The following is a 111,346-nucleotide window of genomic DNA, read 5'->3' on the forward strand; positions in this document are numbered from 1 at the left end:
GTTCCCGGCTCGGGTTCCGGGTTCGGCTCCGTCCCCCTGTTCTGGTTCCGGTTTCGGGTTACGGCTTCCGGTTCGAGTTCGGGGGGCGGGGTCGGGTTCCGGCGTGGGTTCGGGGGTCAGCCGTTGCCTGAGGCCAGTTCGCGGCTGCGGTCCCGGGCCGCTTCCAGGGCGGCGATGAGAGCGGCTCGTACACCGTGGTTCTCGAGCTCGCGGATCGCGTTGATGGTCGTGCCGGCGGGTGAGGTGACCGCCTCGCGGAGCTTGACCGGGTGTTCGCCGCTGTCGCGGAGCATCACGGCAGCGCCGATGGCTGCCTGGACGATCAGGTCGTGGGCCTGGGCTCGGGGCAGGCCGAGGAGGATGCCGGCGTCGGTCATCGCCTCGACGAGGTAGTAGAAGTACGCCGGGCCCGAACCGGAGAGGGCGGTGGCCGCGTCCTGCTGGGATTCCGGGACGCGGAGTGTCTTGCCCACCCCGCCGAAGATCTCCTCGGTGTGGAGGAGGTGCTCGGAGGTGGCGTGGGTGCCGGCCGAGATGACGGACATCGCCTCGTCCACAAGGGCGGGCGTGTTCGTCATGACGCGGACGACTGGGGTATTGGGAGCGAGGCGCTCTTCGAAGTACGCCGTGGGGATACCGGCGGCGCCGCTGATGACCAGGCGGTCGGCCGGGACGTGGGGGGCGAGCTCGTCGAGGAGCTTGCCCATGTCCTGGGGCTTGACCGTGAGGATGAGGGTGTCGGCGCGCTTGGCGGCTTCGGCGTTGGTGACCGGCTCGACGCCGTAGCGGGTGCGGAGTTCTTCGGCGCGCTCCGGGCGGCGGGCTGTGACCAGGAGGTCGGCGGGGCGCCAGCCGGCGCGGATCATTCCGCTGAGCAGGGCCTCGCCGATTTTTCCGGTGCCGAGGACTGCGACTGTCTGGGTCATGCGGTTCACCTCGCCGGTGGGCTGCGTGGGGTTCGTGGGGTGCGTGTGGGTGGGTTTGGCCTTCCCGGGGAACATCTTCGCACCGGGGGTGTGGGGTGGGGTGCGGTGTCCGGTGGGCGGAATGCTGCGGGGGCGGTGGGGTGCTGCGCGGGCTTGGGTCCTGGGGTGGGTCAAGGGGTGCGGCGGCGGAGGGTGGCTGCTCCTAGGGTCAGGACCAGGAGGGCGCAGGTGGCGACGATTGCTGCGTCGCGGATGAAGGTGGCCGTGACATCCGTGTGGCGCAGGACCTCGTTCATGCCGTCCACGGCGTACGACATGGGGAGCACGTTCGAGATCGCCTCCAGTACCGGCTGCATCTTGTCGCGTGGGGTGAACAGGCCGCACAAGAGCAGCTGCGGGAAGATCACCGCCGGCATGAATTGGACCGCCTGGAATTCCGAGGCTGCGAAAGCGGAAACGAACAGGCCCAGTGCTGTGCCCAGCAGCGCGTCCAGGAGTGCGATCAGGAGCAGCAGCCAGGGGGAGCCGACTACGTCCAGGTCCAGCAGCCAGAGGGAGATTCCTGTGGCCAGGGCTGACTGGACCACGGCCAGGACGCCGAAGGCCAGGGCGTAGCCCGCGATCAGGTCGGCCTTGGCCAGGGGCATGGCGAGAAGGCGTTCGAGGGTGCCCGAGGTGCGTTCTCGCAGGGTGGCGATCGACGTCACCAGGAACATCGTGATGAGGGGAAAGATCCCGAGCAGTGATGCGCCGATGGAGTCGAAGGTCCGCGGCGAGGCGTCGAAGACGAAGCGCAGCAGCGTGATCATCACTGCCGGGATGAGGAGAAGGAGCGCGATCGTGCGCGGGTCGTGGCGCAGTTGGGCGAGGACGCGGGCTGCGGTGGCGAGGGTGCGGGAAGCGTTCATCGCGGGTTCTCCTGGCGGGAGTCGGCCTCGTCGACCAGGTGGAGGAAGGCCTCTTCGACCGTGGCGGTGTGCGTACGCGAGCGGAGGGCGTCGGGGGTGTCCTCGGCCAGGATCTCGCCCTCGCGCATGAGGAGGAGGCGGTGGCAGCGCTCGGCCTCGTCCATCACGTGCGAGGAGACGAGGAGGGTGGTGCCGCGGTCCGCGAGGGTGTGGAAGAGGTTCCACAGGTCGCGGCGCAGGACCGGGTCCAGGCCTACGGTCGGCTCGTCAAGGACCAGGAGTTCGGGTGTGAAGAGGAGCGCCACGGCGAGGGAGACGCGGCTGCTCTGGCCGCCGGAGAGGTTTCCGGCCAGGGCTGATTCGTGCGAGGTGAGGTCGACGTCGGCGATGGCGCGGGTGACGGCGTCGTGGCGGGCTTCGCGGCGGGCGCGGCCGGGCTGGAGGACGGCCGCGAAGTAGTCCAGGTTCTGGCGGACGGTCAGGTCCAAGTAGATGGACGGCGCCTGGGTGACGTAGCCGATGCGGGGGCGCAGGGCGGCGGCGCCCGCCGGATGGCCCAGGACTTCGAGCGTGCCGGTGACTTTGGCCTGGGTGCCGACGATGGCGCGCATGAGGGTCGTTTTGCCGCAGCCCGAGGGGCCCAGGAGGCCGGTGATCCTGCCTCGGGGGACGGCGAAGTCGAGGCTGCGCAGGACGGTGCGGGGGCCGCGTACGACGGTGACGGCGTGGGCGGCGACGGCCGGCCCCTCTGTCGGGACGGCGGTCCCGGGGCGGCCAGGGGGCCTCGAGTAGTAATTCATCATGTGGTGAATAATCCTCCTGGGGGTGTTCCGCGTCAAGCACCGCGCGGTCCTGCGGCCGTTCGGGGGCGCGGGTAGGGGGCAGAGGCGGCGTGCGGGGGTGCCGGGGCGGCGCAGGCGGGTGGCGGCGCGATCGGAAGCGGAGCGTCCGCCTCCTTCGCGCTTCGGTGAGCACCGATGCGTAACGGAAAGTCCTGGGTTGTCCAACTCCTGTACAGGACAATGAGTTTCGTCGCATTTCGTCGTTCAGGCGGAGGTTTCCCTGTTGCGTGGTCTCTCATTGCGCCGAGCCGACTTCACCGCTTCTCTCGTCGTTTTCCTCGTCGCCCTGCCTCTGTGCGTGGGCGTCGCCGTTGCCTCCGGCGTACCGGCGGAGCTCGGTCTGATCACCGGCATCGTCGGCGGGCTGGTCACCGGAGCCCTCCCGGGCAGCAGCCTGCACGTCAGCGGTCCGGCGGCCGGGCTCACGGTGCTTGTGTACGAAGCCGTACAGCGTTACGGCGTCGCAGCTCTCGGGGTGCTCGTGCTGGCCGCCGGGCTGGTGCAGGTGGCCATGGGGGTGCTGAGGCTGGGGCGGTGGTTCCGGGCCATCTCGGTCGCCGTCGTACAGGGGATGCTCGCGGGGATCGGGCTGGTGCTGGTGACCGGGCAGGTCTACGCGATGGCCGACGTCGAGGCGCCTGCGGGCGGGGTGGCGAAGGTGCTCGGGTTGCCGGGGCTGGTTGGTGGGATCAGTGGGATTGGCGGGGTTAATGGGTTTGGTGGGGTGGTTGAGGTCGGTGGGGCTGGGCTCGCGGCCGTCGGGGTGGGGGTGGGGACCGTCTCGGTGCTCGTCTGGTGGCCCCGGTGGCGGGCGGCGGCGCGCGTGGCACCGGCGCCGCTTGTCGCGGTGGCGCTGGCGGCGGTGGTGACGGCGGTGCTGGATCTGCCGGTGCGGCGCGTGGAGGTGCACGGGTTGCTGGACGCCGTACAGCCGCCGGGGGCCGATTCGTTCGCGCGGCTCGCGGAGGTCGGGGTCGTCGGGACGGTGCTGGCGTTCGCGCTGATCGCCTCCGCCGAGTCGCTGTTCAGTGCGACCGCCGTTGACCGGCTGCATGACGGGCCGCGGACGGACTACGACAAGGAGCTGATCGCCCAGGGGGCGGGGAACGCGGTGTGCGGGGCGCTCGGGGCGCTCCCGATGACCGCCGTCATCGTGCGCAGCGCGGCCAATGTGCGGGCGGGCGCGCGCACGAAGGCGTCACGGGTGCTGCACGGGGTGTGGCTGCTGGTCTTCGCGGCCGCCGTGCCCGTGGCGCTCGGGGTGATTCCGGTGGCGGCGCTTGCCGGGGTGCTGGTGCACGCCGGATGGAAGCTCATTCCCGTACGGGAGTTGCTGCCGCTGTGGCGTGAGCATCGTGGGGAGGCGGTCGTGCTGGTGGTGACTACGGGGGCGATTGTGGTGACGAACCTCTTTGAGGGGGTGCTGGTGGGGTTGCTGCTGGCTGTGGCCAAGACCGCGTGGGACACCAGTCAGGTGCAGGTCGAGACGGAGGATCTGGGGGCGGGGGGTGGGCTGCGGGTGCGCGTGCGGGGGAACGCGACGTTTCTTCGGCTGCCGAAGTTGCTGGACGCGCTGGAGGCGCTGCCGCGCGACCGGCCCGTACAGCTGGACCTGGGCGGGCTGCGCCACGTCGACCATGCGTGCGCGGCGGCGCTGGAGGGGTGGGCGGTGCGGAGTGGGGTGGCGGCGGGGGGTGCGGTCGCTGGTGGGGCGGTGGGTGGTGGTGCGGCGGCCGTCGGGTCGAAGGCGGGGGGCGAGGAGGAGGACGGGGTGGCTTCGGCGCTGGTGGTCTGACCCGGGCCGGGGCGGGGGCCGGGCAGTCTTTCCCCTACCCGCCCCTTCCCGAAACCGGGGCTCCGCCCCGGACCCCGGTCCTCAAACGCCGGACGGGCTGAAATTTGCCGCCGCCCGGCCGCCTGGTTGCCGGACGCCGGGCGAGCACGCTGTTGCGGCGCGCGAGAGGGGCTCGGCTGCCGTTGCAGAGGGCGGTTGCCAGATGGTGGGCGAGCTTGGGGCTGCGGGGCGCGAGAGGGAGTTCGGATGCGGTTGGTGGGGGTGTCAGCGGCGCTTCGGGGTTTTCTTGCGGGTCGCGGGGTTGCCCGTGCGGGTGGCTCGGCGGCGGTCGTACTGGGTGCGGGCCGTCTCGTACTCGCTGCGGCGCAGCTTCTCGCCGGGGGCCTCGGTGAGCGAGCGGAAGAAGTACGCGAGGAGTGAGCCGACGAAGCCGATGGCCTTCAGGCTGCGCAGCTGGGCCTCGGTGGCGGGGTCGGGGCGACGTGCGTACCCCTCCCAGGTGCGGCGGAAGGCGATCGCGCTGCAGATCGCGAACATGGCGACGACCAGGATGTTGACGAAGCCGCCGACATCCGCGATCGCCAGGCCCTGGTAGGCGAAGCGGAGGATGAAGCATCCGGCCGCCGCCGCTGTCAGCGAGCCGACGGCGACCCCGGCTCGGCGCAGGCCGTAGCCGTTGTCGTGGCTCAGCCAGGTCGTGCCGAAGAACCGGATGGGTTCGGGCTGCGGGCCGCCGCCGGCCGTGTTGGCGGGGGCGGCGGGGGGCGGGGTGCCGTCGGTGTTCTCGCTCACAGGGGCGATTATCCCTGGTGTGGTGGCGGGAGTGGCGGTCAGGCGCAGCGCGAGGCTACGTAGCCGTCGCTGCCGGTGTTGATGTACGCGTCCGAGACGAACTGACCGTTCGCGATGTTGGACCAGAGGTTCGTCGTGCCGTACGGACCGGTCACGGTCGTCCCGGGGCACTGGCAGTTGATCGGTACGCGCGCGCCGTACGGCAGGACCTTGACGATCCGGTGGTTGGTGCCGGGGCCGCTGCGTACGTTCACCCGGTAGCCCGGAGCGACCGGATATCGCACCGCTCCCGCCAGCGTCTCCGCCGTGGTCGTGGCGGTGGCAGTCGTGGTCGCAGTCGTGGTCGCGGCTGCCTCGTCTGTGGCGCTTTCGGCTTCTCCCATGGCCATGAGGCCCTCCCCCGTTGGTGTTCGTTTTCCGTACGCCGCGCAGGCTAGCAACCCGCACCGACATCGCACGCATCATCGACTAGGCTCCGTGCGTCTCGCTTGCGGACGATTCACACGGGGGTGGACGATGCCGCCGCTGCGCAGCACCGGGACGGGACCGGAAGCGGAGCATCCGGATTACGCCGGGCAGTACCGGCTCGAAGCCGTGCTCGGCTCAGGAGGCATGGGTGTGGTCCATCTGGCCACCTCCGGCTCAGGGTTGCGTCTCGCCATCAAGGTGGTGCACGCCGACTTTGCCGCAGATCCCGAGTTCAGGGCTCGCTTCCGGCAGGAGGTGTCCGCCGCCCGCCGGGTGAGCGGAGCCTTCACCGCGCCCGTGGTGGACGCCGACACGGAGGCGGAACGCCCCTGGATGGCCACTCTGTTCATCGAGGGGCCGACCCTCGCCGAACGCGTCAAGCGGAACGGCCCGCTGCACACCGAGGAGTTGCTGCGGCTCGGAGCGGGACTGGCCGAGTCGCTGCGCGACATCCACCGTGCCGGCGTGGTGCACCGCGATCTCAAGCCGAGCAACGTGATGCTGGCGGCCGACGGGCCCAAAGTCATCGACTTCGGAATCTCCCGGCCGACGGACAGCGATCTGCGTACGGAGACCGGCAAGCTGATCGGTACGCCGCCGTTCATGGCGCCCGAGCAGTTCCAGCGCCCGCGCGAAGTCGGGCCCGCCGCTGACGTGTTCGCGATGGGTTCCGTGCTGGTTCACGCGGCGACCGGGCGCGGTCCCTTCGACTCCGACAGCCCGTACATCGTCGCGTATCAGGTGGTGCACGACGAGCCGGACCTGGCGGGCGTACCGGAGGCACTGGTCCCGCTGTTCGCACGGTGCCTCGCGAAGGATCCCGCCGACCGGCCCACGCCGGACGCGTTGATGGCCGCGCTGCGGTCAGCGGCGTACCGGACCGGCGACGACACCCAGGCGTTCATCCCGGCGCAGCGGATCCCGGGCGCGGGGGCGCCGTTCGAAAACGCTCCCGCTTCCCCGCGCAAGGGCGGTCCTCGGCGGGCCGTGCTTGCCGTGGCTCTGGCCTCGTCGCTGGTCGTGGGCGGTGTTCTCGGCGTACGCGCGCTGGTGGGCGACGGCCGTCCCGGTCCCGCTCCTGCCGCGCAACGGGCGGGGGCCGCGGCCCCGGCGGGCGAGACCGCCCGTCCCTGGAGCGTCTTGCTGCGGGCCGGCGCGCAGAGCCACGCGCCTGCCTGTTCGTACGCGGGCGGCGCCCTCTATTGCAGCGCCACCGGCGTCAAGGCCTCACGAATCAGCGCGGCGGACGGAAAGGTCGCCTGGTCGGCGAAGACGGCCGGCCGTTTCCCCTCGGACGGCAGCGCTCCCGTCCTCGCCGGAGGGCTCCTGCATGTCGTGGCGCCCGGTGGAGACCGGCTGGAGGCCCTCGATCCGCGAACCGGCACCCGCCGTTGGAGCACTGGCATCTCCGGCGGAACCGTCGTCCTCCACGCGGCGAAATCGGTGCTTCTGGTGAGCGCCGACGGCACCGTCGAGGCCGTCGACGACGCCACGGGCAAGACCCGCTGGTCCGGGCGGCGCGGCGGTCTCGGTGCCGTGTGGGTGGCATCGGCAGGCGACCGCCAAGGGCCGGTCTACGCGGTCACGCCTTCTGGCGACGGTACGTCGACAAGGGTCGCCGCAGTCGACCCGGACAGCGGCGAAGCGCTGTGGGACCAGCGGCTGAACGGGATGCTCAGCCCGGTCAACACCTCGGACGGCGCTCTGTTCCTGCTGGAGGACGACATCGACGGGGTGACGCGGGCGGTCGTACGCCTCGACACCACGGCCCGTGACGTCCGCCGCGTTCCCCTTGTCGTGCCGCTCGACCAGGCGCAGGCCACGGTGCGCGGGAACACGGCGTACCTCTTCGGCCTCAACGGCTCTCTGCTCGCCGTCGACATGGGCCGTGCGGGGAGTGCGGGGAGCGCAGGAAATGCGGGAAGTGCGGAGAGCGCCGAGCGTGCGCAGCGCTGGCGGCTTGAGACGTCGGTCAGCCGGGCCTCACGACCGGTCGCCACTGCTGACCGCGTCTACGTGTCCGCAGCGGACGGGCGGCTGCTGGCGGTCGACGCCGCTGACGGCAGGCTGCTGGGCCAGACCACGCCCCGTATGGGCAAGGGCCAGTACACCTTCGCGGCAACCCTTCCCGCCCCCGTCGTCGCCCCCGGCAAGGTCTTCGCGACCGCGCCCGACGGGTCGGTCTTCGCCGTGGACGACGGGGATCCGGCGCGCTGGTGAAACGCGGGCGGGCGGGACCGGGCGTGTGCCCCGTCCCGCCCGGTCGCTTGAGCGAGCTTGTGCCGGTCAGCCCAGCATCGAGACGTCCCGCACCGCGCCCTTGTCGGCGCTGGTCGCCATCGCGGCGTACGCGCGCAGGGCCTGCGAGACCTTGCGCTCGCGGTTCTTCGGGGCGTACACGCCGCCCAGCGCCTCGCGGCGGGCCGCCAGGTCCTCGTCCGGGACGAGGAGTTCGATCGTACGGTTGGGGATGTCGATGCGGATACGGTCGCCGTCCTCGACGAGCGCGATGGTGCCGCCCGACGCCGCCTCCGGGGAGGCGTGGCCGATGGACAGGCCCGACGTACCGCCCGAGAATCGGCCGTCCGTGACGAGCGCGCAGGTCTTGCCGAGGCCGCGGCCCTTCAGGAAGGACGTCGGGTAGAGCATCTCCTGCATGCCGGGGCCGCCGCGCGGGCCCTCGTAGCGGATGACGACGACGTCGCCCTCCTTGATCTCCTTGCGGAGGATCTTGTCGACGGCCTCGTCCTGCGACTCGCAGACGACCGCCGGGCCCTCGAAGGTCCAGATCGACTCGTCCACGCCGGCGGTCTTCACGACACAGCCGTCGACGGCGAGGTTGCCCTTGAGGACCGCCAGGCCGCCGTCCTTGGAGTACGCGTGCTCGACCGAGCGGATGCAGCCGCCCTCGGCGTCGGTGTCCAGGGTGTCCCAGCGCTCGGACTGCGAGAAGGCGGTCGCGGAGCGGACGCAGCCGGGGGCCGCGTGCCACAGCTCGACGGCCTCGTCGGACGGCGAGCCGCCGCGCACGTCCCACGTCTTCAGCCACTCGGCGATGGTCGCGGAGTGGACGGAGTGGACGTCCTCGTTGAGCATGCCGCCGCGGTAGAGCTCACCGAGGATGGCGGGGATTCCGCCCGCGCGGTGCACGTCTTCCATGTAGTACGTGCCGCCCGGCGCCACGTTCGGCGCGACCTTGGCCAGGCACGGGACGCGGCGCGAGACCTCGTCCATGTGGTCGAGGTTGAAGTCCAGCTCCGCCTCCTGGGCGGCGGCCAGCAGGTGCAGGATCGTGTTGGTGGAGCCGCCCATCGCGATGTCGAGGGCCATGGCGTTCTCGAAGGCGGCGCGGGTGGCGATGTTGCGGGGCAGGACGGTGTGGTCGTCCTGCTCGTAGTGGCGCTTGGTGATCTCGACGATCGTGCGGCCGGCGTTCTCGTACAGCGCCTTGCGGGCGGTGTGCGTGGCGAGGACCGAGCCGTTGCCGGGCAGGGCCAGGCCGATGGCCTCGGCCAGGCAGTTCATCGAGTTGGCGGTGAACATGCCGGAACAGGAGCCGCAGGTCGGACAGGCGTTCTCCTCGATACGGAGGATGTCCTCGTCCGAGATTTTGTCGTTGACCGCGTCGGAGATCGCGTCGACCAGGTCGAGCTTGCGGACGGTGCCGTCGACCAGCGTGGCCTTGCCGGCCTCCATCGGACCGCCGGAGACGAAGATCGTGGGGATGTTGAGGCGCAGCGCGGCCATCAGCATGCCCGGCGTGATCTTGTCGCAGTTCGAGATGCAGATCAGCGCGTCCGCGCAGTGCGCCTCGACCATGTACTCGACGGAGTCGGCGATCAGGTCGCGGGAGGGCAGGGAGTACAGCATTCCGCCGTGGCCCATCGCGATGCCGTCGTCGACGGCGATCGTGTTGAACTCACGGGGGACGGCGCCCGCCGCCAGGATGGCGTCGGAGACGATCCGGCCGACCGGCGCGAGGTGCGTGTGCCCCGGGACGAACTCGGTGAAGGAGTTCGCGACCGCGATGATCGGCTTGCCGATGTCCGCGCTCGCTACGCCCGACGCCCGCATAAGGGCGCGCGCGCCCGCCATGTTGCGGCCGTGGGTGACTGTGCGGGACCTCAGCTCGGGCATCGTCGCTCGCTCCTTAGGCAGATGGGACGTACGAGGCTCACTTACGAGAGTAACTTCGAGCGTACGCCTCGGATCCACGATCTGGACAGGTCGTCCGATATGCGGGACGGGGTGCTCAGCCTTCGGTCATGCCGGGAGTCGGGGACCCCGTGATGCCCGGAGCGATGCGCCCGGGGTGCCGCCTCGGAGAACGCCGGAGTGGTGTCTCGGGTCACGCCTGTGTCAAGTACCGCTGAAGCGTCGGGGCCACCAGCTCGATGATCCGCTCGGGATCCGCCGAGGCCAGCGGCTCCGCCTTGATCACGTACCGCAGGATCGCGATCCCGACCATGTGCGAGGCCGCGAGCTCAGCCCGGAACGTCGGATCCGGTACGTCGAGCTCCGCCGCCACCCGCCCCAGCAGCCGGCGCAGTACGAACGTACGCAGTACCGTCGCCGCCGTCTCGTTCGTCAGCGCCGACCGTACGATCGCAAGCAGCGGGGCCCTGGTCGCCGGGTTCTCCCATACGCCGATGAAATAGCGGGCCAGCCGCTCACCGATGGCGTCCGTGCCGCCCTGGCCGAGGACCGCGGGCACCGCCAGAGCCGGTTCGAAGGACATCTCGATGGCGGCCGCGAAGACGTCGTCCTTCGTACCGAAGTAGTGGTGGACGAGCGCCGCGTCGACGCCCGCCGCCTTCGCGATGCCGCGCATCGACGTCTTGTCGTAGCCGCGCTCCGCGAATTCGTCGCGGGCGGATTGGAGGATCCGCTCGCGCGCGCCGGGGCCGGCGTCCTGCGGTGAGCGGCGCGGGCGGCCGCGACGGCGGGTCTCCGGGGGCGACTCGGGCGTACCGCTCTCGCTCACTGCTGCGACACCCGGGACGCCAGGTGCAGCCGGGTGAAGGCGAGCGCCTCCGCGAGATCGGCCTCGCGTTCGGCGGAGGACATGGCCCGTCGCGTATTGACCTCGATGACGACATGACCGTCGTAGCCGTTCAGCGCGAGGCGCTCCAGAAGCTCGGCACAGGGCTGGTTGCCGCGCCCGGGGACCAGGTGCTCGTCCTTCGCCGACCCCTTGCCGTCCGCGAGGTGGACGTGCCCGAGCCGGTCGCCCATCCGGTCGACCATGGCCATCGTGTCGGTGCGGGCGGTCGCGGTGTGGGACAGGTCGACGGTGAAGTGGCGGTAGTCGTCCTTGGTCACGTCCCACTCGGGGGCGTACGCCAGCATCTCGCGGTCCTTGTAGCGCCACGGATACATGTTCTCGACGGCGAACCTGACGTCGGTCTCCTCCGCCATCCGCCAGATCCCGCTGACGAAGTCGCGGGCGTACTGCCGCTGCCAGCGAAAGGGCGGGTGTACGACCACGGCCGACGCACCGAGCTTCTCGGCGGCCGCCTGCGCGCGCTGGAGCTTGGTCCACGGGTCGGTGGTCCACACGCGCTGGGTGATCAGCAGGCAGGGCGCGTGGACGGCCAGTACGGGCACCCCGTGGTAGTCCGAGAGTCTGCGCAGCGCTTCGATGTCCTGGCTGACGGGGTCCGTCCACACCATGACCTCGACACCGTCGTAGCCGAGGCGTGCGGCGATCTCGAAGGCCGTCGCCGTCGACTCCGGATACACGGACGCCGTGGACAGCGCGACCTTCGCATCAGGGATGCGCACCACTGGTTCTGCCACGAGGGACAGCGTACGGGCCGTTGCCGGATGGGCGTCAGGTGGGCGGGACGCGGGCGGGAGGTGGGCGGGAGGTGGGCCGTCAGGCGGTGGGGAGGTGATCCAGGCGGCGCAGGATGATGCCTTCGCGCAGCGCCCAGGGGCAGACCTCCAGCGTGTCGACGCCGAAAAGGTCCATCACACCCTCCGCCACCAGGGCTCCTGCCAGCAGTTGCGCGGCTCGGCCGTCCGAGACTCCGGGGAGGCCGGCGCGCTGGGCTATGGGCATCGCGGCGAGCTTGGGCACCCACTCCTCCAGCGATGTGCGACTGAGCTCACGCTGTACGTACAGCCCGTCGGCGGAGCGTGCCGCGCCCGCGATCCGGGCCAGCTGCCGGAAGGTCTTGGAGGTGGCGACGACGTGGTCGGGGCTCCCGAAGCGGGCGAATTCGCCGACCGTACGGGCGATCTGGGCCCGTACATGACGGCGCAGCGCCTTCACGTCCTGCGGGTCCGGCGGGTCGCCGGGCAGCCAGGCGGCGGTGAGGCGGCCCGCGCCGAGCGGCAGGGACACGGCGGCGTCGGGCTCCTCGTCCATGCCGTACGCGATCTCCAGGGAACCGCCGCCGATGTCCAGGACGAGCAGCTTGCCCGCCGACCAGCCGAACCAGCGGCGGGCGGCGAGGAAGGTCAGCCGCGCCTCGTCCGCGCCGCTCAGCACCTGAAGATCGATTCCGGTTTCGGTCCTGACCCGGGCCAGCACCTCGTCGGCGTTGGTGGCCTCGCGCACGGCGGAGGTCGCGAACGGCAGAACGTCCTCGCAGCCCTTGTCCTCGGCGGCCTGCAACGCGTCGGCGATCGTCGCCACGAGGCGGTCGACACCGTCGGCGCCGATGGCCCCGTCCGCGTCGAGGAGCTCGGCGAGGCGGAGCTCGGCCTTGTGCGAGTGGGCGGGCAGGGGGCGGGCGCCGTGGTGCGCGTCGACCACCAGCAGATGAACCGTGTTCGAACCCACGTCGAGGACTCCGAGTCTCATGGGCGGAACGCTACTGCGACGGCGCGCTTACCCTTGGCCCCGTGTCGAAGACGAAAAAGGCGAAGCCGGGCAAAGCCACGAAGCAGCCGAAGACGACCCTTCCTGTCCAGGACGAGAAGGGCGGGCTCGATTTCGCCCGCGCCTGGGTGGAGTTCCCCGACCCCGCCGACGACGAGCAGATGTTCCGCTGCGACCTGACGTGGCTCACATCACGCTGGAGCTGCATCTTCGGCAGCGGATGCCAGGGCATCCAGGCGGGGCGCGCCGACGACGGCTGCTGCACGCTGGGTGCGCACTTTTCGGATGAGGACGACGAAAAGCGCGTCGCGGGGCATGTGGCTCGTCTCACCCCCGACGTGTGGCAGTTCCACGACGTCGGTACGGAGTCGGGCTGGACCCAGACGGACGACGACGGCGAACGCCAGACGCGCCGCTGGGACGGCTCCTGCATCTTCCAGAACCGTCCCGGGTTCGCGGGGGGCGCGGGCTGCTCGCTGCACATCCTGGCCCTGAAGGAGGGCAAGGAGCCGCTGGAGACGAAGCCGGACGTGTGCTGGCAGCTGCCGGTTCGGCGTACGTACGACTGGATCGAGCGGCCCGACGACACGCGCGTCCTGCAGATCTCCATCGGCGAGTACGACCGGCGGGGCTGGGGGCCCGGGGGGCATGACCTGCACTGGTGGTGTACGTCGGCGACGTCGGCGCACGGGGCGGGGGACGCGGTGTACGTGACGTACCGGCCGGAGCTGACGGAGCTGATGGGGGAGGCGGCGTACGGCCGGCTGGTGCAGCTGTGCGAGGAGCGACTGTCGTCGCTGCTGCCGATGGCTCCGCATCCGGCGGATCCGGGGGCGTCTGCCTGACGGGGCGCGCGCCTGACGGGTGCGGTGCGCGGGCGTGACGGGTGCGGTGCGCGGGCGTGATGCGGGGGGCGAGTGCGGTGCGGGTGCGGCGGGTGCGGGGTGCCTGCGGCGCTGTTCCCCTACCCGCCCCTTCCCGAACTGGGGCTCCGCCCCAGACCCCGGTCCTCAAACGCCGGACGGGCTGAAGTCGCCCAGGGGTGATGGGTGGGGCTCCGTCCCGGGCACCGGTCCTCAAACGCCGGAGGGGCTGGGTGCGGCGGCGGATCCGGGCCTGCCTCCGGGGCAGGGCGCCCGTGAAGGCAGTCCCGCCTACGGTGCCGGTGAGGTCGCGTCCGTCGGGGGCGGGTCCGAGGGGGGCGGCGGCGTCGACTCCGTCGGGGTCGGGTCCGGGGACGGGGGTGGTGTCGACTCCGTGGGGGTGGGGTCGGGGGACGACGTGGGGGGTGGCGTCGGGTCCGGGGACGTGGGCGGCGGTGGCGACGACGGGCGCGGGTCCGGGTTCGTCGGCGGCGGTGTCGTCCGGCCATGGCCGCTCACCGCGATGACCGCGCCCGCCGGGTCGACCCCGATACGCGCGCGCCACGGCCCTGCCGGCTCCCGCTCATGGTCCACGGACACGTACAGAGTGATCGACCGGCCGGGCTCGAGCATGCCCGACGTCTGGCTCAGATAGAGCCAGGGCGCGTTCGTCCACGCCGACCAGGACACCGGGGAGTCGCCCGTCGCCGTCAGCGTGACGACCGTCGTGCTGCCCGCGGGCCTCGCCTCCACCGCCAGCCGACCCTCCCCGGCCTCCCCCGGCCGGCCCGGCATCGACGTACCGCCGCTGACGACCTCCACCGACACGTCCGGCGACCGGCCGCCCGCCGTGAAGTCGGGGTCGGGGGTCGTGCGGGCGTTGCCCGTGTTCTCGTACGCGGGACCGCCCGGGCCGTCGTACGCGTCGCCGCCGAGGTTTTCCGGGTCGTCCGCCTCGCTCGCGGTGACCGACGCCCCGCCGTGGCTCTCGCCGGTGAGCGGCGCGCCCCGGTACGCCGCCCAGAGGGCGAACACGGGGGCGGCCACGACGGTCGCGACGACCGTCGTCGTGACCGCCCTGGTCCGCAGCCGGTCGCGCCGCGCCGCGTGATCCTTGGGATCGAGCGGGAAGCCGTCGCGGTCGAAGCGCGGCGCGGCGCCCCGCGCCCGCGGGACGTCTCTCATCGCCGCGTACGCCGCCGCTCGCGGCGCCTCGACCACCGGCAGTGCGGCAGGCGCCGCCGTGACCGTGCCCGGCCAGGGCCCGCCGGCCCCGGCCCGCTCGGCGGAGCGCCGGCAGCGCGGGCAGTCGTCGACGTGACGTACGAGCTCGTGGCGCAGGGCAGCGCCGAGCAGCACGTGGTTGTCGCCGGTCAGCCGGGCGACGATCGGGCAGCTGCCGCTCTCCACGACGGCGAGCGCGGCCCGGGTGCGCTCCACCTCGCAGGCCGCGGCGGCCAGCAGTTCGCGGGCGGCCGGGTAGTCCATGCCCAGGACGGCGGCGACCTCGCGCGGGCCGAGCCCGTGGCGTACCGCGAGCTCCAGCGCCTCGCGCTGCTCGGGGGTGGTGCCGGCCGCCTCGGGCCACGCCAGGAGTGCCAGTTCGCGCTGCCGGTGTACGGCGGTCTCGTCCGGTACGGCCGCGACGCTCACCGGAACGGAGGCCGGCGCGCGGTGACCGCCGTGCGCCCCCTGCCTGCGCCGCTTCTGCTCGGCGACCCGGCGCAGGCAGGCCCACCGCGCCAGCGCGTACAGCCAGGCCTTGCGCTCGGGCTCGCGGGACGGGCAACGTCCGTGCTGGCGCTCGGAGATGGCCAGTACGTCGCCGAGGACCGCGGTCGCCGCGTCGTGGTCGCAGAGCACCGACAGGCAGTACGTGAACAGGCCGTCCAGATACGGCTCGTACCGTGCCGGCGGGGCCTGCGCGAGCGTGGGCCGGGGCGCACGGCTCTGCGCCCGGTGTGCGCCGGTGGTGTGCGTCGGGGGCTCCAGCCTGCTGCTTGTCACCCGGCGACCGTAGGCAAAGGAGCCACGCCTCTTCGTACCCCTTGAGCAGTTTTAACCCGTACGGGTGAACACATCCCTCATAAGGGGACAGGAATTAGGGATTCCGGCCGTAGCGAACGGGTGGCGAACGAGAGACACGAGTGTCAGAGCATGCCTGTACGGTCACCACCATGGCTGCCCGCACATCTCGTTCATCCGCCAAGGACCGGCCGTCCTACCGCTGCACCGAATGCGGGTGGACGACCGCCAAGTGGCTCGGCCGCTGCCCCGAATGCCAGGCCTGGGGGACGATCGAGGAATCCGGCGCGCCCGCCGTACGGACGACCGCCGCCGGCCGGGTGAGCACCGCCGCGCTCCCCATCGGCCAGGTCGACGGCCGCACGGCCACCGCCCGCTCCACCGGCGTCGACGAGCTGGACCGTGTCCTCGGCGGCGGTCTGGTCCCCGGCGCCGTCGTGCTGCTCGCGGGCGAGCCGGGCGTCGGCAAGTCGACGCTGCTGCTGGACGTGGCCGCGAAGGCGGCGAGCGACGACCACCGCACGCTGTACGTCACCGCCGAGGAGTCCGCCAGTCAGGTGCGTCTGCGCGCCGACCGGATCGGCGCGCTCAGCGATCATCTCTACCTCACCGCGGAGACCGACCTGTCGGCCGTGCTCGGGCACCTGGACGCGGTCAAGCCGTCCCTTCTCGTGCTCGACTCCGTCCAGACCGTCGCGTCGCCCGAGATCGACGGTGCGCCCGGCGGCATGGCGCAGGTCCGTGAGGTCGCGGGCGCGCTCATCCGGGCCTCCAAGGAGCGCGCCATGTCGACGCTCCTGGTCGGCCATGTCACGAAGGACGGCGCCATCGCCGGCCCGCGCCTGCTGGAGCACCTCGTCGACGTCGTGCTGTCCTTCGAGGGCGACCGGCACGCGCGCCTGCGGCTCGTACGGGGCGTCAAGAACCGTTACGGCGCGACCGACGAGGTCGGCTGCTTCGAGCTGCACGACGAAGGCATCACCGGTCTCGCCGATCCGTCCGGGCTCTTCCTCACCCGGCGCGCCGAGGCCGTCCCGGGGACGTGTCTGACCGTCACGCTCGAAGGGCGCAGGCCGCTCGTCGCGGAAGTGCAGGCGCTGACCGTCGATTCGCAGATCCCGTCCCCGCGGCGCACCACCTCGGGCCTGGAGACCTCGCGCGTGTCGATGATGCTCGCCGTACTGGAGCAGCGCGGCCGCATCACCGCCCTCGGCAAGCGCGACATCTACAGCGCGACGGTGGGCGGCGTGAAGCTCACCGAGCCCGCCGCCGACCTCGCCATCGCGCTGGCGCTCGCCAGCGCGGCCAGCGACACCCCGCTCCCGAAGAACCTCGTCGCGATCGGGGAAGTGGGCCTCGCGGGTGAGGTCAGAAGGGTCACCGGTGTCCAGCGGAGGCTGGCCGAGGCGCACCGTCTCGGCTTCACGCACGCCCTGGTTCCGAGTGACCCGGGGAAGGTCCCGGCCGGCATGAAGGTCACCGAGGTCGCCGACATGGGCGACGCCCTCAGAGTCCTTCCGCGCCGCTCTCGTGCACAGGCCCCACAAGGTGAGGAACAGCGCCGGTAGACTTTGCCCTGGTCTCGCCCACCCGTACGAGTACGCGAGGCGAAGTTCAGTGCCCCAAGGGCACCGCAACCGTGTGACCGGAGGAGTGCAGTGGCAGCCATCGACCGGGCAGCAGCATCCGGAAAGTCCGGCTCAGGCTCGGGCACCGAAGCGCTGATGCGCGCCTCGCTGAGCGCTGTCGCGCCCGGCAAGGGGCTGCGCGACGGCCTGGAGCGCATCCTCCGCGGCAACACCGGCGGTCTGATCGTCCTCGGTATGGACAAAACCGTCGAATCCATGTGTACCGGCGGATTCGTGCTGGATGTGGAGTTCACCGCGACCAGACTCCGCGAGCTGTGCAAGCTCGACGGCGCGCTGATCCTCGACAAGGACATCACCAAGATCCTGCGAGCCGGCGTCCAGCTCGTACCGGACGCGTCCATTCCGACCGAGGAGACCGGCACGCGGCACCGCACGGCGGACCGCGTGTCGAAGCAGTGCAACTTCCCGGTGGTGTCGGTGTCCCAGTCGATGCGCCTGATCGCGTTGTACGTCGACGGGGAGCGCCGCGTCCTGGAGGAGTCGGCGACGATCCTGTCCCGCGCGAACCAGGCGCTGGCCACCCTGGAGCGCTACAAGCTCCGCCTCGACGAGGTCGCCGGCACGCTGTCCGCGCTGGAGATCGAGGACCTGGTGACGGTGCGGGATGTGACCGCGGTGGCGCAGCGCCTGGAGATGGTGCGGCGTATCGCGACCGAGATCGCGGAGTACGTGGTGGAGCTGGGCACCGACGGGCGCCTTCTCTCCCTCCAGCTCGACGAGTTGATCGCGGGTGTCGAGCCGGAGCGCGAGCTGGTCGTACGGGACTACGTGCCGGAACCGACCGCCAAGCGTTCCCGCACGGTCGACGAAGCGCTGACCGAGCTGGACGCGCTGCCCCACTCCGAGCTGCTCGAACTGCCCGTCGTGGCGCGGGCGCTGGGGTACAGCGGGTCGCCCGAGACGCTGGACGCGGCGGTCTCGCCGCGCGGCTACCGGCTGCTGGCCAAGGTGCCGAGGCTGCCCGGCGCGATCATCGAGCGGCTCGTCGAGCACTTCGGCGGGCTGCAGAAGCTGCTCGCCGCGAGCGTCGACGACCTGCAGACGGTCGACGGGGTCGGGGAGGCGCGGGCGCGGTCGGTGCGGGAGGGTCTGTCGCGGCTGGCGGAGTCGTCGATCCTGGAACGCTACGTCTGAGCGGGCCGGGCGACACTACGTCTGAGCGGGCCGATACGGCGCTGCGGTACGCCCCGGGCGGGGCGCACCGCAGCTGTCAGTCACGTACCGCCGCTGTCAGTCCTTCTTCAGCGTGAATGTCGCCGGGGACTTCGCGCCCGGCAACTCCAGCAGGTAGGTCCCGTCGTCGACCTTCTCGGCGGGCGGTGTCGCGCACTGCGGGGCGCTCTTCCTGAGGTCCCAGTCGACGGTGTGCTTGACGGTGCTGTGCGCGGGGACGCGGAGCAGCAGGCTGCCGGGGCCGTCGGGGCAGTCCTTGGAGGTCCACACGGTCTTGTTGTCGTCGTCGGTGATCGTGAGAACGGCGGCCTTCGGACCGAAGTCCATCTTGCAGGCGCCGCCCGAGGTGTTCTCGGCGATCAGCTCGAACTTGGGCTTCTCGCCCGGCTCGTACTCGTTCTTGATGCTGCGCAGGGACAACTCCACCGTGGACGCGTTGCAGTTGGGGAGGCTGGAGCCGGCCGGTACGCGCTGACCGCCACCACCACCGCCGCCCGCACCACTTCCGGCGCCACCGTCTTCGCCGGAGCCGGAGCCGGAACCCGAGCCGGAACCGCCGCCGTCACCCGCGCCGTCACCGCCGCTGCCGCCGCCGTTGTCGGTACCCGTACCGGCGTCTTCGCCACCGCCGCCGTCGCCGCCGCCGTCTTCGCCGCCGTCACTGCCGCCGCTGCCGCCGTTGTCACCACCCGTGCCGCCCGAGTCGTCGCGGCCGCCGGGGTCCTCGCTGATGGCGGGGCCCGACGAATCCGGCCCCGGGGTGATCGTGGAGGGCGCGGGAGTGGCGCCGCTGCGGGCGCCGTCGTTCTTGTCGCCCTTGCCGCCCGTGAACATGACGATCCATAGGATCACCAGTGCGAGCAGCATCAGCAGGGACAGCGCGACTGCCCTCCGGCGCCAGTAAATGGAGGAGGGAAGCGGCCCGACTGGATTGCGCATAGATCCCACGGCGCAAACTGTACGAGAGATCGCGGCCAACTCCTGCCCCACCCGCCGCCTGCGCCCCCAACTTTTCACGATCATCATTCCGGGCCGCCGCCGGGCCTGACCCCGAAGAGCTCGTACGTACCGGCGTACCGCCACACCGACGTACCGCCGCACCGAGCCTCGTCCGGCCGTGCGCCGAAACGTGTCAGGATCGGTGGTGCCATGACTGCGACAAGTGAAATCAACTCGACCGCCACCGCCGCCCTCCACTCCCCCGTCATCGCCTGGTTCGACGCGAACGCCCGCGACCTCCCCTGGCGCCGCCCCGAAGCAGGCGCCTGGGCCGTGATGGTCAGCGAGTTCATGCTCCAGCAGACGCCGGTCAGCCGGGTGCTCCCGGTGTACGAGCAGTGGATGCGACGCTGGCCCCGCCCCGCCGACCTGGCCGCCGACGCCCCCGGGGAAGCGGTCCGGGCGTGGGGCAGGCTCGGCTACCCGCGCCGCGCGCTGCGGCTGCACGGCGCGGCCGTCGCGATAAGGGACCGGCACAACGGCGACGTACCGAGCGACCACGGCCAGCTGCTGTCCCTGCCCGGGATCGGCGAGTACACGGCCGCGGCCGTCGCCTCCTTCGCGTACGGGCAACGGCACCCGGTCCTCGACACGAACGTCCGCCGCGTCTTCGCCCGTACGGTCACCGGCATCCAGTACCCGCCGAACGCCACCACCGCCGCCGAGCGCAAGCTCGCCCGCTCCCTCCTCCCCGCCGAGGAGGGGAGGGCGGCGCGCTGGGCCGCCGCCTCGATGGAGCTCGGCGCGCTCGTGTGCACGGCCAAGTCCCCGGACTGCGGGTCCTGCCCGGTCTCGGAGCAGTGCGCGTGGCGGCTGGCGGGCAAGCCGGCGTACGTCGGGCCGCCGCGGCGCGGTCAGACGTACGCCGGTACGGACCGCCAGGTGCGCGGCAAACTCCTCGCCGTACTCAGGGAAGCGGTCGAACCCGTTCCGCAGGCCGCGCTCGACGCGGTGTGGCACGAGCCGGTGCAGCGGGCACGGGCGCTGGACGGGCTGGTCGCCGACGGGCTCGTGGAGCCCCTGGAGAACGGCGTCTACCGACTCCCCGTCACCTGAGCACATCTCCGTTACACAACCGATGGACAGCCGTGCGTCTGCCGAGGGCTGACCCGCACAGTGCCGTGACAACGCCTCCGTAGCGTCATCGCCGTAAAGCAAGCAGGTCACGGGGTCTGTTTGTCAGTGGGACGGAGGCGGTTCAGACATGGCGCACGGCGAGGTGCTCGAATTCGAAGAGTACGTACGCACTCGGCAGGACGCTCTGCTGCGGAGCGCCAGGCGTCTGGTCCCCGACCCGGTGGACGCCCAGGACCTTCTCCAGACCGCGCTGGTGCGGACGTACGGACGCTGGGACGGCATAGCGGACAAGTCGCTGGCCGACGCCTATCTGCGCCGTGTCATGATCAACACGCGGACCGAGTGGTGGCGCGCCCGCAAGCTCGAAGAGGTCCCGACCGAGCAGCTGCCGGACGCGAGCGTCGAGGACGGCACGGAGCAGCGTGCGGACCGCGCGCTGCTGATGGACATACTCGGCGTACTGGCACCCAAGCAGCGCAGCGTAGTCGTGCTGCGACACTGGGAGCAGATGAGCACCGAGGAGACGGCGGCGGCGCTCGGCATGTCGGCGGGTACGGTCAAGAGCACGCTGCACCGGGCGCTGGCCCGTCTCCGGCAGGAGCTGGAGAGCCGCGAACTGGACGCGTACGCCCTGGAGCGTGCGGAACAGGGTGACGAACGGGGGATGGAGCGTTGCGCGGCCTAGGCAGGGGCGGCAGGTTCACCATGGCGGCGGGTGGCACGGCGGTGGCCGGCGTCGCCGCCGTCGGCCTGTTCGTGGTGGCGTGCAACGCCGGGGGGACGGGCGCGCGCGACGCGGGACCGGCGCGTACGGACCCCGTCGCCAGGGCGACTCCTTCGGCGGGCGGCGCGCCTTCGCCGCCCGCGGCGAAGAGGGTGGACCCGGTGGCGCTGATCCAGGACGACCCGCAGGTCAGCGAAACGGTGAAGCGGGACCTGAAGCCGTGCGTGAAGGACGAGTACCCGGTCGACACGTCGTACGGGAAGCTGACCGGCGGGCCCGCCAATGACGTCGTGGTGAACGTGATGACGTGCGGGGACGCCGTGGGCATCGGGACGTATGTGTACCGCGAGGACGGGAAGGCGTACGAGAATGTCTTCGCGGCCGAGTCCCCCGCGGTCTACGCGGAGATCGACCGCGGCGACCTGGTGCTGACGAAGCCGGTGTACGGGAAAGACGACCCGATGGCGTATCCCTCCGGCGAAGAAGTGATCACGTACCGCTGGTCCGGAAGCAAGTTCACCGTGCACGACCAGGTGCACAACGACTTCAGCCGCGCGGTCGGCGGGGACGGCGACGTGGACGGGGCGGAGCCCGCCGCGACCGCTCCGTCGGACAACTGAGAGAACAGAGAGCAGCGGATGGCCGAGACCCATGTCCTGTTCGTGGAGGACGACGACGTCATCCGCGAGGCGACCCAGCTCGCGCTGGAGCGCGACGGCTTCGTGGTCACCGCCATGCCGGACGGGCTCTCGGGCCTCGAGGCCTTCCGCAGCGACCAGCCGGACATCGCGCTGCTCGATGTGATGGTGCCCGGACTGGACGGCGTGAGCCTGTGCCGGCGGATCAGGGACGAGTCGACGGTGCCGGTGATCATGCTGTCGGCGCGTGCCGACTCGATCGACGTCGTACTGGGCCTGGAAGCCGGGGCCGACGACTACGTGACGAAACCTTTCGACGGCGCGGTGCTCGTGGCCCGCATCCGGGCGGTGCTGCGCCGCTTCGGCCATGCGGGCGGGCCGGCGGGCGGGACGTACGACAACGGCGGTTCGCCGGACGGCGGGCTGCTCGTCTTCGGTGACCTGGAGGTCGACACCGAGGGCATGGAGGTCCGCAGGGGCGGCGTACCGGTCGGGCTGACGCCGACGGAGATGCGGCTGCTGTTGGAGTTCTCGTCCGCGCCGGGCACGGTGCTGTCGCGGGACAAGCTGCTGGAGCGGGTCTGGGACTACGGGTGGGGCGGGGACACGCGGGTCGTGGACGTCCATGTGCAGCGCCTGCGCACCAAGATCGGCCAAGACCGGATCGAGACGGTCCGGGGCTTCGGATACAAGTTGAAGGCATGACGTTCACGCCCGTACGGCGGGAGGGGGCGCGGGGCGGCGCCCGCGTCCACGTCCGCGTTCCGACCCGCGCAGGTGCCTGCGCCTCTGACCGTGCCCTCACCAGCGCCCGCGCCTGCGCCCATGCCTGCCCACAGATCGGGGCCCCCGCATCATGCGCCTAGCCCTGCGTACCGGCGTCCGCTGGAAGATCAGCATCGCCATCGCCGCCGTCGGCGCACTCATCGCCGTCGCCCTCAGCCTCGTCGTGCACAACGCCGCCCGCGTCTCGATGCTCGACAACGCCCGCGACGTACAGATCGAGCGCCTGCAGTTCGCGCAGCGCTGGTACGAGTCCTCCCGCGAGCCCAGGTTCGGCACCAAGATCAACGATCCGGCCCTGCCCGAGGAGCTCAAGGCGAGCATGGCGAACGGCCGCCGGGCCACCTACGTCTCGGAGCGCCACAACGGTGTGCCCGACGTATGGGCCGCCGCCCCGCTCGGCAACGGCGACGTGCTTTCGCTGCACACCCGGTTCACCGACCGCAGCGCCGCCATCATGGACGAGGTCGACCGCGCCCTGGTCATCGGCTCGGTCTCGGTCGTCTTCGGCGGCTGCGCGCTCGGCGTGCTGATCGGCGGCCAGCTCTCGCGCCGCCTGCGCAAGGCGGCCGCCGCGGCGGGCAAGGTCGCGCAGGGCAATACGGAAGTGCGCGTAAGGGACGCCGTCGGCGGCGTCGTACGTGACGAGACGGACGAGCTCGCGCGCGCCGTCGACGCGATGACGGACGCCCTGCAGGAGCGGCTCGAAGCGGAGCGGCGTGTGACGGCGGACATCGCCCACGAGCTGCGCACGCCGGTCACCGGCCTGCTCACGGCGGCCGAGCTGCTGCCGCCCGGCCGCCCCACCGAGCTCGTACGCGACCGGGCCCAGGCGATGCGGACACTCGTCGAGGACGTACTGGAGGTGGCGCGGCTCGACAGCGCGGCGGAACGGGCCGAGCTGCAGGAGATCGCGCTCGGCGAGTTCGTCAGCCGCCGGGTCACGCTCCTCGACCCGGACGCGGTGGTCCGCGTGGTGCACGAGTCGTGGGTGAACACCGACCCTCGCCGCCTGGAGCGCATCCTCGGCAACCTCCTGGGCAACGCCGCCAAGCACGGCAAGGCGCCCTTCGAGGTCACGGTCGAAGGCCGGGTCGTACGCGTCCGTGACCACGGGCCCGGGTTCCCCGAGGCGCTGCTCAAGGAGGGGCCGAGCCGGTTCCGTACGGGGAGCAGCGACCGGGCGGGGCGCGGCCACGGCCTGGGCCTGACGATCGCGGCCGGCCAGGCCCGCGTCCTCGGCGCGCGCCTCACCTTCCGCAACGCGCATCAGGAGGGCGGTGCGATCGCGGTGCTGTGGCTGCCGGAACACGCCCCGACGACCACCGGCAGCTTCCCGGTCATCCAGCTCCCGGACGTCGGGTCACGGGCCTAGCGGACATCAGCAGCAGGCCAGGCCCTGGCAGGCCCAGTCCTTCTCCATGTCGAGGCCGCGCGCCTTGCGCCTTGAGCGGCAGACGCCGAAGGCGACCCCGAGGAGAAGCGCAAGGCAGTTCTCGGGGTCGCCATCGAGGGGATCAGGCACTGACGCCGATCAGATGCTGAGGCCCTCCGCACGGAGGAAGGACACCGGGTTGATCGCGGTGCCGTAGTTCGGCGTCGTACGGATCTCGAAGTGCAGGTGCGGGCCACTGGAGTTTCCGGTGTTGCCGGAGAGGCCTATGCGCTCGCCCGTCTTCACCTTCTGGCCGGGGGACACGTTGACCTTCGACAGGTGCGCGTACTGCGAGTACGTGTTGTTGTCGTGCTTGACCACGATCGCGTTGCCGTACGCCGGACCGTCGCCGGCACCGTTCGGGCCCGACTTCACGACGGTGCCGCCGTGCACGGCGTCGACCGGGGTGCCGACGGGCACCGCGAAGTCCTGACCGGAGTGCTTGCTGGCCCACATGCCGCCGCCCTTGCCGTACGTCGCGCTGAGCGAGTAGCGCTCGACGGGCTTGTTCCAGGACGAGGCCTTCTTGGCCTTCGCCTTCTTCGCCTCGGCCGCCTTGGCCTTGGCGGCGGCCTTCTTCACGTCGGCGGCCTTCTTGGCGTCGGCAGCGGCCTTCTTCGCGCTGTCGGCGGCCTTGGCCTGAACCTGGGCCTGCTTCTCGACGGCCGAGGCCGCCGTCCCCTCGGCGGCGAACGCCACGCCCGCCGTGCCCAGCATCATCGACGCGCCGAGCCCGGCGGCCACGACAGCGTTGCGACGGGTACGGACGGACGAGGTGCGGGCGCGGGAGAACATGTCGAACTTCGTCATACGGGGGGACCTCCGGGAGTGAATGAACCCGGCAGTCCGCCGGGCTGGCTTCACATTGGTAACCCGCGCTCCCGCCGCACCCAAAACGGCTTATCTACTACCAAGGCCCGTATTAACGTCACCAACTATTCGACTCTTGACGCTATCCACATGACCCTTCCGAAGAAGAGCAATAAACCCACTTAGCCCGGTTTAAGCCCATGTCAGACCGCGCCATACCGGCCACCCACGCAGGGATCGCATCCCTCCGCGCCCCTGGGCCGAAGGTCCCCCCGCGCACGGCCCGAAAGTCCTTCGCCCGGCGGACCACAGGCCCACTACTCGGCGTCGTAGAGGCCAAAACGCCTGTGCGCCTTGTCACCGCCGCACCCCCCGATACGCTGATCAACTGGACGGCACAGGCCCAGGACCAGGCCCCCGGGGGGACGGCACATGGATCCCGCAATGATCGGTACGCGCCTCGCATCGAGCGTGGCCGGACCGCTGGTGAAGAAGCTCTTCGTGGCGCAGGCCCCGGGCGCCGGCCTGGTGGACAGGCCGATCCGCCTGGCCGGTTACGTCTCCTTCAGAGGCGAGAAGCGCACCCTGACCCACTCCGACCTGCGCAGACTGTCCGCCAAGCTGGTCAAGCAGGCTCTCCGTACGGGCGAGCGGCCGCTGCCCGCCGACGAGGAGCAGGCCGTCATCGACGCCCTGACGACCACGCTGTACGCCCTCGGAGACCTCACCCTCAGCGATGTGGAGGCCGTGGAACTCGGCCACACCGCCCTGGCCCGCCGACTGCGCGGCGCGAGCGGCGGGACCGGGCGTGGCGGGAGTCCAGGGAGTCCCAGGAGTCCCGAGCACCCCGGGCGCCCGGAGCGCCCCGAGCGCCACCTTTCGGCCGACGCGACGTACTTCTACGAGCGCCTGCTCGACGCCACCTGCCTGCACATCCTCCACTTCTTCACCCAGCGCTCGACCTTCGTCGCGGCGACCCTGGTCGCGCAGAGCCGCCGCCAGGGCGAGCTGATCGCGAAGGTGGACGCGCTCATCTCCCGCAACCCGCTGCCGGGAGCGGAGGACGTGGCGTTCGAGCGGCGCTATCTGGCACATGTGGCGAAGAAGCACAGCAAGCTGACGATCTTCGGCATCGATCTGAGCGATTCCCCGGGAAAGTGGCCGCTGGACGCGGCGTATCTGAGCCTGGAGGCCCGGCCGCCGGCGCCCCGCGCCTCCGCAGACTCCACCGAATCCACCGACCCCGCAGTCTCCGCAGCCTCCGCGCCTCCTGGGAGCGGGCCGCTCTCCGAAGACGAGCTGCTCCAACTGGTCAGGGACTCCGCAGACAGATACCAGGACCACTCGCAGTTCGTCGCTGCCAGGCTCGACCGTGACCGCATCTACAACAAGAACGCCTCGCAGGGCTACACGGACCTCCTCTCCCCAGCCGCCTTCGAACCCCGTCCCGCCGATCAGGCCCTCGCCGGCCACGAGCGCGTGCTGCTGCGCGGTGAAGCGGGCTCCGGAAAGACGACACTCGTCCAGTGGCTGGCCGTCTCGGCCGCCCGTCAGAGCCAGGGACTGAACCAGGACCTGGACCAGGACCAGGACCTGGACCTGGACCTGGACCTGGACCTGGACGACCGTATGGCCTACCTCCACGACCGCATCCCCTTTGTCCTCCCGCTGCGCTCCCTCACCCGCCACGGCGAGCGCCTCCCGGCCCCAAAGGACTTCCTGACGGCGGTCGGCTTCCCGCTGGCCGGGGAACAGGCGGCCGGCTGGGAGGTCCGCGTACTGGCGGCCGGCCGCGGCCTGGTGCTCGTCGACGGCATCGACGAGATCCCGGACAACGAGCGCGCCCGCACCCGCGCCTGGCTGAGCGACCTGATCGACGCCTTTCCGGGCAACCGCTGGCTGGTCACCTCCCGCCCCTCAGCCGTACGGGAGAACTGGCTGGCCGACGAGCACTTCACCGAGCTGACGCTCTCCTCGATGAGCCCGGCCGACGTGGCGGCGTTCATCAGGCGCTGGCACGCGGCGGCCCGTACCGGCCCGGAGGACGAGGACACGGCTCTGGCCGCGTACGAACGCCAACTGCTGGCAGCGGTACGCGCGAAAGCCGACCTGGGCCGACTGGCCACCAACCCCCTGATGTGCGGCCTGATCTGCGCCCTGCACCGCGACCGCCGCGGCTTCCTCCCCCTCGGCCGCAAGGACCTCTACGCCGCGGCTCTCTCCATGCTGCTGGTACGCCGCGACCGCGAGCGCCGCATGGACGGCGTACCCGAACTGCGCGAGGAACCGCAGGTCCAGCTGCTCCAGCGGCTGGCGTACTGGCTGATCCGTAACGGCCGTACGGTGATGGACCGTTCGCGCGCGGAGAGCATCATCGCGGACAGTCTCCCCGCCGTCCCGGAGATGTCCGCGCTCGGCGACGCAAAGGCGGTCTTCGACCACTTCCTGCACCGCAGCGGCCTGCTCCGGCAACCCGCTCCGGGAACGGTCGACTTCATCCACCGCACCTTCCAGGACTTCCTCGGCGCACGTGCCGCCGTCGACGAGGGCGACTTCGGCGTCCTGGTCGGGCACGCGGCGGACGATCAGTGGGAGGACGTCATCCGCATGTCGGTCGCCCACGCGCGCCCGCGCGAGCGAGCGGAGTTCTTCGCGGACCTCCTCTCGTACGGCGACCAGCACGCCGACCCCGCCGTCCGGACCCGCGTCCACCTCCTGGCGGCGGCCTGCCTCGAACATGCCGCCGAACTCTCCCCCGCCGTACGCGAGGAGGTCGAGAAGCGCACAGCGGCCCTCATCCCGCCGCGCAGCGCCGAGGCGGCCCGCAAACTCGCGGCGGTGGGCCCCATGATCCTCGACCTGCTGCCGGGCCCGGAGGGCCTGGACGCCGAGACCGCCGAGCGAGTGGTCGTCGCGGCTTCCCATGTGGCGTCGGACCGGGCGATCCCGTACCTCGCGCGGTTCTGCGAGCACGAAGGCCGACAGGTCAGGGCGCAGCTCGTCTGGTCGTGGGGCAGGTTCGAGACCGGACCGTACGCCGATGAGGTCATAGCCCGCATCGACCCGTCCGGCCTGTACTTCACGGCCACCACGGACGACGAACTGGCGGCCCTGCGCGCGCTGGGCACGCGGCCGAGGCTGGACGCGAGGGGAGACCTGTCGGTGGAGGCGCTACGGGCGTACGCCGCCGAGGCCGCGACGCTCACGCACCTGAGCATCCGCGGGAACTCGTCGCTGCGGAACATGTCGTTCCTGCGCGACAGCGGCCAGGAGGGGCTTGTCGACCTGTCCGTCGAAGGCTGCCCCGAGCTGGTCGATCTGACGGGGGTGGAGGAGCTGCCACTGCGCGGAGTCCGGCTGGACCTGACCCTGAACCGTGGGACCGACATAGGCGCTCTGGCGGGTCTGCGAGACCTGAGGATCCTGGACCTGAGTGGAGCCGAGACGATCTGGTCCATGACCGACCTCCCCGCGCAGTCGCCGCTGACCTACCTCGACGTAATCGGGACGACCATGCCGACAGACGGCCTTCACCAGCTGCGCAGATACAGCAAGTTGGCGGTGCTCTACCTGGGGGAGGAAAGCGCTCCCCGGGACGCGGACGACTGGACGGGCATCGGCCACCTGGGGTCGCTGGTCGACTTGGAAACCACTGGAGACTCCCTCTTCGAGGCCCCCCGCTCGCTGACTTTTCCGTCCGTCGAACGCCTGACGCTCGACGGCGAAATCTCCACGGCCACGGTAGAGCGAGGTGCGGAGCTGTTCCCGAACCTCAAGAGACTGGTCCTCGGTCTGCCCCGGCAAGAACTCGACGTCACGAGGCTGGCAGCGCTGCCGCTGCTCCAGAACGTCATGTTCTCCAGCGGAGGCCACATGGTGCACGGCCTGAAACACCTCCCCGAGACCGTCCAGGTACACCACGGGTACGCCGCTCCATCCTGACCACCCGGACCACTTGGCAGGGGTGTTTGAACGACTGAACCACTGGTTGCGTCTGGGGGTTTCGGGCCGTCCCGAGCGCTCGAGTGTCGGTGGGCCGGCCCAAGAAAAAACGCCCTGCACGACAACTGGGATACGGGCGCGGGTCGGCTCGGTGGCTTGCGGGCTGGTGGGTGGGGCGCGGTCGGTCAAGGGGCGGCTCGGCCCCAGTCTCAGCGGGTGCGGGAACGGCCGTTGGTACATCATCCCCATTCCGACGCACACGAACACCCAGGTGGGGTGGGCGGTCGGCCGTCCGGGCCGACCTGCGGACTGATGTCTGCTCGGGTAGGGTGCGACAGTTGAATGGGGTGACTCGGGCCGGTTCGGCGTCCACCCCGGGCGGTGGTCGGCTGGGCTACAAGCAGGGGGCTGGGCTTGGTGGGTGGAAGGGCGCCCAGGAGCGAGTAGTCCTGTCGACGATTGGACCGGGGTGGGATCTCCCGGCCGGTGGGCATCCCAACCGATGGGGTGTCCGGCCTGCCCAGAGAATTGCGTCGACTCCGACCTCATCTGGAATTAACCTCGGGCTCCATGACCACTCTGGAGACGATCCATGACGTGCCCGTCCTGATGTGCTCATTTGAAGGCGAGGCCATCAGCTGCGAACGCGACGCCCTGGATCTCATAGGCGATGCCGGCTACCAGGGTGCCCAGTGGGTGGTGATCCCCGCCGGCCGGTTCGACGAGGCGTTCTTCAAGCTCAGCACTCGCGTCGCCGGCGATGTCATCCAGAAGTTCGTCAACTACCGCGTCGGGCTAGTCGTTGTCGGTGACATCTCCCGCCACACGACGGCTAGTTTGGCACTGCGGGACTTCATCCGTGAATGCAACCGCGGGAAACAGACGTGGTTCCTCGCCGATGTCGAGGAACTTCGGGAGCGACTGAACGGCTAGACATGCGCGCAACACGATGATGCACCGTTCCACGGTGTTGTGCGGAGCCGCTGCCCCCGGACGATGTTGTGGGACGGACCGAACCCGACCGGCGACGAGAGAACGCCTGCTGTTTCGCGACGAACTCAACACTTGACGACTTTCAACGCCTCTCCGACCCCACTCGTCACAGCCGTATCGCTTCCAGCCGTCATGGGAGCGTTTCGACCCACGCGCAGGCGCGGTGGAGTCGAACCGGGCTGCTGTTGGGGCGGTCAGCTCGGCGAGTGTGACTGGTGAGCTTGGTGTGACGGCGTGTCGGCCGAACGTTCTTTCCGCCCCAGTCGCGGCCGAGGCAGCGGCCCGGCTGTCGCCTTCCGTAGGATCCGGTCGCTCCAACAGCCCCCTCGGGGCTGTTGGATGCAACGAAACCAACACATGACGAGCCCCACCGCCCCTCGAATCACACGCGACCCAGCCGGATCGCTTCCAGCCGTCACGGGAGCGTTTCGACCCACAACGGCCCCACGGACCGGGCGAACCGATCGGATGGTGCGGCTGTCATGAGCGGCGTGACTGGCGTGGGTGGGACGGCGGGCCGGAAGGCCGCCCGGGCTTGCCGGGGTTGGTTGTCGCTGACGGGGCGGCCTGTTGGTCGCAGACGCGCCGCAGCCATCGGCAGAACCACACCCCTGGACGCCCCTCCACCCACCAAGCCCAGCAACCTGCTTGTGGCCCTGCCGACCAACGGCCGGGGCGGACGCCACACCCGCCCGAGTCGCCCCATTCAACTGTCGCGTCCCACCCGCACATCCATGAACCCGCTGGTCGGCTCGGACGGGCGACCCTCCACCGGCCTGGGTGCGCGTGTACGTCGAGTTTGGGGATGGTGCACCAACGGCCGTTCCCGCACCCGCTGAGCCAGGGGCCGAGCCACCCCCTAAAGCTCGTGCGCCCCATCCACACGCCCGCCGCCCGGCGACGACAGCCCAGCCACTCCCCGAGCCTTCCCCGTGGGCTCCCCCCGGGGGCCGCCCCCCTTAAGCATTGCGGCGGAGGTTCGGCGGTCAAGGGTGGAGCGGAGCGCAATCGCCGTAGGCGACGCGACGCAGGAGCGCCCTTGAGGGGCGGGCCTCCGACGCCACCCTCACCAAAGGCGGCCCCCACACCAGACGCAACCAACGCCACGGGCCCGCCGAAGCCCCGCCCCACCGCGCCGCCGCGCGTCCTTCCCCCCGCCGCCGGCGTCCGGGATGCTCCTGTGCCATGAGTAGACCCGTGACCCGCGCCTTGCGCCGCACGCTCCCTACACACCGCACCCCCAGCACCCGCAACACCCACCCCCACAGCCACCACAGCCACCACCCCCACGCCCACCCCCGCCCCTGGACCTGGACCTGGCCCCTGGCGATCGCCCTCGTCTGCGCCCTCGCCCTCACCTGGAGTTCTCCCTCAGCCACCGTCGCCGGCCCCTCCGACACCGGCCTCAAGGGCGCTATCGACACGATCCTCACCGACGCCCGCCTCGACGGCGGCGCCGCGAGCGTCGTCGTGGCCGACGCCACCACTGGCGAAACGCTCTACCAGCGCGACAGCACCGACCGTCTCATGCCCGCTTCCAACACCAAGCTGCCCACCTCCGTCGCAGCCATGGGCCTCCTCGGCCCCGACTACCGCTACCGAACGGACGCCCTCTCCACCGGCAGCCGCCAAGGCTCCGTACTGCGCGGCGACCTCTACCTGCGCGGCACCGGCGACCCCACCACCCTCGCCAAGGACTACGACGAACTCGCCGCCCAGGTCGCCGAATCCGGCATCAAGCGCGTCACCGGCCGCCTGATCGCCGACGACACCCGCTTCGACACCCAGCGCCTCGGCCGCTCCTGGGCCGCCGACGACGAGTCGTCGTACTACTCCGCTCAGATCTCGGCGCTCACCGTCGCCCCGGACACCGACTACGACTCCGGCACGGTCATCGTCACCATCGCCCCCGGCGCCGAAGCGGGCGACACTCCCGCGCTCACCCTCACCCCGTCAACCGACTACGTCGACCTCGACATCCGCGCCACGACCGTCCCCGCCGGCCGGCCCAACACCCTTACCGTCGAACGCCGGCACGGCTCGAACACGATCACCGTCACCGGCGACATCGCCGTCGGCGCGAACGCCACCAAGGAGTGGGTCACCGTCTGGGAGCCGACCGGCTACGCCGCCGCCGTCTTCGCCGACGCGCTGACCGCCCACGGCGTACGCGTCGCAGGCCCCACCCGCCTGAGCCGCCCCACCCCCAAGGACGCCAAGCCCCTCGCCACCCACACCTCCATGCCCCTCAAGGAGCTGATGCACCCCTTCATGAAGCTGTCCAACAACATGCACGCCGAGGCCCTCACCAAGACCATCGGCTACGAGACGACAGGCAACGGCACCTGGAGCGCCGGCCTCGCCGGCATCTCCGCGTATCTCAAGAAGGAGGGCGTGAACACGGCCACCCTCCGCCAGGTCGACGGCTCCGGCCTCTCCCGCATGAACAACATCCCTGCCGCCCAGTTCGCCAAGCTCCTCCTGGCCGTACGCACCGCGCCCTGGTACGCCGACTGGCAGCAGTCCCTCCCCGTCGCCTGCGCCCCGGACCGCACGGTCGGCGGCACCCTCCGCACCCGCATGTGCAAGACCCCCGCCGCCCTGAACGCCCGTGCCAAGACCGGCACCCTGACGGGCGCCTCCGGCCTTTCCGGGTACGTCACGGACGCGGGAGGGCGCGAGCTGGTCTTCAGCATCGTCCTCAACAACCACCTGGCAGCGTCGGTGAAGAGCATCGAGGACGCGATCGTGACGACCCTCGCGTCCTCGTCCGAGAGCGACACCGTCCTCGTACGGCCGACGAGCCGGCGCGCCGCCACTCCGGCCGCCGACAACACCCTTGAGTGCTCCTGGCGCAAGCCGGCCCTCTGCTGAGGCGGCCATGCGTAAAGGGGTGGCCCCGGAAACCTCATGGTTCCGGGGCCACCCCTTCAGGCGCTTCAGGCGCTCAGAGCGCTGTTACGCGTCCTTCGACATGTTCGGGCCGGTGCTGCCGCCCGTTGCCTGCTCGATCGGGGGGACGTCGGGCAGGGCCGACTTCTCCTCGCCGCGGAAGGTGAACTTCTTCGTGTCACCCTCCTCCTCGACGTCGACGACCACGATGTGGCCGGGACGCAGCTCGCCGAAGAGGATCTTCTCGGACAGGATGTCCTCGATCTCCCGCTGGATCGTCCGGCGCAGCGGCCGGGCGCCCATGACCGGGTCGTAGCCCTTCTTCGCGAGCAGCGACTTGGCTTCCGAGCTCAGCTCGATGCCCATGTCGCGGTCCTTCAGGCGCTCGTCGACCTTGGCCAGCATGAGGTCGACGATCTGGATGATGTCTTCCTCGGTGAGCTGGTGGAAGACGACCGTGTCGTCGACACGGTTGAGGAACTCGGGGCGGAAGTGCTGCTTCAGCTCTTCGTTGACCTTGTTCTTCATCCGCTCGTAACCGGTCTTGACGTCGCCCTGGGCGGCGAAGCCCAGGTTGAAGCCCTTGGAGATGTCCCGGGTCCCGAGGTTGGTCGTCATGATGATGACCGTGTTCTTGAAGTCCACGACCCGGCCCTGGGAGTCGGTCAGGCGACCGTCTTCCAGAATCTGGAGCAGGGAATTGAAGATATCGGGGTGGGCCTTCTCGACCTCGTCGAAGAGAACGACGGAGAACGGCTTACGGCGCACCTTCTCGGTGAGCTGTCCGCCCTCTTCGTATCCCACGTAACCGGGGGGAGAACCGAAGAGACGGGAAACCGTGTGCTTCTCACTGAACTCCGACATGTCGAGGGAGATCAGTGCGTCCTCGTCGCCGAAGAGGAATTCGGCGAGCGTCTTGGAAAGCTCGGTCTTACCGACACCGGACGGGCCGGCGAAGATGAACGAGCCACCGGGGCGCTTCGGGTCCTTCAGACCGGCTCGCGTACGGCGGATCGCCTGCGAGAGGGCCTTGATGGCGTCCTTCTGGCCGATGACGCGCTTGTGGAGCTCGTCCTCCATGCGCAGCAGGCGGGAAGACTCTTCCTCGGTGAGCTTGAAGACCGGGATGCCCGTGGCCGTGGCCAGGACCTCCGCGATCAGTTCCTCGTCCACCTCGGCGACGACGTCCATGTCGCCGGCCTTCCACTCCTTCTCGCGCTTGGTCTTGGCCGCGAGGAGCTGCTTCTCCTTGTCGCGGAGAGAGGCCGCCTTCTCGAAGTCCTGGGAGTCGATGGCCGACTCCTTGTCGCGACGGACGCCCGCGATCTTCTCGTCGAACTCACGGAGGTCCGGCGGTGCGGTCATCCGGCGGATGCGCATCCGGGAGCCGGCCTCGTCGATCAGGTCGATCGCCTTGTCCGGCAGGAAGCGGTCCGAGATGTAGCGGTCGGCCAGGGTGGCCGCCGCGACCAGCGCCGAGTCCGTGATGGACACGCGGTGGTGCGCCTCGTAACGGTCGCGCAGGCCCTTGAGGATCTCGATCGTGTGGGGGAGGGAAGGCTCCGCCACCTGGATCGGCTGGAAGCGGCGCTCGAGGGCCGCGTCCTTCTCGAGGTGCTTGCGGTACTCGTCGAGCGTCGTCGCACCGATGGTCTGGAGCTCGCCACGGGCCAGCATCGGCTTCAGGATCGAAGCCGCATCGATCGCGCCTTCGGCGGCGCCCGCACCCACCAGGGTGTGGAGCTCGTCGATGAACAGGATGATGTCGCCGCGGGTGCGGATCTCCTTCAGGACCTTCTTCAGGCGCTCCTCGAAGTCACCGCGGTAGCGGGAACCGGCGACGAGCGCGCCGAGGTCGAGGGTGTAGAGGTGCTTGTCCTTGAGGGTCTCGGGCACCTCGCCCTTGACGATGGCCTGCGCCAGGCCCTCGACGACCGCCGTCTTGCCGACGCCGGGCTCGCCGATGAGGACCGGGTTGTTCTTGGTGCGACGGGACAGCACCTGCATGACCCGCTCGATCTCCTTCTCGCGCCCGATGACCGGGTCGAGCTTGGATTCGCGGGCAGCCTGCGTCAGGTTGCGGCCGAACTGGTCCAGCACGAGGGAGGTCGAGGGCGTGCCCTCGGCCGGGCCGCCGGCAGCGGCGGTCTCCTTGCCCTGGTAACCGGAGAGCAGCTGGATGACCTGCTGCCGCACCCGGTTCAGATCGGCGCCCAGCTTCACGAGGACCTGGGCGGCGACACCCTCGCCCTCGCGGATCAGGCCGAGCAGGATGTGCTCTGTACCGATGTAGTTGTGGCCGAGCTGGAGGGCCTCGCGGAGCGAAAGCTCCAGGACCTTCTTGGCACGGGGGGTGAAGGGAATGTGACCGGACGGGGCCTGCTGGCCCTGACCGATGATCTCCTCCACCTGCTGGCGGACCGCCTCGAGCGAAATCCCGAGGCTCTCCAGGGCCTTAGCGGCGACACCCTCACCCTCGTGGATAAGGCCCAGGAGGATGTGCTCGGTGCCGATGTAGTTGTGGTTGAGCATCCGGGCTTCTTCCTGAGCCAGGACGACAACCCGCCGCGCGCGGTCGGTGAACCTCTCGAACATCGTTAATCGCTCCTCAGAGCGGTCAGGCAGTTAGGGGTCGGTCCCCTCCCTGTCCTTCCGCATGCTAGTCCCGCTGGGCAGGACAGCTCATTCCAACTGCCGACACCCGTCCTTGGCCTCCTGCCCCGAACAGCCGACACCTGCTCCAACCTGATGGTGGGAGACGATGTTCCCGCAGGCCAAGCAGATACCCGTTCATCCACTACGCCGATGGCGAACGTGAGACAGTCCGGCAGGCGTGTCGGCCCTTTCCCACTAGGAATGTCTTACCCGTAGGCACTGACACTCCATGCGGCGCGCACCGGTTCCCTCAGCTACGGGCGAACATCCTTGCGCCGCCGAATGCCTCCGCACGCCCCCACTGCATCAACAGAGCGCAGTCGCGAGCGGACGCAGCGTAACCCCGGGGCGTTTCCGGAGTTGGTCCGGACATGACGCCCACCCGTCCCACGGTTCCGCTCCCGCGCATGCCGCTGTCCCAGTCGCCCGCGGACCGTATCGCGCAGTGGTACGAGCACGAACTCGGCTGGGCCACCGCGTCGAGCGCCGAAGGCCGGCCGGTGCGGCTACTGACCGGACTTCGCTTCGACGTGCTGGAGCTTCCTGCGGACGCGGGTTTCGCTGTACTGCGGCGTCACGCGGGTCTCACGTGTCCCGTCGCCCTCACGGGGCGGCGGATGCGGCTGCTGGTGGCCGCGGGGAGCGCCGAGGAACTGCCCGGGCTGCTCGACTGGCTGGAGTGGGGCGGCGTGGCCCTCGACCTGCGCGCGGTGGGCGCGGGCGGGAGGATGACCGCGCCTTCACCGCCCGGATGGGCCGGCGCGCAGGGGGCCGCCATCTGGCTGCGGCCCCCCGAGCCGCGGCACGAGGTGGAACCGACTCTTCCGGCCTTCGCCGGACTCGGGTGCCGTGGGGAAACACCCGATCTCGTACGACTCGTGAGCACGGCGGCGACGGAATGCCACCGGGCCCACTTGTTGCGTGCGAATTCCACTCACGCGAATGCTCAGCCGTTGGCCTTCTCGTAGGCCTCACGGATGTCGGCCGGGACGCGGCCGCGGTCATTCACGTTGTAACCGTTCGCCTTGGCCCACTTACGGATCTCGGCGGTGTTCTGGTTGCCGCCCGCAGCCGCGCGCGCCTTGCCGCGGCCGGAAGCCGCACGGCCACCGGTGCGCCGACCGCTCTTGGCGTACGGGTCGAGCAGACCGCGGAGCTTGTCCGCGTTCGCGGTGGTGAGGTCGATCTCGTAGGTCTTGCCATCCAGAGCGAACGTCACGGTCTCGTCCGCCTCGCCACCGTCGAGGTCATCGACAAGAAGGACCTGAACCTTCTGTGCCACCGGATTTCCTTTCATCGAAAATGCAGTACGCGGAAAGGAAACCGCTTTTCCCTGGAAAACACAAACCCCCGGTGGAGGTTCAGTACCTCAAGAAGACGGGAAACGTGCGCGTTTCGGACATAGGGCTCTGGTGGCTTCCGACGATCACAGGTGCAGAAGCATCCGGCTGTTGCCCAAGGTGTTCGGCTTCACTCGTTCGAGACCCAGGAACTCCGCTACGCCCTCGTCATAGGAACGCAGCAGCTCGCTGTAGACGTCTCCGTCGACCGGCGCCTCTCCGATCTCCACGAAACCGTGCTTCATGAAGAACTCGACTTCGAAGGTGAGGCAGAAAACCTTGCGCACACCGAGCCAGCGTGCGGTCTGGAGCAGCTTGTCCAGTACTTGATGTCCCACTCCGGAGCCCTTGAAGGACGGGTCCACGGCGAGAGTTCGCACTTCGGCGAGGTCTTCCCACATCACGTGCAGCGCGCCGCAGCCGACCACGGTGGCATCCTCGTCGCGTTCGGCGACCCAGAACTCCTGGATGTCCTCGTAAAGCGTCACGTTCGCTTTGTCGAGCAGGATCCGCTTCTGCGCGTACGTGTCGACGAGACTGCGTACCGATGGCACATCACTGGTCCTCGCCCGCCGGACGGTGATGGCTTTTTGCTCTGACGGCATACCTCGACGCTATCGCCCCGGGCCCTCGGGACCCTCGGCGCCCTCTGCGGGACCGGCGGCAGGTTCTGCTGCGGGTTCTGTTGCGGGTACTGCCGTTGGATCGGCGCGCTGAACCACGCGCATCGCGTTCTCGAGGGCCTCGCGCTGCTCCGCCGACATCATGCCGAAGAACGCGACAAGAGCCGCCGCGGGGTTGTCGCTCGTCGACCAGGCTTCGTTCATCAGTGCGGCCGAGTAGGCGGCGCGGGTGGAGACAGCCGTATATCGATAGGCGCGGCCCTCGACTTCCCTGCGGACCCAGCCCTTCTGATGGAGATTGTCCATTACGGTCATGACCGTGGTGTAGGCGATGGACCGTTCCTTCTGAAGGTCTTCCAGGACTTCCCTGACGGTGACCGGTCGGTTCCACTGCCACACGCGCGTCATGACGGCGTCTTCCAGCTCTCCCAATTGGCGAGGCACAGCGCCACCATAGTGGGAGATATCGGTAATGGCTGGTTATTTGCGCAGCGAAAAGGGCGTACGGCTCGGGATGAGCCGTACGCCCTCGTGAAGCGCCCCGTGAAGCACTTGGGGAAGTACGGGGTCAGGCATCGCCGGTCTTCGGCGCACCCGCCTGGCGGGCGGACTCGGCGCGGGCGAGCGTGGCGTCCACGGCCGCGTCTTCCTTGGCCTTGTTGGAACCACCCTGCGACTTGACGATCGTCGTGACCAGGGCGATGAAGAACGCGGCCATCACCACGGGGGGCAGGAGCGCGGAAACGTAGTCCATGCCGTCCAGAGTAGCTACCCCGCCGCCCTCTGCTCCCGCGGGGGCACCGGGCGCCTGCGGGGCGGGAAGACCTCGGAAGGCTTCGGCATGGGGCGCATAGGGCGCTCCAAGGGATCGCGCGAGGGTGCCGGCTTCTTGGGCTTCGGCGGTTCGTCGGCGGCAGGGGCGCGGCCGCCCGCGATGGCCAGCAGGCGGGTGCGCGGAAGGGGGGCGGCGCAGCGGCCGGCCAGGCGGGCGCGTACGGACTGTTCCGCGATGGCCCGGCAGCGGTCGAGGAGCGCCGCGCCGACCGGTGTGCCGCGCAGGCCGCGCAGCGCCACGAGGTCGTCCGGGACCGGCTGGTAGCCGGTGGCCAGGGCGTCCTGGAGCAGCCCCAGGTAGCCGCCGGCGGCCGCGGGGAGCGCGTCGCGGTAGCGGGCGAGGTCGGCGAGGAGGAACGCGCGCAGCCGGTCCGCCTCGCGGACCGCCTCGTCCAGGGAGCCGGCGAGGCGCAGGCAGTCCTGGACGTCTTCGTCGGAAAGTGACGCGGGATGGAGGGCGTTGGCGAGGGCGCGTCGGAGCACACGCAGCTCGTCCGCGCCGAACGCCATGCCGCCACGGGATCCGTATGGCGTGGGCATGCAGTGACAATACGCACCAAACGGACAAAATCGGTTTAATTGATCTACGACGGCGCGGCGGACGGCGCCCGGCGCTCACACCCGGGCGGGGCCGTCACATCCGGGCGACGTTGCGCTCGTACACCAGCCGCAGGCCGATCAGCGTCAGCCACGGCTCGTGCTCGTCGATCTCCGAGGACTCGCCGAGCACCATCGGGGCGAGGCCGCCGGTGGCGATGACGGTCACGTCGTCCGGGTCGCCGTCGGGGCCCACGAGCTCCCGCGCCATGCGCTGCGTGACGCCGTCGACCTGGCCCGCGAAGCCGTAGACGATGCCGGACTGCATGGCCTCGACGGTGTTCTTGCCGATCACGCTGCGCGGGCGCGCCAGCTCGATCTTGCGGAGCTGGGCGCCCTTCACGCCGAGCGCCTCGACCGAGATCTCGATGCCCGGGGCGATGACGCCGCCCGCGTACTCACCGCGCGCCGACACCGCGTCGAAGGTGGTCGCCGTACCGAAGTCGACGACGATCGCCGGGCCGCCGTAGAGCTCGACGGCGGCGACCGCGTTGATGATGCGGTCCGCGCCGACCTCCTTCGGGTTGTCCATCAGGATCGGTACGCCCGTCTTGATGCCCGGCTCGACGAGCACGGCGGGGACGTCGCCGTAGTAGCGGCGGGTCACCTCGCGCAGCTCGTGCAGCACGGACGGCACGGTCGAGCAGATCGCGATGCCCTCGATGCCGTCGCCCAGCTCGTCACCCAGGAGCGGATGCATGCCCATGAGGCCCTGGAGGAGTACGGCGAGTTCGTCGGCCGTGCGGCGGGCGTCGGTGGAGATGCGCCAGTGCTCGACGATCTCCTCTGCGTCGAACAGGCCGAGGACGGTGTGGGTGTTGCCGACGTCGATGGTGAGCAGCATGGGTTACTTCGCCTCGCGCAGGTCGAGGCCGATGTCGAGGATCGGGGAGGAGTGCGTGAGCGCCCCGACGGCGAGGTAGTCGACGCCCGTGTCCGCGTACGCGCGGGCGTTCTCCAGGGTGAGGCGGCCGGAGGACTCGAGGATCGCGCGGCCGTTCACGAGAGCGACCGCCTCGGCGGTCTGTTCCGGGGTGAAGTTGTCCAGGAGGATCAGGTCGGCGCCGGCCTCCAGGACCTCGGTCACCTGGGCGAGCGTGTCGACCTCGACCTCGATCGGGACCTCGGGGAACGCCTTGCGTACGAGCGTGAACGCCTCTGCCACGCCGCCCGCCGCGACCACGTGGTTGTCCTTGACGAGCGCCGCGTCCGAGAGGGACATGCGGTGGTTGACGCCGCCGCCGCAGCGGACCGCGAACTTCTCCAGGGCCCGGAGCCCCGGCGTCGTCTTGCGGGTGTCGCGCACCTTGGCGCCCGTACCTTCGAGAACGTCGGCCCACGCGCGCGTGGCGGTCGCGATGCCCGACAGACGGCACAGCACGTTGAGCGCGCTGCGCTCGCCGGTGAGCAGGTCCCGGGTGCGGCTGGTGACGCTGATCAGCTTCTGTCCGGCCTCGACGCGATCGCCGTCCTCGACGTGCCGCTCCACCTCGAACTCGTCCGTACAGATGACGGAGAGGACCGCCTCGGCGACGCGCAGGCCCGCGACGGTGCCGGCCTCACGGGCCGTGAAGTCCCCGGTCGCGACGGCGTCCTCGGGGACGGTCGCCACCGTCGTGACGTCCACGCCGTGGGCGAGGTCCTCGGCGAGGGCGACGTTCGCGATGTCCTCGACCTCGAGGGGGTCGAGGCCCGCCGCGGCGAGGAGCTGCGCGAGGTCGGGGTCGAGGCCGCACTCGGCGGTGTCGAGTTCGTACGTCTCCTCACCGCCGCAGCCGCAGGAGTCGCCGCAACCGCCGGACGCGGTCGGCAGGAGCGGGGGGTTGTCGGGCGTACTCACGGTTACTGCTCCCTCTGAGCTGGTTCGGGGCCGGGGCTTACGGGTGGGAACGATGCGGATTCGGTGCGGTGCACGGCGAGGGTGCGGCCGGGCGTGAGCCGTACGACGAGGTGGCGGCGCCAGGTGTCGTCGTCGCGGTCGGGGCGGTCCTCGCGCCAGTGGCAGCCGCGGGTCTCCTCGCGGGCGCGGGCGGCGGCGACCAGGACGCGCGAGACGAGGAGGAGGTTGGTGGCCTCCCAGGCGTCCACGCCGGGCTCGGCTTCCTTGGCGTCGGGCTCGGCGTGGGTGGCGTGCTTGGCTTCGGACTCGGTGTGCGTGGCGCGGGGCTCGGCATGGTCGGCGTCGGGCTCGGCGTGCTTGGCGTCGTTCCCCCGGTCCTGGTCCGCTTCGGCGGCCGCGCGGCGGTACAGGACCTCCAGGGCGTCCGCGGCGTGGTCCAGGCTGGTGGCGGAACGCAGCACTCCGGCGCCCGCCGTCATGATCCGCTGGATCTCGATGCGGGTGGCCGGGTCGAGGAGCGGGCCGGGGGCCTCCTCGCTCTGCACGGCGGGGCCGGGGGTGGCGGGGTGTGCCGCGATGTCCTCGGCGATGCGTTCCGCGAAGACGAGGCCTTCGAGGAGCGAGTTGGAGGCGAGCCGGTTCGCTCCGTGCACACCCGTGCAGGCCACCTCACCGCACGCGTACAGCCCCGGGACCGTCGTACGGCCGTGGAGGTCCGTCCGTACGCCGCCGGACGCGTAGTGGGCCGCAGGGGCGACCGGGACGGGCTCGGTCACCGGGTCGATGCCGTGCGAGCGGCAGGCCGCCAGGATGGTCGGGAAGCGCGACTCCCACATCGCGGCGCCGAAGTGGCGGGCGTCGAGGTACATGTGCTCGGTGCCCTGCTCGCGCATGCGCCGCATGATGCCCTTGGCGACGATGTCGCGCGGGGCCAGCTCCGCCAGCTCGTGCTGCCCGAGCATGAAGCGCACGCCGTCCGCGTCGACGAGATGGGCGCCCTCGCCCCGTACCGCCTCGGAGACCAGCGGCTGCTGGCCCTCGGCGTCCGCGCCGAGGAAGAGCACCGTCGGGTGGAACTGGACGAATTCGAGGTCCGAGACCTCCGCGCCCGCGCGCAGGGCGAGCGCGACGCCGTCACCGGTCGAGACGGACGGGTTGGTCGTGGCCGAGAAGACCTGGCCCATGCCGCCGGTGGCGAGGACGACGGCCGGGGCGCGGACAGCACCGACGCCGTCGTGCTGGCCCTCGCCCATGACGTGCAGGGTGACGCCCGCCGTGCGCCCGTCGGGGTCCGTGAGCAGGTCGAGGACCAGGGCGTTCTCGATCGTACGAAGAGAGGCGAGCCGTACGGCTTCGACGAGCGCCCGGGAGATCTCCGCGCCTGTCGCGTCACCGCCCGCGTGGGCGATGCGGCGGCGGTGGTGGCCGCCCTCGCGGGTGAGCTGGATGACGCCCGACTCGGGGTCGGTGTCGAAGAGGGCGCCGGTGTCGATCAGGCGGCGTACGGCGTCGGGGCCCTCGGTGACCAGGGCCCGTACGGCCTCCTCGTCGCACAGGCCCGCGCCCGCGACGAGCGTGTCGTCCAGGTGCTGTTCGGGGGTGTCCCCGTCGCCGAGGGCGGCGGCTATGCCGCCCTGCGCCCAGCGCGTGGAACCGTCGTCCAGGCGGGCCTTGGTGACGACGACCGTACGCAGACCGGCGGCGGTGCAGCGCAGGGCGGCGGTCAGGCCGGCGACGCCGGAGCCGACGACCACGACATCGGCGTCGATGGACCAGCCGGGGGCGGGGGCCTTCAGCCGTATACCGGTTCGGGTCATGCCGAAGCTCCCTGCTCGCGGACTTCGTGGTCTCCGCTGTCTTCGCTGTCTTCGCCGATTTCGTGGACGAAGGTCAGCGGGATGTTGTCGATCAGGCGCGTGGCGCCGACCCTGGCGGCCACGGCGAGGACGGCGTCACCGCTGTAGGTGTCGGGGATCTCGGTGAAGTCGGCCGGGTCGACCAGGGCGACGTAGTCGAGGGCGAGCGGGGGGGCGAAGCGCGAGGCTTCGTCCAGGACGGCGGCCGCTGCCGCGCGGACGGCCGCCGGACCGCTCAGGTCCGCGTGGCCCGCCTGTTCGACGGCGTGCGCGTCGGCGGCCGCACGCGCCTCGCCGAGCCCCGCGAGGGCGGCCACGCGCGCGGGGGGCGTCGGTGCGCCCTGGGCCACCGCACGCGCGTGCAGGGCCTCCAGGGCGATGAGCCGGTCGCGCGCGGCGAACAGCGCGCGGGAGAGGGCGAGGGCGGTGCGGCGCTCGGCGGGCGAAAGGTAGCGATTGCGGCTGGACAGGGCCAGGCCGTCGTCCTCACGGACCGTCGGTACGCCGACGATCTCGACGGGGAAGTTCAGGTCCCGTGCCATGCGGCGGATCAGGGCGAGCTGCTGGGCGTCCTTCTGGCCGAAGAACGCGGCGTCGGGCCCTGTCAGGTGCAGCAGCTTCGCGACGACGGTCAGCATGCCGTCGAAGTGGCCGGGACGGGACGCTCCTTCGAGGCGCTCGCCCATCGGGCCCGCGGTGATACGGACCTGCGGTTCGCCGCCCGGGTAGACCTCGTCGACGGACGGGGCGAACACGGCGTTCGCACCGGCCTGTTCGGCGAGGGCGAGGTCGGCGTCGAGGGTGCGCGGGTAGCGGTCGAGGTCCTCGCCGGCGCCGAACTGGAGCGGGTTGACGAAGACGGTGACGACGACGAAGCCCTTGGGGCCGACGTGCCTGCGCGCGGCGCGGATCAACGTCGCGTGGCCCTCGTGCAGGGCGCCCATGGTCATGACGACGGCGGTGCGGCCGGCGGCCCCGAAGCGTTCGAGGACGTACTGGAGGTCCTCGCGTGCGGGGACGAGCTCGAAGGTGCCGCTCATAGGTCCTCTCCCGTGTCCCCGTCGGTCGTGGCACCGTCGGTCCTGGCGCCGTCGGCCAGTACGCCCAGAAGGTCCTCGGCGAGCTCCGGCTTGAGCAGCCCGTGCGCGAGGGCGCGGTCGGCGGTCGTACGGGCCATGGCGAGGTATCCGGCGACGGCCTGCGGCGCGTGCTTGCGCAGCTCCGCGACGTGAACGGCGACCGTTCCCGCGTCCCCGCGCGCGACGGGTCCCGTGAGGGCGGCGTCGCCGGAGCGCAGGGCGTTGTCGAGGGCGGCGCCGAGGAGCGGTCCGAGCATCCGTTCGGGGGCCTCCACGCCTGCCGTGCGGAGCAGCTCCATGGACTGGGCGACCAGGGTGACCAGGTGGTTCGCGCCGAGGGCGAGGGCCGCGTGGTAGAGCGGGCGCGCCTCTTCGGCGACCCACTCGGGCTCGCCGCCCATCTCGATGACAAGGGCCTCGGCTGCGAGGCGCAGTTCCTGGGGCGCGGTTACGCCGAAGGAACAGCCGGCCAGCCGCTGCACGTCGACGGACGTTCCCGTGAACGTCATGGCGGGGTGGAGCGCGAGGGGCAGTGCGCCGGCGCGAAGGGCGGGGGTGAGGACGTTGGTTCCGTACCGTCCGGAGGTGTGCACGATGAGCTGTCCCGGGCGTACGGCGCCGGTCTCGGCGAGCCCCTCGACCAGACTCGGCAGGGCGTCGTCGGGAACGGTCAGCAGGACCAGCTCGGCGCGGGCCAGGACCTCGGCGGGGGTGACGATCGGGACGTCGGGCAGGAGCGCCGCGGCCCTGCGTACGGACGCGTCCGAGACGCCTGAGACGGCGACCGGGCGATGGCCCGCGAGCCGCAGCGCGGCGGCGAGTGCGGGGCCGACCCTGCCGGCTCCGACCACGCCGACGGTGAGGCGGGCGGGGCGGTCCCTGGCATCCAGGGGCTCATGTGCTGCGTTTGGTGCGTTCACGTTCACGCGGGGACGGCCTTCCGTTCCAGTCCGCGGGGGGTACCGGACGATTTCTCGTCATGCTACGCCAGCGTTTCGCGCGGTCGCCTCGCTGTCCACAGGCTGTGGGCAGAGGCCGCACGGTACGCGATGATCGGCTGAGGGCAGACATCGGTGAACAGGCGCGCCCTGGTGTTTTGCGGAGCTGGGTCCGGGGCGGAGCCCCGGTTGTGGGAAGGGGCGGGTAGGGGAGAGCCCCACAGGGCACCCCGCCGCCGGCTATCGCTGGCTGCACGGACGAGGGTCGCTCGTGCCCCTCGGGTGCGGGCGGCGCGCGGTGCGGGTACCGGAGCCGTCGGCCGCCGCGGCCCGGGACGTGAACAGGTTCCTCAGGGCGGTCCGGAACCGGCGGCGCTCCATCACCGGCCGCCCCTCCACCACCGCACGGAAGCGCTGGTGGTCGCGGACCTCCCGGACCACCTGCCAGTCGTTCAGGCCGGGCGCCGACGGGGCAGGGGCGCCGAGTTGGGCGGCGCGATGGACATCGAGCATGTGCTGCTGAGTGGCGTTCATGTCCCCCACCCTGCGTACCCCGCGCCCCGCAACGCGCTTCGTTTGACGAGCCCCGCCAATCGGCGGTCCCGCTGTCAGTGGGGCCAGGCACGATGTATCCATGAGCGTGTCCATCGACATCACCGGCCTGCCGCCCGAGCGCATCGTCTTCGAGACCTCCCCGCTGGCGGAGCTCGGCATGGCCCTGCACGCCCTGTCCGAACCCGGCCACCACCCGGGGCTGCACGGCTGGGCGACCGCGACCGCCGCCTCGTTGAAGCCGGATCTCGCCGACCGGATGAGCGAGGCGGACTTCCTCTGGCGCAGCACGTTCTCGGACGTCTTCCTGCCGTTCGCCGGCGTGCGGGGCGGCGACGGCAGGACGGGCGCGACGCTCAGCGAGGACCTGGACGCGCTGGACCGGCTGGACGACGAGCGGTTCGTCTCCGCCGCCCTGGAGTTCTGCACCAGTACGTACGGCAGCGTCAGCCCCTCCCCGCTCGTCGACGCGCCGATGCGCGACCGCGCGCTGGACCTGGCGGCCGCGCGGGGGCCGAAGCAGACGGACTTCGCGCGCCGGCTCCTGGACGACCCCGCGTCCGTACGGGCCTGGCTGCGGCGCCTCTTCGAGGACTGCGACCAGGCGTTCTTCGCGGACACCTGGCGTCGCATACGGGTGCAGCTGGCTGCCGACGCGCGGCACAACGGCGAGGTGCTGCGCCACAAGGGCCTGGCGGAGGCGCTGCACGCGGTCTCCCCCGCGCTGACGGTGAAGGAGAGCGGTGGCGCGGGCGGGGTCAGCACCCGTATCCACGCCGACAAGCTGGCCGATGGCCGCACCAGCGCAGTGGAGCCGGACGTCGGCGCGGGACTCACCTTCGTGCCGTCGAGTTTCGGCTGGCCGCACCTGTCAATCCTGCACGCCCCCGGCTGGCGGCCGGTGATCCACTATCCGGTCGGCTCCCCCGAACTGCCGTGCCCCGCTTCGGTGGAGCTGCTCAAGCTGCGGATGGAAGCGCTGGCCCACCCGATGCGCATGCGCCTGTGCCGCAATCTGGCCCGCTCCCCGTACACGACGGGTGAGCTCGCCGAATCGCACGGCATCACCGCACCCGAGGTCTCGCGTCACCTGACGACGCTGCGGAAGGCCGGCCTGCTGACCACCCAGCGCCGTGGCCGCTATGTCCTTCACGGCCTGGACCTCCAGGTGGTGTCCCGGCTGGGCAGCGACTTCCTGGAGGGCGTGCTGCGCTGAGACGAGTAACGCTCCGGGCCAACTGGCCCCGTACCGCCGGGGGCCGCACGCTGGAGGTATGACATTTCCGGGCGAGTCGGCGGAGTACCGTGCCGCGCGCGATCGGCTGCTTCTGCAGGAAGTCGCGTTGCGCCGCGCGACTGAGGCGGTGGCCGACGCGAGGCGGAAGCTGCCGCCGGGCGGGGAGGTTCCGGAGGACTACGTCTTCCAGGGCGCCGGGGCCGACGGTTCGCCGGCCGATGTTCGGCTCTCGGAGCTGTTTGCTCCGGGCAAGGACTCGCTGGTGATCTACGGCTTCATGTTTCCGCGCCACCCCGGGGACGACCGGCCGGGGCCGAAGGTGGGACGTACCGCGCAACTGAAGCTCGAAGAGGGGCCGTGTCCGTCGTGCACGGCTCTCCTCGACCAGCTGGACGGCGCCGCGGAGCACGTCACCCAGCGCGTCAACTTCGCCGTCGTGGCGAAAGCGCCGCTGCCCCGGCTTCTCGACTTCGCCGAGGAGCGCGGGTGGCGGCGGCTGCGGCTGCTGTCCGCGGGCGGCAATACGTACCGGCGGGACTATCTCGCCGAGGCGCCGGACGGGGCGTCGATGCCGATGCTGAACGTCTTTCGGCGCGACGGCGGGGAGATCCGCCACTTCTGGGGCTCGGAGCTGCTCTACGCGCCCACAGATGATCCGGGGGATGGCCCGCGCCATCTCGGCACCATCGAGCCGCTCTGGAACCTGTTCGATCTCACCCCGGGCGGGCGCGGACCGGATTGGGACGAGCAGCTGAGCTACTGACTCGAACGGGTCACTTGTCGATGTCGCCGACTACGAAGAAGAGCGACCCGAGGATCGCCACCATGTCGGCTACGAGCGTTCCCGGGAGCAGTTCCACCAGGGCCTGGATGTTGTTGAACGACGCCGAGCGCAGCTTCAGGCGGTACGGCGTCTTCTCGCCCTTCGAGACGAGGTAGTAGCCGTTGATCCCGAGCGGGTTCTCGGTCCAGGCGTAGGTGTGGCCCTCCGGGGCCTTCAGCACCTTCGGCAGCCGCTGGTTGATCGGGCCGGGCGCCAGGTCGGCCATCCGGTCCAGACAGGCGTCCGCCAGGTCCAGCGCGTTGTTTGTCTGGTCGAGGAGGATCTCGAAGCGGGCGAGGCAGTCGCCCTCGGTCCTGGTGGCGACCTTGAGGGTGTCCTGGAGTTCGCCGTACGCGAGGTACGGCTCGTCGCGCCGGAGGTCGAAATCGACGCCGGAGGCGCGGGCGATGGGGCCGCTCACTCCGTACGCGTGCACGGCCTCGCGCGACAGTACGCCGACGTCGCGGGTGCGGCCGCGGAAGATCTCGTTGCCGATGACGAGGTCGTCGTACACGTCCATCCGGGACCGGACGTCCGCGACGGCCGCGCGGGCCCGGCCGAGCCAGCCGGCGGGGAGGTCCTCCTTGAGGCCGCCGACGCGGTTGAACATGTAGTGCATTCGGCCGCCGGAGACTTCCTCCATGACGGCCTGGAGTTCCTCGCGCTCGCGGAACGCGTAGAAGACCGGGGTGATTCCGCCCAGTTCGAGGGGGTACGAGCCGAGGAACATCAGGTGGTTGAGGACCCGGTTCAGCTCGGCGAGGAGCGTGCGGGTCCAGACGGCGCGCTCCGGGACCTCCATGCCGAGCATGCGCTCGACGGCCATGACGACGCCGAGCTCGTTGGAGAACGCGGACAGCCAGTCGTGGCGGTTCGCGAGCATCACGATCTGGCGGTAGTCGCGGGCCTCGAAGAGCTTCTCCGCGCCGCGGTGCATGTAGCCGATGACCGGCTCCGCGTGCTGGATGCGCTCGCCGTCGAGCACGAGCCTGAGGCGGAGGACGCCGTGCGTGGAGGGATGCTGGGGGCCGATGTTCAGCACCATGTCGGTGCTCTCCGCCGCGCCGCCGATGCCGACCGTGGTCTCCGTCATGCGGCCAGTATCCCCCCGCCGGGGTCGCCGCCGGCGCGCGGGTACGGGGGGTGCGGGGGGGGCGGGTGCGGGGGTGTGCCGGGCGCGGGGGTCGGTGACGCGCCGGGGCGTCTCCTCGGGTGCCGAACGTTCCGGTACTCGCCGTCGTTCGGCGTGGTTGCGTTCGACACCCTGCGGGGAGCGCCCCCGCACGCCCCCTCCCGCCACCGCCAGACGGTCCAGGGAGCGATGGCCCAGCCCTTGGGCCTCTCACACCGTTCGCGGGAGCGGCTGCGTCAGCCAGGTGAAGTCGCCCAGACCGCCGCGGGCCGTCAGTTCCGCCGCCTCTCCCGCTCCCGAAAGCGCGCGTACGTACGCCGCCGGGTCCGTGGTCGCCAGGGTCAGCGGCGGGCGGGCGGCCGTCACGCCCAGGCGGTGCAGCGCCTCCCGCTGCGACAGCAGCTCCGCGCCCGGCAGCGCGCACGCGTCCAGGGCGACGTGGGACGTGATGTCGCACGAGCCGTCCGGGACCGGGCGTACCTCCCGGCCGGCCCGGAAGCCCGTCAGCGTGCCGAACGGCGGGCGCGACTCACGGTCGTGCGCGTAGTCCACCGCCACTGCGAGGCCCGCTTCGAGCGTCTCCACCGCTGCGGTCCACGCCTCGTCGCGCGGGCGGCCGATCTCCGCGCGCAGTCCGGGCTCGGCGCCCGGCGGAAGCGGCCACCAGCGGGCGAGCCAGTCCGCGTCCGCGCCGGTCACCGGGTCGCCCAGGCGTTCCTCGCCGTCCTCCGGGCGTACGTGGACGTAGCGGGCGACGCCCGCCGCGTCCGTCTCGGCCACGTCCACCGGGACGTTGTCCAGCCACTCGTTCGCGAACAGCAGGCCCCTGACGCCCGGCGGCGGCTCCGTGAGCCACTCGATCCGGTGGTCCACGCCGGCCGGCCGGGGCGCGCGCTCCACGGCGTACGCCCTCACACGCGCCGAAAGCTCCTGCGGCAGCGCCGCCAGTACCGCCGACAGCAGCTCGCCCCGGCCCGCCCCCATGTCGACCAGCGCCAGCTCTTGCGGCTGTCCGAGCGACTCGTCGACCACTGCGGTCAGGCGCGCGACCGCTCCGGCGAAGAGGGCGGAGGCGTGCACCGACGTACGGAAATGGCCGGACGGGCCAGGGCCGTCGGGGCGCACGTAGAAACCTTCGGGCCCGTACAGCGCCTGCTCCGCCGCCTCCCGCCACCCCTGCCACTCATCCGTCACGGCACCAAGTCTCCACCTTGGGGAGTAGTCTCCGGCCCACCGGATCGCCCCTCCGGTTGACCCCTGCACCTATTCGTTTTCCCTACGCTGGGTTACGTGCAACGCCTCTACGATTTCATCCGCAGGCACCCGACGAGCGTCGACAGCTTCTGGGCTGTGATGCTCTTCGGGTTCTCCCTGCTGTGGGCCGTCCAGGCGTCCATGGACACGAGGCCACGCATCGCGGCCTTCCCGATCATCACGCTGCTCTGCCTCGTGGTGGCCCTGCGCCGCCGCGCGCCGGAGAAGATGCTGCTGCTGGCGATCCTGATGGGCGTCGCCCAGCTCGCGTTCGACGTGGAGGTCAATCCGGCCGACTGGGCCATGCTCGTCGTCATCTACACCGTCGCCGCGAGCGACGGGCACCGCTGGATATCGCGCGTCGCTCTCGTGGGCGGCCTCGCCGCGGCGCCGCTCGCGCAGCTGCGCTGGCCCTCCGAACAGGGCAACAGCACGGTGCTGGCGTCCGTCTTCGTCACCGTCGTCATGGCCCTGCCGTTCGCGCTGGCGTGGGTCCTCGGCGACTCGATGCGGACCCGGCGTGCGTACTTCGCCGAGCTGGAGGAGCGCGCCGCGCGCCTGGAGAAGGAGCGGGAGGCGCAGTCGAAGGTGGCCGTCGCCGCCGAGCGGGCTCGTATCGCCCGGGAACTGCACGACGTCGTGGCGCACAACGTCTCGGTGATGGTGGTCCAGGCGGACGGCGCGGCGTACGTCATGGACGCCTCGCCCGCGCAGGCCAGGCAGGCGCTGGAGACGATCTCGACGACCGGCCGTCAGGCGCTCGCCGAGATGCGACGGCTGCTGGGCGTACTGCGGACCGGTGAGCACCAGGAGAGCGGCGAGTACGTACCGCAGCCCGACGTCGAGCAGATCGAGGATCTGGTCGAGCAGGTGCGCATCGCCGGGCTCACCGTCGATTTCAAGGTCGAGGGAACGCCGCGGCCGCTGCCGAGCGGGGTGGAGCTCACGGCGTACCGCATCGTGCAGGAAGCCCTGACCAACACGCGCAAGCACGGCGGGCCCGACGTGGGTGCGAGCGTCCGGCTCGTGTACTTCGACGACGGGCTCGGTCTGCTCGTCGAGGACGACGGGCGGGGCGCGGCGCACGAGCTGTACGAGGACGGCGGCGCGGACGGTCAGGGCCACGGCCTGATCGGCATGCGCGAGCGCGTCGGTATGGTCGGCGGCACGCTCGACGCGGGGCCGCGGCCGGGCGGCGGCTTCCGGATCAGCGCGCTGCTGCCGCTCAAACCGGCCCACTGAACTCCTCCTCCCCGGTTACGCCGACGAAAGGCACCCCACCCCATGTCCATCCGCGTGATGCTCGTAGACGACCAGATGCTGCTGCGCACCGGCTTCCGGATGGTCCTGGCCGCCCAGCCGGACATGGAGGTCGTCGCGGAGGCCGGCGACGGCGCGGAGGCGATCGAGGTCCTGCGCTCCACGGCGGTGGACGTCGTCCTGATGGATGTACGGATGCCGAAGCTGGACGGGGTCGAGGCGACGCGGCGCATCTGTGCGGAGCCCGACGCGCCGAAGGTGCTCATCCTGACCACCTTCGACCTGGACGAGTACGCCTTCTCCGGGCTGAAGGCGGGGGCCAGCGGCTTCATGCTGAAGGATGTGCCGCCGGGTGAACTGCTGGCCGCCATCCGGTCGGTGCACAGCGGCGACGCGGTGGTCGCGCCGTCCACGACGCGGCGCCTGCTGGACCGTTTCTCGCCGATGCTGCCGAGTACCGGCAAGGAGACGAGGGCCGTCGACACCGCGCTGGCGCGGCTGACCGAGCGCGAGCGCGAGGTGATGCTGCTGGTGGCGCAGGGGCTGTCGAACGGTGAGATCGCGGCGCGGCTGGTGCTGTCGGAGGCCACGGTCAAGACGCACGTGGGCCGCATCCTGACCAAGCTCAACCTGCGCGACCGGGTGCAGGTGGTGGTGCTGGCGTACGAGTCGGGTCTGGTGCGGGCGGGCGGTGGTGGTGGCAGTGCTGGTGGCGGTGGCCTGGCTGCGGGTTAGGCGTGCTGCTGCGCCGGGCCTGTTCGCCGCCGCAGGCGCTGGGTCTGCCCCGCCCAGTGGGGCGCGCGGTCCGGGCGCATGCCCACTCAGCGGCACCATCCAGCCCCTCCGGCGTTTGAGGAGCGGGGTCTGGGGCGGCGCCCCGGTTCGGGAAGGGGCGGGTAGGGGAAAGCCCCGCGCAGCGGCCCGCACCCCAGCCCCCGGGTTACGAGATCGCGCTGCGCAGGACCGCCACGTCCAGCTGTTCCGTTTCGTCGTGGGCCGTCAGGTCGATGACCTGGCCCACCGCCCGGCCACCCGACGCCCTCTGCGCATCGGCGAGAGCCTCCTCGCCGACCACGTCCGCAAGATCCTCGTTCTGGACGGCTTCGATCGCCGCGGCGGCCGACTTCTGGGTGCCGAAGAAGTCGAAGCCGCCCTGGGTGCGCGACGCGCGGCGCCGATGCGCGGCGTACGGCACGACCGCTGAGGCGGCCGCTACAGGGCGCGGGACGACGGCGGACGACGGGCGAGCGTGTTCCGGGGAGGACCCGGCCTCGCTACCGGCGGCCGCCTCGCGCTTCCCCTCCGGCTCCTCCACCTCACGGCCCCGCGCCGCGCGCGACTTCCGTGATTCCTGCTCCGCCGCGTTGCGCGACAGCTTGTCCAGCGCCATGGACGCCCGCAGATACGCCGACGGCGTCGGTGAACTGCCGGCAGTCGGTAGAGCCTTCGTGGGGGCCGCCGCCTCGATCGCCAGCAGGCGCCGGCCTTCGAGCGCGCTGGCCCGCTCGGTTTCCGCCGTCGCGTACCGCCGCAGCAGCGCGGCGTGCTCGCCGCGCAGGGCGGCCAGTTCGACCCGCTTGGAGCGCAGTTTCGCGTCGAGCTTGGCGCGCAGCTCGCGCGACTCCTCGATGTCCGACTCGAGGTCGGCTATTCGCTCCTCGGTCTTCCACTCGTCGCTCGCGCGCGCCCGCGTCAGCTCCGCCACGCGCCGGCCCGCGGCCCGGTCCCAGCCGCGCATGAGCACCGCGCCAGTGACCGCCGCGGCCGCGGCGGCCGCGACCAGTCCGCGCAGCACCACCGGTTCCGCGAACAGCCAGGCACCGGCGGCGCAGAGTATTGACGCGCCGGCGACCGCCGAAGGCGGAAGGATCCTGTGCAGGGGTGGGGAATGGCGGTGGCGTCCACGTGGCATGGCCTGAAATTTACCGTGCGTAGACGGCGGATGGGGACCCGCCCGGCATTCTGTTCCCGGGCGGTTACCCAATTCCTTACTCCGCCTACTTCTTGACCAGACCCTTGGACTCCAGATACTCCTTCGCCGCATCCGCGGGCTTCACCCGGTCGGCGTCGATCTTGCGGTTCAGCTCCACCAGATCATCGGTCGTCAACACCTTGGTGAGCCCGGCCAGCGCGTCCGCTATCTCCGGCGCTCCGGCATCCTTCGCATTGACCACCGGCAGTACGTTGTCGGCGTTCTGGAGCTTCTTGTCGTCCTCCAGGAGTACGAGTCCGAAGCCCTCCAGCGTCGCGTCGGTCGTCGTGGTCAGCACGAGCTGATCGGCCCCGTCCTTGACGGCCTGCTTGGCCTGCGGAGTGCCTACGCCCTTGGGGTCGACGCCGACGACGTCGATGCCGTACTCCTTCTCCAGACCCGGTGCGCAGAAGGGCCGGACCTCGCACTCGTCACCCGCCGCGATCTTCACCTTGAGCTTGGACTTACCAAGATCGGAAAGCGTCTTGAGGTTGTTCTTCTCGGCATATTCCTTGCTCACCGCGAAGGCGTTCTGATCGACGGCCTCACCGGCCGGCAGCGCCTTCAGCCCGCGCGGCTCCGCGAGCTTCTCCAGTGCTTTGAAGGTGGCCGCGACATCGCTGGACGCGACCGGATTCTTCTCCGGAGCCTTGGGGCCGTTGGCCTTCGCGTTGAGGAATTCGGCAAGCGTAGCGGCGTATTCCGGTACGACGTCGATCTCGCCCTTCTCCAGGGCGGGTTCGTACAGTTCGCGGTTCTCCACGGTCTTGATGGAGGTGCCGTACCCGGCCTCGGCGAGGACCTGCGCGTACAGCTCGGCCAGCACCTTGGACTCGGTGAATCCCGCCGAACCGACCACCAGCGACGCCTTCTGCCCGCCTCCACCGGCCTTGGCCGCGTCGCCGTCCTTGCCCTTCTCCAGGCTTTCGCCGCCGCATGCCGCCAGGCCGCCGGCCAGCGCGATCACGGCCACTACCGCACCTGCGGTGCGGGAAGTCCTGCTCATGAGGTTCACCATCCAAAAGGAAGAAAAAGAAGGGAAAGGAGAGACATCGTCAGGCCGTCCGCCGCACCGCGGCGCGCCGCCGCATCGGGTCCAGCAGCCGGTCCGCCGCCACCAGCACGCCCTCCACCAGCAGCGCGAGGACGGCGACCAGCAGCGCGCCGGCCACCACCTGCGGCGTGTTGTACGTGTTGAAACCGGCGGTGATGATCCGGCCGAGGCCGCCCTCGCCCGCCATGGCGGCGAGCGTGGCCGTGGCGACCACTTGGACGGCCGCCGACCTGAGCCCGGTCATGACCAGCGGATACGCGAGGGGCAGCTCGACCCGTACGAACAACTGCCGTCCCGACATGCCCATCCCGCGCGCGGCCTCGACCACCGCCCGGTCCACCTCGCGCATGCCGATGTACGCGTTGGTCAGCAGCGGCGGTACGGCGAACAGCACCAGCGCGATGATCGTCGGCAGGTCGCCCTGCCGGCCCAGGGGTGTGAGCGTCAGCAGAATCAGCACCGCGAGGGTGGGGATCGCCCGCCCCACGTTGGAGACGTTGATGGCGAGCGCGCCGCCCCGGCCCAGGTGCCCGAGCCAGAGCGCCAGGGGCAGGGCGATCAGGCAGGACAGCAGCAGACACACGCCGCTGAAGTACAGATGCTCGGCGAGCCGGTTCCAGACGCCGCTCTCGCCCTGCCAGTTGGCGCCCGTCGCCAGCCACGTGAAGGCGTCCCCGATCGCTCCCATGGATCAGCCGGCCTTCGCGATACGGGACGGGCGGGGGGTACGGACCGACGCCCGGCGGGTCCGTATTCGAGGCGTACGCACCCTCGGCGGCCTCGTCCACGGAGTGAGCGCCCGCTGCAGCCCGAGCAGCAGCAGGTCGGCCACCACCGCCAGCAGTACACAGATCACCGAAGCCGTCAGCACCTGCGCCTTGAAGAGGGAGTCGAGGCCGTCCACGATCAGTGTCCCCAGGCCGCCGTATCCCACGATCGCGCCGACCGTCGTCAGGGCGACCGTCGACACCGTCGCGATCCGCACCCCGGCCAGCAGGGCGGGCAGCGCCAGTGGCAGTTCGACCTCCCACAGCAGCCGTCCGCGTCCGTACCCCATCCCCAGCGCGGCTTCCCGTGCCTCGGCGGGTACCGCTTCCAGTCCGGCCAGGATGTTGCGCACGAGGACGGTCAGCGAATAGAGCACGAGGCCCGTGACGACCACGGCCGCCGAGAGTCCGAACACCGGCAGCAGCAGCGAGAACATCGCCAGGGACGGGACGGTGTAGAGCACGGTCGTGAGGCCGAGGACCGGGCCGGCGAACCTGGACCGGCGTCCGTCACGGCCATGTGCGAGAAGGGCGAGCGGGAAGGCGATCAGCAAGCCGATCACCATCGAAACCAGCGTAATCCACACATGTTGGACAGCCGCGTCGGCCAACTCCTGGCTGCGGGAACGGACATACTCCCCGCAAATCCAGTCGTTCGCCGTCAGACAGCTCCGGCCGCTCATGCCGCCCCACCTCCCCCGAGACCCCGAACTTATGTCTGACGACCATATCCCCGGCCACTGACAATCGCCGGAACCTGCCACATTCCCGCAACATGGCCTTGACACCGGACCGGCCACAATGGGGAATCATGATCCGTTTCGAGCACGTCACCAAGCGGTACGCCGACGGCACCACCGCCGTCGACGACCTCTCCTTCGAAGTCGCCGAGGGCGAACTGGTCACGCTCGTCGGGCCGTCCGGCTGCGGCAAGACCACCACCATGAAGATGGTGAACCGGCTGATCGAGCCGACCGACGGCCGGATATTCCTTGACGGGCACGACATTTCGACCATCGACCCCGTCCAGCTCCGCCGCCGTATCGGCTACGTCATCCAGCAGGTCGGCCTCTTCCCCCACAAGACGGTCCTGGACAACACCGCGACCGTCCCCCACCTCCTCGGAGTCAAACGCGCCAAGGCCCGCGAGCGCGCCGCCGAACTCCTGGACCTGGTGGGCCTCGACCCGTCCGTCCACGGCGACCGCTACCCCGACCAGCTCTCCGGCGGCCAGCGCCAACGCGTCGGCGTGGCCAGAGCCCTGGCGGCCGACCCGCCCGTACTCCTGATGGACGAGCCCTTCGGCGCGGTCGACCCGGTCGTCCGCGAGCACCTCCAGAACGAGTTCCTGCGGCTCCAGTCCCAGGTGCGCAAGACCGTCCTCTTCGTCACCCACGACATCGAGGAGGCCGTCCGCCTCGGTGACCGCATCGCCGTCTACGGGCAGGGCAGGATCGAGCAGTTCGACGCCCCCGCCGCCGTCCTCGGCGCGCCCGCCACCCCGTACGTCGCGGACTTCGTCGGCGCCGACCGCGGCCTCAAGCGCCTTTCCGTCACGCCCATCGAGCCCGGCGACCTGGAGCAGCCGCCCGTCGTCCACCTGGACGACCCGGTCCAGAAGGCGGCCGCCAAGCTGACGGCGGAAGGCGCCCGTTGGGCCGTGGTGCTGGACAGTGCCGACGATCTGCACGGCTGGATATCCGCCGAGCAGGTACGTACGGCCTCCGGGACCGTGACGGCCACCGGGACCGTACGCGAGCACGCGCGCCGCATGGAGGCCTGGCTGCCCGTGGGCGCCTCCCTCAAGCAGGCCTTCTCCACGATGCTCCAGCACGACGCCGGCTGGATCGCGGTCATCGACAAGGAGAGCGCCGGACGCTTCCTCGGTGTGCTCACACCGGCCCGGCTCCACGAGGCGCTGCGCCGTTCCATCGACGCCGACGCGCAGGCCCTTCCCCGTACCGCCGTGGAGGTCGAGTCCGTCAGCTCGCCCTGAGCCTGCCGCTGATCCACTCCATCGCGGCCGGTATCTCGCGCCGCCAGGTGCCGAAGTTGTGGCCGCCGTTGTCCAGGGTGATCGAGGAGACCCGGGCGGGCGGCCGCACCTTCTCGACGAACTTCTGCGTGTCCTTGAGGTTTCCCTCCCCCACCTTGGAACTGGTCACCAGGAACGACGTTTTCGACGGTTTCACGTGATCCAGGCTCCGCAGCAGGTCGGCCCGCCTGCGCTCGCTGTCCTCGCCGTGGAAGAGATCGCCGGTCGTCGGGTCCTCGGCGGCCTTGTAGTACGCGGACAGGCCGGCGCCCGCACCGAATGTCTCCGGGTGGTGGAGGGCGAATTTCAGCGCGCAGTATCCGCCGGTCGAGTTCCCGATGACGCCCCAGTTCCGCGACTTCGTGCCCACCCGGTAGGACTCCGACACCGCCTTGGGAATGTCCTTGGCGAGGAACGTCTCGGTCTGCGGGCCGCCGGGCACGTCCACGCATTCGGTGTCCCGCGGCGGCGCCACGGTCGGCCGCAGCATCACCAGGATCATCGGCTGCATCCTGCCCGTCTGCGCCAGGGTGTGCACGGTTCGCGGGTAACGCAGCCCCTTGAGCAGGTTCTCGGCCGTACCCGGGTATCCCGTGAGCACCAGGGACGCCGGGAAGGTCTTCTCGGCGTACTGCGGCCGGAAGTACTCGGGCGGCAGATAGACATAGGCCTGGCTGGCTATCTTCGAGTTCTCGCCCGCTATGACGACCTTCTGTATCTGGCCTCCCACCGCGGGCTTCGATCCGCCCGGCACGTCCATGCCCTGCGTGTCGACGACCTTGAGGTCCCTCGCGGCGGCCGAGTGGTCGACGACCACACCCAGTTCTGTCTCCTGACCGAAAAGGTCGGTCCAGGAGCCGTAGAAGAGGAAGGACTTGTTGGCGGCCAGCCCCAGCGTGACGAAAAGCATCAGCTGGGTCACGAGAAGCAGACCGACACGCCCCAGTACGGAGCGCCAGTTGCGGCCCGCGAGCCGAGGCCAGAGCAAGACTGTGGCGACGAACAGCACCACTGCCAGAAGGGCGGCAAGCGCCAGAACCTTGTTACTGGTGAGGCCCATGAGAAGAGAGAGCTTTCTGCCTGAGAATTTCCTGAGAGCGAGTGAACCCGCTCCCCGGTTGCGCCGTCCTAGAGGGCGCAAATTGTCCGGCTGCTTCGGCCCAAGGACAGAAATTCTCTCGCGGAGCCACGGGAAGCGATGTCTATCAGGCTAGATGGGGATAAATCACAAGCGGTTCCGGATCGAGTACGGCGGATCCTGCGCGGCCCGAGGCCAGAGCGTGTGCCCTCCCTGGTCGGCACGGCCTGCACGATCGTAGGTCTGCTCGACATCGCCGCCGGTGTCTTCCCGCGCTTCCGGCACAGCCGGATGCACGCGGCGGCCGAGGTGCTCCCCGGGGCGCTCGGCCCGTTCGCGGCCGCTCTCGCGATCAGCGCGGGCGTCCTGCTGCTGCTTCTGGCGCACGGCCTCAAGCGCCACAAGCGCCGCGCCTGGCGGGCCGCCGTGGTCCTGCTGCCCGCCGGAGCGGCGGCGCAGTTCATGTACCGGCACTCGGTCATCGGCGTACTGCTCTCGCTCGCGCTGCTCGCGCTCCTGCTGCGCCACCGGGGCGAGTTCGCGGCCCTGCCCGACCCGCGCAGCCGCTGGAAGGCGCTCGCGAACTTCGTCCTCCTCGGAGCCGGTTCGCTCGGGCTCGGCCTCGTCATCGTCAGCTCGCACCCGGCGAAGGTCGTCGGCAACCCGAGCGTGGCGGAGCGTCTGGAACACGTTCTGTACGGGCTCTTCGGTTTCGAGGGCCCCGTCGACTACGCGGGCCGGGTCTCCTGGACCGTCGGCTACTCGCTCGGCGCCCTCGGCCTGCTCACCGCCGTCACCACCATCTATCTGGCCCTGCGGCCCGAGCACCCGGCGGCCCGTCTCACCGCCGAGGACGAGCAGCGGCTGCGCGACCTGCTGGCCAGGCACGGCGGCCGCGACTCCCTCGGCCACTTCGCGCTGCGCCACGACAAGGCCGTCGTCTTCTCCCCCAGCGGCAAGGCCGCCGTCACCTACCGCGTCGTATCGGGAGTGATGCTCGCCAGCGGCGACCCGATCGGCGACGTGGAGGCCTGGCCGGGCGCCATCGAACGCTTCATGGACGAGGCCAAGGCCCACTCCTGGACCCCCGCCGTGATGGGGTGCAGCGAGACCGGCGGCGAGGTCTGGACCCGCGAGACCGGGCTCGACGCGCTGGAGCTCGGGGACGAAGCGGTGGTGCACGTGCCGGATTTCTCCCTCGCCGGGCGCGCCATGCGCAACGTACGCCAGATGGTCAAACGCATTGAGCGAAACGGCTACCAGACGCGTGTACGCCGCGTCCGCGACCTCGGCGACGCCGAGCTGGAACGCATCCGGCGCGCCGCCGCCGACTGGCGCGGCACCGACACCGAGCGCGGCTTCTCGATGGCGCTCGGCCGCATCGGGGAGCCCGGCGACGGGGACTGCGTGATCGCGACCGCCCACAAGGCGGACCCGGCGGCGGGCTCGCACGGCGCGGATTCGGCGTACGGCGACCTGAAGGCCGTACTCCACTTCGTCCCGTGGGGTACGGACGGCATGTCCCTGGACCTGATGCGCCGCGACCGCTCCGCCGACCCCGGCATGAACGAACTGCTGATCGTCGCCGCGCTGCAGGCCGCCCCCCGGCTGGGCGTCGAGCGCGTCTCGCTCAACTTCGCGATGTTCCGCTCGGCGCTCGCGCGCGGCGAGAAGATCGGGGCGGGGCCGGTGCTGCGCGTGTGGCGCGGCCTGCTGGTCTTTCTCTCCCGCTGGTTCCAGATCGAGTCGCTGTACAAGTTCAACGCCAAGTTCCGGCCACGCTGGGAGCCGCGTTTCGTGGTCTTCCGCACCACCCGCGACCTGCCGCGCATCGGCTTCGCCGCGATGCAGGCGGAAGGTTTCGTCACGCTGACGCTGCCCCGCCTGTTCGCCCGCCGCGCCACGGCCGGCCGGCGGCCGTGCGCGCATGTCGAACGAGTGCGGGTGCGTCGCGAGGCCGAGCAGCCGGCCGCCTGATCCGCGGGCGCTCAGGCGACGCTGACGGCGATCTTGCCGCGCGTGTGGCCCTCCATGCTGAGCCGCTGCGCATCGGCTGCCTTCTCCAGCGGGAAGACGGCGGCCACCTCGACGGTGAGCGCGCCCCGCTCGGCCAGCTCGGTGAGCGCCGTCAGATCGGCGGCGTCGGGGCGTACGAAGACGTACGTTCCGCCGAGGCCCGCGACCGCGCCGTCCGCGACGGAGGCCAGTCGGCCACCAGAGGCAAGCAGCTCGGGGGAGACCTTGAGCGCGTCGCCGCCGACGAGGTCGAGCACCGCGTCGACACCTTGGGGGGCAAGAGCGCGCACGCGGTCGGCCAGCCCGTCGCCGTACATCACCGGGATGGCCCCCAGGGACCGCAGGAAGTCGTGGTTGCGCTCGCTCGCGGTGCCGATGACCCGGACACCGAAGGCGCGCGCGATCTGCACCGCGAGCGCGCCGACGCCGCCCGCCGCCGCGTGCACCAGCACCGTGTCCCCCTCGCCGACATCCAGGTGACGGGTGAGTGCCTGGTACGCGGTGAGACCGGCCAGGGGCAGCCCCGCCGCCGCCTCGAAAGTGAGGTTCGCGGGCTTGCGGGCGAGCGTGCGAACGGGGGCGGCGACGTACTCGGCGAAGGTGCCGCGGGAGACGAAGTCCTCGCGTACGTACCCGATGACCTCGTCGCCCGGCGCGAACTCGGTCACTCCGACTCCCGCCTGCTCGACGACACCGGCGACGTCCCACCCGGGCACGACGGGGAACACGGCGTCGAGCGCGGAGTCGAGGTAGCCGGCCTGGATCTTCCAGTCGACGGGGTTGACCGAAGCGGCTTTGACGCGGATCAGCACGGAGTCCGGGCCGAGCTTGGGCTCCGCGACCTCGGTGTACTCGAGAACGTCCGGGCCGCCGTACGTGCGGTAGATGATCGCCTTCATGGTGGGGCTCCTGTGGTGTGCCGTGATGCCTGCTACGAGATTGCTTGAGCATCTCAAGCAACAAAAAGACCGTAGACCTACATCTTTGAGATAGTCAAGTTTCGCGGGGTATCCTGGTGGCATGCCAGAGACGATTCCCGCGCTTCCCACGAAGGCCCAGCTCATGGAGCGGCTCGCCGAGTCCTTCAGCAGCTACTACGGCGACTTCTCCCTCGCCGCGGCCGACGCGGGCCTCAGCGCCAGCCAGGCCAAGACCCTCGGCGTGCTGCGCACCGCCCCCGCCTCCATGCGCGCCCTCGCCACCACCCTGGCCTGCGACGCCTCCAACATCACCGGGATCGTCGACCGGCTGGAGAAGCGCGATCTCGTGCGCCGGGAGGTCAGCCCCACCGACCGACGCGTGAAGAACGTCGTCCTCACCGCCGCGGGCGAGGAGACCGTCGACGCCATCCGCGTCCGTATGCGCACCACCCATGCCGCCCTCGACGCGCTGGACGACTCCGGCCGCGCCATCCTCTTCGACCTCCTCGGCCGCGTCTTCTGCGGTTCGCGCGGACCGGGCACCACCACCTGACGCCTACGCTGGACGCATGAGTACGTTGCGCACGCGTGGCCGGGTCGAGGGTCTGCCGGAGTGGGACCGCTGTGCGGTGATGGGGGTCGTGAATGTGACACCCGACTCCTTCTCCGACGGCGGACGCTGGTTCGACACGACCGCCGCGGTCAAGCGCGGCCTGGACCTCGTCACCGAGGGCGCCGACCTGATCGACGTCGGCGGCGAGTCGACTCGCCCCGGCGCCTCCCGCGTCGACGCCGACGAAGAGCTGAAGCGCGTGATTCCGGTGGTGCGCGGCCTCGCGTCCGAGGGTGTCACCGTCTCCGTGGACACCATGCGCGCCGCCGTCGCCGAACAGGCGGTCGCGGCGGGCGCCGTCCTGGTCAACGACGTCAGCGGCGGTCTCGCCGATCCCGCCATGATCCCCGCGGTCGCGGCGGCCGGAGCGCCCTTCGTCGTCATGCACTGGCGCGGCTTCAGCGAGCAGATGAACAGCCTCGCGGTGTACGCCGATGTGGTCGGCGAGGTCGTTTCCGAGCTCCACGCGCGCGTGGAGGCCGTCATCGCCGGCGGCATCGCCCCCGAGCGCATCGTCGTGGACCCGGGCCTCGGCTTCGCCAAGCAGGCCGGTCACGACTTGGCCCTGGTCGCCCACCTCGCCGAACTGCGCGCCCTCGGCCACCCCCTCCTGGTCGCCGCCTCCCGCAAGCGGTTCCTCGGCCACGTGCTCGCGGCCGACGCCGGCGAGGGGGCCGGCCCGCCGCCCGCCCGCGAGCGCGACGCCGCCACCGCAGCCGTCTCGGCCATCGCCGCCCACGAGGGCGCCTGGGCGGTCCGCGTCCACGAAGTACGGGCGACCGCCGACGCCGTACGGGTCGCCAGGGCCGTGGAAGGAGCCCTGTGAGCCGCGCGCGCACGGACGCCGAGCAGGTCGAGCTGACCAACACGGCGTTCTACGAGGCCGTGGAGCGCGGCGACTTCGAAGAGCTTTCGGTGCTCTGGCTGGACGACGAGATCTCCTGCGTCCACCCGGGCTGGCCGGTGCTGTCGGGGCGCGGCGAGGTGCTGCGCTCGTACGCCCTGATCATGGCGAACACGGAGTACATCCAGTTCTTCCTCACAGACGTGAAGGTCACGGTCCTGGGCGACACCGCTCTCGTGGTCTGCACCGAGAACACCCTCAGCGGTGGCCCGGCAGAGGAGGCCGGCGAGCTCGGCCCGCTGGTCGGCCAGCTGATCGTGGCCACCAACGTGTTCCGCCGCACAGAGGACGGCTGGAAACTCTGGTCGCACCACGGGTCCCCCGTTCTGACCGAAAACGGCGAAGAAGAGGACGACGAGACACCCGCTTGAGTGGGTAGGGGCCTGTGGAAGGTTGGCGTCCGGAGCCGTTGGGTAGGGGCGGCTACCAGTCGCAAGAGCTTCTGTCCATAGCCCCCGTGGGCGCCCGGTGTCAGTGCTCGCAGGTAGATTCGGGTGAGGGTGACATGCCGACCGCACTCGGCAGCCGCCCTCGTTCTCTACGACAGCAGGAGTGATTCGCGTGGATCGTGTCGCGCTGCGCGGCCTCAAGGCCCGTGGGCACCACGGCGTGTTCCCCCGGGAGCGTGAGGAAGGCCAGACCTTCATCGTGGACCTGGTTCTCGGCCTCGACACCCGCCCCGCGGCGGCCGACGACGACCTGGCGAAGACCGTGCACTACGGCGTCGTGGCGGAGGAAGTCGTGGACGTCGTCCAGGGCGAACCGGTCGACCTGATCGAGACACTCGCCGAGCGGATCGCCGAGCGGTGCCTCAAGCACGACGCGGTGAAGGAGGTCGAGGTCTGCGTCCACAAGCCGGACGCCCCGATCACGGTGCCCTTCGACGACGTGACCATCACCATCACCCGGAGCCGAGTATGAACCGCACACAGAGCGACCCGACCGTGCAGCCGGTGCCCGCCTCCGTGGTGGAACAGGTGGACGCGGCGGACATCACGCTGTCCAACCCCAAATGGGCCGTGATCTCCCTCGGCTCCAATCTGGGCAACCGCCTGGAGACCATCCAGGGCGCCATCGACGCCCTGGAGGACACTCCCGGCCTGCGGGTCAAGGCCGTCTCCCCGGTGTACGAAACGGAGCCGTGGGGCGTCGACCCCGGCTCCCAGCCGTCGTACTTCAACGCGGTCGTCGTCATCAAGACCACCCTGCCGCCGGCCTCCCTGCTGGAGCGCGGCCAGGCCATCGAGGAAGCCTTCGACCGGGTCCGGCAAGAGCGCTGGGGCCCGCGCACGATCGACGTGGACATCGTGGCGTACGCCGATGTGGTGTCCGAGGACCCGCTCCTCACCCTCCCGCACCCCCGCGCCCACGAGCGCGCCTTCGTGCTCGCCCCGTGGCACGACGTGGACCCCGAGGCGCAGTTGCCGGGCCGCGGCCCGGTCGCGGACCTGCTGGACGGCGTCGGCGCCACGGGCGTACTCCCCCGCCCCGACCTGGAACTCCGACTGCCCGAGTAGTCGTTAGGCTGACGGACGGCAACGACCGGACGAATGATCGTGACCGGCTGTGACATGAACCGATGTGAGGGGCACTCTCGGTGAAGCAACTTCGGCTCGGGGTACTGGCCGGCCTCTTCGCCGTGGCAGGCGTGCTCTCCTGGGGCGGCGCCCGGCTCTGGGACACGGTCGGCACGCTGCCGAGCGTGCCGCTGGCGGCGCCCGTCGTACTGGCCGTGATCGCCGTCGTACTCCTGGCGACCGCGCTCTCGATCCGCTCCCGGCTGCGCGCCCAGCGCGAGCGCCGGCCGGGCGCGAAGGGCGTGGAACCGCTGATGGCGGCCCGCGCGGTGGTATTCGGCCAGGCGAGTGCGCTCGTCGCGTCGCTGGTCTGCGGAATGTACGGCGGCGTGGGCGTCCATCTGCTGATGAACAGCCTCGACGTCCCGGCCCGCCGGGACCAGGCCATCTACGCGGGCCTGGCCGTCCTGGCGGGCGCGGGCGTCGTCGCGGCGGCGTTCTTCCTGGAGCGGGTCTGCAAGCTCCCGGACGACGAGGAAACCGGCACGGCCCCCGCCGCCTGACCTATAGCAGCGTGGCGCCCTCGACGCGGGCCTGCGCGAGGATCGCGTCCAGCCGCTCCCGTACGTAACGGGAAGATCAGCGAGCCATGATCAGGCTCATCGCCTCGTTGCGCGTCGCCGGGTCCCTCAGCTGCCCGCGGACCGCGGAGGTGATGGTCTTCGCGCCGGGCTTGCGGATGCCGCGCATCGACATGCACATGTGCTCGCACTCGATGACCACGATCACACCGCGCGGTTCCAGGATCTCCATCAGCGAGTCGGCGACCTGCGTGGTGAGCCGCTCCTGGACCTGCGGGCGACGCGCGAAGACGTCGACCAGCCGGGCCAGCTTGGACAGACCGGTGATCTTGCCGCTGGTCGCAGGGATGTACCCGACGTGGGCGACCCCGCGGAAGGGGACAAGATGATGTTCACATGTACTGAAGACTTCGATGTCCTTGACCAGGATCATCTCGTCGTGGCCCAGGTCGAACGTCGTGGTCAGCACATCCTCGGGCTGCTGCCACAGGCCCGCGAATATCTCCTTGTACGCCCGCGCGACCCGCCCCGGCGTTGCCCGCAGCCCCTCGCGGTCCGGGTCCTCGCCGATCGAGATGAGGAGCTCGCGTACAGCGTTCTCGGCCCGCTTCTCGTCGAACTCGCCGATGGAGCCCTCGCCGTCCAACGTCACCGGGTCGGTCATCTGTGCCTCGTTCCTGTGCTTTCACATGCCGCAAACGGGCGGAGTCATGAAAACGCCGCGTCCCCCAGGCTAAAACCTGGGGGACGCGGCGTTCATTCCGGGCCCCGCGCGGGGGCCGGGACGATCAGCTCTCGGGGCGCTCCTCGGGGACCGCCTCGGTGGCCGGGGTGTCCACAGGGCCGGCCGTCACCGCGGGAGTCACACCGTTGGCAGTGGCGCCATTGGTGAGGGAGAGCTCCTTCGGGGAAAGCACCGGCGGCCGCGTGGACGGCATACGGCGGGAAGAACCGGTCCACGCGGGGCGGGCCGGGCGCTTCACGATCGGGCTGAAGATCTCGGCGATCTCCTCCTTGTTCAGCGTCTCCTTCTCGAGGAGGGCCAGAACCAGGTTGTCGAGAACGTCGCGGTTCTCGACGAGGATCTCCCACGCTTCGTTGTGCGCGGTCTCGATGAGCTTCTTGACCTCTTCGTCGACCAGCGCGGCGACCTCTTCCGAGTAGTCGCGCTGGTGACCCATGTCACGGCCCAGGAACGGCTCGGAGCCGTCCTGGCCGAACTTGATCGCGCCGAGGCGCTCGGTCATGCCGTACTGCGTGACCATCGCGCGGGCCGTGGTGGTGGCCTTCTCGATGTCGTTCGAAGCGCCCGTGGTCGGGTCGTGGAACACGAGTTCCTCGGCCGCACGGCCGCCCATCATGTAGGCGAGCTGGTCCAGCATCTCGTTGCGCGTGGTCGAGTACTTGTCCTCGTCCGGGAGCACCATCGTGTAACCGAGGGCACGCCCGCGGGACAGGATGGTGACCTTGTGCACCGGGTCGCTGTTCGGGGAAGCCGCCGCGACCAGGGCGTGTCCGCCCTCGTGGTACGCGGTGATCTTCTTTTCCTTCTCGCTCATGATCCGGGTCCGCTTCTGCGGTCCGGCCACGACGCGGTCGATCGCCTCGTCCAAGGAGTGGTTGTCGACCAGCTTCTTGTTCGTACGGGCGGTCAGCAGCGCGGCTTCGTTCAGCACGTTCGCCAGGTCGGCGCCGGTGAAGCCGGGGGTGCGACGGGCGACGGCCCGAAGGTCGACCTCCGGCGTGACCGGCTTGCCCTTCGCGTGCACCTTGAGGATCTCCAGGCGCCCCAGCAGGTCCGGACGGTCGACCGCGATCTGCCGGTCGAAACGGCCCGGGCGCAGCAGCGCCGGGTCGAGGATGTCCGGCCGGTTGGTGGCGGCGATCAGGATCACGCCGCCCTTCACGTCGAAGCCGTCCATCTCGACGAGCAGCTGGTTGAGCGTCTGCTCGCGCTCGTCGTGACCGCCGCCCATACCGGCGCCGCGGTGACGGCCGACGGCGTCGATCTCGTCGACGAAGACGATCGCCGGAGCGTTCGCCTTGGCCTGCTCGAAGAGGTCACGCACACGGGAGGCACCGACACCGACGAACATCTCGACGAAGTCGGAACCGGAGATCGAGTAGAACGGGACGCCGGCCTCGCCCGCGACAGCACGCGCGAGCAGCGTCTTGCCCGTACCGGGCGGGCCGTAGAGCAGCACACCCTTGGGGATCTTGGCGCCGACGGCCTGGAACTTCGCCGGCTCCTGGAGGAACTCCTTGATCTCGTGGAGCTCCTCGACCGCCTCGTCGGCGCCCGCCACATCGGAGAACGTCGTCTTCGGGGTGTCCTTGGTGATGAGCTTGGCCTTGGACTTCCCGAACTGCATGACCCGGGAGCCGCCGCCCTGCATCTGATTCATCAGGAACAGGAAGACGACCACGATGAGGACGAAGGGGAGCAGGGAGAGCAGGATCCCGACGAACGGGTTCTGCTTGGAGGGGGAGACCGTGTAGCCCTTGTCGATGTCCCCACTGTCGAACTTCGACTGCAGCTTGTTGGCGAGCGCGACGCCCTGGTCGCCGATGTAGCTCGCCTGGATCTTGCTGCTGTCCTTGACCTTCTGGCCGTCGTTCAGCTCGACCTTGATGACTTGTTCGTCACCGGTGGTCAGCTTGGCCTGCTTGACCTGGTTCTTGTCGATCGCCTGGACGACCTCGGCAGTGTCCACCGTCTTGTAGCCGCCGGACGAGCCGACAACCTGCATCAACACGACCACGGCGAGGACGGCCAGCACGATCCACATGACCGGCCCACGGAAGTATCGCTTCACGTCCATCCATACGGGGCGGTAGTCGCCCCGTCCCTCCTGCCCGTAGGTAAATGCTGCTGTTTAAAAAGACTGTTCTTCGGACGGTACCCCAGCATTGTCACCCGCGACTGCCGGGGACGGCTGACGAACCTGCCTTCCCATGCTCCAACGGCGGGGCAAGGGTGGAGGTTCCCGGCAAGTGACGCCCGGCTCCGCGCGTGGGCTCAGCCGCCGTAGACGTGCGGGGCGAGAGTGCCGACGAAAGGAAGGTTCCGGTACTTCTCGGCGTAGTCAAGGCCGTAACCGACGACAAACTCGTTCGGAATGTCGAAGCCGGCCCACTTCACGTCGAGCTGGACCTTCGCCGCCTCGGGCTTGCGCAGCAGCGTGCAGACGTTCAGGGACGCGGGCTCGCGCGATCCGAGGTTCGACAGCAGCCAGGAGAGCGTCAGGCCCGAGTCGATGATGTCCTCGACGATCAGGACGTGCTTGCCCTTGATGTCGGTGTCGAGATCCTTGAGGATGCGGACCACGCCGGAGGACTGGGTGCCGGCGCCGTACGACGAGACCGCCATCCAGTCCATCGTGACGGGGGTGGAGAGCGCGCGCGCCAGGTCCGCCATCACCATGACGGCGCCCTTGAGGACACCCACGATGAGCAGGTCCTTGCCCGCGTACTCCGCATCGATCTTCGCGGCCAGCTCGGCCAGCTTCGCGTCGATTTCTTCCTTGGTGATGAGCACCGACTTGAGGTCGGTGCCCATGTCCTTCTCGTCCACCGGGGTCACTTTCGTAGTGCTTCAGCGCATCAGCCCTGCCGGATGACCAGTCTGCCACCCTGCCGCTGCGCCTCCACCCGGCCGGGGAGGTTGATGACCCCCTGCCCGCGCCAGCCGGTGATCAGCCGGTCGACCTCTTCGACGTGCCGTGCGAAGAGGGACCCGGCCGGTGAGCCCGCGGAGATGGCCGCCCGGCGCAGGACCCGGCGGCGTACGGCCGGGGGCAGGGCGTAGAGCTTGACGCACAGCAACTGGCCGGAGCCGTCCCGTACGGACGCGTCCGCCTCGGCGGCCCAGTCGTCCAGGGCGTCGGCGTCGTCCCGGGAGAGCTGCGCGGTGCGGGCGAGAGCCTCGACGACTCCTTTGCCGAGCGCCTTCTCCAGGGCCGGCAGGCCTTCGTGCCGCAGCCGTGAGCGGGTGTAGGCGGGGTCGGTGTTGTGCGGGTCGTCCCAGACGGGCAGCGACTGCACCATGCAGGCCTTGCGGGCGGTCTGCCGGTCGATCTGGAGGAACGGCCTGCGGTAGCGCCCCGCGCCGGTCACGGCGGCCATGCCGGACAGCGAGCGGATGCCGGAGCCGCGGGCGAGGCCGAGCAGGACCGTCTCCGCCTGGTCGTCGCGCGTATGGCCGAGCAGGACGGCGGCGGCGCCGTGGTGCTCGGCGGCGGCGTCCAGGGCGGCGTAGCGGGCGTCGCGGGCGGCCGCTTCGGGGCCGCCGCCGCGGCCGACGGTCACCGCGACGGCCTCGACTGGGTCGAGGCGCAGTGCGGCGAGGCGGTTGACGACCTCGGCGGCCCGCGTGTCGGAGCCTTCCTGGAGGCCGTGGTCGACCGTGACGCCGCCGGCCCGGATACCGAGCTTGGGCGCCTCGAAGGCGAGAGCGGAGGCGAGCGCCATGGAGTCGGCGCCGCCGGAGCACGCCACCAGCACGAGCGGCGCAGGAGGCGGCTCGTGCTGGGCCGCGCCGGGCGCGGCGCCCGCCGTGGTGCGCGGGGTGGTGTCGGCGATGTCGGTGAGGATGTCGTGGAGTACGCGGCGGACCGCCAGGCGTATCGCTGCGACCGCAGGATGGGGACCCATGTCCGGTGCCCTTCGGTGAAGTTGGGGGTGCCTCGGGAGGAGAAGCCAGTCACTCAGAGTGCGTTGATGGTGACAGAGCCGGGCCATTCCCCGAGCATTGCACGCCTACCCAGCGCCTACGGTCCCTCGGATGGGTGATTGGAAGGGCGTTCCCCTGCCGTCGGCCGCACCCGTATTACGACTCTGCCTTACGGTGCACCCGCGCGACCCAGTCCGCCGGTTTGGCGATCTCCGCCTTGGTGGGGAGGGTGTTCGGCGAGGTCCAGACCCGGTTGAAGCCGTCCATTCCGACCTCCTCCACCACAGCCCGTACAAACCGCTCACCGTCACGGTACTGCCGGAGCTTGGCGTCCAGGCCGAGCAGCTTGCGCAGGGCCATGTCCAGGCGGCTGGCGCCGCGCGCCCTGCGCTGCTGGAACTTCTCGCGGATCTCGGCGACGGACGGCACCACGTCGGGCCCCACACCGTCCATCACGAAGTCGGCGTGGCCCTCGAGCAGCGACATGACGGCGGTCAGGCGGCCCAGGATCTCGCGCTGGGCGGGGGTCTGGACGATCTCGACGAGGCTGCGGCCGCCGTCCTCGCCCGCCTCGCCCTCGGGGCGGCCGCCGGCCAGCGACTGGGCCGCTTCCCGCAGGCGCTCCAGAACGGTCATCGGGTCGACCTCGGTCTCGCCGAGGAACGACTGGATTTCGCCCTCCAGGTGGTCGCGCAGCCAGGGCACCGCCGTGAACTGGGTGCGGTGGGTCTCCTCGTGCAGGCAGACCCAGAGCCGGAAGTCGTGCGGGTCCACTTCGAGCTCCCGCTCGACGTGGACGATGTTCGGGGCGACGAGCAGCAGGCGGCCGCCACCGGTCCCGGCGGGGAGCTCGCGGGAGGGCGGGGCGAAGGTCTCGTACTGCCCGAGGACGCGCGAGGCGAGGAAGGACAGCAGCATGCCGACCTCGACGCCGGTCACCTTGCCGCCGACCGCGCCGAGCACGGCGCCGCCGGGTCCGTTGCCCCGGCGTTCCTGCATCTTGTCCAGGAGCGGGCGCAGGACTTCCCTGAACCCGGCGACGTTCGCCCGGATCCAGCCGGCCCGGTCGACGACGAGGACCGGGGTGTCCTGTGGCTCGTGCCCTTCGGGGATCATCCGCGTGAAGGCGCGGACATGCTCCTCCGACGCCTTGGCGTGCCGGCGGAGCTCGGCGACGACGGCTCGCGCCTCGTCCCGGCTCACGTCGGGACCTGGCCTCACCAGTCGGGTCGCGGTCGCCACCGCGAGGTTCCAGTCGACCATCTCCGCACCACCGATGCTCGTCATGCGTCAACCGTACGTTGTCGACCCGCTCGGCGGTCAGGTGTTGTGCTCCACCCGTAGCCCTGAACTTCGTCGGGGTTCAGGTACGTCCCGGTCGGCCGGCGGACGGCTCGCAGCCGCAGTTGGCGATCGTGGAGGCGAGCCGGTCCAGGGCCGACTGGGCGGCTTGGGGGCCTGTGGTGCCCGAGGTGAGGAAGGCGAAGGAGAGGAGCCGGCCGTCCGCGTCGACGACGGTTCCGGCCAGCGTGTTCACGCCGCGGAGGGTGCCGGTCTTGGCGCGGACCATGCCCGTACCGGGTGAGTCCTTGGCGTACCGGCTCTTCAGGGTGCCGCTGAAACCGGCCACCGGCAGGCCCGTCAGTACGGGCCGCAGTTCGGGGCGCGCCGGGTCGGCCGCGCGGGAGAGGAGGCCGGAAAGCAGTGCCGCGGACATGCGGTCGTCGCGGTCCAGGCCGCTGCCGTCGGCGAAACGGGCGCCGGACAGCGGCAGTTCGAGCTTCTTGAGCCGGGCCTCGACGGCCTTGCCGGCGCCTTCGAAACTGGCCGGTTCGTCCGATGCGAGCGCGGTCTGGCGGGCCAGGGCCTCGGCGATGTCGTTGTCGCTGTTGGTGAGCGCGCGCTCGACGAGGGCGGACAGCGGCGCGGACAGGGCCCTGGCGACCGGTTCTGCGTTGTCAGGGTTGACGGGGCCCTTCCCGGGTGCCGGGCCGCCCTTCGCCTCGACGCCGCGCTCGCGCAGCATTTCCGCGAACGCGCGGGCGGCGTCACCCGCGGGGTCGGCGCTGCGTGGGGCGGGGCCGCTGTGGGAGCCGTCGAGCCGGCCCTCCTCGATCATCAGGGGGCTGACGGGGCTGATGTTCTCGTTGGGGCCGATGGGGTGAAGGTCGGGGCCCGAGTACAGCGTGGCGTCGTAGGCGAGCTCCGTCTCGTCGGCGCCGCGGTCCCGCAGCGCTCGTACGGTGTCGTCGGCCAGGGAGGCCAGGGAGTCCCGGTCCAGCGTGGGGTCGCCGCCACCGACGAGAACGGTCTTCTTGCCGTCGGGGGACGCGGTGACGGTGGTGGCGATGCGGTGGTCGGGGCCGAGCGCGGACAGCGCGGCGACCGCCGTCGCGATCTTGATCGTGGAGGCCGGAACCATCCCGTCCGTCTCGCCCTTCCCGTACACCTGTGTGCCGGTCGCGGTGTCGATCACCGACGCGGTACGGCGCGTGCCGAGCGCGGGATCGCGCAGCAGCGGGTCCAGGGCGTCCGCGAGGCCGCTCTCGGCGGGCGGCGGTACGGGCATGCCGAGCGCGGTGAGCACGCCGGGCGCGCTGGGGGCGGGCGCCGGGACGCCGCGCGCCGGTGACTCGTGATGTGCGCCACCCGTACCGTCCTGGGAGGCGGCCCACGCCCGCTCGGCCTTACGCTGACCGGAGTCCCAGGGGCCCGCCGCGGCCACCGCCCCGGCGGAGAGGGCGAGACCGGTCACAGCCGCGATCGTCGCGAGCTGCCACGTTTTGCGCTCCGGCACCTCGGACCAGCCCCTTTCGCGATCACACACCTGCGTGAGGGACACTTAACCACTGCGTGTTGCCGGGAGCATGACGCCCCGGCTCGTCCGGCCTACCGATCCGGCCGACGGTCCGGGCTCGCCCCCGGAAGGACGCGGCACCACTCGGAGTATGTGCTGATCATGGAGGAACCACCCGTGGAGTTCGACGTCACCATCGAGATTCCGAAGGGTTCGCGGAACAAGTACGAGGTGGACCACGAGACCGGCCGGATCCGCCTGGACCGTCGACTCTTCACTTCCACGAGCTACCCGGCGGACTACGGCTTCGTCGAGAACACCCTCGGCGAGGACGGCGACCCGCTGGACGCGCTCGTACTGCTCGACGAGCCCACGTTCCCCGGCTGTGTCATCAAGTGCCGCGCGATCGGCATGTTCCGGATGACCGACGAGGCCGGCGGCGACGACAAGCTGCTGTGCGTCCCGGCGTCGGACCCGCGGGTTGAGCACCTGCGCGACATCCACCACGTGTCGGAGTTCGACCGCCTGGAGATCCAGCACTTCTTCGAGGTCTACAAGGACCTGGAGCCCGGCAAGTCCGTAGAGGGCGCCGACTGGGTCGGCCGCACCGAGGCCGAGGCCGAGGTCGAGGCCTCCTACAAGCGCCTGCAGGCGCAGGGCGGCAGCCACTGACGAGGCCCTGGGCTCGACTGACATCACGGCGGGCGGTGCATCCCAATGGGGGTGCACCGCCCGCCGCGTGTTGAGCGGCGCGCAAGAGGAGGGAGTCCGTCCGCATACTGGGCATGTCTGGCCATGGCTTGGGCATACGAACGTACTGGATCAAGGAATCGAAGCGAGGCAAGTAGTGGCGGAGCCGAAGCGCGGCGGCAGCGGAGCCGAGAGTGAGGGCCCCGAGGACCGCAAGCCGCAGTCGGACGAGGCGCGCAGCGCTTTCACTCCGCCGGCCGGGGTGGAGCAGCCGGAACTGTCCGAGGAGGACAGCCCGACCTCCGAGTTCGCCCTGCCCGAGGGGCTGACCACGGGCGAGTATCCCGTCCCGCCGGAGGCGTCGGCCTTCGACACCCCCTCCACCTACAACGCCCGCAACGCGCCGCCCGCGTTCACCCCGGCCTACGGGGTGCCCGTGGTCCGGCTGACCAAGGAGGCGCCCTGGCAGGACCGGATGCGTACGCTGCTGCGCATGCCGGTCGGCGACCGCCCGGTGCCGGAGCCGGTGCAGCGGCACGACGACGCCGGGCCCGCCGTACCGCGCGTGCTGGACCTGACGCTGCGTATCGGGGAGCTGCTGCTCGCGGGCGGCGAGGGCGCCGAGGACGTCGAGGCGGCGATGTTCGGTGTGAGCCGGGCGTACGGTCTCGACCGCTGCGAGCCGAACGTCACCTTCACCCTGCTGTCGATCTCGTACCAGCCGTCACTGGTGGAGGACCCGGTCACGGCGAGCAGGACCGTACGCCGCCGGGGCACCGACTACACCCGGCTGGCGGCGGTCTACCACCTCATCGACGACATCACGTCGCCGGACACCGACGTCACGCTGGAGGAGGCGTACCGCACTCTCGCGGAGATACGCCGTAACCGTCACCCGTACCCGGGCTGGGCGCTGACGGCGGCCAGCGGGCTGCTGGCCGGTGCGGCCTCCGTGCTGGTCGGCGGTGGGCCCGTGGTGTTCCTGGCGGCCGCGATCGGAGCGATGCTCGGTGACCGGCTGGCGTGGCTGTGCGCTGGGCGCGGACTGCCGGAGTTCTACCAGTTCGTGGTGGCGGCGATGCCGCCCGCCGCCATAGGGGTGGCGCTCACGCTCGCTCCGACGACGACGATGTGGGACGTGCGGCCGTCCGCGGTGATCACCGGTGGGCTGTTCGCGCTGCTGCCGGGGCGGGCCCTGGTCGCGGGCGTGCAGGACGGCCTGACCGGCTACTACATCACCGCGTCGGCACGACTGCTCGAAGTCATGTACTTCTTCATCGCGATCGTCATCGGCGTGCTGCTCGTGCTCTATCTGGGAGTGCAGCTGGATGCCAATCTGCACGCGGCGACGGCGCTGGAGACGGTCGAGCGTCCGGTGACGCAGATCCTGGCGTCGATGCTGCTCTGCTTCGCCTTCGCGATCCTGCTCCAGCAGGAACGTAACACCGTGCTGATCGTGACCCTGAACGGCGGAGTCGCCTGGCTGGTGTACGGCGCGATGCATGATGTCGGCGAGATCTCGCAGGTGGCGTCGACGGCTGTCGCGGCCGGCCTGGTGGGTCTCTTCGGGCAGCTGTTCTCGCGCTACCAGTACGCCTCGGCGCTGCCGTACGTCACGGCGGCGATCGGTCCGCTGCTGCCGGGTTCGGCGACGTACTTCGGACTGCTGGGCATCGCCCAGAACGACCTGAACAAGGGCCTCGCGTCCCTGTCGAGCGCGGCGGCCCTGTCGTTGGCCATCGCGATCGGGGTGAATCTCGGTGGCGAGATCTCCCGGCTGTTCCTGAAGATGCCGGGGGCGGGCCGTGGGGCCAGCCGCCGCGCGGCCAAGCGGACGCGCGGCTTCTGAGGTCCTCTGCCGGAGGTCAGCGCCGCTGCACGGGGTCAGCGCTTGGCGTGGCGGCCGCGCGCGGCCGGGGGCGTGCCGTCGGCAGGACCGCCGCCCTCGGCGGCCGCGGCCTTCTTGTTCTTGCTGCGGGCGCGCAGGTACTCGATGGCGATCGGGAGGACCGAGACCAGCACGATCAGGATCAGGATCGCTTCGATGTTCTTGTGGACGAACTCGACCTTGCCGAGCGCGGCGCCGAGCAGCGTGACGCCCGCGCCCCACAGCACACCGCCGATGATGTTGTACGTGACGAACGAGCGGTAGTTCATCCTGCTCACGCCGGCGATGATCGGCGTGAAGGTGCGGACGATCGGCACGAAGCGGGCCAGGACCAGCGACTTCGGGCCGTACTTCTCGAAGAATTCGTGCGCCTTCTCGACGTTCTCCTGCTTGAAGAGCCGGGAGTCCGGGCGGGTGAAAAGCGCAGGGCCGACCTTGCGGCCGAAGAGATAGCCGACCTGGTCACCGATGATCGCCGCGAGGACGACCAGCGTGCAGACCAGCCACAGCGGGGTGTCGAGGGCGCCCGTGGTCACCAGCAGGCCGGTGGTGAACAGCAGCGAGTCGCCCGGCAGGAAGAAGCCGATGAGCAGGCCGGACTCGGCGAACACGATGACCAGGAGGCCGATCAGGCCGAACTGCTCCAGCAGATAGTTCGGCTCCAGCCAGCTCGGTCCGAGCGCAAGCGTATTCACGGGTACCGGGCTCCAGGGTGGGATCGTCTGCGGGTGTGCTGCCCAAAGCTATCAACGCCACCGGGGTGCTCCTGGTTCCAGTAGGCCCCAGGGGATGCGCGGGGACCGAAGTACGGCAAAGCTGGGCGCCAGGAGGTGGATGCGGATGGGCATCGAGGATTACGGCGGCGGGCCGGAAGCGCAGTCCGACGTACTGGTGGTCACCACGAACGACGCACCCGGCTACCGGGTGGACCGGGTGATCGGAGAGGTCTTCGGCCTGACGGTGCGCTCACGGCACCTGGGCAGCCAGATCGGCGCCGGGCTGAAGTCGATGATCGGCGGCGAGCTCAAGGGACTCACCAAGACACTGGTCGAGACGCGCAACCAGGCGATGGAACGGCTCGTGGAGCAGGCCAGGGCGCGGGGCGCGAACGGTGTGCTGATGATGCGTTTCGACGTGGCCGACGCGGCCGACGTGGGAACCGAGGTGTGCGCGTACGGCACCGCGGTCGTCCTCACCAAGGAGTGACGGCGGGTTCGTGTACGGCTCCGGGGCGCCTCCGGGGCCGTACGCGCACCTTTAGCGCCGCCGTGCGTCAAACGTGGCGGGCGGCGTTGGCGAGGATCGCCGCGCGCAGATAGGCGGCCAGGCCGGACTTCGCCGCGTCGATGGACGTGGTGAAGCGCTCGTCGGCGACGTACATCTCGGCGAGGCAGACGTGCATGTCGTAGCCGCAGTCGTAGTGATTGCGGCTGATCCAGGAGCGATGCTCCTCCGCGAGGTCCATGGCCCGGACCGAGTCGGGCGGGGCGCCGGCCTCCATGGCGGCGACCAGGCGGGCGGTGGTCTCCTCACCCTCCGCCTTGATCCGCAGCCAGTCCTCCTTGGTGTACGCCGCGGTCCTGCGCCGCGACTCCTTGTACTCCTCGCTGGTGCCCCAGCGCTGCTCGGTCTCCTCGGCGTACTGCTCCGGGTCGTGGTCGCCGAAGACCTCGAACTTCTCTTCCGGGGTGAGGTTGATGCCCATCTTCCGTGCCTCCATGGCGGTTTCGACGGCGGCGGCCATCTTCTGCAGTTTCGCGATCCGGCCGGACAGCAGCTCGTGCTGGCGCCGCAGGTGCTCCCGCGGGTCCGCGGCCGGGTCGTCGAGGAGGGCCGCCACCTCGTCGAGCGGGAAGCCGAGCTCCCGGTAGAACAGGATCTGCTGCAGCCGGTCGAGGTCGGCGTCGTCATAGCGCCGGTGGCCCGCGTGGCTGCGGCCGCTCGGGGAGAGCAGTCCGATCTCGTCGTAGTGGTGCAGCGTGCGCACCGTCACTCCGGCGAATCCGGCGACCTGTCCCACGGAGTAGCTCATCGCTTCCGCTCCTTACTTGTTCCTCTTCGCGGTACGCGTCTCAGCCTGAGCCCTCACGTCACGTGAGGTGCAAGCCCTGTTCTTTTGGAGTGTTACGTCCACTTATTCACCCTTATGGTGAGCGCATGGCACTTCACCGAGGCGGTACCGGCGGGGACGGCACGGGCCGGGACAGCCAGCAGCACCGCAGGCTTGCCTTGAACCCCTTCTACGGCGCGGCCGACCCCGTGGGCGACATGGCGGCCGCTCCGCCGAAGCACCGGCTGCCCGACGGACCCATGGCTCCGGCCACGGCGTATCAGCTCGTGCACGACGAGCTGATGCTCGACGGCAACTCCCGGCTCAATCTCGCCACCTTCGTCACCACCTGGATGGAGCCCCAGGCGGGCGAGCTGATGGGCGAGTGCCGCGACAAGAACATGATCGACAAGGACGAGTACCCGCGCACCGCCGAGTTGGAGCGGCGGTGTGTCGCCATGCTCGCCGGCCTCTGGAACGCACCGGACCCGACGGCGGCCGTGGGCTGCTCGACGACCGGGTCCAGCGAGGCGTGCATGCTCGCCGGAATGGCCCTCAAGCGCCGCTGGGCGACGAGAAACGCCGGCCGGTATCCGGGCGAGGCCCGGCCCAACCTGGTGATGGGCGTCAACGTGCAGGTCTGCTGGGAGAAGTTCTGCAACTTCTGGGAGGTCGAGGCGCGCCAAGTACCCATGGAGGGCGAGAGGTTCCACCTCGACCCGCAGGCCGCCGCCGCGCTCTGCGACGAGAACACCATCGGTGTGGTGGCGGTGCTGGGCTCCACCTTCGACGGCTCGTACGAACCCGTCGCCGAGATCTGCGCGGCCCTGGACGACCTCCAGGAGCGCACGGGGCTCGACGTACCCGTGCATGTGGACGGGGCATCCGGGGCGATGGTCGCTCCCTTCCTCGACGAGGACCTGGTCTGGGACTTCCGGCTGCCGAGGGTCGCTTCCATCAACACCTCGGGGCACAAGTACGGCCTGGTCTATCCCGGGGTCGGCTGGGCGCTGTGGCGCTCGCCCGCCGAACTCCCGGAGGAACTGGTCTTCCGGGTCAACTACCTGGGCGGCGACATGCCGACCTTCGCGCTCAACTTCTCCCGGCCCGGGGCGCAGGTGGTCGCGCAGTACTACACCTTTCTGCGGCTCGGCCGGGACGGATACCGGGCTGTGCAGCAGGCGTCCAGGGACGTGGCGCGCGGGCTCGCGGAGCGGATCGAGGCGATGGGCGACTTCCGGCTCCTCTCGCGGGGCGACGAGTTGCCGGTGTTCGCGTTCACGACCGCCGCCGATGTGAGGGGCTTCGACGTCTTCGACGTGTCGCGGCGGCTGCGGGAGCGGGGGTGGCTGGTGCCGGCGTACACGTTTCCCGAGAACCGGGAGGATCTCGCCGTCCTGCGGGTCGTGTGCCGCAACGGCTTCTCCGCGGATCTCGCCGGGCTGCTCGTGGAGAGCCTCGAGCAGGTGCTGCCCGAACTGCGGGCGCAGACGCACCCGGCGACCCGTGACGCGGCGGCCGCGACGTCCTTCCACCACTGAGCCCCCCGGTGCGGCCTCCGGCGGAACGCCGGACAGCTGGATCTGCCGGTCAGTTCTCGCAGGTGCCCAGCGTGCTCGCGGTCCGCGGTGGACCGGTTCTCCTGCTGATACACCGCAGACCGCGCCCGGGTTCCACTTCTCAAGCCATCAGTGGCTCAGCCGCCCGAACCTCCGTACCGCCAGCGGAAAGAACACCGCCACCAGCACCACCGGCCACACCACGGCCAGCAGCCCCGCATGTTCCGCGGGCCAGGAGTTGCCGACCGCCGCCGGGTTGCCGAAGAGTTCCCGTACCGCCGTGGCCGTCGCCGACAGCGGGTTCCATTCGACCACCGCACCGAGCCAGCCCGGCATCGACTCCGGCGTCGCGAAGGCGTTGGAGAGGAAACCCACCGGCCAGACCAGGATCTGCACCGCCTGCACCATCTCCGGCCTGCCCGCGACCATCGCCAGCTGGATGCCGATCCACAGCATCGCGAAGCGCAGCAGCAACAACAGCCCGATCGCGCCCAGGAATCCGAGCAGTCCGCCGTGCCAGCGCCAGCCGATCGCGTAGCCGACGGCGACCATGACCACCAGGCCGGCCGCCGACTGCAGCATGTCCGCGACCGCGCGCCCCACCAGCACCGCGCCCGAAGTCATCGGCATCGAGCGGAACCGGTCGATCACCCCCTTGTTGAGGTCCTGGGTGACCGCGAGCATCGTCGCCTCCAGGCCGAAAGCCATGGTCAGCGCCAGCATCCCGGGCACCAGGAAGTCGACGTAATCCCCCGAGACCCCCTTCCCGCCGCCGATCAGGAACCCGAACATCAGCAGCAGCATCACCGGGAACACCAGGCCGACGGCGACCTGGACCGGCTGCCGCCCCCAGTGCGCGAGTTCGCGCCGCGTCATGGTCCAGGAATCGGCGACCGCCCACCCGACCGTGTCCGCACTGCCCGCACTGCCCGCACTCATGCCGCGACCTTCTTCGTCTCGCCGGTTTCCTTCGTGAGGTGCAGGAACACCTCGTCGAGCGTCGGCCGGCGCAGAGCGATGTCCTCCGCCTCGATCCCGGCCGCCTCCAGCGCCCGTACGGTCCCGGTCAGCGCCGCCATCCGGTCCGCCACCGGCGCGCTGATCCGCCGCCGGTCCGCGTCCGTCTCCGCGTCGGGGCCCATCAGCGCGGCCGCCGCGCCCAGTTGACGTACGTCGTGCAGCACCACGTCGATCCGGTCGCCGCCGACCTTGCCCTTCAGCTCGTCGGGCGTGCCCTCCGCGACGGCCCTGCCCCGGTCGACCACCGTGATCCGGTCGGCCAGCTGGTCGGCCTCCTCCAGATACTGCGTCGTGAGCAGTACGGTCGTACCTCCGCCGACCAGCGACCGCACCGCGCCCCACACCTCCGCGCGCCCGCGCGGGTCGAGCCCGGTCGTCGGCTCGTCCAGGAACAGCACCTGCGGGTCGGTGATGAGCGAGGCCGCCAGGTCGAGCCGCCGCCGCATGCCTCCGCTGTACTTCCCGACCGCCTTGCGCCCCGTGTCCGCGAGCCCGAACCGCTCGAGAAGCTCGTCCGCCCGCGCGCCCGCCCTGCGCGCCCCCAGGTGGTACAGCCGCCCGAACATCTCCAGGTTCTGCCGCCCGCCCAGCTCCTCGTCCACCGCCGCGTGCTGCCCGAGCAGCCCGATCCGCCGCCGCACCTCACCGGCCTGCGACCGTACGTCGTACCCGGCCACCTCCACCCGTCCCGCGTCGTGCCGCAGCAGCGTCGCCATGATCCGGACGATCGTGGTCTTGCCCGCGCCGTTGGGCCCCAGCACGCCGTGCACCGTGCCGCGCCCCACCACCAGGTCGAGCCCGTCCAGGGCCCGCTTCTCCCCGTACCGCTTCTGTGCTCCTTCGACGACGATCGCCGCGTCGACTTCAGCCAATGCGATTCAACCCCTCCATGCCCTGTAGTCAAACTTGACTACAGGGTCGAAGGTAAACCACCCTCCCACATTCGTCAAACTTGATTAGCTGGCGTACGGGTTCTCCTGACCCTCCGCGAGCACGCCCACGAAGGGATCACCGCCCTCGCCCGCGAAGGAGTACGCCCCGCCCTCGATCCGCGCGATCAGGCCGCGCGTCCACTCGGCCCCCGCGTCCGACGAGTGGACCCACATGTTCATGATTTCGCCGATGTGGCCGATCGACTCGGGCCCGTCCTCCGGCGTGTAGTACTCGGTGACGGCCGACCGCCACTCCTCCAGCCCCCGCACCCGCTTCTTGAGCAGTTCGACCACCTCGGCCCGTTCGAGGTCGACGATGAAGCCGATGCCCGCCGACAGCACGTCCATCTTCTGGTCGTAGGTCGTCAGAGCCTCGCGGAGCAGCGCGAAGTACTCCTCCGTGCCCTTCTCCGTGACCTCGTACTCCGTCCGCGGCGGCCCGCCCGCCGTGCTCGGCGCGATCTCGTGGGCGTGCAGCAGTCCCTGCTTGGCCATCTGCTTCAGCGCGTGATAGATCGACCCGGGCTTGGCGCTCGACCACTCGTGGGCGCCCCAGTACTCCAGGTCGTTGCGTACTTGATAGCCGTGCGCACGCCCGTGCTGACGAACGGCGCCGAGGACCAGCAGCCTGATCGCTGACATCGCCGCACCCCACCCTTCTACTCAACTTTGATCAGAGAGTAGCGGGTGCGGCGCGAGGAGGATCAGCCCCAGGTCTCCCCACGCTCCAGAGCCACCAGCTCGAACGCCGTTCTGCCGTCCAGGCTCTGGCGGACGATGTCGGCGTGGCCGGCGTGGCCGGCGTGCCGGGACATCTCGGTGATCACCCGGAGCAGCAGCCAGCGCATCGACACCCGCTGCGAGTCGGGGAACCACGGGGCGTCGGGCAGCGGAAAGGCGTCGTCCAGGCTGGGCACCGAGCGGGTGAACACCTCGGTCTGCCGCGCGACCTTCTCCCAGTACGCCAGCCGGCCCTCGACCGTCTCGCCCCCCACCAGCCGGTAGCTCTCGCCCGCGTCCGCCTCGGACCGCTCGACCTCCGGCGCCACCCGCTGCGCCAGTGCCAGCCAGCTCTGCTCGGTCTCGGAGACGTGCTTGAGCAGCCCGGACAGCGACAGCTCGCTCGCGCTCGGCGTGGTGGCCGCCTGCTCGTCCGTCAGGCCGATCAGCGCCCTGCGGATGCCACCGCGCTCGGCGTCCAGGAAGGCAAGGAGCGCGCCACGCTCGTCGCCGTGGGCCTCTGGGTTCACGTGTACGACCATGATGTCCGCCTCTTGCCGTCGCCGAACTGACAAGAACCACGCTACGAACCCTTGCGGACAGGGCCTGTCCGCGACGACGGACCTCAGAACGGAAAGTGCGTCCGGCCGTGCTGCACCGAAATCCACTTCTGCGTGGTGAAGGCCTCCACCGCCGAGTCCCCGTTGAGCCGCCCGATCCCCGAGAACTTCTCGCCGCCGAAGGCCACCTGCGGTTCGTCCTGGACGGTCGAGTCGTTGATGTGGATCATCCCGGTCTCGACGCGCTTCGCGAACCGCACGCCCCGCTCCAGGTTCCCCGTGTGGACCGCCCCGCTCAGCCCGTACTGGCTGTCATTGGCTATCCGTACGGCCTCTTCCTCGCCGTCGAAGGAAATCAGCAGCACCACGGGGCCGAAGATCTCCTGCGCCAGGATCGGCGAGTCGGCCGGCAGCCCGTTCAGTACGGTCGGCTCGACGAGATTGCCGCGCGTGGACCCCTGCACGAGCGCGGTCGCGCCCTCCGCGAGCGCCTGCTCCACCAGTCCCGTCAGCGCGTCCGCCTGGAAGGTGTTGATGACCGGGCCTATATGGGTCCTGGCGTCGGCCGGGTCGCCGGTCACCAGGGACCGCACCTTCGCGACGAACTTCTCCGTGAACTCCGCCTCGACCGACCGGTCCACCAGGATCCGGTTGGCGGCCATGCAGACCTGCCCCTGGTACACGAAGCGGCTGAAGACCGCGGCGTCCACGGCGTAGTCGATGTCCGCGTCGTCCAGGACGACCAGCGCGCTGTTGCCGCTCAGTTCGAGCACCGCGCGCTTGAAGTGGCTCGCGGCGACGGCGGCGATGTGCCTCCCCACCTTGTCGGAGCCGGCGAAGGAGATCACCTTCGGCACCCGGTGCTCTATGAGCGCGTCACCGATCTCCGCGATGTCCGTGACGAGTACGTTCAGCAGGCCGGCCGGCAGCCCCGCGTCCTCGAAGATCTTGGCTATCAGGCCGCCGCCGACGACGGGCGTGTTCTGGTTCGGCTTGATGACGACCGCGTTGCCGAGCGCCAGCGCCGGGGCGACCGACTTGAGCGCCACCAGGAACGGGAAGTTGAAGGGGCTGATGACCCCGACGACGCCGACCGGCAGCCGGTAGACGCGGTTCTCCTTGCCCTCCACGGGCGAGGGCAGGATGTTCCCCTCGGGCCGCAGCGCGGTCTGCATCGCCTCGCGCAGGAACTCCATGGCGAGACGGACCTCGTACGACGCCTTCAGCCGCGTACCACCGAGCTCGTCGATGATCGCCTCGGTGATCTCGTCCTCGCGGTCCTGCGTGATCCGCAGGGCGCGTTCGAGGACGTCCCTCCTGCGGTACGCGCTCGACGCGGCCCAGGCCGGCTGCGCGCGCTCCGCCGCCAGGTAGGCCTCGTCGACCTCGTCCACCGAGGCCACGGTGATCGCGGCGAGCTTCTCCCCGTTGTACGGGTTGAAGTCGATGATGTCCCACGAGCCGCTGCCGGTCCGCCACTCGCCGTCGATGTACTGATGGGCCAGGTCGGTGAAGAAGGACATGCGATCCCTTACTGCAAGGTGTGCAGGTGCGGACTCCTGATAAAACGTCATCCTACTGGCCGGTTACGTAAGTTGGAGCAGACCGCGGAGCACGTCCCTGGTCTCCGCCGCACTCGGACTGTCCTTCTGGAGGCGCTCCATCACCCGCTCGTACTGGGCGACTTCCTCGCGCTTGTCGAGGTAGAGCGCGCTGGTGAGCTGCTCCAGGTAGACGAGGTCCGACAGATCCGACTCGGGGAACTGCAGCATGGTGAACGCGCCGCTCTCGCCCGCGTGGCCGCCGAAGCTGAACGGCATCACCTGGAGCGTGACGTTCGGCCGCTCGGAGACCTCGATGAGGTGCTGCAGCTGCCCCCGCATCACGTTGCGGTCGCCGTACGGCCGGCGCAGTGCGGCCTCGTCCAGTACGGCGTGGAAGTGCGGGGCGCGCTCGGACACCAGCACCTTCTGGCGCTCCAGGCGCAGGGCGACCCTGCGGTCGATCTCGGCCGCGCTCGCGTGCGGTATGCCGCGGGAGACGACGGCGTGCGCGTAGCTCTCGGTCTGCAACAGCCCGTGAACGAACTGGACTTCGTAAATCCGGATGAGGGAGGCGGCACCTTCGAGTCCGATGTACGTCTGGAACCAGCCAGGAAGCACATCGCCGTAACTGTGCCACCAGCCCGCCACGTTGGCCTCCCGCGCCAGGCTCAGCAGCGACTCGCGCTCCGTGCCGTCCGTGACGCCGTAGAGCGTCAGCAGGTCCTCGACGTCCCTGGCCTTGAAGCTCACCCGTCCCAACTCCATGCGGCTGATCTTCGACTCGGATGCTCGGATCGAGTAGCCGGCCGCTTCGCGGGTGACTCCACGCGACTCACGCAGCCGCCTGAGCTGGGATCCCAGCAGGATGCGCCGCACCACGGAGCCGCTCGACTCGCCTGCGGTCACTTCTCCAGCCCTCCCCAGTCCGACAGTTCACTAACGGAGCGACCTCCCCCAGGTGTCCGAGAGCCGCAGTCTGCCATTAAAACGCTTCAGCCCGTACTCATCCGATTACGGAAATGGCAAGAGCTGTACAAGACGCCGAAAGAGGTCGCGGGAAGAAATGAGCAAGAACCGGCACGGGGTCGGACAGGTCCGGCGCGTGCACGTGCATCTGCCCTTGCATCTGCCGTACGCATTCGGAACCATGGTCCGCGCGCACCTGCATGCTCTTTCGTGCTGACGCCGTACTGCCTGACGCCGTACTACCGCTGTATCGCAACGACCGCGAATCCCGGGAGTGCCTCGCATGGGGACGAATGGATCGACCATGCTCGAGCCGTTCGAGCCATTACGGCAGGGCCTTCCACCCATCGACCCCGCCGCCGTCTCCAGCTCGGCCTCCTGCGCGCTGCCTCCCCGGTACGAAGCCGTGCGCGGCGCACGGCAGTTCACCAAGTCGACGCTGTCCCAGTGGGAGCTGGGCGAGTGCTTCGACGACGTGGCCCTGGTCGTCTCCGAGCTCGTCACCAACGCGCTGCGGCACGCGCTGCCGGCCGACACCCCGCGTCCGGGCGAGCAGGACCCTCCCGTACGGCTGCATCTGATGCGCTGGACGTCGCGTCTGGTGTGCGCGGTGCGCGACCCCAGCCACGAGAGCCCGGTGACGCGTGAGGCGGACGACTTCTCCGCCGAGTCCGGACGTGGCTTGTTTCTGGTGGATTCATTCAGCGACAGCTGGGGATGGCACCCGCTCGCCGGCACGCTGAGCGGCAAAGTCGTATGGGCGCTGTTCCGGCTGAGAACCGAGAGAGCCGAGCAGCAGTAACGTTCCGTAGCCGGGCCAGGGCGTGCCGGGGCGGCGGACCGGTTGCTTCCGGTCAGCCGCCGGCCGTCAGGTGGTCGAACTCGCCGTCCTTGATGCCGAGCAGCATCGCCTCGATCTCGGCGGGCGTGTAGACCAGGGCGGGCCCGTCCGGGTGCCGCGAATTGCGGACCGCCACATTCCCGCCCGGCAATTTGGCAAACTCCACACAGGACCCCTGTGAGTTGCTGTGCCTGCTCTTCTGCCAGACCACCCCGTGAAGCTCTGTGGCCGCCATGCCGTTGTACGCGTGGTGCACAGGTCGCTCCCGGAAAGTGCAGATGTCAACTGCCCCGGATCATAGCTTTGTTCACTTGCTGATGCATGGGCAGATGCACGTGCACGCGGGGTGCTCCCCCGGTTACAGATCTCCGGGTCAGCGCGAGGAGTACGGCAACAGGGCCATCTCCCTGGCGTTCTTGATGGCGAGGGTCAGCTGCCGCTGCTGTTGCGCCGAGACCCTTGTCACACGACGGCTGCGGATCTTCCCGCGATCCGAAATGAATTTCCGCAGAAGATCGGTGTCCTTGTAGTCAATGTACGTAATCTTCGCCTCGTCCAGTGGATTGGGGCGGGACTTGAGGGGCTTACGAGGGTCTTTACCTCGGGACAAGCGGGGCATCAGGCCTCCAGAAGGGAATCAAAAGCGGGCGGCAGGAGCTTCCACGCATCACGCCCCGCCGCGTATTCGGCATCGGTCAACAAGCAGGATTCGAGGAGCTCTTCGAGCCCGCCGCGATCGAGTCCCGGCGAAGTGAAGACCAGGTGCTGGCAGCAGTCCCCGTGCTCGGGGTGCCAGTCGAGTGCGGCCGCCGCCCGGCGTACGGGCGGGACCATCTCCCACGCGGCGTCCGGCAGGGACGCCAGCCAGGGCCCCGCGCTCTCCACACACAGCGCGCCGCCCGCCGCGTCCCACGCCATCAGGGTGTCCGGCCGGTCCGCGAGCCAGAAACGGCCCCGGCTGCGAGCGGCCGCGCAGGTGAGATCCTCCAGCGCTTCGTACAACCGCTCCGGGTGGAAGGGTCGGTTCCGGTGCCACACCAGCGTGCCGACGCCCTTGTCGTCCGCGTCCTGCGGGAGCAGCGCGCAGGCCGGGTGCTGGCGGGCCGCCGCCGCCTCGATGTCGAAGCCGGCGAAGGCCGCCTCGGCCAGCTCGCCGGAGGCCGCCCGGACCCGGCGGGCCGTCGGGTGCAGCTGCGCGAGCAGCGCCTCGTCCTGCTCGTCGGCCTCGTCGCTGTCCACCACGGCGAGGACCGGGGCGTACTCCAGCTGGCGCGCCCAGGTGTCGGCGACCGTGCGCTGGTCGGTCGCGGCGGCGGCCAGTCCGGCCTCGGCCAGGTCGTCGCCGCAGCCGAGGTAGGGCAGGAGCAGCGCGGGGTCGACCGCCGTCATGACGGCGGTCAGGTCGAGTACGTCCCCGCCGTGCGCGACGACGACCTCGGCCATCGCCTTCGGCTCGACGGAGTCCCACAGCTCGACGACCGCGAGGCGGGTGAGGCCACTGCCGGCCAGCCGCTCGAGCTCGGGCACGAGGTCTTCGCGCAGTGCGCAGCAGGCGCAGTCGTTGACGAGTGGCGCGTCGCCCGACGAACTCTCACCGAGAGTGTCGCGGACGGTACGGCGTACCGTCCCGTCGGTCGCGGTCGAGAGGTCGTGGTGCAGGGCGACGCTGCCGGGGACCCGGCGCAGGAGTTGCTCCACGACCTCCTTGCGGGCGTCGGAGTGCAGCCCGCCGACGATGACGACGGGCAGCTTTCCCTTCTTACTCACTGCTTCGCCCCGTAGCGGCGCTCGAAGCGCTCCACGCGGCCCGCCGTGTCCAGTACACGCGCCGTGCCCGTGTAGAAGGGGTGGCTCTGCGAGGAGATCTCGACGTCGACGACGGGGTACGTACGGCCGTCCTCCCACTCCACCGTCTTCTCGCTGGTCATGGTGGAACGGGTGAGGAAGGCGAAGCCGCCGGCCTTGTCGCGGAAGACGACGGGGCCGTACGACGGGTGGATTCCGGGCTTCATGAAGTGATGCCCCCTTCTGGTCCGGCTTTTGGTGTGGCTTGTGGCCCGGTCAGCGCTCTTCGCGGAAGTCGACGTGCCTGCGGGCGATGGGGTCGAACTTGCGGAGCGTCATGCGGTCCGGGTCGTTGCGGCGGTTCTTGCGCGTCACGTACGTGTAGCCGGTCCCCGCCGTGGACCTGAGCTTGATGATCGGGCGGACTTCGTTGCGTGCCATGTGGTTAGTATATGGAAATGGTTCCCATTTTCAAAGAGGAGTGATCGACCTTGTCCGCCCACTGCCAGCTGACCGGCGCCCAGCCGGGATTCGGCAACAACATCTCCCACTCGCACCGGCGCACCTCGCGCCGCTTCGACCCGAACATCCAGCGCAAGCGCTACTGGCTGGCGAGTGAGGGCCGCAATGTGCGGCTCGTGCTCAGTGCCCGGGCGATCAAGACGGTCGACCTCATCGGCATCGAGGCGGCCGTGGCCCGTATCCGCGCGCGGGGAGTGAAGGTCTGATGGCGAAGAAGAGCAAGATCGCGCGCAATGAGCGGCGCAAGGCCGTCGTCGAGCGGTACGCCGTACGGCGGGCGGAGTTGAAGGAGATCCTCCGCAGGCCCGCGACGGGCGAGGCCGAGCGGGCCGCCGCGCTGGAGGAGCTGCGCCGCCAGCCGCGCGACGCGAGTGCCACGCGGGTGCGCAACCGGGACAGCGTGGACGGCCGGCCGCGGGGCCACCTCAGGAAGTTCGGGCTCTCCAGGGTGCGGATGCGGGAACAGGCGCATGCCGGTTTCCTCCCCGGAGTGCGCAAGTCCTCCTGGTAGCTTGACGCGTTCCGACCCACCGAGACTGGGAGTCCGAAGTGCGTGAGCTCGTACGTACCGGCGTCGCGGCGGCGGCCCTCGCGGCCGCACTCGTCCTGACCGGCTGCAGCAGCGACAGCGGCGGCAGCCCTGGCGACGACGGGGGCAAGGACAAGGGCGGCAGCGGCAGCACCGGGGAGAGCAGCGCGTCGCCGTCCGGCGGGGGCCAGGGGGCGTCGGCGGACGTCTCCGGGTCCTGGCTGGCGACGACCGACGGCAAGATCGTCGTGCTGACTATCCAGGGTTCCGACGCGGCTGTCGCGGGTGGGCACGTCTGCTCCGGCACGGTCGCCGAGGAGGACAAGGTGACGCTGAAACTCAAGTGCACGGACGGCAACACCGACCGTACGACCGGGGTCGTCACGCCGGGAGCCGGCGGCGGCTCGCTCACGGTGAAGTGGGACAGCGGGATCGAGGACTCGTTCAAGAAGACCGCGGCCGGCGACAAGCTGCCGGAGGGGCTTCCTACGGACATGCCCAAGCTGCCGGGTTCCTGACGTACGACTTACCGGCTTACCGACTTGCGTTTCGGGTCGTACGAGGCCGCGGCTCCTCAGGGGGCCGCGGCCTTCGTCGTCCAGGGAGTCAGCGGGTCACGCCGGGACGGCGCGGCATCGTCGCCCGGTCCGCGGCGGCCGTGCCGTGTTCCCAGCCCGCGTGGTCGTTGACGCCCCGTACCCGCGTCGACGTCGTCTCGGGGAACATCCGCTCCGCGCGGTCCTCCACCGCCACGTCCCGCGCCGCCAGCACCGGCAGCAGCGAGCCGCCCGCCTCCTCGGTGACGTGTTCCGTCGCCTCGGACAGGCGGTGGCCGACCCGGCTGGCGTACGCCGTCAGGAACGCCTGGCGGAAGGCCTTCGTACGCTTGCGGCCGCCCGCCCGCTGGGCCGCCTCCGCACGGGTCATCGCCGCCGTGCCCTGCACGAGGAGGGAGGTGTAGAGCAGCTCGACGGATTCCAGGTCGGGTTCGAAGCCGACGACCGTGGAGAAGCCGAGGCCGCTGTTCCACACCGCGCGGCAGCGGTTCGCGGAGGCGGCGGCGTCGAGCAGTATCGCCTTGGCCGTCTCGTACGGCGCGTCGACACCGATCCGGCAGGCGACCGGCACGTCACCGGTGTGCCCCTGGGCGGCGAGCAGCGCGGCGTCGATGCTGTGGCGCGCCATGAGCTCCTGCGCCTTGGCGGTGAGGGCTTCCGCCTCCTCCGGATAGTCGGTCGCCTCCGCCTTGGCCAGCAGCGCGCGGATGCGGGTGAGCATGCGCGGCTCGTCGGCGGTGAGTGAGTGCGGGCGTACGTGCACGGGTTCGCCCGGGGGCGGGCCCACCGGCTCGATCGTGGGCAGCCGGACGAGGAGGCGGAAGAGCTCCAGGAGCGCCGTGGCGAGCGAGAAGCGGTCCGCCCGCTCGCGGGCCGCGAGGGCGTCGGCGTAACGGTCGTCGCTGCCCCACCACGCCTCGGCCGCCTCCAGGTCGCGGAGCTGTGCCTCCCAGCGGGGGGCCGTTCTTGCGTACCTGCGGTTCTCGGCGGCGATCAGGTCGGTGGTCAGGCGCACGTGGCGGTCGTCGAGGTCGCGGCGGACGATGCGTACGACATCGGCGGGCTGCCAGCCGCGCTCCCAGGCGCGGCGCACGAACTCCTCGCCCCGGCGCAGCAGTTCGCGGCCCGCTTCGGCCCAGGGGGCGGCGGCGGCGAGCGAGGCACCGAGGTCCAGGCCGGCGTTGTCGTCGGCGGCGTACACGGCTGCGGCGACGGCCTTCTCGATCTGTTCCCTCTGTTGCCTCTGCTCCCTCTGTTCCATCAGCGGATTCCCGAGTCCGGGTTGGCCGCGTCCCATGCGCTGCGGCAGTCGGCCATCGCCTCCCGGTGGTCCAGGGACCAGACCGACAGCGCCTTGAGCACGTGAGTGAAGGAGTGGCCCATCGGCGTCAGCTCGTACTCGACCTGCGGCGGAATCGTCGGGTGGACGGTCCGCGAGAGCAGGCCGTCGCGCTCCAGGCGACGGACGGTGAGGGTCAGCATGCGCTGCGAGATGCCGGGCAGGGCGCGCTGGAGCTGCCTGAACCGGCGGATTCCGGCGGCCAGTTCGACCACGACCAGGACCGACCACTTGTCGCCGAGCCGGTCGAGCACGTCGCGGATTCCGCAGTCCTCCTGCGATTCGCCACAGCTGATCACGGGGTCGGTGGTTACTTCCGTGTGCCCCACTGACATCAATGTGCCTCCTTACGCGATCGCGCGCCGCCACCCACGATGGTCCCAGTTACCAAGAGGAACCACGAACGCGGGGAGAGTCATTCCATGTCGAAGATCCTGGTCACCGGTGCGTCCGGTGGTCTCGGGCAGCTCGTTTCACAGCGCCTGGCGGGCCGCGAGGACGTAGTTCTGGGTACGCGGAACCCCGCTCCCGGGGGCCGCCGTATCGACTTCGACGACCCCGCGTCCCTGGTCGAGGGCTTCGCCGGGATCGGGACGCTGCTGCTGATCTCCGCCGGGGAGGGGGAGGACGACGACGTCATCGCACGCCACCAGGCGGCGATCTCCGCCGCCGAGGACGCGGGCGTACGGCACGTCGTCTATACGAGCCTGTCGTCCGACGGTGACCATCTGCCGTACGCGCTCGCGCACCGCTGGACCGAGCGGCGCCTGCGCGGGAGCGGCCGGCTCGACTGGACTGTGCTGCGCAATGGGCTGTACGCCGAGTTCCTGGCCTTCATCGCGGCGCCCGGCCCCGACGGGCGGATCACCGCACCGCTGGGCACCGGGCGGCTCGCCGCGGTGGCACGGGAGGACCTGGCGGAGGTGGCGGCGCGGGTCGCGGTGTCGGCGGCGTCGCATGCCGGGCGTACGTACGAGCTGACCGGGGAACGGGCGCTCGGCGGCGCGGACTTGGCGGCGGCTCTGTCGGTGCCGTACGAGCCGGGGAGCCTGGCGGGGACCAGGGCGGCGATCGCGGGGTCGGGCAATGCCGCGGCCTTCCAGGTACCGATGCTGGTGGGGACGTACTCCGCGATCGCGGGCGGCTTCATGGATGGCAGCGAGGCCGAGGCGAGCGAGCTGGCGCGGCTGCTCGGGCGTGCGCCTCGGCCGGCGCTGGATGTGTATGTGAAGGCGGTGGGCGGCGTAAGCCGGTAGGGGGCGGGCCGGGCATACCCAGGAGTCGGCTCAGCGGTCGTGCCGGCGGGCGTCGGCGCGGAAGTCTGGGCACGTGATCACACCGGCCGTGCGGCTCACCGCACTCCACAGGACATATGGCGAGGTCAGAGCGCTCGACGGAGTCGACATCGGCTTCGGGAGCGGGACTTTCACCGCCGTCATGGGGCCTCGGGTTCCGGGAAATCGACGCTGCTCCAGTGCGCGGCCGGGCTCGACCGGCCCACCTCCGGGACGGTCACCGTCGGCGGCACCGAGCTGGGCGGGCTGGGCGAGCGCGGGCTCACGCTGCTGCGGCGGGACCGGATCGGCTTCGTGTTCCAGGCGTTCAACCTGCTGCCCTCGCTGACCGCCGCCAGGAACCACCAGCGGACGGGCCGGATACCCGGCGTTGTCAGTGCCGGGTGTCAGACTCGCACCCATGAGCGATCGTTGGGCCGTCGCCGCGACGGACGGGGGTGGGGCGCTGCTCGTGCCGCTGGGGCGGGACGGGCGGCCGGCCGGTGACGTGCGCAAGGAGCCCGACCTCGTGGCGGCGGTCGGTTCCCGGCCCGAGGTCGGCCGGTGGGTGTGGCGGTCCACCGTCGAGATCTACCCGCGGCTGCTCGCTGCGGGCGTGCGCGTCGAGCGGTGTTACGACGTCGAGGACGCGGAGTCACTGCTGCTCGGCCACGAGGGGCGCCACGGCGAGCCGCATTCGGCAGCGGCCGCCTGGGCGCGGCTGCACGACCGGCCCGTACCGCCCGATCCACCACAGCGCGCCGCCGAGCCCGGATCGCAGTCGTCGCTCTTCGAACCGCAGCCGGTCCCGGTGCCGTTCGAGGACCTGCTGGAGGTGTACGCCGATCAGCAGCGCAGGCACGGGGCCGCGGAGCACCCCGACCGGATGCGGCTGCTGACGGCCGCCGAGTCGGCGGGGATGCTGGTGGCCGCCGAGATGAACGGGGCGGGGCTGCCGTGGCGGGCGGACGTGCACCGGGCGGTGCTGGAGGAGCTGCTCGGCGAGCGGTACGCGGGCGGCGGCGACCCGCGCCGCATGGCGGAGCTGACGGACGAGATCTCGGCGGCGTTCGGGCGGCGCGTACGGCCCGAGCTGCCCGCCGATGTGATCAAGGCCTTCGCGCAGGCCGGGATCAAGGTGAAGTCCACGCGGCGATGGGAGTTGGCGGAGATCGACCATCCGGCGGTGGAGCCGCTGATCGCGTACAAGAAGCTGTACCGGATCCATACGGCGCACGGCTGGGGCTGGCTCCAGGACTGGGTGCGCGCGGGCCGGTTCAGACCCCAGTACCTGCCGGGCGGGACCATCACTGGCCGGTGGGTCACCAATGGCGGCGGCGCCCTCCAGATCCCGAAGGTGATCCGGCGGGCGGTGATCGCGGACGACGGCTGGCGGCTCGTGGTCGCCGACGCGGACCAGATGGAGCCGCGCGTCCTGGCCGCGATCTCGCGCGACCCGGGGCTGATGGAGGTGGCGGGCCAGCCCGGCGACCTCTACAAGGCGGTGTCGGACCGGGCGTTCGCCGGTGACCGCGACATGGCGAAGCTCGCCGTGCTGGGCGCGGTGTACGGGCAGACCTCCGGGGGTGGGCTCAAGAATCTCGCCGCGCTGCGAAGACGGTTCCCGCGTGCCGTCGCGTACGTGGACGACGCGGCGCGCGCGGGCGAGGAGATGCGGCTCGTACGGACGTGGCTGGGCCGGACCTGCCCGCCGGCCGCGGGGGCCGGCGACGACGGTGAGGCGGGCATCCCGCAGGAGGACGCCGAGTCGGCGGAGGCCCGCGACGGGGAGTTCACGCCGGGATACGCGTCGACGAACGCCCGCGCCCGGGGCCGCTTCACCCGCAACTTCGTGGTGCAGGGCAGCGCCGCCGACTGGGCGCTGCTGATGATGGCGGCGCTGCGGCAGAACCTGCGGGCAGCGGGGCTCCGGGCGGAGCTGGTGTTCTTCCAGCACGACGAAGTGATCGTGCACTGCCCCGCCGAGGAGGCGGGGACCGTCGCTGAGGCGATCCGCGTGGCCGGTGATCTGGCCGGGCGGATCGCCTTCGGTCAGACGCCGGTGCGCTTCCCCTTCACGACGGCGGTCGTGGAGTGTTACGCCGACGCGAAGTGAAGTGACGCAGGGCGGGCGCTACTTCCCCTTCGTCTTGCCCTGCATGCCTTCCGGCTCGTACCACTTCTCGCTGAGCGCGATGGCCCTGAGCTGCTTCATCGTCAGCGCCGGCTCGGCGCGCGTGGGGGCGTTGTGCTGCGTGTCCGAGTTGAACGCGGAGATGACGACACGGTCGCCGTTCTTCCGGATCACATCGGCCGTCCACATCACGGCGCCCGCCACGCCCTTGTCGCCCGCGCCCCGGCGCTCGACGACGGTCGTACCGTCGGGAAGGGTGGTGACCTCGCCGTCCGCCTTGAGGTCGTCCAGCACGTCGCCCATGCCCCGCTGCACGTTCACCCCGACCAGGCTCCTGCCCTTGCCGTCGTCCACGGTGACCTGGGCGTAGTCGCCCTGACTGCCGCGCCGTTCCGCCTTCAGCCCCTTGGGCAGCAGCGACGTGAACAGGGCCATGAACTCCGCCGGGTCGGTCGTCGGTACGTCCTGCGGCTCCCGCACCTTCATGGGCTCGGGCAGGTCCCGCAGCGCCTTGTGCCACTCGTCCGAGGTGACCAGGGCCTTCATCTGTGCCGGCGACAGCGGTGGGTTCGCACGGCTGACCGCCGAGTCCTTCTGCGTCGGCGCGTTCCATTCGCTCAGGTCGACGAGGTAGCCCTCGGGGGTGAGGAGAACGGCGCGCCAGGACTTCGTGTCCGCGCGGTGGTCCGGGTACTCGTACCCCTGGAAGAGCATCAGCGTGGAGCCGTCCTTCAGCTTCTCGCTGGTGCACGCGTCATGACGAACCATGGCCTTGTCCGGGCACAGGGTCTGCTGCCGGGACGATTCGGCGTCCGGGTCGACCCGCTGGAGCCCGAGCCCGACCGCCGCCTTGCCCCTGCCGTCGTCGATGACGCCGAAGACGGTGGGGCCCATCGCGTCTCCCGTGCCGCGCGCTTCGGCCTCGGTCAGCGTCCCGGCGGGCAGCAGTCGCTCGAACGTCCTGATCATGTCGTCCGCGGAGACCGCCCCCGACCCCGTTCGGGGCTCCGGACCCGTGGGAGGAGCGGGAGCCGGCGTGGCGGGACCCGCCACCTGGGCCGCGCCGGTGCCACCGCCGCCCACCAGCCCGCCCATGTACGCCCCGACCGTCCCCACCAGCGCGAGCGCGGCCACGCTGCCCGTCACGGCGGCGACGCGCCGCCGCCGCAGGGCGCGGCGGCCGCGTGCCATACCGGCGTCGACGAGCCCGGCGGGACGGTCGCTGGAGAAGCCGTCGCCGGTTCGGCGCAGCACCTCGCCGAGCTCTTCCTCGAAGGGACCTGGGTGACGCGGCTGACCTGAGTGGCCCGAGTGCTCTGAGGGCATGGTGAAACCACCACTTCCTGTTCGGTAATCGGTAATCGGTAACTGGACGGAATGAGGAATCAGCGGGAGGCGAACTCGGCGAGACTGCCGCCGAGCTGTTCGCGGAGCTTGCCCAGTGCGCGCACGGATCTGGTGCGTACGGCGGCGGAACTGACGTTCATCGCGTCGGCGGTCTCCTCGATGCTGCGGTCCTCCCAGTACCGCAGCACCACCACCGCCCGGTCCTTGGGAGCCAGCTGCGCGAGCGCCTGGAGCAGCGCCAGCCGCAGGGCGAGGTCGTCCGCCTGGGGGCCGCCCGTCGCGGCGCCGGTGTCGGGCAGCTCCGCGAGGGGGTGCTCCGACGCCGAGCGGCGCCGCTGATGCGTGAGGAAGGTCCGTACGAGAACGGTCTGGGCGTACGCGGCCGGGTTGCCGATCCGGGAGGCCCGCCCCCACAGCAGGTACATCCGGCCCAGCGTCTCCTGCACGAGGTCCTCGGCAAGGTGGGTGTCGCCGCTGGTCAGCAGGCATGCCGACCGGAACAGGTGGGTGAAGCGGCCCGCCGCGAACTCCCTGAACGCCTCCCTCCGGGACTGGCGCATGTCCTCCCCTTCTGCGACCGGCACGGTGTCCGGCGTTCGCCTTCACCCCATTGACGCGATGGCTCTGCGGAAATGTTTCACCTGAACGGCGGCTCATGACTCGGGCGCTCGTGGGTACTCGCCGCGCATGAGCGCATTCCAGAGCACGAGCACCAGTGAGATCGCAGGCCTCACGGAGCCCATGGCCGCGAGTGACCTGGTCATCGGCATCGCGCCGTTCGTCGCGGGGCTCGCCATCGCGGCTGCTTTGGTTGCCGCGGTGTGGTGGGGCATCCGCATCAGGAATCGCGAGCCGTCTCCTCCTACGCCCCAGGAGCAGCCGCACCGGCCGGACGACTCCGGCCCGCCCGAGGTGAGGGAGCGCCGGGAACCCGACGAGGTGCTGCCTCCGGAGGGCGGACGCGGACGGCTCCTCCCGCATGAGCTCAGAAACAGCGGCAACGCCTCCGGCAGGCACCGCGACGGGGACCCGGAGGACCGGCCCCGGTGGGACGAGAAGTCCGGGGGTTCGTTCGGCAGCGGCGGCCCCGGCGGCTAGCCCGCCGACAGGCGGAACAGGGGCACCCGAACAGAGACTGCAGACAGACGAGAGCGCCGAAAAGGAGCAACTGCATGACCGCCCTCAAGAGCACCCTGCCCGAAGCCGCCCGTCAGACCACCGCGGACGCCCTCCAGGGCACGCTGGTGGACCTGCTCGGGCTGTCGCTTCTGGCAAAGCAGGCGCACTGGACGATCGTGGGCCCGCGCTTTCGCTCCATCCACCTCCAGCTCGACGAGGTGGTGACCTTCGCCCGTTCGTACGCCGACGTCGTCGCTGAACGCTCGTCGGCCATCGGCGTCGCACCGGACGGCCGTGTCGAGACGGTCGCCAAGACCAGTGAGCTGCCCACGCCGGCGGACGGCTGGACCCAGGACAGCGACGTCGTGGCCCTGATCGTGGACACGCTCGGCACCATCGGTCTCAGGATGCGGGAGCGGATCGACGCGACCGACAAGCCCGACCCGGTGACTCAGGACATCTTCATCGGCCTCACCGCGGAGCTGGAGAAGCAGCGCTGGATGTTCCAGGCCGAGAACCAGCACTGAGGCCCACCAGCACTGCACCGAGGGAGCCGCGCGATGGCCGGGACAGACCGAGCCCCCGGATGGACCGACGAGGCGGAACAGGGCGAATCCGGCACAGACGGTGACCGGGCCGAGCGCCGCGCCTCCACCCCCGCCCGCGCGTCGGCCCGGGACACCGCCCGCATCGCCGTGCGGGTCGCCCTGCCCACCCTCGTCGGCGGCGTCGTCGTACGCCGCGAGCAGGGCCTGGCGCTCGCCGCCCGCCTCGACGCGGACCGCCACGCGGTGCGGCTCCTGAACGAGCTGCGCGGGCGGTACGGTCCCGGTCCGCTGCACCTGCGCCTGGCGGGCCGGGACATCGCCCTGCCCCTCTCCGCCGAGGACGCGCGGCGGGTACTGGACGAGACACCGGAGCCGTTCGCCCCGGCGACGCACGAGAAGCGCGACGCGCTCGCCCACTTCCAGCCGCACGGCGTACTGGTCTCCACGGGCCGGGAGCGCGAGGAGCGCAGGGCCTTCAACGAGCACGTCCTGGAAACCGGGCGGCACCTGCACCACCTCGCCCCGCAATTCGTAGGCACCGTGCGCGAGGAGGCCGACGAGCTGCTCGCGCGCACCGGCGCGCTGGACTGGGACGCCTTCGGCGCCGCCTGGTGGCGGACCGTACGCCGCGTCGTCCTCGGTGACGCGGCGCGCGACGACACCGCGCTCACCGACCGCCTCGGGCGGCTGCGCGGCTTCGGCAACCGGGCGTCCCTGATCCCTCCGCGCGCCACCGCCGGCCCGCGCGAGCGCTTCGAGCGCGGCCTGCGCGCCCACCTGGACCGCGCCGAGCCGGGCAGCCTCGCGGAGGCGCTCAGCCGGACGCCCGCCAAGCCGGGCGTCGACGCGGCGGGCCAGGTGCCGCACTGGCTGTTCGCGTTCGACGCGGCGGGCATCGCGGCCGCCCGGACGCTGGCCCTGTTGGCCACCCACCCGGCGCAGGAGCATCAAGTACGCAACGAGCTGGCCATACCGGACCTGACGCGGCCGCAACTGCTGCCCTACACCCGCGCGTGCGTCATGGAATCGGTGCGGCTGTGGCCGACGACGCCGTTCCTGCTGCGCGAGAGCACCCGGCAGACGCGGTGGGGCGAGGGAACTCTGCCCGAGGGGACGGCGTTCCTTGTGTACGCCCCCTACTTCCACCGGGACGGTTCCGCGCCGTACGGTGACCGCTTCGTACCGGAGATCTGGCTGGACGGCACGGCGCAGACCGGCCCCGAGCTCGTGCCCTTCAGCGCGGGACCCGGTGTGTGCCCCGGCGAGGACCTCGTCCTTCTCGTCACGTCGACGCTCGTCGCCGCGCTCATGGAGCGTCACGACTTCCGGCTCGACGACCGGGTCCGGCTGGACCCCGACCGGCCGTTGCCGTACACCCTCAACCACTTCGCTCTGCGCTTCTCGGTCGCCGCGCGGCCCTGAGAGGCATCGACCGGCCCGGACGAGGAACCCGAACGCCATGGATCACACTCAGGCCCCCGTGCTGGAAGCACTCGACCGCTACCACGAGCGCGGCGAACTCGCGTTCACGCCACCGGGACACAAGCAGGCCCGGGGGGCGGATCCGCTCGCCCGCAAGGTCCTGGGCGACGCGGTGTACCTCTCGGACGTCCTGGCGTCCGGCGGCCTCGACGACCACCGCACCAGTGGCAATGTGCTGCTGCGCGCCGAGCAGCTGATGGCCGACGCCGTGCACGCCGAGCACACCTTCTTCTCCACCTGCGGCAGTTCGCTGTCCGTCAAGGCGGCCATGCTCTCGGTCGCGCATCCGCACCAGAAGCTCCTGATCGGCAGGGACGCGCACAAGTCGGTCGTCTCCGGCCTGATCCTCTCCGGCATCGAGCCGGTCTGGGTCGACCCGCAGTGGGACACGAAGCTGAATCTGGCGCATCCGCCGTCCGCCGCGGACTTCGAGGCGGCCTTCGAGCGCGAGCCCGAGGCGCGCGGCGCCCTGGTCACCAGCCCGACACCGTACGGGGCTTGCGCCGAGCTGTCCGCCATCGCGCGGATCTGCCACGCCCGTTCGGTCCCGCTGATCGTCGACGAGGCGTGGGGCGCGCATCTGCCGTTCCACGACGGGCTGCCGTCGTGGGCGATGGACGCGGGCGCCGATGTCTGCGTGACCAGCATCCACAAGATGGGCAGCGGCCTGGAACAGGGCTCGGTGTTCCATCTGCAGGGCGACCTGATCGACCCGCAGGTGCTCAAGTCCCGCGCCGACCTGCTCGGCACCACCAGCCCCTCCGTCATCATCTGGGCCGGGCTCGACGGTTGGCGGCGCCAGATGATGACGCACGGCCACCAGCTGATGGACGACGTACTGCGGCTCGCTTCCCACGTCAGGGCGGAGATCGAGCGGATCCCCGGCCTGCACGTCAACGACCGCACCGACTTCACCGGTCCCGGCAAGGCCGCGGACTTCGACCCACTGCCGGTGATCATCGACATTCAGGCACTGGGTACGACCGGCTACCGGGCGGCGGACTGGCTGCGCGAGCGGCGCAGTACGGACATGCATCTCATCGACCACCGCCGCATCGGCGCGCAGCTTACGCACGCCGATTCGAGGGCCACGACCGCGCCGCTGCTGGACGCGCTGAAGGATCTCGCCGACCACGCCGAGGAGTTGGGTGGCGCGCCGGTGGTCGACGTACCGGCGGGAGCGGAGATGCGCATGGAGCAGACGTGCCTGCCCCGGGACGCGTACTTCGGTGACACCGAGGACGTACCGCTGGAGGAGGCGGTGGGGCGGGTGGCCGCCGAGATGATCACGCCGTATCCCCCGGGGATTCCGGCGGCGCTGCCGGGCGAGCGCCTGACGGAGCAGGTGCTGCGCTATCTGCGCACGGGCCTGGATGCGGGCATGAACGTACCGGACCCGGCGGACCCGAGTCTGAAGACGGTACGCGTCACGGCCGAGCGGGCCTGAGGCAGCCGACGGGCGATTGTCAGTGGTGGGTGACAGGCTGGATTTACGAGGATCTGCGACGAAAGGCAACGTCATGATCACCACTGATTTCGTGCCCGGCTCCCCCTGTTGGATCGACCTCGGCTCCCCCGATGTGCCCGCCGCTGCCGAGTTCTACCGCTCGGTCTTCGACTGGGAGTTTCAGAGCTACGGACCGGATTCCCCGGACGCGAACGACTTCGGTGTCCTGAAGCGGGACGGCAAGAGCATCGCCGGGATCGGGCGGCTCACCGAGGAAGGGGCCCGCTCGGCCTGGATGATCTACTTCTGCACACCGGACGCCGACGCCACCACCGAGGCTGTGGAACGGTCGGGCGGCAAGGTGCGGGTCCCCCCGATGGACGCCGACGGCGAGGGGCGGATGGCTCAGTACACCGACCCGCAGGGCGGTCAGTTCGCCGTCTGGCAGCCGGGCAGGACCAAGGGGATGGAGGCCGCGGACCAGCCGGGCAGCCTCTGCTGGACCGAGCTCTACACCACCGATTCCGCCGGTGCGAAGCAGTTCTACGGCAACCTCTTCGGCTGGGAGACCCAGGACATGGAACTGCCGGGCGGCGGCGGGACGTACTCCATGGTCACCCCCGCCGACCAGCCTCCGGAACGCATGCACGGCGGCCTCATGGAGCTCCCGTCGGAGGCCCTCGTGCTGAACAGCGGCAGGCCCTACTGGCACCCGGTGTTCGCGGTCGAGGACTGTGACGCCACGGTCGCCAAGATCACTGCGAAGGGCGGCAGCGTGCAGATGGGGCCGGAGGATGCCGAGGACGTCGGACGGCTGGCCGGCTGCGTCGACCCGGCCGGCGCGGACTTCGTGGTGCTCACCCCCGTGACGCCGGCCCCGGCCTGAGGCAGCGGCCCGGCACATGGAACGGGCGCGCTCAAGCGGCCACCGCCACCGCGTCCACCGCCGGGGTGCGCAGTGTCCGGCGGGCCGTCCCCAGGCTGGTGACGAGCGTCGCTGCCGCGGCTACCGCCACGATGCCGATCCAGATGCCGAACCCCTGGCCGGGGAGCATCTCGTCCGTACGGACGTAGGTGAACGGGACGATCCCGGCGAGCCCCGCCGCCGTGCCGAAGAACACCCCGGTCACGGTCAGTACGAGCCCCTCGCAGCCGACCGTCCCGAGCACCTGTCGCGGGGTGGCCCCGGCGAGGCGCTGCTGGCCGAACTCGCGGCGCCGGAAGGAGGTGGCGGCGTACAGACTGTTGATCAGCATGATGCAGGAGAAGACCACGATGATGCCGACGACCACGAGGTTCAGGGTCTCCAGGTTCTTGTCCTCGACCGATTTGGTGAGGCCGGATGCCTTGATCGCGTCGCTCTCGACGGCCTGCATGTAGAGCGTCGCGGTCGCCATGCCGGTGAAGAGGACCAACGGCACGAGTACGCCGGACAGTTCCGTTGCGCGGCGGCGCATGGTGTGGACCGTCAGGTAGCCGCTCGCCCCGGCGAGCGCCTCGATCGGCCGCCCCAGCCGGCCCAGCGCGGCCCGGAGCAGTACGGGTGAGAAGACCGCGAAGCCCGCGGCCAGCAGGATCGCGCCGTATGCCGCCGGAGCCATCGCCATGGGGTCGGTGCCGTCCATGGCGAGGGTGGTGAGCGCCGATCCCGTACCGGCGGCGAGCGCGCCGTACCCGGCGAACTTCCTCGCCCGGCCGCCGGATTCACGTACCACCGTGGCGGATTTGGCCGCCCGGCGGACCGCGAGGAAGGCGGCGCCCACCGAGGCCGGCAGCGCGATGGCGATCCCCGACACGAGCGCGATCGGCCCGAAGGCGTACTCCACGCTCCGCGCGACCTGCCCGCTGTCCTGGAACATGCCGAGCAGCGCCCGCCCTGCGAGCATCGCGGGCCCGATCGCCAGCAGCGCCCCCACCAGCCCGACCACGGCCGATTCGCCGACGACCATCCGCTTGATCTGCGCCGGAGTCGCCCCGGTGCTGCGCAGCAGGCCGATCTCCTCCGCCCGCTGACGTACGTTCACAGTGAGCGTGGAGGCGATGGCGAAGAACACCAGCAGCGATCCGTAGCCACCGACCACCACGGCGGCGGTGGACATCGACTCGGCGCTGACGTCATCGACCCCCGGCGCCCCGGCCGTGTCGTGCAGCGAGTTGAACGTCATGATGATCGCGGCCCCCAGGAAGGCGGACAGCAGCGTCGCGACGAAGCGCCCGGGGCGCTGCCGGACCGAGCTCATGGCCAGTACGAACATCGCTCACCCCCCCGCCGGAACGTCGCGGTCGTCACGGCCGTCTCGCACGTCACGGCCGTCTCGCACGTCACGGCCGTCTCGCACGTCACGGCCGTCACGCGCCTCACGGCCGTCACGCGCCTCACGGCCGTCACGCACGTCGCCGTGCTCCCGGTCGCCCAGGTGGGCGAGCCGCTCCGCGATCGCGTCCACGGTCGGCGCGCTCAGGTGCCCCGCCAGCCGGCCGTCCGCGAGGAAGACCACGGTGTCGGCGTACGAGGCGGCCACCGGGTCGTGCGTCACCATCACCACCGTGCGGCCGTGCACCCGTACCGCTTCCTGAAGCAGCCGCAGTACGTCGCGCGCGCTGCGCGTGTCCAGCGCGCCGGTCGGCTCGTCCGCGAAGACCACGCTCGGCTCGGTGACCAGCGCCCGCGCGATGGCGACACGCTGGCGTTGGCCGCCGGACAGCTGGTCGGGCCGGTGCTCGAGGCGGTCGCCGAGGCCGACCTGGGTGAGGATCCGCCGCGCCCGGTCCCGGTCGATGCGGCGGCCGGCCAGCTTCAGCGGAAGCGTGGTGTTCTGCGCGACAGTGAGGGTGGGCAGCAGGTTGTACTGCTGGAAGACGAAGCCGATCCGCTGCCGCCGGAACTTCGTCAGGTCGGCCTCGGAGCCGCCGGTCATCTCCTCCCCGTCGACCACCACCTGCCCCGTGTCCGGCCGGTCGAGGCCCGCCGCGCACTGCAGAAGGGTGGACTTCCCGGAGCCGGAGGGCCCCATGACGGCGGTGAAGGTCCCGGCGCCCAGGCTCAGCGTCACCCCGTCCAGGGCGGTCACCGCACTGTCCGCCGTCCCGTAGACCTTGCTGACCGATACGAGCCGCAGGGCTTCGGCCGCCCTGCGTGTGTGCTCCTGCTGTGTGCGGCGGAACATCCTCATCACTCCCTCGTGGCACCTGCTGTGCCGTCTGAAATGACGCTACGGACGAGGGGGAGGCGTGCCGATGGCCGTAACCACCGAGTGCGGGTGTACCTGGGTACACCGTCGCCCGACCGCCTCAGCGGCTGCGGATGCTTGAATTTGTTCGCAACAGGGTTCCTGCGAACACCTATTGACATGTAACTGACGATCCAGCGAGAGTCGACCCCGCCAGTGAAGTGATGCCGGTCACGTATCGAGGAGCGTCTCGTATGCCCGAAATCCCCGCAGTCTCACGTCGCTTGCTCCTGGGAGGGACGCTGGCCACCGGAGCGTCGCTCGCGGCCGGGATCGGTTCGGCCGGGAGCGCGTCGGCGGCGCCGGCGGCGGCTGCCGCTTCGGCCGCGGCCGGAGCTACCGCCGTCTCCGCCGCGACCCCCGGCCGCAAACCCGGCCAGAAGTCGATGATCAACGTGCCCTTCGAGCCGTACAGGACCGTCCGCGTCGGCGTGATCGGACTCGGCAACCGGGGCTCCGGCATGACCACGGGATGGTCCGTGGTCCCCGGCTGTGTCGTGACCGCCGTCTGCGACATCCGCGCCGACCGCGCCAAGCGGACCGCCGACCAGCTGGTCGCGAAGGGCAAGCCGCGCCCGGCGGAGTTCGGTGGCTCGGCCGACTCTTACGCGCAGATGCTCAAGCGCAACGACATCGATCTCGTGTACGTCGCGACGCCGTGGGAGTTCCACTACGAGCAGGGCAAGGCCGCGCTGCTGGCGGACAAGCACGTCGTCGTCGAGCTGCCCGTCGCGACCGAGCTGCGCGAGCTGTGGGACCTCGTGGACACCTCGGAACGCACCCGCAAGAACCTGATGCTGGCCGAGAACTGCAACTACGGCCGTAACGAGCTGGCCATGCTCAAGGCCGCGCACGAGGGCCTGTTCGGCGACATCACCAACGGCCACGGCGGCTACCTGCACGACCTGCGTGCGCTGCTCTTCTCCAACACGTACTACACCGACTCCTGGCGCCGGCTGTGGCACACCCGCAGCACCGCGTCCTTCTACGCCATGCACGGGCTCGCCCCCATCGCGGCGGCCATGGACATCAACCGCGGCGACCGCATGACGACGCTCAAGGCCACCGCGACCGCACCGATGGGCCTCGCCGACTACCGGGAGCGTTTCGTTCCCAGGTCCCACCCCTCGTGGAACGAGACGTACGTCAACGGCGACCTGGTGACCTGCGCGATCGAGACGGCGAAGGGCCGGACCATCCGGGCCGAGCACGACGTGAGTTCGCCCCGGCCCTACAGCCGCATCAACTCCATCGCCGGCACGCGCGGGATCTTCGAGGACTACGCGGGTACGTCGACGACCGGCGGCCGCATCTACGTCGAGCCGGACCACGGCGGCCACTCCTGGCGGGACTTCGACACGTACCGCAAGGAGTTCGACCACTGGCTGTGGAAGAAGATCGGCGACGACGCCGCGAACAACGGCGGACACGGCGGCATGGACTACGTACTTCAGTGGCGCACGGTGCAGACGATGCGGGCGGGGCTGGTCCCGGACATCGACGTGTACGACTCGGCGGCCTGGTGTTCGCCGGTTCCGCTGAGCGTCATGTCGCTGGCGAACAAGGGCCGGCCGGTCGCGATACCGGACTTCACGCGCGGGGGCTGGGTGAATCTGCGCTCCGGTCTCGACTCGCGCATGACTGAGATGCCCCCCGTTTCCTGAGCTCGCGCACCCGAAGGAGCAAGCAATGAGATCAGCACGACTGATCAGTTCGCTCAGAACCGTGGCGGTGTCGGTGGCGGGCGCGGTCATGCTCGTCCCGGCCCAAGCGGCGGTCGCGGCGGGGCCGCAGGCCCCGGCGATGGCCCCGGCAGCGGCCAGGACCGAGGTGACCATCTCGCCGGTGGACCTCGACGGTCCGGCCATCTCGACGGTGAAGGTGTCCGTGAAGAACACCGGGCCGCAGCGGCTGCGTTCGCTGAAGGTGTCGTTCGCCGGACCGGTCGGCTGGGCGGTCCAGCCGTCCGTGCGCAGCGTGGGCGGTTCCCTGGCGACGGGTGCGTCGGCCGATACGACGTTCCAGATCCAAGTCCCGGAGAAGCGGCCCGGTTTCGTCATCCGTACGTTCAAGGCGACCGCGACGTATCAGGGCGGGGACGGCGAGGGCACAGCCACCGGCACCCGGACCGAGCGGTCCGGCACTCCGCAGGCGAGCCTGTCGGCGGCGTACAACAATGTGGCGATCACCGACGAGTCCGCGACGAAGGCGGGCAACTACGACGGTGAGGGCAACAGCTTCTCGGCGCAGAAGCTGGCCGCGGTGGGGCTGACGCCCGGAGCCGCCGTCAACGCCCTCGGCGCCAAGCTGACCTGGCCCGATGTGCCGGCCGGGACGAAGGACAACGTGGCGAGCGCGGGGCAGGCGGTGACGCTGGCCGGCAAGGGCAGCAAGCTGGTGTTCCTCGGGTCGGGCGTCACCAGCGCCGCCACGGGCAACGCCACCGTCCACTACACGGACGGAACCTCCAGTACGGGGTCGTTCGGCTTCCCGAACTGGTCGTTCGACCCGGTGACGGCGCACGGCGCGACGCTGGTCAAGTCGACGGACGGCCGGAACCGGCAGGACGGGTACGGCAACGCCACGGTGAAGTACAGCGTGTTCGCCCACTCGGTCGCGCTGGACCCGGCGAAGACGGTCGACTTCGTGGTCCTCCCCGCGAACGCCAACGTCCACATCTTCGACATGGCATTCGCTCCCTGACGGCGCAGGCGTCCGCCCGGCATCCCGCGGGCCGCCCACCCCGCTCCTCAAACGCCGGGGGCTGAAGTTCCGGCAGTGGAAAGGGCGGCCGCCCGGGACAAGGCCGGCCCGGCGGGCGGAACCCGTCGGGCGAGGTCGGGTGCCGCGGGCGGAGCCGGTCGTGTGACGTTGGGCGCTGCGGACGGCAGGCCATTACGCGACCTCCCGCGACGAAATCCAGCCCGTCCGGCGCTTGAGAACCCGCCCGAAGGGCGCCGGGCTCCGAGGGCCTGCCCCCACGCGGCGAAGCCGCAAATGTCACAGCCGGAAAGGGGCGGGGTGGGGAAAGCTCCGCAGGACACGCTGCACTCGCCCCGCCCCGCCCCACCCAACCCTCAGACAGTGATCACCTTGATCCCCGCGTCCGTGAGCCGCCCCACCGCCTCCGCCGAGATCGCCGAGTCGGTCACCACCACGTCGATCCGGTCCAGCCCACAGATCCGGGCAAACGCGCGCTTCCCCATCTTGGACGAGTCCGTCACCACGATCACCCGGTGCGACCGCTCGGCGAACAGCCGGCTGATGCTCGCCTCGTCCTCCTGATGCGCCATGACGCCCAGTTCCGGGTCCACCCCGTCGACGCCGAGTATGACCACGTCCAGGACGACCTCGTTGAGTACGCCCATGGTCAGCGGCCCGACCAGCTCGTACGTCTGCGGCCTCGCCACCCCACCAGTGACCACGATCTTGATCTGCGGCCGCACCGCCAACTCACCCGCGATGTTCAGCGCGTTCGTGACCACGGTCAACACAGGACCGGCACCGGCACCGGGACCCGCGCCCGCGCCCCCTCCCGCAGAGGCCCGCAGCGCCAGCGCCCGCGCCACCTCGGTCGTGGTCGTGCCGCCATTGAGGCCCACCACGTCCCCGTCCGCGACCAGGTCCGCCGCGGCCGCCGCGATCCGCTGCTTCTCGGACGCGTGGCGCGACGACTTGTAGCGCAAGGGCAGCTCGTACGACACACCGTGCGCGATCGCACCACCCCGCGTCCGCACGAGCATCTGCTGCTCCGCCAGCTCGTCGAGATCCCTGCGGATCGTCGCGGCGGAGACCTCCAGCGTCGTGGCGGCCTCCTCGACCTCCAGCCTCCCCTCGGCGCCCAGCAGCTCCAGCAGCGCGCTCCACCGCTCGTGTTTCGACATGCGGTCGGACTCCTTCCAACATGGACGGCGAGTTCAGCTTGGTGGATACTCGCCACACGGCGGTCAACGCTCGAAGATGCTTGGAACGGCGACGCTCCGAGCAGTTTCAATCATATGGGGGTTTGTCCAATGACCACGTCCGCGTCCACGTTCACCACAGACTCCTCCCGCACCTCGGTCGAGATCGTCTCCCAACCTGCCACATGGGCCCAGGCGGCCAAGACACTTCCCACCCACACCGACGCCCTGCCGCGCCGCGGCGAGCGCGTCGCCGTGATCGGCTGCGGCACCTCCTGGTTCATGGCCCAGGCGTACGCGGTACTGCGCGAGACCGGCGGCCACGGCGAGACGGACGCCTTCGCCGCCTCGGAGTTCCCGTACCGCGACGGCTATGACCGTGTCCTGGCGATCACCCGTTCCGGCACCACGACCGAGGTCCTGGAGGTACTCCGGCGGGTTCGGGGCACCGTGGCCACCGGCGCGATCACGGCCGACCCGGCGACACCCGTCATGCAGGCGGCGGACGCGGTGGCCGTACTGGACTTCGCCGACGAGGAGTCGGTGGTGCAGACCCGCTTCGCCACCACCGTCCTCGCCCTCCTGCGCGCCCACCTGGAGGCGGAGGACGCACTTCCGGCCGGTGTACGTCCGCTCTCGGAGGCAATCCAGGACGCCGAGCGGGCGGTCGCCGTGCCGCTGGCCGCCGAGGTGCTCGGGGCCGAGCAGTTCACCTTCCTCGGCACCGGCTGGACGTACGGTCTCGCGCTGGAGGCCGGGCTCAAGATGCGCGAGGCGGCGGGCGCCTGGACCGAGGCGTACCCGGCCATGGAGTACCGGCACGGCCCGATCAGCATCACCGGACCCGGGCGCGTGGCGTGGGTCTTCGGCGCGCTGCCGGACGGCCTGGCGGAGGACATCCGGCGCGTCGGCGGCACGATGACCGCCGAGTCCCGCAGCCCCGAACGCCGCAGCCCCGAGCCCCGCAGCGCCGTCGACGGCGGCCTGGACCCGCTGGCCGACCTCATCCGCGCCCAGCGCCTGGCGGTCGCCCTCGCCGAGTCCCGCGGCTACGACCCGGACAAGCCCCGCAACCTCACCCGGTCCGTGGTCCTGGAGAACAGCACGGCGTAACACTCCCACTCAAGCCCTGTCCCCCAGTGGGTACGCCGAACGGTCCCGCCAGCGGTCACCGTCGCGGACGATCAAGTGGACCGCCGCGACCCGGGAGGTCACCGGCAGGGCGGGCGCGCACTCCGCCTCCAGGGCGTCGTACGCGCGCTCCCAGGTCTGCGGCCCCTCATGGTTGGCGACCGTCAGATGCGGGTCCAGCCCCTCACCGAACAGGCCCCGGTAGGGCACCGCTTCCGGCCAGCGCCCGGTGAGTTCCTTGGTGAGCGCCCGTACCGGGTCGGCAGGCCGCGGCTCGAGGAAGAGGACGCCCGGATACCGCCCGAACTCGGCGAACGTCAGCTCGAAGGCGTCGTGCGAGCGGAACAGTTCCAGCAGTTCGCGGTGGACCGGGCCGTCGATCCGGCTTTCGTGCAAGAACGGGTAGAGCACGGTCACATGGGCGGGAAATCCGGCCCGGACGAACGGATCGGCCTCGGGCACCTTGATGGTCAGAGCCGTGTCCCCGGCAACGTCCGGCCACCCCACTGCCCCACCCCCGCTACCCCGCTCACCGTCTGAGAGGCCAGAAAACCACAGCCCCGCAGCCCCCATCCCGCAGCCCCCGTCCTCAGCCCCTCAGCCCCTCCGCCTCCGCACAGCCGCCAGTACCCCCAGCAGCACACCCACCGCCAGCACGATCAGCCCCCGCGTCCACACCTCGCGCTCGATCTGTGTCGCGAGGAGGACGCAGGACAGCGCACCCAGTACGGCGACCGTGGTGGGCGTCCTGAAGTGGCCGTGCGGCACGTCGTCGCGGCGCAGGACGAGCACGGCCGTATTGACGATGAAGAAGACGACGAGGAGCAGCAGCACAAGGGTCGAGGCGAGGGCGGCCACATCCCCCGTGATCGCGAGCAGGAGTGACAGCGCCGTGGTGGCGGCGATCGCGGCCCACGGGGTGCGGCGGCGGGGCAGCACCCTGGTCAGTACCTCCGGGAGGAGCCCGTCGCGCGCCATGCCGTAGGCGAGCCGGGAGGACATGATGCCGGTGAGCAGCGCGCCGTTGGCGACCGCGACGAGCGCGATGACGCCGAAGAGCCTGGGTGGTACGGCCCCGGCCGCCTCGACCACTTCGAGCAGTGGCCCACTGGACTCGGCGAGCGTTTTCGTGTCGACCGCCGCACCGGCCGCGATGCCCACCAGTGCGTACACCAGGCCGGCGGTGGCCAGCGCGCCGAAGAGGGCGCGGGGGTAGGACCGCCGTGGGTCGCGCGTCTCCTCGGCCACATTGACGGACGTCTCGAATCCGACGAACGAGTAGAAGGCGAGGACGGACCCGCTCAGGACCGCAGCCGCGGGCCCGTGTTCGGGCGTACCGAGCTTGGTCAGCCTGCTCAGGTCGCCGTCGCCGCGCAGCACCACCCAGGCGCCGAGTCCGACGATGAGCAGGAGGCCGCCCACCTCGATGACGGTGGCGACCACGTTGGCCCTCGTCGACTCTCTGATGCCGCGGGCGTTGAGCAGCGCCAGCGCTGCCAGGAAGATCGCCGCTACGAGTACGACGGGCAGCGAAACGAAGACCGCCAGATAGTCGCCGCCGAAGCCCCTGGCCAGAGCCGCGACGGAGACGATGCCGGCGGCGAGCATGCAGAAGCCGGCGAGAAACCCGGCGAACGGCCCGTAGGCGAGCGTGGCGTAGTGCGACGCGCCGCCCGCCCGGGGGTATTTCGTGGCGAGTTCGGCGTACGAGGAAGCGGTGAGCAGCGCCAGGCAGAGCGCGACGGCCAGCGGCACCCACACGGCGCCGCCCGATTCGGCGGCAACCTGGCCGACCAGGACGTAGACGCCTGCGCCCAGGACGTCGCCGAGGATGAAGAAATAGAGCAGCGGGGTGGTGAGGGCACGCTTGAGCCCAGTGCCCGTCCCGGACGCCGCAGGCGCCACTCCCTCACCCACCGTTCCGTGCGGGGCCACGGCATCCTTTCGTACTGCCTCTCGCTCGCTGACACCGCGTCATGCGGAGGACGCGATGTCAGCGACATACAACGGACCGTCGGCTTCGGCCGGCGCCCGGCTCAGACGGCGATGGGAAACCGCTCCCACACGCGGTGCTGCCCCAGGAGTTGCTTGAGCTGCTCCAGCGTGTCCGTGCCGCTGTCGCCGGTCACCACACCCGGCGTTCCGACGGGAATCCCCGCCGACTCCAGGACACGTTCGGCGCCGGCCCAGCCACCGATGGCCTTGCCGTGCCGGAACGCCTCCAACAGCATCAGCTGCACCCTCGGATCGGTCGCCGCGCCGGCCGGCGCCACCGCCTCGGCGGCCTTGGCGTCCCGCGCGGCGTACGCGTCGCTGCCGATCCCGGGCACGCCCACCACCAGAATGGCGTCGTACTCGACAGAACGCGCGGTGACATAGCTGCGCTGGACGGCGACCGGCTCGCCGCCGCCGCCGCCTTCGAGCTTGCCGCCCGTCGGGGCGATCACGAGCGGGACCATCCCGGCCTCCAGGACGGCTTCCCGTACCGACCGCACCCCGTCGAGGTCACCGTCGGCATCGACGACGATCCCGATGACGCGCCCGTCCGACGGCCAGCTCTGCCCCAGCTGGGACAGGGCCGGGCTCGGGTCGGGGGAGGTCAGTGACACGGTGGCCGCCGGCGCCGGCAGCCCGAGGCCGATGGCGACCTGCGCGCACAGTTCCGGGTCGATGTTGGCGAGCACCTTCAGCCCCCGCTCCTTGATGGCCTGCTCGTAACACTTCCCGAGCTCGAAGGTGTACGCCGCGATGATGTGCTCGCGCTCGACGGGCGTCATGCTGAGCCAGAACAGCCGGGGCTGGCTGAAGTGGTCCGCGAAGGTGGCAGGCGCCTCGCGCACCTTCTTCCCGGCCGGCACCTCCAGCGGCACCTCGATGTACGCCCCGGTGGCCGCGCCCGCCTGGAACGGGCAACCGCCGTCGAGGGAGTTGGGCCGGTAGGGAGCGGCGCCGGTGTGCACGGCCGTCTGGTGCATGCCGTCGCGCAGCATGTCGTTGACCGGCGCGTGGGTCCGATTGACCGGGATCTGGGCGAAGTTCGGCCCGCCGAGGCGACTGATCTGCGTATCCAGATACGAGAAGAGCCGGCCGCTGAGCAGCGGGTCGTCGGTGATGTCGATGCCGGGCACGAGATGCCCGGGATGGAAGGCGACCTGCTCGGTCTCGGCGAAGAAGTTCGACGGGTTGGCGTTGAGCGTCAGCAGCCCGATCGGCTGTACGGGCGCGAGCTCCTCCGGGACGATGTTCGTCGGGTCGAGCAGGTCGATGCCCTCGAACATCTGCTCCGCGTTGTCGGGAAAGGTCTGGATGCCCAGCTCCCACTGCGGATGGGCACCGGCCTCGATCGCGTCGGCGAGGTCCCGGCGGTGGAAGTCGGGATCCATCCCATTGATCAGCTGCGCTTCTTCCCACACCAGCGAGTGCACGCCGAGCTTGGGCTTCCAGTGGAACTTCACCAGCGTCGTGGCGCCCTCGGCGTTGACCAGCCGGAAGGTGTGGATGCCGAAGCCCTCCATCATCCGGAAGGAGCGCGGGATGCCCCGGTCGGACATGTTCCACAGGGTGTGGTGGGTCGCCTCGGTGTGGAGGGTGACGAAGTCCCAGAACGTGTCGTGCGCGCTCTGCGCCTGCGGAATCTCCCGGTCCGGATGCGGCTTGCCGGCGTGGATGATGTCGGGGAACTTGATGGCGTCCTGGATGAAGAAGACCGGAATGTTGTTGCCGACGAGGTCGAACGTCCCCTCGTCCGTATAGAACTTCGTCGCGAAGCCACGCGTGTCCCGCACGGTGTCCGAAGAACCGCGCGAGCCGAGGACGGTCGAGAACCGCGTGAACACCGGCGTCTCGACGCCCTTCCCCAGGAAGGCCGCCTTGGTGACCTGCGCGGCGGTCCCGTAGCCCTGGAAGACGCCGTGCGCAGCGGCGCCCCGCGCATGCACGACCCGCTCCGGAATGCGCTCATGATCGAAATGGGTGATCTTCTCGCGCAGATGATGGTCCTGAAGCAGGACCGGCCCGCGGGCGCCGGCCTTCAGGGAGTGATCGGTGTCGTACAGGCGAGCGCCCTGAGCGGTGGTCAGGTACTCACCCCCCTGGGCCATGTCGGCCTGCGCGGCGCCGGTGCGCCTGCCCGTGGGGCTGACCGTCTCGGGGCCGCTCTGGTCGGGCTTGGGCGGCAGCGGAGCGCGGGGGTCGGTCGGCTCGTCGACCGACGCCGACTCGGCACCGGGCCTGCCGGGGATGCCGTCCGGCGGACCACCGTCGCCGCGCAGCGCCTGGGCGGCCTTCTCGGCTGCCGCTTTCACCGGATTCTTCTCGCTCATCTGATCTCCAACCGTGTGGGGGCAACGTCACAGCTATGACCCGGACAGCAGAAGGGGAAACTGCGCCCCGAACCCACGTGCCCGCACGCACCAGCACCTGTGACAGCGCCCGCGCGAGTACCCACCACCCGGCGAACCCAACCGGCCGAATCGACCCCGAAGACAAGCCGAGCCCGTCACGCGTTGCGGGGGGAGCGCGAGCGCACCGGCAAGCGCGGCATGTCGGCGTACGCCGAAGCTCTCAGCCAAAGGCAGCTGGAGCGGGAGCGGCTGCGCGAACTGATCGCAACCGCGGAAACAGAAAAGCAAAAGCCCCAGGTCACGGCGAGTGAGTCCTGAGGCTTCTACAGAGCCGCCTTCGGGATTCGAACCCGAGACCTACGCATTACGAGTGCGTTG

General features: G+C 70.6%; 107 protein-coding genes, 1 tRNA gene and 2 pseudogenes (1 of these 110 only partly in view). 46 read left to right on the forward strand and 64 right to left on the reverse strand.

Translation table 11 applies throughout. The annotated features are described in order from the left end of the window. Positions 1 to 116: 116 nt before the first annotated feature. The 3 genes from proC to AC1P0E_RS14455 all read right to left on the reverse strand — a co-directional run bounded on the left by proC (position 117) and on the right by AC1P0E_RS14455 (position 2,637). Positions 117 to 926 (reverse strand): pyrroline-5-carboxylate reductase, encoded by an 810-nt coding sequence (proC, locus tag AC1P0E_RS14445; protein WP_482742564.1) that lies wholly within the window; start codon positions 924 to 926, stop codon positions 117 to 119. A gap of 170 nt (positions 927 to 1,096) precedes the next feature. Further along, positions 1,097 to 1,834, reverse strand: coding sequence for an ABC transporter permease (locus AC1P0E_RS14450; RefSeq protein ID WP_482742565.1), 738 nt, complete (start codon positions 1,832 to 1,834; stop codon positions 1,097 to 1,099). Next, positions 1,831 to 2,637 (reverse strand): ABC transporter ATP-binding protein, encoded by an 807-nt coding sequence (locus tag AC1P0E_RS14455; protein WP_482742566.1) that lies wholly within the window; start codon positions 2,635 to 2,637, stop codon positions 1,831 to 1,833. The genes AC1P0E_RS14450 and AC1P0E_RS14455 overlap by 4 nt, the downstream gene beginning before the upstream one ends. Before the next feature lie 262 nt (positions 2,638 to 2,899). Between AC1P0E_RS14455 and AC1P0E_RS14460 the strand changes: the two genes are divergently transcribed. Beyond that, positions 2,900 to 4,471, forward strand: a complete 1,572-nt coding sequence (locus tag AC1P0E_RS14460) for a SulP family inorganic anion transporter (RefSeq protein ID WP_482742567.1) — start codon at positions 2,900 to 2,902, stop codon at positions 4,469 to 4,471. A gap of 264 nt (positions 4,472 to 4,735) precedes the next feature. Here AC1P0E_RS14460 and AC1P0E_RS14465 read toward each other — a convergent pair whose 3' ends face one another. Beyond that, on the reverse strand, positions 4,736 to 5,263 hold the full coding sequence (locus AC1P0E_RS14465; RefSeq protein ID WP_482742568.1) for a hypothetical protein: 528 nt from the start codon (positions 5,261 to 5,263) through the stop codon (positions 4,736 to 4,738). A gap of 38 nt (positions 5,264 to 5,301) precedes the next feature. Beyond that, positions 5,302 to 5,646 (reverse strand): SH3 domain-containing protein, encoded by a 345-nt coding sequence (locus tag AC1P0E_RS14470; RefSeq protein WP_482745756.1) that lies wholly within the window; start codon positions 5,644 to 5,646, stop codon positions 5,302 to 5,304. A gap of 133 nt (positions 5,647 to 5,779) precedes the next feature. On the opposite strand from AC1P0E_RS14470, the gene AC1P0E_RS14475 reads away from it, so the two are divergent. Continuing rightward, complete coding sequence (locus AC1P0E_RS14475) at positions 5,780 to 7,951, forward strand: serine/threonine-protein kinase (protein ID WP_482742569.1); 2,172 nt, start codon at positions 5,780 to 5,782, stop codon at positions 7,949 to 7,951. A gap of 66 nt (positions 7,952 to 8,017) precedes the next feature. Here the strand turns inward: AC1P0E_RS14475 and ilvD are convergent, their stop codons facing one another. From ilvD to AC1P0E_RS14495, 4 genes are all read right to left on the reverse strand, one after another. Continuing rightward, a complete protein-coding gene (gene ilvD / locus AC1P0E_RS14480) occupies positions 8,018 to 9,868 on the reverse strand; it encodes a dihydroxy-acid dehydratase (protein ID WP_482742570.1) in 1,851 nt (616 codons plus the stop codon). A gap of 211 nt (positions 9,869 to 10,079) precedes the next feature. Further along, positions 10,080 to 10,715, reverse strand: coding sequence for a TetR/AcrR family transcriptional regulator (locus tag AC1P0E_RS14485; protein WP_482742571.1), 636 nt, complete (start codon positions 10,713 to 10,715; stop codon positions 10,080 to 10,082). Next, entirely contained in the window at positions 10,712 to 11,530 is an 819-nt protein-coding gene (locus AC1P0E_RS14490) for a sugar phosphate isomerase/epimerase family protein (protein WP_482742572.1), read from the reverse strand. The genes AC1P0E_RS14485 and AC1P0E_RS14490 overlap by 4 nt, the downstream gene beginning before the upstream one ends. Positions 11,531 to 11,609: 79 nt before the next feature. Beyond that, positions 11,610 to 12,542, reverse strand: a complete 933-nt coding sequence (locus AC1P0E_RS14495) for a Ppx/GppA family phosphatase (protein WP_482742573.1) — start codon at positions 12,540 to 12,542, stop codon at positions 11,610 to 11,612. Between the two features lie 41 nt (positions 12,543 to 12,583). Between AC1P0E_RS14495 and AC1P0E_RS14500 the strand changes: the two genes are divergently transcribed. Next, the gene (locus tag AC1P0E_RS14500; protein ID WP_482742574.1) at positions 12,584 to 13,405 is read left to right on the forward strand and encodes a DUF3109 family protein; all 822 of its coding nucleotides are present in this window, start codon (positions 12,584 to 12,586) and stop codon (positions 13,403 to 13,405) included. 309 nt (positions 13,406 to 13,714) lie between these two features. On the opposite strand, the gene AC1P0E_RS14505 is transcribed toward AC1P0E_RS14500, so the two are convergent. Further along, a complete protein-coding gene (locus AC1P0E_RS14505; protein WP_482742575.1) occupies positions 13,715 to 15,430 on the reverse strand; it encodes a BACON domain-containing protein in 1,716 nt (571 codons plus the stop codon). Between the two features lie 170 nt (positions 15,431 to 15,600). Here AC1P0E_RS14505 and radA point away from each other — a divergent pair, with 170 nt between their 5' ends. Beyond that, complete coding sequence (gene radA / locus AC1P0E_RS14510) at positions 15,601 to 17,016, forward strand: DNA repair protein RadA (RefSeq protein ID WP_482742576.1); 1,416 nt, start codon at positions 15,601 to 15,603, stop codon at positions 17,014 to 17,016. A 90-nt stretch (positions 17,017 to 17,106) separates the two neighbouring features. Further along, positions 17,107 to 18,231, forward strand: a complete 1,125-nt coding sequence (disA, locus tag AC1P0E_RS14515; protein ID WP_482742577.1) for a DNA integrity scanning diadenylate cyclase DisA — start codon at positions 17,107 to 17,109, stop codon at positions 18,229 to 18,231. 96 nt (positions 18,232 to 18,327) lie between these two features. On the opposite strand, the gene AC1P0E_RS14520 is transcribed toward disA, so the two are convergent. Both AC1P0E_RS14520 and AC1P0E_RS14525 read right to left on the reverse strand, forming a co-directional pair. Next, on the reverse strand, positions 18,328 to 19,218 hold the full coding sequence (locus AC1P0E_RS14520) for a hypothetical protein (RefSeq protein ID WP_482742578.1): 891 nt from the start codon (positions 19,216 to 19,218) through the stop codon (positions 18,328 to 18,330). 74 nt (positions 19,219 to 19,292) lie between these two features. Then, on the reverse strand, positions 19,293 to 19,421 hold the full coding sequence (locus tag AC1P0E_RS14525) for a hypothetical protein (protein WP_482742579.1): 129 nt from the start codon (positions 19,419 to 19,421) through the stop codon (positions 19,293 to 19,295). On the opposite strand from AC1P0E_RS14525, the gene AC1P0E_RS14530 reads away from it, so the two are divergent. The 5 genes from AC1P0E_RS14530 to cseC all read left to right on the forward strand — a co-directional run bounded on the left by AC1P0E_RS14530 (position 19,420) and on the right by cseC (position 23,866). After that, entirely contained in the window at positions 19,420 to 20,325 is a 906-nt protein-coding gene (locus AC1P0E_RS14530; protein WP_482742580.1) for an HhH-GPD family protein, read from the forward strand. The genes AC1P0E_RS14525 and AC1P0E_RS14530 overlap by 2 nt on opposite strands. A gap of 148 nt (positions 20,326 to 20,473) precedes the next feature. Further along, positions 20,474 to 21,031 carry a SigE family RNA polymerase sigma factor gene (locus AC1P0E_RS14535; protein ID WP_482742581.1) on the forward strand — a complete coding sequence of 186 codons (558 nt, stop codon included), beginning with the start codon at positions 20,474 to 20,476 and terminating at the stop codon, positions 21,029 to 21,031. Positions 21,032 to 21,051: 20 nt separating this feature from the next. Continuing rightward, positions 21,052 to 21,690, forward strand: coding sequence for a hypothetical protein (locus tag AC1P0E_RS14540; protein ID WP_482742582.1), 639 nt, complete (start codon positions 21,052 to 21,054; stop codon positions 21,688 to 21,690). Positions 21,691 to 21,708: 18 nt separating this feature from the next. Further along, positions 21,709 to 22,413, forward strand: a complete 705-nt coding sequence (gene cseB / locus AC1P0E_RS14545; RefSeq protein WP_482742583.1) for a two-component system response regulator CseB — start codon at positions 21,709 to 21,711, stop codon at positions 22,411 to 22,413. Between the two features lie 148 nt (positions 22,414 to 22,561). Further along, the gene (gene cseC / locus AC1P0E_RS14550; protein ID WP_482745757.1) at positions 22,562 to 23,866 is read left to right on the forward strand and encodes a two-component system sensor histidine kinase CseC; all 1,305 of its coding nucleotides are present in this window, start codon (positions 22,562 to 22,564) and stop codon (positions 23,864 to 23,866) included. A 6-nt stretch (positions 23,867 to 23,872) separates the two neighbouring features. Here the strand turns inward: cseC and AC1P0E_RS14555 are convergent, their stop codons facing one another. Both AC1P0E_RS14555 and AC1P0E_RS14560 read right to left on the reverse strand, forming a co-directional pair. After that, positions 23,873 to 24,016 carry a hypothetical protein gene (locus tag AC1P0E_RS14555; RefSeq protein ID WP_482742584.1) on the reverse strand — a complete coding sequence of 48 codons (144 nt, stop codon included), beginning with the start codon at positions 24,014 to 24,016 and terminating at the stop codon, positions 23,873 to 23,875. Between the two features lie 9 nt (positions 24,017 to 24,025). Continuing rightward, positions 24,026 to 24,736, reverse strand: a complete 711-nt coding sequence (locus AC1P0E_RS14560) for a M23 family metallopeptidase (protein WP_482742585.1) — start codon at positions 24,734 to 24,736, stop codon at positions 24,026 to 24,028. 432 nt (positions 24,737 to 25,168) lie between these two features. Between AC1P0E_RS14560 and AC1P0E_RS14565 the strand changes: the two genes are divergently transcribed. From AC1P0E_RS14565 to dacB (AC1P0E_RS14575), 3 genes are all read left to right on the forward strand, one after another. After that, the gene (locus tag AC1P0E_RS14565; protein WP_482742586.1) at positions 25,169 to 28,678 is read left to right on the forward strand and encodes an NACHT domain-containing protein; all 3,510 of its coding nucleotides are present in this window, start codon (positions 25,169 to 25,171) and stop codon (positions 28,676 to 28,678) included. Between the two features lie 570 nt (positions 28,679 to 29,248). Then, the gene (locus tag AC1P0E_RS14570) at positions 29,249 to 29,611 is read left to right on the forward strand and encodes a DUF4180 domain-containing protein (RefSeq protein ID WP_482742587.1); all 363 of its coding nucleotides are present in this window, start codon (positions 29,249 to 29,251) and stop codon (positions 29,609 to 29,611) included. Positions 29,612 to 30,856: 1,245 nt separating this feature from the next. Continuing rightward, positions 30,857 to 32,545, forward strand: coding sequence for a D-alanyl-D-alanine carboxypeptidase/D-alanyl-D-alanine endopeptidase (gene dacB, locus AC1P0E_RS14575; protein ID WP_482742588.1), 1,689 nt, complete (start codon positions 30,857 to 30,859; stop codon positions 32,543 to 32,545). Between the two features lie 84 nt (positions 32,546 to 32,629). On the opposite strand, the gene AC1P0E_RS14580 is transcribed toward dacB (AC1P0E_RS14575), so the two are convergent. Further along, positions 32,630 to 35,158, reverse strand: coding sequence for an ATP-dependent Clp protease ATP-binding subunit (locus AC1P0E_RS14580; protein WP_482742589.1), 2,529 nt, complete (start codon positions 35,156 to 35,158; stop codon positions 32,630 to 32,632). A 431-nt stretch (positions 35,159 to 35,589) separates the two neighbouring features. Between AC1P0E_RS14580 and AC1P0E_RS14585 the strand changes: the two genes are divergently transcribed. Beyond that, the gene (locus AC1P0E_RS14585; protein ID WP_482742590.1) at positions 35,590 to 36,186 is read left to right on the forward strand and encodes an SCO3374 family protein; all 597 of its coding nucleotides are present in this window, start codon (positions 35,590 to 35,592) and stop codon (positions 36,184 to 36,186) included. Here the strand turns inward: AC1P0E_RS14585 and AC1P0E_RS14590 are convergent. From AC1P0E_RS14590 to AC1P0E_RS14640, 11 genes are all read right to left on the reverse strand, one after another. Further along, positions 36,165 to 36,500, reverse strand: coding sequence for a histone-like nucleoid-structuring protein Lsr2 (locus tag AC1P0E_RS14590; protein WP_274561177.1), 336 nt, complete (start codon positions 36,498 to 36,500; stop codon positions 36,165 to 36,167). The genes AC1P0E_RS14585 and AC1P0E_RS14590 overlap by 22 nt on opposite strands. A 144-nt stretch (positions 36,501 to 36,644) precedes the next feature. Further along, positions 36,645 to 37,163 (reverse strand): amino-acid N-acetyltransferase, encoded by a 519-nt coding sequence (locus AC1P0E_RS14595; protein WP_482742591.1) that lies wholly within the window; start codon positions 37,161 to 37,163, stop codon positions 36,645 to 36,647. Positions 37,164 to 37,172: 9 nt separating this feature from the next. Continuing rightward, a complete protein-coding gene (locus AC1P0E_RS14600) occupies positions 37,173 to 37,625 on the reverse strand; it encodes a BlaI/MecI/CopY family transcriptional regulator (protein WP_482742592.1) in 453 nt (150 codons plus the stop codon). Between the two features lie 124 nt (positions 37,626 to 37,749). Next, positions 37,750 to 37,935, reverse strand: coding sequence for a hypothetical protein (locus AC1P0E_RS14605; protein WP_482742593.1), 186 nt, complete (start codon positions 37,933 to 37,935; stop codon positions 37,750 to 37,752). Positions 37,936 to 37,949: 14 nt separating this feature from the next. Beyond that, positions 37,950 to 38,525, reverse strand: a complete 576-nt coding sequence (locus AC1P0E_RS14610; protein ID WP_482745758.1) for a hypothetical protein — start codon at positions 38,523 to 38,525, stop codon at positions 37,950 to 37,952. A 124-nt stretch (positions 38,526 to 38,649) separates the two neighbouring features. After that, positions 38,650 to 39,456: a type III pantothenate kinase gene (locus AC1P0E_RS14615; protein ID WP_482742594.1), complete on the reverse strand. Its 807-nt coding sequence runs from the start codon at positions 39,454 to 39,456 to the stop codon at positions 38,650 to 38,652. A 3-nt stretch (positions 39,457 to 39,459) separates the two neighbouring features. Beyond that, positions 39,460 to 40,452 (reverse strand): carboxylating nicotinate-nucleotide diphosphorylase, encoded by a 993-nt coding sequence (gene nadC, locus AC1P0E_RS14620; protein ID WP_482742595.1) that lies wholly within the window; start codon positions 40,450 to 40,452, stop codon positions 39,460 to 39,462. A 2-nt stretch (positions 40,453 to 40,454) separates the two neighbouring features. Then, on the reverse strand, positions 40,455 to 42,269 hold the full coding sequence (locus AC1P0E_RS14625) for an L-aspartate oxidase (RefSeq protein ID WP_482742596.1): 1,815 nt from the start codon (positions 42,267 to 42,269) through the stop codon (positions 40,455 to 40,457). Beyond that, positions 42,266 to 43,348, reverse strand: coding sequence for a pantoate--beta-alanine ligase (gene panC / locus AC1P0E_RS14630; protein WP_482742597.1), 1,083 nt, complete (start codon positions 43,346 to 43,348; stop codon positions 42,266 to 42,268). Before panC ends, AC1P0E_RS14625 begins: the two co-directional genes overlap by 4 nt. Continuing rightward, positions 43,345 to 44,307, reverse strand: coding sequence for a Rossmann-like and DUF2520 domain-containing protein (locus tag AC1P0E_RS14635; protein ID WP_482742598.1), 963 nt, complete (start codon positions 44,305 to 44,307; stop codon positions 43,345 to 43,347). The genes panC and AC1P0E_RS14635 overlap by 4 nt, the downstream gene beginning before the upstream one ends. Positions 44,308 to 44,565: 258 nt before the next feature. After that, a complete protein-coding gene (locus tag AC1P0E_RS14640; RefSeq protein ID WP_482742599.1) occupies positions 44,566 to 44,859 on the reverse strand; it encodes a hypothetical protein in 294 nt (97 codons plus the stop codon). A 106-nt stretch (positions 44,860 to 44,965) separates the two neighbouring features. Here AC1P0E_RS14640 and AC1P0E_RS14645 point away from each other — a divergent pair, with 106 nt between their 5' ends. After that, positions 44,966 to 46,093: a DUF5937 family protein gene (locus tag AC1P0E_RS14645; RefSeq protein ID WP_482745759.1), complete on the forward strand. Its 1,128-nt coding sequence runs from the start codon at positions 44,966 to 44,968 to the stop codon at positions 46,091 to 46,093. Between the two features lie 58 nt (positions 46,094 to 46,151). Then, positions 46,152 to 46,877, forward strand: coding sequence for a DUF899 family protein (locus tag AC1P0E_RS14650; protein ID WP_482742600.1), 726 nt, complete (start codon positions 46,152 to 46,154; stop codon positions 46,875 to 46,877). 10 nt (positions 46,878 to 46,887) lie between these two features. On the opposite strand, the gene AC1P0E_RS14655 is transcribed toward AC1P0E_RS14650, so the two are convergent. After that, positions 46,888 to 48,030: an NADH-quinone oxidoreductase subunit D gene (locus AC1P0E_RS14655; protein WP_482742601.1), complete on the reverse strand. Its 1,143-nt coding sequence runs from the start codon at positions 48,028 to 48,030 to the stop codon at positions 46,888 to 46,890. 249 nt (positions 48,031 to 48,279) lie between these two features. Further along, on the reverse strand, positions 48,280 to 49,263 hold the full coding sequence (locus tag AC1P0E_RS14660) for an SAM-dependent methyltransferase (protein ID WP_482742602.1): 984 nt from the start codon (positions 49,261 to 49,263) through the stop codon (positions 48,280 to 48,282). 96 nt (positions 49,264 to 49,359) lie between these two features. Here AC1P0E_RS14660 and AC1P0E_RS14665 point away from each other — a divergent pair, with 96 nt between their 5' ends. Together AC1P0E_RS14665 and AC1P0E_RS14670 are read left to right on the forward strand one after the other, a co-directional pair. Then, entirely contained in the window at positions 49,360 to 50,565 is a 1,206-nt protein-coding gene (locus AC1P0E_RS14665; protein WP_482742603.1) for a DUF7134 domain-containing protein, read from the forward strand. A 42-nt stretch (positions 50,566 to 50,607) separates the two neighbouring features. Further along, on the forward strand, positions 50,608 to 51,318 hold the full coding sequence (locus tag AC1P0E_RS14670) for a response regulator (protein ID WP_482742604.1): 711 nt from the start codon (positions 50,608 to 50,610) through the stop codon (positions 51,316 to 51,318). A 205-nt stretch (positions 51,319 to 51,523) separates the two neighbouring features. Here the strand turns inward: AC1P0E_RS14670 and AC1P0E_RS14675 are convergent, their stop codons facing one another. The 4 genes from AC1P0E_RS14675 to AC1P0E_RS14690 form a co-directional block, all read right to left on the reverse strand. Continuing rightward, complete coding sequence (locus tag AC1P0E_RS14675) at positions 51,524 to 52,495, reverse strand: coiled-coil domain-containing protein (RefSeq protein WP_482742605.1); 972 nt, start codon at positions 52,493 to 52,495, stop codon at positions 51,524 to 51,526. Positions 52,496 to 52,580: 85 nt separating this feature from the next. Continuing rightward, positions 52,581 to 53,561: an ABC transporter substrate-binding protein gene (locus AC1P0E_RS14680; protein ID WP_482742606.1), complete on the reverse strand. Its 981-nt coding sequence runs from the start codon at positions 53,559 to 53,561 to the stop codon at positions 52,581 to 52,583. 49 nt (positions 53,562 to 53,610) lie between these two features. After that, positions 53,611 to 54,297, reverse strand: coding sequence for an ABC transporter permease (locus AC1P0E_RS14685; RefSeq protein WP_482742607.1), 687 nt, complete (start codon positions 54,295 to 54,297; stop codon positions 53,611 to 53,613). A 3-nt stretch (positions 54,298 to 54,300) separates the two neighbouring features. Further along, on the reverse strand, positions 54,301 to 55,059 hold the full coding sequence (locus AC1P0E_RS14690) for an ABC transporter permease (protein WP_482742608.1): 759 nt from the start codon (positions 55,057 to 55,059) through the stop codon (positions 54,301 to 54,303). Positions 55,060 to 55,187: 128 nt separating this feature from the next. Here AC1P0E_RS14690 and AC1P0E_RS14695 point away from each other — a divergent pair, with 128 nt between their 5' ends. Beyond that, entirely contained in the window at positions 55,188 to 56,372 is a 1,185-nt protein-coding gene (locus AC1P0E_RS14695) for an ABC transporter ATP-binding protein (protein ID WP_482742609.1), read from the forward strand. Here the strand turns inward: AC1P0E_RS14695 and AC1P0E_RS14700 are convergent. After that, positions 56,359 to 57,471, reverse strand: coding sequence for an alpha/beta hydrolase (locus AC1P0E_RS14700; protein WP_482742610.1), 1,113 nt, complete (start codon positions 57,469 to 57,471; stop codon positions 56,359 to 56,361). The genes AC1P0E_RS14695 and AC1P0E_RS14700 overlap by 14 nt on opposite strands. Positions 57,472 to 57,609: 138 nt before the next feature. Here AC1P0E_RS14700 and AC1P0E_RS14705 point away from each other — a divergent pair, with 138 nt between their 5' ends. Continuing rightward, positions 57,610 to 59,466: a phosphatidylglycerol lysyltransferase domain-containing protein gene (locus AC1P0E_RS14705; RefSeq protein WP_482742611.1), complete on the forward strand. Its 1,857-nt coding sequence runs from the start codon at positions 57,610 to 57,612 to the stop codon at positions 59,464 to 59,466. 11 nt (positions 59,467 to 59,477) lie between these two features. On the opposite strand, the gene AC1P0E_RS14710 is transcribed toward AC1P0E_RS14705, so the two are convergent. Further along, on the reverse strand, positions 59,478 to 60,404 hold the full coding sequence (locus AC1P0E_RS14710; protein WP_482742612.1) for an NADP-dependent oxidoreductase: 927 nt from the start codon (positions 60,402 to 60,404) through the stop codon (positions 59,478 to 59,480). A gap of 121 nt (positions 60,405 to 60,525) precedes the next feature. Here AC1P0E_RS14710 and AC1P0E_RS14715 point away from each other — a divergent pair, with 121 nt between their 5' ends. The 6 genes from AC1P0E_RS14715 to AC1P0E_RS14740 all read left to right on the forward strand — a co-directional run bounded on the left by AC1P0E_RS14715 (position 60,526) and on the right by AC1P0E_RS14740 (position 64,022). Then, positions 60,526 to 60,978, forward strand: a complete 453-nt coding sequence (locus AC1P0E_RS14715) for a MarR family winged helix-turn-helix transcriptional regulator (protein WP_482742613.1) — start codon at positions 60,526 to 60,528, stop codon at positions 60,976 to 60,978. Between the two features lie 16 nt (positions 60,979 to 60,994). Continuing rightward, positions 60,995 to 61,864, forward strand: a complete 870-nt coding sequence (gene folP / locus AC1P0E_RS14720) for a dihydropteroate synthase (protein ID WP_482742614.1) — start codon at positions 60,995 to 60,997, stop codon at positions 61,862 to 61,864. Continuing rightward, complete coding sequence (locus AC1P0E_RS14725) at positions 61,861 to 62,313, forward strand: nuclear transport factor 2 family protein (protein ID WP_482742615.1); 453 nt, start codon at positions 61,861 to 61,863, stop codon at positions 62,311 to 62,313. The genes folP and AC1P0E_RS14725 overlap by 4 nt, the downstream gene beginning before the upstream one ends. Positions 62,314 to 62,503: 190 nt before the next feature. Further along, a complete protein-coding gene (gene folB, locus AC1P0E_RS14730; protein WP_482742616.1) occupies positions 62,504 to 62,863 on the forward strand; it encodes a dihydroneopterin aldolase in 360 nt (119 codons plus the stop codon). Beyond that, the gene (folK, locus tag AC1P0E_RS14735; RefSeq protein WP_482742617.1) at positions 62,860 to 63,459 is read left to right on the forward strand and encodes a 2-amino-4-hydroxy-6-hydroxymethyldihydropteridine diphosphokinase; all 600 of its coding nucleotides are present in this window, start codon (positions 62,860 to 62,862) and stop codon (positions 63,457 to 63,459) included. Before folB ends, folK begins: the two co-directional genes overlap by 4 nt. Before the next feature lie 80 nt (positions 63,460 to 63,539). Further along, a complete protein-coding gene (locus AC1P0E_RS14740) occupies positions 63,540 to 64,022 on the forward strand; it encodes a DUF3180 domain-containing protein (protein WP_482742618.1) in 483 nt (160 codons plus the stop codon). 76 nt (positions 64,023 to 64,098) lie between these two features. Here the strand turns inward: AC1P0E_RS14740 and folE are convergent, their stop codons facing one another. From folE to dacB (AC1P0E_RS14770), 6 genes are all read right to left on the reverse strand, one after another. Beyond that, positions 64,099 to 64,704: a GTP cyclohydrolase I FolE gene (gene folE, locus AC1P0E_RS14745; RefSeq protein WP_482742619.1), complete on the reverse strand. Its 606-nt coding sequence runs from the start codon at positions 64,702 to 64,704 to the stop codon at positions 64,099 to 64,101. A 124-nt stretch (positions 64,705 to 64,828) separates the two neighbouring features. After that, on the reverse strand, positions 64,829 to 66,862 hold the full coding sequence (gene ftsH / locus AC1P0E_RS14750; RefSeq protein WP_482742620.1) for an ATP-dependent zinc metalloprotease FtsH: 2,034 nt from the start codon (positions 66,860 to 66,862) through the stop codon (positions 64,829 to 64,831). Between the two features lie 197 nt (positions 66,863 to 67,059). Next, the gene (gene hpt, locus AC1P0E_RS14755) at positions 67,060 to 67,599 is read right to left on the reverse strand and encodes a hypoxanthine phosphoribosyltransferase (protein WP_344495412.1); all 540 of its coding nucleotides are present in this window, start codon (positions 67,597 to 67,599) and stop codon (positions 67,060 to 67,062) included. 44 nt (positions 67,600 to 67,643) lie between these two features. Next, entirely contained in the window at positions 67,644 to 68,693 is a 1,050-nt protein-coding gene (gene tilS, locus AC1P0E_RS14760) for a tRNA lysidine(34) synthetase TilS (RefSeq protein ID WP_482742621.1), read from the reverse strand. Between the two features lie 175 nt (positions 68,694 to 68,868). Next, positions 68,869 to 69,999 carry a zinc-dependent metalloprotease gene (locus AC1P0E_RS14765; RefSeq protein ID WP_482742622.1) on the reverse strand — a complete coding sequence of 377 codons (1,131 nt, stop codon included), beginning with the start codon at positions 69,997 to 69,999 and terminating at the stop codon, positions 68,869 to 68,871. A 76-nt stretch (positions 70,000 to 70,075) separates the two neighbouring features. Next, on the reverse strand, positions 70,076 to 71,509 hold the full coding sequence (gene dacB / locus AC1P0E_RS14770; RefSeq protein ID WP_482742623.1) for a D-alanyl-D-alanine carboxypeptidase/D-alanyl-D-alanine endopeptidase: 1,434 nt from the start codon (positions 71,507 to 71,509) through the stop codon (positions 70,076 to 70,078). A gap of 177 nt (positions 71,510 to 71,686) precedes the next feature. On the opposite strand from dacB (AC1P0E_RS14770), the gene AC1P0E_RS14775 reads away from it, so the two are divergent. Together AC1P0E_RS14775 and AC1P0E_RS14780 are read left to right on the forward strand one after the other, a co-directional pair. After that, on the forward strand, positions 71,687 to 72,181 hold the full coding sequence (locus tag AC1P0E_RS14775; protein ID WP_069930540.1) for an inorganic diphosphatase: 495 nt from the start codon (positions 71,687 to 71,689) through the stop codon (positions 72,179 to 72,181). Between the two features lie 175 nt (positions 72,182 to 72,356). Further along, positions 72,357 to 74,048 carry a threonine/serine exporter family protein gene (locus AC1P0E_RS14780; protein WP_482742624.1) on the forward strand — a complete coding sequence of 564 codons (1,692 nt, stop codon included), beginning with the start codon at positions 72,357 to 72,359 and terminating at the stop codon, positions 74,046 to 74,048. A 35-nt stretch (positions 74,049 to 74,083) separates the two neighbouring features. Here AC1P0E_RS14780 and AC1P0E_RS14785 read toward each other — a convergent pair whose 3' ends face one another. Further along, a complete protein-coding gene (locus AC1P0E_RS14785) occupies positions 74,084 to 74,782 on the reverse strand; it encodes a DedA family protein (RefSeq protein ID WP_482742625.1) in 699 nt (232 codons plus the stop codon). A gap of 145 nt (positions 74,783 to 74,927) precedes the next feature. Between AC1P0E_RS14785 and AC1P0E_RS14790 the strand changes: the two genes are divergently transcribed. Continuing rightward, positions 74,928 to 75,293: a YbjQ family protein gene (locus AC1P0E_RS14790; protein ID WP_482742626.1), complete on the forward strand. Its 366-nt coding sequence runs from the start codon at positions 74,928 to 74,930 to the stop codon at positions 75,291 to 75,293. A gap of 67 nt (positions 75,294 to 75,360) precedes the next feature. Here AC1P0E_RS14790 and AC1P0E_RS14795 read toward each other — a convergent pair whose 3' ends face one another. Continuing rightward, positions 75,361 to 76,119 carry a MerR family transcriptional regulator gene (locus tag AC1P0E_RS14795; protein WP_482742627.1) on the reverse strand — a complete coding sequence of 253 codons (759 nt, stop codon included), beginning with the start codon at positions 76,117 to 76,119 and terminating at the stop codon, positions 75,361 to 75,363. Between the two features lie 125 nt (positions 76,120 to 76,244). Between AC1P0E_RS14795 and gad the strand changes: the two genes are divergently transcribed. Then, positions 76,245 to 77,678 (forward strand): glutamate decarboxylase, encoded by a 1,434-nt coding sequence (gene gad, locus AC1P0E_RS14800; RefSeq protein WP_482742628.1) that lies wholly within the window; start codon positions 76,245 to 76,247, stop codon positions 77,676 to 77,678. Between the two features lie 147 nt (positions 77,679 to 77,825). Here gad and AC1P0E_RS14805 read toward each other — a convergent pair whose 3' ends face one another. The 6 genes from AC1P0E_RS14805 to AC1P0E_RS14830 form a co-directional block, all read right to left on the reverse strand. Beyond that, positions 77,826 to 78,635: an ABC transporter permease gene (locus AC1P0E_RS14805; protein WP_482742629.1), complete on the reverse strand. Its 810-nt coding sequence runs from the start codon at positions 78,633 to 78,635 to the stop codon at positions 77,826 to 77,828. Then, positions 78,632 to 79,588 carry an ATP-binding cassette domain-containing protein gene (locus AC1P0E_RS14810; RefSeq protein WP_482742630.1) on the reverse strand — a complete coding sequence of 319 codons (957 nt, stop codon included), beginning with the start codon at positions 79,586 to 79,588 and terminating at the stop codon, positions 78,632 to 78,634. Before AC1P0E_RS14810 ends, AC1P0E_RS14805 begins: the two co-directional genes overlap by 4 nt. Positions 79,589 to 79,672: 84 nt before the next feature. Beyond that, positions 79,673 to 80,290: a PadR family transcriptional regulator gene (locus tag AC1P0E_RS14815; protein ID WP_482742631.1), complete on the reverse strand. Its 618-nt coding sequence runs from the start codon at positions 80,288 to 80,290 to the stop codon at positions 79,673 to 79,675. Between the two features lie 62 nt (positions 80,291 to 80,352). Then, positions 80,353 to 80,910 (reverse strand): DinB family protein, encoded by a 558-nt coding sequence (locus tag AC1P0E_RS14820; protein WP_482742632.1) that lies wholly within the window; start codon positions 80,908 to 80,910, stop codon positions 80,353 to 80,355. A gap of 83 nt (positions 80,911 to 80,993) precedes the next feature. Continuing rightward, the gene (locus tag AC1P0E_RS14825) at positions 80,994 to 82,451 is read right to left on the reverse strand and encodes an aldehyde dehydrogenase family protein (RefSeq protein WP_482742633.1); all 1,458 of its coding nucleotides are present in this window, start codon (positions 82,449 to 82,451) and stop codon (positions 80,994 to 80,996) included. Positions 82,452 to 82,514: 63 nt separating this feature from the next. Next, a complete protein-coding gene (locus tag AC1P0E_RS14830; RefSeq protein ID WP_482742634.1) occupies positions 82,515 to 83,378 on the reverse strand; it encodes a helix-turn-helix domain-containing protein in 864 nt (287 codons plus the stop codon). A 343-nt stretch (positions 83,379 to 83,721) separates the two neighbouring features. Here AC1P0E_RS14830 and AC1P0E_RS14835 point away from each other — a divergent pair, with 343 nt between their 5' ends. Next, positions 83,722 to 84,240, forward strand: a complete 519-nt coding sequence (locus tag AC1P0E_RS14835; RefSeq protein WP_482742635.1) for an ATP-binding protein — start codon at positions 83,722 to 83,724, stop codon at positions 84,238 to 84,240. Positions 84,241 to 84,292: 52 nt separating this feature from the next. On the opposite strand, the gene AC1P0E_RS14840 is transcribed toward AC1P0E_RS14835, so the two are convergent. The 5 genes from AC1P0E_RS14840 to rpmG form a co-directional block, all read right to left on the reverse strand. Then, complete coding sequence (locus AC1P0E_RS14840) at positions 84,293 to 84,535, reverse strand: DUF397 domain-containing protein (protein ID WP_189715548.1); 243 nt, start codon at positions 84,533 to 84,535, stop codon at positions 84,293 to 84,295. 117 nt (positions 84,536 to 84,652) lie between these two features. Further along, positions 84,653 to 84,889: a 30S ribosomal protein S18 gene (gene rpsR, locus AC1P0E_RS14845; protein ID WP_482742636.1), complete on the reverse strand. Its 237-nt coding sequence runs from the start codon at positions 84,887 to 84,889 to the stop codon at positions 84,653 to 84,655. Positions 84,890 to 84,897: 8 nt separating this feature from the next. Next, positions 84,898 to 86,046, reverse strand: a complete 1,149-nt coding sequence (locus AC1P0E_RS14850) for a CobW family GTP-binding protein (RefSeq protein WP_482742637.1) — start codon at positions 86,044 to 86,046, stop codon at positions 84,898 to 84,900. Further along, entirely contained in the window at positions 86,043 to 86,291 is a 249-nt protein-coding gene (locus AC1P0E_RS14855) for a type B 50S ribosomal protein L31 (protein ID WP_482742638.1), read from the reverse strand. Before AC1P0E_RS14855 ends, AC1P0E_RS14850 begins: the two co-directional genes overlap by 4 nt. A gap of 49 nt (positions 86,292 to 86,340) precedes the next feature. Then, entirely contained in the window at positions 86,341 to 86,505 is a 165-nt protein-coding gene (gene rpmG / locus AC1P0E_RS14860) for a 50S ribosomal protein L33 (protein WP_069927669.1), read from the reverse strand. Between the two features lie 50 nt (positions 86,506 to 86,555). Between rpmG and rpmB the strand changes: the two genes are divergently transcribed. Genes rpmB through AC1P0E_RS14875 form a run of 3 tightly spaced genes read left to right on the forward strand, consistent with a single transcriptional unit; the run spans position 86,556 to position 87,633 of the window. Next, positions 86,556 to 86,792, forward strand: coding sequence for a 50S ribosomal protein L28 (gene rpmB / locus AC1P0E_RS14865; protein ID WP_482742639.1), 237 nt, complete (start codon positions 86,556 to 86,558; stop codon positions 86,790 to 86,792). Next, entirely contained in the window at positions 86,792 to 87,097 is a 306-nt protein-coding gene (rpsN, locus tag AC1P0E_RS14870) for a 30S ribosomal protein S14 (protein WP_482742640.1), read from the forward strand. Before rpmB ends, rpsN begins: the two co-directional genes overlap by 1 nt. Before the next feature lie 38 nt (positions 87,098 to 87,135). Continuing rightward, a complete protein-coding gene (locus tag AC1P0E_RS14875) occupies positions 87,136 to 87,633 on the forward strand; it encodes a hypothetical protein (RefSeq protein ID WP_482742641.1) in 498 nt (165 codons plus the stop codon). Between the two features lie 88 nt (positions 87,634 to 87,721). Here AC1P0E_RS14875 and AC1P0E_RS14880 read toward each other — a convergent pair whose 3' ends face one another. After that, positions 87,722 to 88,933 (reverse strand): DUF2786 domain-containing protein, encoded by a 1,212-nt coding sequence (locus AC1P0E_RS14880; RefSeq protein WP_482742642.1) that lies wholly within the window; start codon positions 88,931 to 88,933, stop codon positions 87,722 to 87,724. Further along, entirely contained in the window at positions 88,933 to 89,346 is a 414-nt protein-coding gene (locus tag AC1P0E_RS14885) for a winged helix-turn-helix transcriptional regulator (RefSeq protein WP_215133708.1), read from the reverse strand. Before AC1P0E_RS14885 ends, AC1P0E_RS14880 begins: the two co-directional genes overlap by 1 nt. 87 nt (positions 89,347 to 89,433) lie before the next feature. On the opposite strand from AC1P0E_RS14885, the gene AC1P0E_RS14890 reads away from it, so the two are divergent. The 3 genes and pseudogenes from AC1P0E_RS14890 (at position 89,434) to AC1P0E_RS14900 (ending at position 92,401) form a co-directional block, all read left to right on the forward strand. Next, entirely contained in the window at positions 89,434 to 90,267 is an 834-nt protein-coding gene (locus tag AC1P0E_RS14890; RefSeq protein WP_482742643.1) for an NAD(P)H-binding protein, read from the forward strand. Between the two features lie 73 nt (positions 90,268 to 90,340). Beyond that, positions 90,341 to 90,675, forward strand: a pseudogene (locus AC1P0E_RS14895) (ATP-binding cassette domain-containing protein); the annotation flags it as partial. Positions 90,676 to 90,706: 31 nt separating this feature from the next. Further along, positions 90,707 to 92,401, forward strand: a complete 1,695-nt coding sequence (locus AC1P0E_RS14900; RefSeq protein WP_482742644.1) for a bifunctional 3'-5' exonuclease/DNA polymerase — start codon at positions 90,707 to 90,709, stop codon at positions 92,399 to 92,401. A gap of 18 nt (positions 92,402 to 92,419) precedes the next feature. Here AC1P0E_RS14900 and AC1P0E_RS14905 read toward each other — a convergent pair whose 3' ends face one another. Continuing rightward, the gene (locus AC1P0E_RS14905; RefSeq protein ID WP_482742645.1) at positions 92,420 to 93,745 is read right to left on the reverse strand and encodes a hypothetical protein; all 1,326 of its coding nucleotides are present in this window, start codon (positions 93,743 to 93,745) and stop codon (positions 92,420 to 92,422) included. A 59-nt stretch (positions 93,746 to 93,804) separates the two neighbouring features. After that, positions 93,805 to 94,326 (reverse strand): SigE family RNA polymerase sigma factor, encoded by a 522-nt coding sequence (locus AC1P0E_RS14910; protein ID WP_482742646.1) that lies wholly within the window; start codon positions 94,324 to 94,326, stop codon positions 93,805 to 93,807. A gap of 127 nt (positions 94,327 to 94,453) precedes the next feature. Between AC1P0E_RS14910 and AC1P0E_RS14915 the strand changes: the two genes are divergently transcribed. From AC1P0E_RS14915 to AC1P0E_RS14935, 5 genes are all read left to right on the forward strand, one after another. Then, positions 94,454 to 94,864, forward strand: a complete 411-nt coding sequence (locus tag AC1P0E_RS14915; protein ID WP_482742647.1) for a DUF6479 family protein — start codon at positions 94,454 to 94,456, stop codon at positions 94,862 to 94,864. A 74-nt stretch (positions 94,865 to 94,938) separates the two neighbouring features. Continuing rightward, positions 94,939 to 95,412 carry a Dps family protein gene (locus AC1P0E_RS14920; protein WP_482742648.1) on the forward strand — a complete coding sequence of 158 codons (474 nt, stop codon included), beginning with the start codon at positions 94,939 to 94,941 and terminating at the stop codon, positions 95,410 to 95,412. A 33-nt stretch (positions 95,413 to 95,445) separates the two neighbouring features. After that, positions 95,446 to 96,855 (forward strand): cytochrome P450, encoded by a 1,410-nt coding sequence (locus AC1P0E_RS14925; protein ID WP_482742649.1) that lies wholly within the window; start codon positions 95,446 to 95,448, stop codon positions 96,853 to 96,855. Positions 96,856 to 96,892: 37 nt separating this feature from the next. Next, positions 96,893 to 98,362 (forward strand): aminotransferase class I/II-fold pyridoxal phosphate-dependent enzyme, encoded by a 1,470-nt coding sequence (locus tag AC1P0E_RS14930; RefSeq protein WP_482742650.1) that lies wholly within the window; start codon positions 96,893 to 96,895, stop codon positions 98,360 to 98,362. A 73-nt stretch (positions 98,363 to 98,435) separates the two neighbouring features. After that, the gene (locus AC1P0E_RS14935) at positions 98,436 to 99,248 is read left to right on the forward strand and encodes a VOC family protein (protein WP_482742651.1); all 813 of its coding nucleotides are present in this window, start codon (positions 98,436 to 98,438) and stop codon (positions 99,246 to 99,248) included. A gap of 31 nt (positions 99,249 to 99,279) precedes the next feature. Here AC1P0E_RS14935 and AC1P0E_RS14940 read toward each other — a convergent pair whose 3' ends face one another. After that, a complete protein-coding gene (locus AC1P0E_RS14940; RefSeq protein ID WP_482742652.1) occupies positions 99,280 to 100,617 on the reverse strand; it encodes an ABC transporter permease in 1,338 nt (445 codons plus the stop codon). A 153-nt stretch (positions 100,618 to 100,770) separates the two neighbouring features. Next, positions 100,771 to 101,529, reverse strand: a pseudogene (locus AC1P0E_RS14945) (ABC transporter ATP-binding protein); the annotation flags it as partial. A 257-nt stretch (positions 101,530 to 101,786) separates the two neighbouring features. On the opposite strand from AC1P0E_RS14945, the gene AC1P0E_RS14950 reads away from it, so the two are divergent. Beyond that, positions 101,787 to 103,256 carry a Gfo/Idh/MocA family protein gene (locus AC1P0E_RS14950; protein WP_482742653.1) on the forward strand — a complete coding sequence of 490 codons (1,470 nt, stop codon included), beginning with the start codon at positions 101,787 to 101,789 and terminating at the stop codon, positions 103,254 to 103,256. Between the two features lie 25 nt (positions 103,257 to 103,281). Continuing rightward, the gene (locus AC1P0E_RS14955; protein ID WP_482742654.1) at positions 103,282 to 104,295 is read left to right on the forward strand and encodes an NEW3 domain-containing protein; all 1,014 of its coding nucleotides are present in this window, start codon (positions 103,282 to 103,284) and stop codon (positions 104,293 to 104,295) included. A 374-nt stretch (positions 104,296 to 104,669) separates the two neighbouring features. On the opposite strand, the gene AC1P0E_RS14960 is transcribed toward AC1P0E_RS14955, so the two are convergent. Further along, positions 104,670 to 105,476 (reverse strand): DeoR/GlpR family DNA-binding transcription regulator, encoded by an 807-nt coding sequence (locus AC1P0E_RS14960; RefSeq protein ID WP_482742655.1) that lies wholly within the window; start codon positions 105,474 to 105,476, stop codon positions 104,670 to 104,672. A gap of 129 nt (positions 105,477 to 105,605) precedes the next feature. Between AC1P0E_RS14960 and AC1P0E_RS14965 the strand changes: the two genes are divergently transcribed. After that, complete coding sequence (locus AC1P0E_RS14965; RefSeq protein WP_482742656.1) at positions 105,606 to 106,607, forward strand: SIS domain-containing protein; 1,002 nt, start codon at positions 105,606 to 105,608, stop codon at positions 106,605 to 106,607. A 9-nt stretch (positions 106,608 to 106,616) separates the two neighbouring features. Here AC1P0E_RS14965 and AC1P0E_RS14970 read toward each other — a convergent pair whose 3' ends face one another. The 3 genes from AC1P0E_RS14970 to AC1P0E_RS14980 form a co-directional block, all read right to left on the reverse strand. Next, a complete protein-coding gene (locus tag AC1P0E_RS14970) occupies positions 106,617 to 107,132 on the reverse strand; it encodes a 2'-5' RNA ligase family protein (RefSeq protein WP_482742657.1) in 516 nt (171 codons plus the stop codon). 90 nt (positions 107,133 to 107,222) lie between these two features. Next, positions 107,223 to 108,473: an APC family permease gene (locus tag AC1P0E_RS14975; RefSeq protein ID WP_482745760.1), complete on the reverse strand. Its 1,251-nt coding sequence runs from the start codon at positions 108,471 to 108,473 to the stop codon at positions 107,223 to 107,225. Between the two features lie 188 nt (positions 108,474 to 108,661). Then, on the reverse strand, positions 108,662 to 110,947 hold the full coding sequence (locus AC1P0E_RS14980; protein ID WP_482742658.1) for a catalase: 2,286 nt from the start codon (positions 110,945 to 110,947) through the stop codon (positions 108,662 to 108,664). 183 nt (positions 110,948 to 111,130) lie between these two features. Between AC1P0E_RS14980 and AC1P0E_RS14985 the strand changes: the two genes are divergently transcribed. Next, positions 111,131 to 111,286, forward strand: coding sequence for a hypothetical protein (locus AC1P0E_RS14985; protein ID WP_482742659.1), 156 nt, complete (start codon positions 111,131 to 111,133; stop codon positions 111,284 to 111,286). A gap of 11 nt (positions 111,287 to 111,297) precedes the next feature. Here the strand turns inward: AC1P0E_RS14985 and AC1P0E_RS14990 are convergent. Next, positions 111,298 to 111,346, reverse strand: a tRNA-Thr gene (locus tag AC1P0E_RS14990); it runs 25 nt beyond the window's last position.

Source organism: Streptomyces sp. TRD_SC_5, from assembly GCF_056836825.1.

What these genes read in the sequence shown, in the direction of transcription:
- folP (WP_482742614.1), top strand. Translation starts at nt 60,995, where the DNA reads ATGAGTACGTTGCGCACGCGTGGCCGGGTCGAGGGTCTGCCGGAGTGG.
- AC1P0E_RS14835 (WP_482742635.1), top strand. Translation starts at nt 83,722, where the DNA reads ATGGGGACGAATGGATCGACCATGCTCGAGCCGTTCGAGCCATTACGG.
- AC1P0E_RS14535 (WP_482742581.1), top strand. Translation starts at nt 20,474, where the DNA reads ATGGCGCACGGCGAGGTGCTCGAATTCGAAGAGTACGTACGCACTCGG.
- AC1P0E_RS14625 (WP_482742596.1), bottom strand. Translation starts at nt 42,269, where the DNA reads ATGACCCGAACCGGTATACGGCTGAAGGCCCCCGCCCCCGGCTGGTCC.
- hpt (WP_344495412.1), bottom strand. Translation starts at nt 67,599, where the DNA reads ATGGGCACCGACCTCAAGTCGGTGCTCATCACCAAGGAAGAAATCGAC.
- AC1P0E_RS14470 (WP_482745756.1), bottom strand. Translation starts at nt 5,646, where the DNA reads ATGGGAGAAGCCGAAAGCGCCACAGACGAGGCAGCCGCGACCACGACT.
- AC1P0E_RS14690 (WP_482742608.1), bottom strand. Translation starts at nt 55,059, where the DNA reads ATGAGCGGCCGGAGCTGTCTGACGGCGAACGACTGGATTTGCGGGGAG.
- AC1P0E_RS14855 (WP_482742638.1), bottom strand. Translation starts at nt 86,291, where the DNA reads ATGAAGCCCGGAATCCACCCGTCGTACGGCCCCGTCGTCTTCCGCGAC.
- AC1P0E_RS14890 (WP_482742643.1), top strand. Translation starts at nt 89,434, where the DNA reads ATGTCGAAGATCCTGGTCACCGGTGCGTCCGGTGGTCTCGGGCAGCTC.
- AC1P0E_RS14580 (WP_482742589.1), bottom strand. Translation starts at nt 35,158, where the DNA reads ATGTTCGAGAGGTTCACCGACCGCGCGCGGCGGGTTGTCGTCCTGGCT.
- AC1P0E_RS14940 (WP_482742652.1), bottom strand. Translation starts at nt 100,617, where the DNA reads ATGTTCGTACTGGCCATGAGCTCGGTCCGGCAGCGCCCCGGGCGCTTC.
- ftsH (WP_482742620.1), bottom strand. Translation starts at nt 66,862, where the DNA reads ATGGACGTGAAGCGATACTTCCGTGGGCCGGTCATGTGGATCGTGCTG.
- AC1P0E_RS14530 (WP_482742580.1), top strand. Translation starts at nt 19,420, where the DNA reads ATGACTGCGACAAGTGAAATCAACTCGACCGCCACCGCCGCCCTCCAC.
- AC1P0E_RS14615 (WP_482742594.1), bottom strand. Translation starts at nt 39,456, where the DNA reads ATGCTGCTCACCATCGACGTCGGCAACACCCACACCGTCCTCGGCCTG.
- proC (WP_482742564.1), bottom strand. Translation starts at nt 926, where the DNA reads ATGACCCAGACAGTCGCAGTCCTCGGCACCGGAAAAATCGGCGAGGCC.
- cseB (WP_482742583.1), top strand. Translation starts at nt 21,709, where the DNA reads ATGGCCGAGACCCATGTCCTGTTCGTGGAGGACGACGACGTCATCCGC.
- AC1P0E_RS14825 (WP_482742633.1), bottom strand. Translation starts at nt 82,451, where the DNA reads ATGTCCTTCTTCACCGACCTGGCCCATCAGTACATCGACGGCGAGTGG.
- AC1P0E_RS14710 (WP_482742612.1), bottom strand. Translation starts at nt 60,404, where the DNA reads ATGAAGGCGATCATCTACCGCACGTACGGCGGCCCGGACGTTCTCGAG.
- AC1P0E_RS14815 (WP_482742631.1), bottom strand. Translation starts at nt 80,290, where the DNA reads ATGTCAGCGATCAGGCTGCTGGTCCTCGGCGCCGTTCGTCAGCACGGG.
- AC1P0E_RS14605 (WP_482742593.1), bottom strand. Translation starts at nt 37,935, where the DNA reads ATGGACTACGTTTCCGCGCTCCTGCCCCCCGTGGTGATGGCCGCGTTC.
- AC1P0E_RS14650 (WP_482742600.1), top strand. Translation starts at nt 46,152, where the DNA reads ATGACATTTCCGGGCGAGTCGGCGGAGTACCGTGCCGCGCGCGATCGG.
- AC1P0E_RS14915 (WP_482742647.1), top strand. Translation starts at nt 94,454, where the DNA reads ATGAGCGCATTCCAGAGCACGAGCACCAGTGAGATCGCAGGCCTCACG.
- AC1P0E_RS14960 (WP_482742655.1), bottom strand. Translation starts at nt 105,476, where the DNA reads ATGTCGAAACACGAGCGGTGGAGCGCGCTGCTGGAGCTGCTGGGCGCC.
- AC1P0E_RS14640 (WP_482742599.1), bottom strand. Translation starts at nt 44,859, where the DNA reads ATGAACGCCACTCAGCAGCACATGCTCGATGTCCATCGCGCCGCCCAA.
- AC1P0E_RS14540 (WP_482742582.1), top strand. Translation starts at nt 21,052, where the DNA reads ATGGCGGCGGGTGGCACGGCGGTGGCCGGCGTCGCCGCCGTCGGCCTG.
- AC1P0E_RS14495 (WP_482742573.1), bottom strand. Translation starts at nt 12,542, where the DNA reads ATGAGACTCGGAGTCCTCGACGTGGGTTCGAACACGGTTCATCTGCTG.
- AC1P0E_RS14885 (WP_215133708.1), bottom strand. Translation starts at nt 89,346, where the DNA reads ATGTCAGTGGGGCACACGGAAGTAACCACCGACCCCGTGATCAGCTGT.
- AC1P0E_RS14910 (WP_482742646.1), bottom strand. Translation starts at nt 94,326, where the DNA reads ATGCGCCAGTCCCGGAGGGAGGCGTTCAGGGAGTTCGCGGCGGGCCGC.
- folE (WP_482742619.1), bottom strand. Translation starts at nt 64,704, where the DNA reads ATGACCGACCCGGTGACGTTGGACGGCGAGGGCTCCATCGGCGAGTTC.
- AC1P0E_RS14700 (WP_482742610.1), bottom strand. Translation starts at nt 57,471, where the DNA reads ATGGGCCTCACCAGTAACAAGGTTCTGGCGCTTGCCGCCCTTCTGGCA.
- AC1P0E_RS14965 (WP_482742656.1), top strand. Translation starts at nt 105,606, where the DNA reads ATGACCACGTCCGCGTCCACGTTCACCACAGACTCCTCCCGCACCTCG.
- AC1P0E_RS14880 (WP_482742642.1), bottom strand. Translation starts at nt 88,933, where the DNA reads ATGGAACAGAGGGAGCAGAGGCAACAGAGGGAACAGATCGAGAAGGCC.
- AC1P0E_RS14925 (WP_482742649.1), top strand. Translation starts at nt 95,446, where the DNA reads ATGGCCGGGACAGACCGAGCCCCCGGATGGACCGACGAGGCGGAACAG.
- AC1P0E_RS14905 (WP_482742645.1), bottom strand. Translation starts at nt 93,745, where the DNA reads ATGCCCTCAGAGCACTCGGGCCACTCAGGTCAGCCGCGTCACCCAGGT.
- AC1P0E_RS14585 (WP_482742590.1), top strand. Translation starts at nt 35,590, where the DNA reads ATGACGCCCACCCGTCCCACGGTTCCGCTCCCGCGCATGCCGCTGTCC.
- AC1P0E_RS14595 (WP_482742591.1), bottom strand. Translation starts at nt 37,163, where the DNA reads ATGCCGTCAGAGCAAAAAGCCATCACCGTCCGGCGGGCGAGGACCAGT.
- AC1P0E_RS14655 (WP_482742601.1), bottom strand. Translation starts at nt 48,030, where the DNA reads ATGACGGAGACCACGGTCGGCATCGGCGGCGCGGCGGAGAGCACCGAC.
- AC1P0E_RS14695 (WP_482742609.1), top strand. Translation starts at nt 55,188, where the DNA reads ATGATCCGTTTCGAGCACGTCACCAAGCGGTACGCCGACGGCACCACC.
- AC1P0E_RS14475 (WP_482742569.1), top strand. Translation starts at nt 5,780, where the DNA reads ATGCCGCCGCTGCGCAGCACCGGGACGGGACCGGAAGCGGAGCATCCG.
- AC1P0E_RS14805 (WP_482742629.1), bottom strand. Translation starts at nt 78,635, where the DNA reads ATGAGTGCGGGCAGTGCGGGCAGTGCGGACACGGTCGGGTGGGCGGTC.
- AC1P0E_RS14715 (WP_482742613.1), top strand. Translation starts at nt 60,526, where the DNA reads ATGCCAGAGACGATTCCCGCGCTTCCCACGAAGGCCCAGCTCATGGAG.
- AC1P0E_RS14820 (WP_482742632.1), bottom strand. Translation starts at nt 80,910, where the DNA reads ATGGTCGTACACGTGAACCCAGAGGCCCACGGCGACGAGCGTGGCGCG.
- AC1P0E_RS14455 (WP_482742566.1), bottom strand. Translation starts at nt 2,637, where the DNA reads ATGATGAATTACTACTCGAGGCCCCCTGGCCGCCCCGGGACCGCCGTC.
- AC1P0E_RS14610 (WP_482745758.1), bottom strand. Translation starts at nt 38,525, where the DNA reads ATGGCGTTCGGCGCGGACGAGCTGCGTGTGCTCCGACGCGCCCTCGCC.
- rpmG (WP_069927669.1), bottom strand. Translation starts at nt 86,505, where the DNA reads ATGGCACGCAACGAAGTCCGCCCGATCATCAAGCTCAGGTCCACGGCG.
- AC1P0E_RS14525 (WP_482742579.1), bottom strand. Translation starts at nt 19,421, where the DNA reads ATGGCACCACCGATCCTGACACGTTTCGGCGCACGGCCGGACGAGGCT.
- AC1P0E_RS14765 (WP_482742622.1), bottom strand. Translation starts at nt 69,999, where the DNA reads ATGACGAGCATCGGTGGTGCGGAGATGGTCGACTGGAACCTCGCGGTG.
- AC1P0E_RS14935 (WP_482742651.1), top strand. Translation starts at nt 98,436, where the DNA reads ATGATCACCACTGATTTCGTGCCCGGCTCCCCCTGTTGGATCGACCTC.
- AC1P0E_RS14680 (WP_482742606.1), bottom strand. Translation starts at nt 53,561, where the DNA reads ATGAGCAGGACTTCCCGCACCGCAGGTGCGGTAGTGGCCGTGATCGCG.
- radA (WP_482742576.1), top strand. Translation starts at nt 15,601, where the DNA reads ATGGCTGCCCGCACATCTCGTTCATCCGCCAAGGACCGGCCGTCCTAC.
- AC1P0E_RS14570 (WP_482742587.1), top strand. Translation starts at nt 29,249, where the DNA reads ATGACCACTCTGGAGACGATCCATGACGTGCCCGTCCTGATGTGCTCA.
- AC1P0E_RS14685 (WP_482742607.1), bottom strand. Translation starts at nt 54,297, where the DNA reads ATGGGAGCGATCGGGGACGCCTTCACGTGGCTGGCGACGGGCGCCAAC.
- AC1P0E_RS14795 (WP_482742627.1), bottom strand. Translation starts at nt 76,119, where the DNA reads ATGAGCTACTCCGTGGGACAGGTCGCCGGATTCGCCGGAGTGACGGTG.
- AC1P0E_RS14900 (WP_482742644.1), top strand. Translation starts at nt 90,707, where the DNA reads ATGAGCGATCGTTGGGCCGTCGCCGCGACGGACGGGGGTGGGGCGCTG.
- AC1P0E_RS14670 (WP_482742604.1), top strand. Translation starts at nt 50,608, where the DNA reads ATGTCCATCCGCGTGATGCTCGTAGACGACCAGATGCTGCTGCGCACC.
- AC1P0E_RS14930 (WP_482742650.1), top strand. Translation starts at nt 96,893, where the DNA reads ATGGATCACACTCAGGCCCCCGTGCTGGAAGCACTCGACCGCTACCAC.
- AC1P0E_RS14955 (WP_482742654.1), top strand. Translation starts at nt 103,282, where the DNA reads ATGAGATCAGCACGACTGATCAGTTCGCTCAGAACCGTGGCGGTGTCG.
- AC1P0E_RS14950 (WP_482742653.1), top strand. Translation starts at nt 101,787, where the DNA reads ATGCCCGAAATCCCCGCAGTCTCACGTCGCTTGCTCCTGGGAGGGACG.
- AC1P0E_RS14790 (WP_482742626.1), top strand. Translation starts at nt 74,928, where the DNA reads ATGGGCATCGAGGATTACGGCGGCGGGCCGGAAGCGCAGTCCGACGTA.
- tilS (WP_482742621.1), bottom strand. Translation starts at nt 68,693, where the DNA reads ATGGGTCCCCATCCTGCGGTCGCAGCGATACGCCTGGCGGTCCGCCGC.
- AC1P0E_RS14450 (WP_482742565.1), bottom strand. Translation starts at nt 1,834, where the DNA reads ATGAACGCTTCCCGCACCCTCGCCACCGCAGCCCGCGTCCTCGCCCAA.
- gad (WP_482742628.1), top strand. Translation starts at nt 76,245, where the DNA reads ATGGCACTTCACCGAGGCGGTACCGGCGGGGACGGCACGGGCCGGGAC.
- dacB (WP_482742588.1), top strand. Translation starts at nt 30,857, where the DNA reads ATGAGTAGACCCGTGACCCGCGCCTTGCGCCGCACGCTCCCTACACAC.
- AC1P0E_RS14920 (WP_482742648.1), top strand. Translation starts at nt 94,939, where the DNA reads ATGACCGCCCTCAAGAGCACCCTGCCCGAAGCCGCCCGTCAGACCACC.
- rpsN (WP_482742640.1), top strand. Translation starts at nt 86,792, where the DNA reads ATGGCGAAGAAGAGCAAGATCGCGCGCAATGAGCGGCGCAAGGCCGTC.
- AC1P0E_RS14560 (WP_482742585.1), bottom strand. Translation starts at nt 24,736, where the DNA reads ATGACGAAGTTCGACATGTTCTCCCGCGCCCGCACCTCGTCCGTCCGT.
- AC1P0E_RS14565 (WP_482742586.1), top strand. Translation starts at nt 25,169, where the DNA reads ATGGATCCCGCAATGATCGGTACGCGCCTCGCATCGAGCGTGGCCGGA.
- folK (WP_482742617.1), top strand. Translation starts at nt 62,860, where the DNA reads ATGAACCGCACACAGAGCGACCCGACCGTGCAGCCGGTGCCCGCCTCC.
- ilvD (WP_482742570.1), bottom strand. Translation starts at nt 9,868, where the DNA reads ATGCCCGAGCTGAGGTCCCGCACAGTCACCCACGGCCGCAACATGGCG.
- AC1P0E_RS14980 (WP_482742658.1), bottom strand. Translation starts at nt 110,947, where the DNA reads ATGAGCGAGAAGAATCCGGTGAAAGCGGCAGCCGAGAAGGCCGCCCAG.
- AC1P0E_RS14705 (WP_482742611.1), top strand. Translation starts at nt 57,610, where the DNA reads ATGTCTATCAGGCTAGATGGGGATAAATCACAAGCGGTTCCGGATCGA.
- panC (WP_482742597.1), bottom strand. Translation starts at nt 43,348, where the DNA reads ATGAGCGGCACCTTCGAGCTCGTCCCCGCACGCGAGGACCTCCAGTAC.
- AC1P0E_RS14675 (WP_482742605.1), bottom strand. Translation starts at nt 52,495, where the DNA reads ATGCCACGTGGACGCCACCGCCATTCCCCACCCCTGCACAGGATCCTT.